This window comes from Vibrio sp. D401a, assembly GCF_030248515.1.
In the GTDB taxonomy this organism is placed as follows: domain Bacteria; phylum Pseudomonadota; class Gammaproteobacteria; order Enterobacterales; family Vibrionaceae; genus Vibrio; species Vibrio rotiferianus.
In genome coordinates this window covers 1-115,343 of sequence record NZ_JAHGAI010000002.1, presented here as the reverse complement: position 1 = coordinate 115,343, position 115,343 = coordinate 1, and the positions used below count along the sequence as shown (strand labels likewise).

The following is a 115,343-nucleotide window of genomic DNA, read 5'->3' as shown; positions in this document are numbered from 1 at the left end:
AGTTACTCGGGAGAGTCAAAAGACTTTAAAGAGAACCAAGCCAGTGTTGCTGTTGTGTTTGCCTTGGCATTGCTGGTGGCATACCTAGTGCTAGCTGCGCAGTTTGAAAGCTTCGTTAACCCACTGGTGGTAATGTTCACTGTACCTATGGGGGTATTTGGCGGCTTCCTTGGTTTAGTTGTGATGGGCCAAGGGATGAACATCTACAGCCAGATCGGCATGATCATGTTGATCGGTATGGTAACCAAGAATGGTATTTTGATCGTTGAGTTTGCTAACCAGCTGCGTGACCGTGGCATTGAGTTTGAAAAAGCGATTATTGATGCGGCTGCGCGCCGCCTTCGTCCGATCATGATGACGGCATTTACGACGCTTGCTGGTGCAATCCCTTTGATTATGTCTACAGGAGCTGGCTACGAAAGTCGTGTGGCCGTTGGTACGGTTATCTTCTTCGGCATGGGCTTCGCGACGTTAGTTACCCTGTTCGTTATTCCTGCGATGTACCGATTGATCTCTGCGAAGACTCGATCACCTGGTCATGTCGAGGCTGAGTTGAACAAAGCACTGAGTCACGATACAAAAGGGCGTATTGCGCATCCGTAGGTTATTCTTGCTAAGATTTTGAAATTAAAAGCCGAACGTTTTTTGTTCGGCTTTTTTGTATTTTTTGTCTGATGATTTATAGATCTAATGATAATTGTTGGTTATTATTTCGCCACTTCTTCGAGGGGCACAGGATTTGCTCATCGTGTTTGGCTGAGCGTTTGGTCTTTTTGGGTGCTGCATTCGCAAGGAATGATGCTGTGCCAATGATGGTATGAGGTGTTTCTTGAAAAAGTGTCGTGGTAGTTATTTGATTGAAATGGTTGCGGTAATGGGGATGGTTGTATTGTTTGCGACAACCGTTTTACCTCAGTTTGCCAACGTTCTAAAAGCAAAAAGTGAGAAAACGTTGCAATCTGTTGAGCATCGTGTCCATGTCGATCAAAAGCACGATGAGATAGTTCTTTAGAATAAAGAAAGCCGAGGTCATATGCCTCGGCTTTGGTTTTCTTTGCAGAATTTTAAATCAGAAGTTCTTGCCAATACTGATTTGAAAACCGTCATACTTGTCGTAAAAATCATCCAGCTCCACATCAGCAAAGCCGTATACGTATTCTGCTTTTAGCCAAAAATTTTGGTCAATATCCCATTGTAAACCACCGCCTACGTTGAACATCACGCCGGAATTATCATCAACGTTATCGAGTGATTCGATATACATCTCTGCTTGAGTTAGTAGTGCGCTAGCACGACCGAATAGTTTAAATGGAGTATCGCCAAGGTAAGGTGAAGTCGCTAAACCTGACACACCAAATTGGTAGTAGTGTAGATTGATTTTTTCACTGGTTGGTTGGAATTTCAGTTCGCTTTGTGTGTAACGTACGACACCTTCTACTGAAAAGTACTCATTGATATTCTTACCCCAACCGATAGTGATATGCGGGTTTGCAAGTTCGCTTTCGGTATTGCTGCCAAATTTAGGCGTTTCGTAACCAATATTACCGCTACCTAAGTAGAAGTACATGTCTTGATCTTTTGGTTGAGCTGCATAAGCAGAAGCGCTTAATGCGATTGTAGACAGCAAGAAGATGGCATTTTTCATAATATGACTATAACCTTTGGTGGTACTAGCAGTTGAGTTTAATCAATGAGATAGAGGTTGGGTATATTAACAGCCTGAATAGACGGTTAGTCAACTAGCAGTGATCTCAATTCTAAAAATAAAGGAAAGTAAAGTGGCTGAATTCAAATACAAAAATCTGACCCAAGAAGAGCAAGACAAACTTGACGCAGCAACATTTCGTCGTCTGTTGGCGCATTTGGATGCAAACAAAGATGTGCAAAACATCGATCTAATGATCCTTGCGGGCTTCTGCCGCAACTGTTTCAGTAAATGGTACAAAGCAGAAGCGGAAGACCTTGGTGTGGATATCGATATTGATGATGCGCGTGAGCGTGTTTACGGTATGACTTACGATGAGTGGAAACAAAACCACCAACCTAAAGCAACACCAGAGCAGTTGGCTGCATTTGAGGCTCGTCAGAAAAAGTAACGCTTCTTAGTGCAAAGATAATAAAAAAACAGCCCGCTGAATGAGCGGGCTGTTTTTGTATGTGAAGTCTGATTTTATTCAGTGATTGGACCGCAGCATGCTGGCTCAACGCAGCCTTTCGACTGAATAATTTCAAGCTGTGCAAGGTAAGGTTGAATGTCACCGATGTTCTCTTTTACCCACTCTGTGTTGTAGTAAGTGTCTAGGTAACGTTCACCTGAATCACAAAGTAGTGTCACGATAGAACCTGTCTCACCACGTTGCTTCATTTCACATGCAAGCTGAAGCACGCCATATAGGTTAGTACCTGTCGATGCTCCCACTTTACGACCGATCAAGCCAGACAGCCAATGCGCCGTTGCAACACTTGCTGCATCAGGGATTTTGCGCATTTCGTCTACAACGCCAGCGATAAAGCTTGGCTCTACGCGTGGACGACCGATACCTTCGATCTTGCTGCCGTTTTCGCCCTTGATGTCCGCGTTGCCAGATTGGAAGTAGTCGTAGAACACAGAGTTATCAGGATCAACTACACACAGTTTTGTGTCGTATTTTTGGTAACGAATGAATCGACCAATCGTTGCAGACGTACCACCTGTACCTGGGCTCATCACAACCCAGCTTGGGATTGGATGATCTTCTAATTGCATTTGGCTAAAGATAGAGTTCGCGATGTTGTTGTTACCACGCCAGTCTGTTGCACGCTCAGCGTAAGTAAATTGGTCCATGTAGTGACCGTTTAGCTCTTTCGCTAGACGACGAGACTCATCATAAATTTGGTCTGAACGGTCAACCAAGTGTGCTTTACCACCGTAGAATTCAATTTGTTCAATTTTCTTACGTGCAGTGGTTTTTGGCATCACCGCAATAAATGGTAAGCCTAGAAGACGCGCGAAGTACGCCTCAGAAACTGCTGTACTGCCTGATGACGCTTCAATCACCGTGGTTTCTGGACCGACCCAACCATTACAAATTGCATAAAGGAATAGTGAACGAGCCAAACGGTGCTTCAATGAACCGGTTGGGTGCGTGCTTTCATCTTTTAGATAGATGTCGATACCTTCCAAAGAAGGTAGATCTAATTTGAATAGGTGAGTATCTGCTGAGCGTTGAAAGTCTGCTTCGATTTTGCGTACAGCATTGTTGATCCAGTTGTGGTCAGTACACATAACGTGACTCCTCGAAATTCTGTAGGGTAGTTGTTTTTGTCTATAGGAATAATCTACCTATAACCCTAGAGAAAAACTTTGCTATTATTGTTTTGTTATTCACCTTTGGTAGAAAAGTTTTCTCTAAATCAGGAAATAGCTAGGAATGAGCTTAGACAAAATCGACAAACAGTTACTTTCTTTACTCCAAAACGACGGAACCTTGTCATTAAATGACTTGGCGGAGCGAGTCAATCTCACCACCACACCTTGCTGGAAGCGTTTAAAAAAGCTCGAAGACGAAGGCTATATCGAGAAGCGAGTGGCGTTGCTAAGTGCTGAGAAGCTGGATTTATCTTTTATTGCATTTGTGCAACTTAAGACTAGCGACCATTCAGAAGGGTGGTATCACCACTTTGTAACCACCGTAAGTGATTTCCCTGAAGTCATGGAGTTCTATCGGATGGCTGGGGAATACGACTATATGATGAAAGTTGTCGTAAAAGACATGAAGCGCTTTGATGAGTTCTACAAGCGATTGGTCAACAGCGTGAAAGGTTTATCCAATGTCACCTCAACCTTTGCAATGGAGCCGATTAAGTACACTACGGAACTGCCGATAAGTATTAGCTTGTAACCTTCTGCAAGTTTTGAGAAATGGCTTTACCTACCACAAGTTGAGACAACTGATATTTACTCCCCATATCATTGGTAATGAAAGTTCATTTGAACAGATGAAAAATCCACAAAAAATCGACATATCACGACTGTTTTTGTCTTATTTTTGAGAAATAATTCAGAAAAACCTCTGAGTATCTAACCAGTACTTTGTACATTTTATTTTTCTAATGGAAATAGGTAAACGTTTGCGTTTTGGTGGGATGCCGTGTTTTTGACGACGTTAGTGACCTTTGTGGGATGTTTCATCGGTTTTTCAACTATTTGCCCATCGAAGAAAAGGCTGTTGATGAATAAAACATCGTATTATTATCGCCGCACCTTGGGATGTAACTGATTATTACAAAAAATGAAAAATTACTTTTTAACTGCTTGCTTTATTGCCGCTTTATCGGGTTGTGGTGGTGGAGATACTTCATCTCCTTCAGCACCGCCAACTGCTACCGTCACCAAACAGGTTCGTCCAGCGCTTGAAAGTGAAGACTCTTCACTTATTTTCAATGGTTCTGGAACCGTAACTCATGCCATTTTACGCAATGTTCATGGGACGATTACATATCAAATTTTAGATTCGACTCCTCCAAATGTAATCGCGATTGATGAATACGATCAGCTTCAAGTGCTGCGCCCAGGAACAGCTACGGTAAAAGCAGTGGATTCCAGCTCTTATTATGAGCAATCTGAGTCAGTGTTTACATTGACTGTAGAAAGAGGTGCGAACACCGAGCTTATGGTAAATGATTTACACATTAACCCGACAGAAAGAGGCGATAACTCGCTAACTGTGCGAGGTCAGAAGGGTGATCTCACATTCTCGGTAGCTTCCGGAGATGAGCACCTTATTCGTGTAGATCAAAAAGGCTCAGTTCAGCCCGTCGGTCCAGCTGGTGTTGCTACTGTAATTGTTGCTGATAGTGGTAATGATTTTTACCAACCTAAAACCATTCACGCGCGCGTGGTTGTTCATGAAATCAGCGCAGATCAACTTCAGTATGCTTGGTTAGAAACTGAGTATCGTGAAGGAATCACATTGGAGCCAAAGAGATTAGATACAACCGATCTTGATAGTGTCTCATTTCGAATTGTAGATAGCTATCCTGATGATAATGTAGCAAAAATTTTGAACTCTGAAACTGGTTTGATTCTGGCGCGTAATACCGGGCGTGTGACTATTGAAGCTGTTGCCAACTATTCAGATTCCTACGATCATAAACAACAGACTGCTTACTTTACCTTAGATGTGCTTCAAGGTAAGCGTGAACCACTTCAGGTTAGCAACATTGCAGTAACTTATGCGGAAAATGGTTTTGTATATCCGAATGTCTCTCATGCCCGAGGAGCCCTTTCTTACCGTGTACTGAGTGGTGAAGATGCAATCACAGTCAGCGAAGATGGTAAGAAACTCAAAATCCTTGGTGTAGGTCAGGCTCAAGTGGAAGTGCGTGAGAGTAGTCTAAGAAACTATCCAAGCAGCAAAACTACATTTGATGTAGAAGTTAAACGAGCATTAAATTCTCGTATCGAAAACGTCGAATTGAAACTCATTTATCATCCAGACCTGAGAATTCCATTGGAGTTTCCGGGGCAGAAAGGCCAGATCAGTTTGGTTGAACAGCTACCTAGTGGCTTACGCTTGGTTAATGATGAAATTGCAGTTGACCAGGCCGGGCATTATTTGCTCACTCTTGAAGATAACGGTGGAAGTGAATATCAGCCAGCTAGGTTTAGTGTTGATATAGATGTTGCTAAGGCTGTGGGCGAGAAGTTGTCTGTTCACAACTATGAAGAAGTTTACAGCAAGGATTTACAACTGACCTTAGAGCGTGACTTTGAGGCTTACAAAACATTTGATCACGTTGAAGTGTTGAGTAACTCGAACCCAGAGGTAGCAAATGAGATTGCTCGAGGACTGATCCATGTATACCGTTCGGGCAGAACAACTCTTGTTTTAAGGAGAGCTGAGAGTACAAACTATACGGCAGGTCCAGAGCAAGAGGTGAAGATCAACATTTTAAATGCGCCTAGCCGAATCCATGTAGATTCAAAAATCGATGCTGTGTGGAGGCCGAACAAACCATATTTGTCTCTACCAAAGATCACAGGAACAGTCGGCGAAGTATCTTATAAGATTGCCGAAGGTGAAGATGAAGATGTCGTATCAGTCGACGTTCATTCGGGAGAAATGCGAATCTTAAACGCTGGCAGCACAATGGTCGTAGTCTCTGATACTGGTAGCGCCCAATATGACCCAGGTCATGGTAGCTTTGCGGTGAATATTACTCAAGCAGACAACCCTGTTGATATCAAATACCCAACGGTAGATTTCCAACACGGTAAGAAAGTGGTACCAGAAGTATCCGCTGTAGATATTGAGACGAGCTATAGGTTGCTTAGCCAGACTAGGCCTGTCGTTACTCTGGAGTCAAAAAACACGGGTGAAGTATCAGTTCTTCATGCTGGTAGCTATAAACTCGAAGCGACTCTTTCTGCGAGAAACTACAAAACCAAAACGCTATCTGTTAATGGCTCTATTACGAAAGCCGATCACCCTGGGTTATCGAGTACATCGCAGCCTGTTAATTTTGAGCCGTTTAAGGCTATTACTCTTGAGCTAGGTCCTGCTATTGGGATGCGTAGTTATGCGTTTGAGAATACGATCAGCCAAGAACTGGCTACGCTAAATGCTCAAACCGGCGTTGTTACTTTGAACGAATATTCACCCGCTCATTCTATCAAATTGAAGGTCTCTGAAGCAGAGTCTGAAGACTATAAGGCTATGAGCGACAAAACTATCTCCATACCAGTTACTCTTGACAAGTCTGATGCTGATCGTGAATACACGTTAACTGGTGGTCAAACGGTAGTCGTTAGTACTTTAAGTGCGCCAGAGTTTGCGAATCTGCAAGATTCCGAATTTGGTCTCATGGGTGTGCGTGGAGTAAGAGAACCTACGGATGGTGAGATAGCTTCCTACGGCAAAGGAAAGGTCGTTTTGCTGCAAATGAAATCAATCGATAACCCTGAAGCATCACCAAAAGGTATGTGGATGCATATTGCTCGTATTGATGACTGCTTGTCATTACTAGACGAAGATAATGTTAAACCGTTTCAGGCGATCAGTTATCTAGATGATGGTTATTGCAAAACCGGTAGAACCCTGCGTATGACAAGGTTTTTGGTGATTGATGATAGCCAATTGAACGATGGAGAAACCTATAAAATCGATAGTCCATTAGTTTATTACCGTAAGGGCGCTCGTAAGTTTCGAGCGGATGATTTTGGTGGCTCTTATGCGGATCCTGACGTAATTTATGGGGTATCTAAATACGGATGGCATAAATCACTCTATGAGTGGGGCGTTATTCAAATGAATTATAAAGTGAATTAAAAAAGGGGAGTGCAGCGCACTCCCCTTTTTAAATTTACGTATTCGTTATTTAGTAAAGCGCATTACGCCTTCTTGTACTGCTGTTGCAACTAGGTGACCTTGTTGGTTGTATATCTCGCCACGAACTAAACCGCGAGTGTTGCTCGCTGTTGGACTTTCAATTACATACAACAACCAATCGTCCATTTTAAATGGACGGTGGAACCAGATTGAATGGTCAATAGTAGCTACTTGGAAGTTGGGGGTCATCAGCGACACTTCGTGTGGGTGAAGTGCAGTGGTCAAGAAGCCCCAATCCGATGCGTACGCCAACAGATATTGGTGGATCAATTGATTGTCAGGCATCTCACCATTGGCTCGAATCCACAGATACTGTTTCGGCTCTGTTTTTTTGGGTTTTAGTGGATTAACTATGTTAACTGGGCGGGTTTCAATGGGTTTCTCACCACAGAACGTTTTACGTAGTCGCTCTGGTAAGAACTCGGCAATGTGGCTTGCTAGCTCCGTCTCAGAGGGGAAGTTCTCTGGCCCAGGAATGTCTGGCATGGTGTTTTGGTGATCAAAGCCCGGAGCGTCACCATGATAAGAAGCGGTCAGGTAGAAAATCGGACGACCATTCTGAATTGCCTTCACGCGGCGAGTACTAAAGCTACGGCCATCACGCAGATTCTCGACATCGTAAATGATCGGCTTTTCAGGATCGCCAGGGTATAGGAAGTAACTGTGGAATGAATGTACGGTACGTGCGTCTTCTACCGTGTATCGCGCGGCAGATAGCGCTTGTCCAATAACCTGACCACCATAAACTTGAGGTAAACCTAGGTTCTCGCTTTGTCCGCGGAACAAGCCTTCTTCTAGTTTTTCGAGTTGTAGTAGGCTGAGCAATTCTCTTAATGGTTTACTCATGATGTCTCCTCACCTTATTTTTATTGCTGCTTCAATTATGAAACAAAATCAACTGTTTGGTAATTTCTAACTTAGTCAAACTATTGTCAAATCGCTAAACGTACAGCAGACAGTTTAATAATCTCCCTCTATACTTAGCGCGAAATGATACACCCGTTGAGGAAACTATGAAAAAAACACTACTACTTGTTACTTCTTTACTATTCGGTGCTGCACTAGTGGGTTGCCAAACTTCTCAAAACACAGAAATGGAATCGGCTGAGGCGTCTATGAAGACAATTACAGGTGCAGTGGCTTACCGTGAGCGTATCGCGCTTCCTCCTCATGCAGTAGTAACGGTAGCCCTAGAGGATGTGTCTTTGGCCGATGCGCCAGCGAAAGTTCTTGCGAAACAGACATTCGAGACTGAGGGTAAACAAGTACCTTTATCGTTTGAACTAAGCTACAACAGCAACGATATCAAACCAAACCACCGTTACAGCCTACGTGCACGTATTGAAGTGGACGGTAAGCTACGTTTTATCAATGACACAAGCATTCCAGTTATTACTGATGCAGAGCAAACGCACGAAGCAAATATTCGTCTAGTGGGTACACGTTAATCGTTAGTCCAATTGATTGTAAAATGGCAGCCTAAGGCTGCCATTTGTATTTTTTGAGTGAGACTTTTCCGATCTCAGACACTTCAATGCCTTCCGCTTCAAGCTTCTGCTTTTGCCTCTCCAGATCTCGACCTTTTAACGAAATTTTTCCTTGGCTATTAATTACTCTAAACCATGGAAGTTTGCTGCCTTCTGGTAGATTCCCTAATGCTTTACCTACGTGTCTTGCATAACCAGGATAGCCTGCCATTTTTGCGATCTCGCCGTAAGTTGAAACTCGTCCAATAGGAATTTGGTGAATTACAGCAAAGATTTGCATTAGAAATTGGTCCATACTGAAAGTGTCCACTGTTGTTTACCAAGGAATGGTAATACACAAGACTTGTACTTCGCTATCAGTTCTTGCTCCTTAACATCATTTGCCGCTCATGTTCCTTCACCTTGTTTTGTTGTTTCTTTTGTGAGCCGCAGCTGATCTCTAAGAGTAAGTTGGAAATACAAAAACAAGCTCAGTCTTAGTTTATATAGACCCGCTCAACGACATTGAAGGCCCAGTTTGATATGCCGTTGAGTTACCAGGTTGGTTGGGGAAGCCAGGAGGCGCTATGATTTTTTCAACACTTCAATTTCTCGTTACGACTCTTCTTGCCGTGGTGTGCGCTCGTGCCATCAGTTTGAGCGAAGGAGACATTCCCGTTCTTGCTTTGATGATTCCTGCGTTGTGGATACTACCGCAAGGTGGTATCGCCGGATTAATACTTCTAGGAGCGATGACCGTTTATGGCTTGACGCTATCAATGCAGCCAATTGCTTTGTCGATTGGAGTGTTGATTCTATTCCCATTACTCATGGTCGTGTTCTCGCGGCGCAGTTCACTGGGCGTTTTGCTTACCGCAGGTCTCATTGTGCTCACGTTACAAGTTGGCATCATGGTAACGCAGCAAGCTGGTAAATTAGATGGGACTCCTTGGATTACCGTTGTTCAAACGATGGCCGTTGTCGTGATGTGGTGGGCTGCCAACCATTGGAAACCCTCAGAGAAACATAGCTGGTGGTCACTGTTGTTATTGTTGCCATTATGGTTGGCGGATTTGCCTTATGCTGTATTAGTTGCGTTAAGTGTCACCGGGATCCTAGCTTCTATGGAAGCGCTGACTAAGATTAAAAACTCAATGCGTTGGGGAAAGTTACTCTGTTGGACATTACCAACCGTAGGCTTTGCTGCGTTGGTTGTTAACCCGAATATTGATGTCCCTAATCCGGTATTTGTAGTCTGGATTTGTTTGTTGGGAACGGCTTGGATGACAGACTATATCTTGAGAAGCAGTGACGAGCAGGCAGAATTGTAACGTACAGAAATTTAACGAGAAAGAGTGATACTCTCTACAGTCTCTCCATCAATCGATGAAAAATGAAGCCGAATAGTATATGTTCGGCTTTTCATATTTACAGGGTATGTCAATTACATGTTGTTGGGTGAATGGCCCAACTAACCGTATGCATAATTAGTTGGTCATGGTTAAGATTTTTAAAGGGCTGGTATTTGCTTATTTGTTGCAGTGCAGTCCATTCCTGTTTGCTCAGTCAGTGCATCAGAAAGAATATAAAGTTGCTACAGAAGCGGATGATATTGTTACACGCGCTTTGTTTGATGCGATTTCAGCAGAGTTTGATGTATCAATACAATACGTCAATTTCTCTAGCTTTGATGCCATTCTAGATTCTGTAGCAGAAGGTAAGAGTGACTTTGCCGCCAATATAACCTTCACCGAAAAGCGAGCTAAACGCTTTAGTTATTCCCGCCCAACGAATATCGAATACACCTACCTATTCGGTCACACAGATAAAACCTTGGATGACATTCATAACGTTGGAGTGCCTCAGGATACAATATACTCAGAGCTTATCAGGCACTATTATCCGGATATCGAGCAGGTGTTTTATCAAGGCCACGATGAAGCCGTTGAACTACTGAATAGTGGTAGGGTTGATGGTGTTGTCGATGCCATCAACCAACTCAAACCCATGTTGTTAGATGGGTTTGATGCGCAGTTACTTAATGATCAAATCTCTATTAAGCCTGTTTCCATTGTTAGCCCTAAAGGTCTGCATTTACATGAGCTAGAGGCTTTTTCTGAGTATATCCATAGTGAAGAAGTACAAAAATTACTTCGGGAAAGGGTCGCAAAATATCAGTTTGATCTTCGTCAGAGCGCTTTACGGGAAGGGTTAAGTACCTTACCAATTGATTTGAAGCAGCCAATAATCATTAAGCTTGAGCCTATCTTCCCTTACGTGGTTTACAACGATGATGGAACCATTGAGGGTATGACAGCAGAGGTGGTCTACAAAAGCTGCGATATCTTGAACTTAAATTGTGAGATTGTGAGTCAAAAGGATGAAAGCTGGGAAAGTATGTATAGCCAGTTCATTCAAGGTGACATAGACATGATAGCACCGCTAACGATAAGCCGTGACCGGCGTGCATTTAGTTACTTTACCCAGCCGCATTATTCGCCAAGTTCGGTCATGGTAAGGCGCCTAGGATACAAACCTAATGTCTATTCTCATGTCTCCCAGCTAATCTCTGAACGTATTGGTGTGGTGAAAGAAGACTTTTTTGATCATCTTTTGAGCCAAATGTTGCCGCTGAAAAGTTTGAAAAGATATGAAAACCAACAAGCTCTCATCGATGCACTACTTGAGCGAGAGGTGGACTATATCGCGATGGATACCGCGATGCTCAACCATTTTCTTCGTCTAAGTGAGTTATTGCCCATCGAGCAGGACAACGCGATTGGTGAATTTTATCAATCACAGCTTTCAGTTGGCTTAGCAAAGTCCACTAAAGGTGAATTGTTGGCGCCATATTTTTCTAGAGCGATATCTATGTTGAATTTGGACAATATTGTCGCTCGATACGATTTACGGCCAGATTGGCGTACGGCATTAGAATATGAGGTAAGGCTGGCAACCCAAACTCAAGCTGTATTCCTATTTGTACTGATATTTGCAATCTGTGTATCGATTTACCTTTATCGTCAATCCAATACCGATAATTTAACAGGGTTACGCAATCGCAGGTCATTGCAATTGCGTTTTCGCCAGGGAGTCTCACCAGAGTTAGCAATCCTCTACCTAGATATTAATCGTTTCAAGCAAATCAACGATACATATGGTCACAGAGCGGGAGATATGGTTTTGCAACAGCTCTCAAATGACATCAAAGCCTTGTGGGATGGAAGAAGCTATCGTCTTGGAGGAGATGAGTTCATTCTTATTGGTAACCCGACTCAAGCACAGCTAGAGCTGGCAATAGAAAAGCTGGCAACTATTACTTTACAAGATGGAACGTTAGATGAAGCTCACCCTATCTCTGTTTCTGTTGGTTGCTCGGTGAATCGTCAAAAGACATTGAGTCTAGAGAGCGCTCTCCATCTTGCCGATGAAGATATGTATCAAAGAAAGCAAGCATCACGACAAGAGACGAGACCGAAGCCTGCCGATGAGATTCGTGTTTAATTGTTGAATTGACCGACTTTTGTTCAAACAGTAGGGGAAAGGGAAAAATCGTTACTTTAGCCCTTGCAATCTGAAAGGCGATGCTGAATAATCCTCCCATCATTTGAGACACGCTCTCAAAACAGAATTATGGGGCTCTGGTCCTCTCGCAACAATAGCTCGTGAACTCGGTCAGGTCCGGAAGGAAGCAGCCGCAGCGTGTGACTTGTGTGCCGGGATGTGGCTGGGGTCCCACCCTTTAAAAGCCTCGCTTAAACAGCGAGGCTTTTTCGTTTCTGCGCTGTAAAATACTCTCTCAAACCTTTTCCCTTTCTCTCAACTGGCTATTCGTCTGGCTGGTGGTTTCTCATTACTCATAACCAAATTTGTATGCAGTGTTCAGCCGTGTCTCTTGTGATTTCTCCTTTGTTTTTGAGTGAATAAATATGCTAATTGTATGACTTGAATGTGATGTATTTCGACTAGCTAAAATTGGTCATTCTTTATTAGCAATTTTTCTATCTTCCCTTGCAAATCTTTTCGGATAGTTTGTATTTTTGTCACGCTTGTTAGCCACTCTTAATAAAACCATCTTGTAGAAAAATTACACTTTTCGGGAAAAATGAAGTGTTTTTTCTGTCTAATCGGGGTCTTATTCATGTCCATTTACACTTAATTGATCTTTTGTATGACAAAATAAAATCGAGATTGATTGGGGTCAAAGATTCGTCCGCATTTGCTATTTGCCTATCTGAAAGTTAATTACAAGTATTCATCGGTTCGGGTAGGTTATTTTTACTCGCTGGCATAACACTGAATAGATTCTTGATAAATATTCAAAATGAAAATAAACGGTGCAACGGTGACTAGCGAGGCGATTTAACTCAATTCTATTCAGCGAATGCTTTTTATCAGTTTGAAATTGTACTGATGTCGCTTGAATGCTTTTTGGAGACCCCCATGACTAAAAAGTGGTTTACTGAGTCGGTTGAAGAAACACTGACTCAATTAAATGTATCAACTGAGCAAGGTTTGACTTCGGAAGAAGTAGAGCAGCGTCAGGCTGAACACGGCAAAAACGAGCTACAAGAGCAAGAAGGCAAATCTGCCCTTGAGCTATTCCTACACCAATTTAAGAACCCATTGATCTTCATTCTGGGTATTGGTGCGATTGTTTCCTTCTTTACTGGTCACCTTGTGGATGCGGTTGCCATCACAGTGATCATCTTCATCAATGCCATCATCGCATTTTGGCAAGAGTTTAAAGCTCAGAAGGGCATGGAAGCGCTGCGCGAAATGGCAGCGCCAACCGCACAAGTTCGTCGCAATGGCGAGTGGGTTGATGTGTTGGCACGTGACATTGTGCCGGGTGACATTTTAAAGATTAATACGGGCGATATCCTTGCTGCGGACGTGCGCATCATTGAAGCAAACCGTCTTGCGGTCGATGAAGCCGCGCTTACTGGTGAGTCTGAGCCGGTTGATAAAATCGTTAAGGTGATTGAAGACGAAACCGTCGGCCTTGGTGATCAGCGTAATATGGGCTTTATGACCACGATTGTGACCACTGGTACAGGCTTAGGTGTGGTTGTCAGCACAGGCATGAAGACCGAAGTTGGCCATATTGCGGACATGATGGCAAACACCGAAGAGACCAAAACACCAATGCAAGAGCGTATGGATACCATTGCGAAAACCTTGATGGTCGCGGCTTTAGGTGTGGTGGCTGTGGTTTGTGGTATCGGTCTTTATCACGGTATGCCTTGGCTGGAAATTCTGAACACGGGTATTTCGTTGTCGGTAGCGGCTATTCCAGAAGGTCTGCCAACAGTTATCTCAATTGTTTTGACGATGGGCTCAACGCGCATGGTGAAGAACAACGCGTTGGCGAAGCAGCTTTCTGCGATTGAGACGCTCGGTTCAACCACGGTTATCTGTTCAGATAAAACAGGTACGCTGACACAAAACCAAATGCAGGTAATGAAAGCGTACGATGCAAGTGGTCGTTACTGGGAAGTGTCAGGCAAAGGCTTTAGCCCTGAGGGTGAATTTAAGCCGCTAGGCCACACGGTTGATGCAAAGCAAAGCCCAGAGATGATGAAAGGTTTAGTGGTTGCGACCCTATGTAATGATGCGGAATACATCAAAAATGGCGATAACTCGTCTGTGCGTGGTAACCCAACCGAAGGCGCATTGATTGTTGCAGCGGCAAAAGCGGGTCTGGAGCAATCAGACATGCTATCGACAGGCGGTTACTCTATCGTTGAGAAGTTCCCGTTCGACTCTGCACGTAAGATGGCGTCAGTGATTGTCAAAGGACCGGATGGTAAGCACTTCCTTGCTATTAAAGGTGCGCCAGATGTGGTGTTACGCAATGCCTCTGGCTTTATGGTTGATGGTGGCGAGCTACCTACAGCGCCAACGATGTCGACAGGCAGCTTAGCGTTAGCGGCAAGCCCTGCAGAAGAGGTGATTGCGAACTACGAAGCGGCAATTCAGGACTTTGCAGAGCAAGCGCTTCGCACTTTGGCAGTAGGTTATAAAGAGCTGACAGAAGATGATCTCAAGCGTGATCCTGCTGAGCTAGAGAAAGATGTGACCGTGCTTGGTTTGTACGGAATTATGGACCCACCACGTCCAGAAGTTCGCGACGCAGTAGAAAGCTGTTATAACGCGGGCGTTCGTACGGTGATGATCACTGGTGACCACGCACTTACTGCAGCGGCAATTGCACGCGAAATCGGTATTATCTGCAGTGAAAAAGACTTGGTCATCACGGGCGCACAACTGGATGAGATGGATGATGAAGCGCTACGTAAAATCTGTCCGGAAGTTGCCGTCTTTGCTCGTGTAACACCAGAACACAAGCTGCGCATTGTTCAAGCTCAGCAACACAATAATGAAGTGGCAGCGATGACAGGTGACGGCGTGAATGACGCGCCAGCTCTTCGCCGTGCGGATATCGGTGTTGCAATGGGTATCACCGGTACATCGGTAGCCAAAGATTCGGGCGATTTGATTCTACTGGATGACAACTTCAGCACGATCGTGAAAGCGGTACGCCAAGGTCGTCAGATCTTCGATAACTTGCGTAAGTTCATTCGCCAAGCACTGACGGCGAACGTGGGTGAAGTATCGGTTATCTTGTTTGCTTTCTTGATGATGGGGCCAGAAGCGATTCTGCCACTTACGCCACTGATGATTCTATGGATTAACTTAGTCTCTGACGGTCTGCCAGCGCTGGCATTGGGTGTAGAACCTGAAGAAAAAGATCTGATGGAGCGTAAGCCGCGTAAGCGTAACGAAAGTTTCTTCAGCGACCATCTGGGTACACGTATTGTGACACGCGGTTTGGCATTAGGCGGTATGAGCTACTTGGCGTTCAATTGGGCACTGAGCAGTGGTCAAAGCGCGCAGTATGCACAAACGATGGCATTCGCAATGCTGATTTTTGCTCAGCTATGGCACTTGTTTGACTCGCGTACGTTTAACTCGCTATACCGTAAGAATCCATTCACCAATAAATACCTATTGGGTGCAGTAGCGGTCTCGGCAACGCTGTCTCTTGGCGTGATTTACACCGGTCTTGGTCAGTTGATCTTTAACACAGAGGCACTAAGTGCTGGTCACCTATTTGGTGTGATTCTTGTGTCTTCACTGCCGACATTCATTTTGTCTGGCATTAAAGAGATGACGAAAACAAAAGTCGTTTAAGAATGGTGATGTCGATTCTTTCAGCATAGGGAAGCGACAGATGCCTAAAGCCCGCCGAGAGTGATAGCTTGGCGGGCTTTTCTTTTCTCTCAAGCAAGGCATCTCTTTAGCTGTGCGAAGGTTTACTCTATAATCCCCCCGTTTTCATCTGGTACTTCACCAACTTTCATCTGGGATATTTTCATGATTTCAAAAAACCAACTAAAACTGCTGCGTGCTTTAGGTCAAAAGAAGCAGCGTAAAGCGCACGGCTTATTTCTGGTTCAAGGTGAAAAGAACGTACTGGAATTGGCGAGCAGCTCACTCACGGTAAAGCAGATTTTTGCGACGGCCGAGTTTCTGAATGAGCATCGCCAAGAACTAAATGGCTTCGAATGTATTGAAGCGTCACTAGATGACCTAACTAAAGCAAGTACCTTGGTGAGCAACAATGCAGCCATTGCTGTGGTTGAAATTCCAAACGTAACAGTGCCTCAGGCAAAAGGCTTGATGATTGCATTGGATGGCGTTTCTGACCCGGGCAACCTAGGTACGATCATTCGCGTAGCAGATTGGTACGGTATCAAGCACATCATCGCGAGCACAGATTGTGCCGATCCATACAACCCAAAAACCATCAGTGCAACCATGGGCAGCTTTGGTCGCGTGCAAGTGAGCCTAGTGGATTTACCAAGCTACCTAGAAGAGGCAAACTTGCCAGTGTATGGTGCTTTCCTTGAAGGCGAGAGTGTGCACAAGACAGAATTCTCAGCAGAAGGTATTTTGTTGATGGGCAGCGAATCTCATGGTGTGCGTGAAGCCGCATCGAAGTTTGTGACCGACAAGATTACCATTCCAGCGTTTGGCGGTGCTGAGTCTCTAAACGTGGCAATGGCGACAGGTATTATTCTGGACAACATGCGTCGTCAACACAGCTAATCGCATCAACGAATCATAGATACAAAAAAAGCGTAACGAGCCAGACTTTTTCAAGTTGAGGTTCATTACGCTTTTTTCGTTTTAATGCGCTTATTTTTCTAGCATGTCTAACTTGTTTGGCACGCCGTTCCACTTTTCCGCTTCATCCATTGCTGGCTTGACTTCAGTTTGTACCGGCCAGATTTCTGCAAGTTCTGCATTGAGCTCTTTGTAGATCACTTGATCTTCTGGAAGCTCGTCTTCTTGGAAGATGGCGGCTGCGGCACATTCGTCCACGCACAAACCACAGTCGATGCACTCAATCGGGTTGATTACCATAAAGTTTGGACCTTCGTGGAAGGCATCAGCAGGGCATACCGCGACACAGTCAGTGTATTTACATTGGATACAGTTATCGGTTACGACAAACGCCATGATAATCAGCTCTTAAGTTAGTCAAAATTGAAGAATGGGGATAATACTCATCCCAAGGCAAAATTCAACATTCGCTACGTTAATTCCGCCGCGCAACTTGGATTTAGTATGACAGACAATTCAATTTCTCGTAAAATGCGCGCCATTGTGAGCTGACTGCTTTTTCACCCTTGATATTAACGAGGAGAAAATAGCAGTTCTGGCTAAGACACCTACCATAACGAGACATCACATGATTCGTATTAATGAAATTAAACTTCCTCTTGATCACGAGGAAGGCGCGCTATTGGACGCGATTACTAAAAAGCTTGGCATTGCTGCTGAGAAAGTTATCTCTTTTAATGTCTTTAGACGCGGCTACGATGCTCGTAAGAAAACCAATATTCATCTTATCTACACGCTAGACATCATCGTTGAAGGTGATGAAGAAGCGTTGCTAGCGAAATTTGAAAAAGACCCACATGTTCGCCAAACACCTGACATGGAATACAAGTTCGTGGCGAAAGCACCTGAGAACCTAACTGAGCGCCCAGTGGTGATCGGTTTCGGTCCTTGTGGTCTTTTTGCGGGTTTGGTTTTGGCTCAAATGGGCTTTAACCCAATCATCGTTGAGCGTGGTAAAGAAGTACGTGAGCGCACTAAAGACACGTTTGGCTTCTGGCGCAAGCGTACACTTAACCCAGAATCGAACGTACAGTTTGGTGAGGGCGGTGCAGGTACTTTCTCTGATGGTAAACTTTACAGCCAAGTGAAAGATCCAAACTTCTACGGTCGCAAAGTGATCACTGAGTTTGTTGAAGCTGGAGCCCCAGAAGAAATTCTATACGTAAGTAAGCCGCACATCGGTACCTTTAAACTGGTTACCATGATCGAGAAGATGCGCGCGAAAATCATCGAGCTAGGTGGTGAGATCCGCTTTAGCACTCGTGTTGACGATCTGCATATGGAAGATGGTCAAATCACAGGCGTAACGCTATCAAACGGTGAAGAGATCAAATCTCGTCACGTAGTACTAGCGGTAGGTCATAGTGCTCGTGATACCTTTGAAATGCTGCACGACCGTGGCGTTTACATGGAAGCGAAACCATTCTCTGTTGGTTTCCGTATCGAGCATAAACAGTCGATGATCGACGAAGCGCGTTTTGGTCCAAACGCAGGTCACCCAATTCTTGGTGCTGCAGACTACAAACTGGTTCACCACTGTAAGAATGGTCGTACGGTTTACAGCTTCTGTATGTGCCCTGGTGGTACGGTAGTTGCGGCAACTTCTGAAGAAGGTCGTGTAGTAACGAACGGCATGAGCCAGTACTCTCGTGCGGAGCGTAACGCGAACAGCGCAATCGTCGTCGGTATCTCACCAGAAGTAGATTACCCAGGCGATCCACTAGCAGGTATCCGTTTCCAACGTGAACTGGAATCGGGCGCTTACACACTTGGTGGTGAGAACTACGACGCACCAGCGCAGAAAATTGGTGACTTCCTGAAAGGTCGCGATCCAAGCGCACTGGGTGATGTTGAGCCATCGTTCACTCCGGGCATCAAATTGACTGACCTGTCAAAAGCGCTACCTGCATTTGCTATTGAAGCGATTCGTGAAGCGATTCCAGCATTCGATCGTAAGATCAAAGGTTTTGCATCAGAAGATGGTTTGCTTACAGGTGTTGAAACACGTACGTCTTCTCCAGTTTGCATCAAGCGTGGCAAAGACTTCCAGAGCATTAACTTGAAAGGTTTCTTCCCTGCGGGTGAAGGTGCCGGTTATGCTGGTGGTATTCTTTCTGCGGGTATTGATGGCATCAAAGTGGCGGAAGCCGTAGCGCGTGATATCGTTGAAGCGATGGAAAATGCTTAATTTATTCGAGTAATAATACTTCGAAAGCCAGCCTCATTTGAGGTTGGCTTTTTTGTTTGCACTGCATAGCTAATTATTTCTAACTTGAGTTTTTATTAACTCGACTTTATCTCGACCTCTGCGCACGCTGTACATTTTCACTGTTCATCACCAGACTGAGTTTTGCACCCGAGGTAAATAAATATGCAACTGTGTATTTATTGTTTTGTCTTATGTATCAGTTCGGATAGAGATCAATAGACTAAATCTATAGATAAAATTGCTAATTTCCATTTAGTAAAATCAAGAAATTAGACGACACTTATCTTAAAGGCAGCAAAAACGTGCCGCTAAGGAGATAAGAATGCACTCACTAAAAGTTAAAGATTACATGACATTGCAAGCGGTGACGTTCACCAAAAACATGTCGCTAACAGCGGCTTTGGATAAGGTGATGCAAAGTGTTACTCTAGGTGGACCAGTTATTGACGAAAACGAGAAAGTCGTAGGGTTCCTTTCTGAGCAAGACCTTTTAGACAAACTCGTTAAAGCCAGTTACCACTGTCAGGATACACATACTGTTGAAGAGTGTATGCATGACGATGTACTTTCTGTGTCACCGGAAATGTCGATCATTGAGTTGGCCGATATGATGAAAATAGGCAAGCCAAAAATGTATCCGGTAGTGGATGACAAAGAAAAATTGGTCGGCGTGATTACAAGACGTGATGTACTTCGAGCGATAGGTAAGTCTCTAAACGAGTGCTTCCAGCATCCTGTTTAAAACCCAAATTAGATCCCCAGTTACCTCAAGATGCTCACTTCAGCTCTTGGTGTTACTTGAAGGGTAAAACTAAGACGAAAGGCGCCTCGGCGTCTTTTTGTCGTTGAGGAAGAATATGTCTACCCAAGACGCGAAGTTTGTCCAAGGTTCCACTATGCGCCACATCTTAGTGATGTCAGGTGCGGGATCAGTAGGATTGATGGCCCTGTTTGTTGTCGACTTACTCGATATGCTGTTCATCAGTATGTTGGGGCAGGTTGAGTTGGCGGCTGCCGTTGGTTTCGCAGGAACACTGATTTTCTTCTCGACTTCTGCGTCTATCGGCACGTCGATTGCGATGGGGGCTTTGGTCTCCAAGTCTATTGGGGCAAAGGACTTCGATCGTGCGAGGTTGATGAGCGGTAGTATTATGCTGACCGCCTTTATGATCAGTTTAGTGATCACTATTGGTATGTACATCCATATCCCTGAACTCTTAGCTGCAATCGGTGCAGAGGGAGTGGCCGCGGAGCGTGCCGAGGCGTATCTTAACATTCTATTGCCAAGTGCGCCGATACTGGCGTTGGGTATGTCAGCAGGTGCAGGTTTACGTGCTGCTGGAGATGCTAAACGCTCTATGTGGGCGACCTTATCAGGTGGTATTGTTAATGCGATTCTTGACCCATTGTTCATCTTCGTTTTTAAATGGAATGTGGAGGGGGCTGCTGCGGCTTCGGTTATTGCTCGTTTCACCGTATTAGCATTCTCTCTTTATCCGTTAATCAAAGTGCACAAACTGGTTTCTCTTCCAAACTTCGATATCTTTAAAAACAACCTCAAGCCAATTTTAGCGATTGCTGTGCCTGCGATTATTACCAATACTGCAACGCCTATTGGTAATGCAATTGTGACTACTCATATCGCTCAATTTGGCGAAGACTTCGTCGCAGGGTTTGCGGTGATTGGGCGCTTAACGCCAGTTTGTTTCGCGGTGATTTTTGCGCTCTCTGGTGCGGTTGGTCCTATCATTGGGCAGAACTTTGGTGCGGAGCGTATGGATCGTGTTAAGCGTACTCTAACCGATTCTTTACTGGTGACCACGATTTACACCCTAGGTGTCTGTGCTTTGCTTTATGTGCTGCAAGATTACATCGTAGCAATGTTTAGCCTGACGGGTGATGCCGCGATTATTGTTATCGCATTTTGTACCTATATTGCCATTACATTTGTCTTCAATGGGACTTTGTTTGTCGCCAACACTTCTTTCAATAATCTCGGTAAACCGCTTTATTCCACGGCATTGAACTTAGGTAAAGCAACAATCGGCACTCTGCCTTTCGTTTACTTTGGATCGCAATGGTACGGAGCACTTGGCGTGTTATATGGACAAGCGGTGGGTACGATAGTGTTTGGGTTGCTGGCGTTAGTTGTGCTGAATAAACACATTAAAGACCTGATGCAAAACTTCGGAGAAGAAGATATAGAAGACGATCCAGCGATCACTTGCGTTAATACTCAACCTTTTTGCTCTCACGATGCGGTATTGATTGATGAAGTGGCAACCGCTTTGGAAGAAGAAAAAGCATAAATTTCGTCAATTGAACATAAATGCACTTGACCTTGGAGTTAGCTCCAAGGTTTATTCTTAGCAGTAGATAAAGGTTTATCACCAATAAGGAAAGTGAACTATGTGTACGAAACATCAAGGTTGCCAATCAGGCAAAATCAAATCTGCGGTGGCAGTAGGTGCAAGTGACTCATGCTGCGCACCGGCAAAGCCAACGCTAAACATTACCCAAGCAACCGTTGCTGTCTCAGAAGAATCTTGTTGTAGCGGCGGAAGCTGTAGCTCGGATTCTGTTGACGACGAAGGTCCTGCCGAACCCCTCGAGTCCACCATTCGTCATAGTTGGCTAGTGTCAGGCATGGATTGTCCGGCCTGTGCGCAAAAGCTAGAGAAGGCCATCTCTTCTGTTGAAGGGGTCACAAATGCCAAAGTCTTGTTCGCGACAGAAAAGTTAGTGGTCGATTTTGATAACCGAGCACTTGCGCCTGTTATCGAGCAAATTTCTCAGCAAACCGGATTCCCACTGACTTCGACAGATGCACCAAAACCAAAAGCCGAGAAAAAGGGTTGGGTTGGCGTTATCAAAGACAATGTTCAGATCCTCTCTATTGCAGGTGCGATGGCGTTTGCTGGCATCATTTCTGATTTCAATCCAACGCTAAGTACTTGGTTGTTTACTTTGACCTGTTTGCTTGGCTTGTATCCGGTTGCGATGAAAGCCATTAAGTTGGCCCGAACAGGTACGCCATTTGCGATTGAAACATTAATGAGTGTAGCGGCGTTAGGTGCGCTCTACCTTGGTGAAACCGCGGAAGCGGCGATGGTGCTATTGCTTTTCCTTATTGGTGAAAAGTTAGAAGCATATGCATCATCTCGCGCTCGCAGCGGCGTTCAAGCATTGATGGATCTCGTTCCAGAGAATACCACTCTGATTGTGGATGGCGAACGTCAAGAAGTGCCAGCGTCACAACTACAGCCGGGTAACGTGATTGAAGTAGCGCCGGGTGGTCGTATGCCAGCTGATGGCGTACTGATGACTCAAGCGGCAAGCTTTGACGAAAGTGCATTAACGGGTGAGTCTGTTCCGGTAGAGCACAACGAAGGCGGTAAAATCATGGCTGGTGCCGTGGTTGTCGACAAAGTCGTGCAGGTGAAAGTGACGTCTCGCCAAGGTGAGAACGCGATTGACCGTATCCTACATTTGATTGAAGAAGCGGAATCACGCAAAGCACCACTTGAACGTTTCCTAGATAAGTTCAGCCGTTGGTACACGCCATTGATGATGCTTGTCTCTCTATTAGTCATCATCACACCGCCATTGTTGTTTGCTCAACCTTGGGAAACGTGGGTGTACCGTGGTCTAGCATTGCTGTTGATCGCATGTCCATGTGCGCTCGTCATCTCTACACCAGCGGCGATCACTTCTGGCTTGGCGGCAGCGGCAAAACGCGGCGCACTGATCAAAGGTGGTGCAGCGCTTGAGCTACTGGGTCGTGTTGAATCTGTAGCATTTGATAAAACGGGCACACTGACACAAGGCAAACCGCAAGTAACTGATGTGGTACCTTTTGGTGTGACGGAAGAACAACTGCTGAGCTTGACCGCTTCGATTGAGATTGGCTCAAGCCACCCGCTAGCAATTTCTTTGGTGAACAAAGCGCAAGAGCAGGGCATCAACATTCCTGAAGCGGCAGACAAAACAGCACAGGTTGGTTCTGGTGTGACAGGTCTTGTTGAAGGCAAATTGGTTCAAGTGATTGCGCCATCGAAAGCCGACTTCCCAATCTCACAACAAGTAGAGCAGCAAGTCTTGGCGTTGGAAGGGCAAGGTAAAACTGTGGTTATCGCACGCCACGATCACCAAGTGATAGGTTTGATTGCTTGGCAAGACACGCTTCGTCAAGATGCTCAACAAGCCGTTGCTGCATTGAAGAAACTGGGTATTTCATCTGTGATGCTAACAGGTGACAACCCTCGCAGCGCCGAAGCAATTGCGAACCAAATTGGTCTTGATTACAAAGCGAGTTTGTTACCGGCAGACAAAGTGCACTACGTGGAAGAGATTTCAGCGCAGCACACCGTTGCGATGGTGGGCGATGGTATTAATGACGCCCCAGCGATGAAAGCTTCCAGCATTGGCATTGCCATGGGCGGTGGTACTGACGTTGCACTCGAAACGGCTGATGCCGCGCTGACTCATAACCGTTTGATTGAGCTAGCAGGCATGATCGAGCTATCACGTGCGACGCTCAATAATATCCGTCAGAACGTTGCGTTGGCTCTAGGACTGAAAGGCGTGTTCTTGGTAACGAGTTTGCTAGGTATAACAGGCTTGTGGGTAGCTGTGTTGGCCGACAGTGGAGCAACAGCTCTTGTTACTTTGAACGCTCTGAGATTACTTCGTTTTGAATCTAAGCAAGTAAAATAACCATTAAAGTGAAATGAAAACTGACCTGAGGCAGAAGTGTCTCAGGTTTTTTTATGCCTATTAAATCGATACAGCTTTGGTGTTTGTTTCGTTTGGCAAATCACTTATTCCTATGCAACGAAATGATCTTTAGCTCCTTAAAGTGTGATCTAAACCGTTTTTATTTGAAAGTGTGGTTTTATTACATTGTTTCATTGTGATTGCGATCACTCTATGTTGGTGAAAGGTTCGCTACAGTGCATCTGTACCCAACAACTTATTAATGAGCTTATTGTTTACAAAATAAGCCACAACAAGGAGCAACTTATGTCTCAAGCTGTATTCCATTTAGGTATTACTGAAGCTGATCTTAATGGTGCAACTCTAGCAATTATTCCTGGTGATCCAGCACGCGTACAAAAAATCGCTGAAGAAATGGAAAACCCTGTATTTCTAGCAAGTCACCGTGAATACACGCTATACCGTGCAGAGCTAGACGGTAAACCTGTTGTGGTTTGTTCTACAGGTATCGGTGGCCCATCTACTTCTATTGCAGTAGAAGAGCTAGCGCAACTTGGTGTTCGTACTTTCCTACGTGTAGGTACTACAGGTGCGATCCAACCGCACGTAAACGTAGGTGATATGATCGTTACTACAGGTTCTGTTCGCCTAGACGGTGCGAGCCTACACTTTGCTCCAATGGAGTTCCCAGCGGTAGCTGATTTTGAAATTGCTACAGCAATGAAAGCGGCAGTAGAAGAATCTGGTGCTGCAGTACACATGGGTGTGACAGCTTCAAGTGATACTTTCTACCCAGGCCAAGAACGTTACGACACTTTCTCTGGTCGTGTTGTTAAGCGTTTCCAAGGTTCTATGCAAGAGTGGCAGGACATGGGCGTTCTGAACTTCGAAATGGAGTCAGCAACACTGCTAACTATGTGTGCAAGCTCAGGCCTAAAAGCAGGTTGTGTGGCGGGTGTAATTATCAACCGTACACAAAAAGAGATTCCAGATCATTCAACTCTGAAAGAAACGGAAGCTCGCTCAATTAAGGTTGTAGTTGAAGCGGCTCGTAAGATGCTTTAATAATAACGGTTAGTTGGCATTTAAACAAACGGGAAAAGCCAGAGGTTCGCCTCTGGTTTTTTCTATCTGTCGGTTTTGTGTTGAGTGTTAAAGGCAGTGAATCTGACGCAATAAAAAAGCAGCCCGAGGCTGCTTTTTTTGATTGGTATCGACGATTAGATTTCGTCAGAACCGCCGGCGGCTTCAAACCATGCACTAAGATGTGTCTTCAGATCTTTCAGCTCATCTGGACCGATAAGTGCCAAGCCTAAGTCTTCAGCGCGTGTGATGTCATTATGGCGTAGCGGACGGAAGCTAACCAACATAGCACGTGCTTGTAGGCCACCTAGAAGGTCACGCAGTGATTCAAGCTTGTACAAGGTATCGTCACCATCATCACGCATACCTTTAGTCTTACATTCGATAATGTGCAGTTTGTTGTTTACTACGGTCGCAACATCCAGTTCATTACGAACCTCACTTTCACCTAGCTTGCGATAGACTTGAACGTTTAATGAACGATCTTGGATGGTTGGCATCGTATCTTGAATCTGCTTAACCGTGCTATGAACTAAGGTCTCTAGCCATTCACCATTTGAAAAGCGGCGGGCGTCTTCATCAGCGAATGTCAAAATGCCATTTTCATACGTAGCAATCTGAGCTTCAACCAAGTCGGTTAGTAGCATGTTCAGTTCACGGTAGCCTTGTTGCTTCTCAGAGAGCTCTACATCCAATTTTTGCTCTTTACGGCAGGTGGTTGCAAGATAGTTTAGAGTCGCAAGGCCAGGGCCAAGTTCAAGGGCATTGGAAGCCCAACGTTCGCCTAGTTCATACAGTTTTTGATCTAACTGAGGAGGGAGGTCAACGTGGTGGAATTCGCCTCGAGCACCGAAAATTGTAAGGTAGTCAGAAATCGTAATGTGGTCTTCTACTTGGCTGTCTTCTTTGCCATCAGGATATAGCCAGCAAAGCTTGTCACTATTTGGCTCTACCACAAAGATTGGCCAACGGTACGTACGGAAGACTTCATACACAGAAAGCAATCGGTGACGAAGGCCACAGCTTGCGTTCAGCTTTACTTCTTCGCCTCGGTCATGGAGGTCTTTTGCCAATTTATGAATCGATTGTTTAATCAGAGAAGTGTTTACAACAGAAGGAATTTCAAAAAACTCGGACGTAATTTCTCGCTGCTCCAACACGGCACTCAGTCGCTCATAGATGTCAGCTTGACTCTTATCACCGATAAAGACGATATGGGTACTGACAGTGCGATTATCCAATAGAGGAGTGACCAATCTAACGGGGTCTTGGTCAATAATACCAACATGAACAGCCATAGGTTTTCCTTCTTATTTGGCTTGCTCGAAAAGAGAAAGTAAAAGGGATGAGCAAGCCATAATAACCATATGTAGACAAGGTCAATAAAAAACAAGGGCGACCTTATAAAAAGTCGCCCTTGTAGAGTCAGTTGGTATCTAAAATCGTTACAAATTATATCTTAATCTATAGCTTGAAGCGGTGTACCAATTCATTTTGCTGATGAGCTAAATGCGTTAGTGATTCACTCGTCGCAGCAATGCTTGCCATCGCATGGTAGCTCTTATCTGCAATGTTATTGATGTCTTCGATATTTCGAGCAATGTCAGCAGAGGTTTCACTCTGCTCTACAGCTGCTTGCGATATATGTGTGCTCATCTGACTGATTTCGATGATTAACGCTTGAATTTCTTCCATCGAGCTGTTGGCTTTGGATGCTTGTTCAACCGACATCTCCATGTCACTCATACAACTCTCAATGACTTGGCTTGCTGATTGTGAGCTCGTTTGAAGATTGCTGATCATGGATTCTATCTCAGTCGTCGACTGAGTGGTCTTAGAGGCCAAAACACGTACTTCATCAGCAACGACTGCAAATCCACGTCCTTGTTCACCTGCTCGCGCTGCTTCTATAGCTGCGTTTAGTGCAAGTAGGTTTGTTTGTTCAGCAATGTTACGAATTACATCCAAGATCGAGCCAATTTGACCGCTCATTTTTTGCAACTCTGCAACAGCCGATACAGACTCGTTTAGTCTCGTCTCAAGTTGATTGATAGTAGAAATATTGCTGTTCATGATATTTCTACCTTGATCAGAAGCCGTTTCTACTCGCTGCACCATTTCTAGTGAACCTTGTGCACTTTGAGCGACTTCCTGAACAGAATGAGACATCTCAGTCATTGCGGTTGCTACGTTCGCTGTTTGCTCACGTTGATTATTCAACTGCATTTGTGCCTCTGATGAAGTTTGTTCATTTTCAGAAGCAGTATTGGAAAGGTTGTCAGAAGCGTCGTTTAGCTTCACAAGAATGTTGTGTAAGCTGTCTGCTAGCGTATTGATATGCCCACTGACACGACTGAATTCGTTGTTGTAACGATTATCAATGCGTTGAGTCATATCGCCTTCAGTGAGGCCTTCTAGCACCTTTAGAATACGAGTCAATGGTTCACGTACGCTATGTGCAATGTGGTAACCAATGGCGGTTGCAAACAGAACGACAACAACAGCGATAACGATGGCTTTAGTAACACCATTCGAGTAGATACTTCCAGCCTCTGACAGTGACTCTTCCAATTTATCCGTTGCTGTTGTGGTAAATTGCTCGAGGATACCCATTGTTGTATCTACTTTAGTGGCTAGGTTGGCGATGTTGTCGTACAGAGCTGAACGAGCGGTTAAGTAACTATTATGCTGATCAAGTACCCCGCCTCGTTGGCCCACATCGCGAGTAAATTGTTCAACGGATTCACCAAACGCATCTTTTAAAGCTGGTAATTGCGTAGCGAGGCCACGGAATGCGTAGTTTAAGTGTGTTACCGCTTTACGGTTTTTCGCGACAGCTTTAGTTACGAACTCGGGGTTATTGCTGGCTAAGGCATCTGAAGTGATCACTTCGGCGTCTTTTAGCTTAATGAAATAGCTCTTGGCCATGACTTTAACTGAAATACTCGATTGATCGGCAATATACTCCTTCATACCAACCGACAGTTCAGTGTTTAGCTTTTGGAAGCGACGAGAGGACTTCTGCACTTCTTCTTGTGCAGCAAACATCGCCTCATAGTTGTCCATGGCTTCTTTAGCTTCAGAGAAATAGCTCTGCTCAATTTCTTTAAGCTGGGCGAAAGGTTGTGCCAAAGAAGGGTAGATACGGCTGGCTGTCTCTAGTTTCCCTAACGTAGAGGTAAACTGTTCTTGAGATTTAGCAAACTCCTGACGCATCTCATCCATTCGTTGCTTATTCTCTGTTGTGAGAAAGTCTTTAAAAGACTTATCGGCTGACAGAAGTTCAACACTGGTTTGGTTTGATAACGAAACCAGTGGTAATGAATTCTTTGAAACGGTTTCAAACTTGTTATGAATATCACTCATCCCACTCATCATAATGGTAATCGTGATGGCAAACAGAATTATGATCAGTGCAAAGCCTGCATACATCCGTTTAATTACTGACCCACGCATAATTAGCGTCCTCTCCCAGAAACAAGACAAAAAAATAGTTATGTCTTAAAAAATTAACAAAATTCCCTGAATTGTATTGAGTTTGAGACGCACGTTTTATGACGCACACGACAAAAAAAACTTCTATGTAACAGCTTATATTGATAATGTTAAGTGAACACTGTTTTTTATTGAGCTAAGCCTAGGGTTGGCGCATACTAAAGCGGTTACACACCTTATAAATGGAGTACCCATGGCGGAAGAAACCATCTTTAGCAAAATTATCCGTAAAGAAATCCCTGCAGATGTTCTTTATCAAGACGATTTAGTAACGGCATTTCGAGATATTAACCCGCGTGCGCCGAGCCACATTCTAATCATTCCGAACAAGCTGATTCCAACAACGAATGACGTAGAAGCAGAAGATGAGGCGATGATGGGGCGTATGTTCACTGTCGCGAAAAACCTGGCTAAAGAGGAAGGCATTGCAGAAGACGGTTACCGTTTGATTGTTAACTGTAACTCACATGGTGGCCAAGAAGTTTACCATATCCATATGCACCTAGTGGGCGGGCGCCCTTTAGGCCCAATGGTTCTGAGCTAATTGGGTAAAAGTGGGTGGGTAATTCCACCCATGATTTCTCGTCTATACACATTTGCGGAGATGAATTTGAAACATGGTGTGAAGCTATTTGGATTGATGAGCTGGATCCTGCTTGCTACAGGATGTGCAAACCTATCCGCTGGCAATCTGTTCAGCCACTATAGCGACCAAAATAAACAAGTTTATCAAGCGGTGGTTGCTGGTGATTATGCCAAAGCTGAGCAACTGCAATCTAGTGATGTTGGTGGCGATATACTTGGTAATTTTGAGCAAGGTCGAATCTCATTTCTTGCACAAGATTATCCAACAAGCTTGAGTGCACTCGAAGACAGCGATCGTGCGGTACGCAAACAACAAGATCGCGCAACCATCTCTGTTACGGAAACAGCGACCAGTGTGGGTTCTCTGGCTGTTAACGACAATTTAAACGAATACCAACCCGCCGACTACGAGCTCGGTTTCTTGCATTTGTATCTAGGTTTGAATTATCTACAAAAGAACGATCTAGAGGGGGCATTGGTTGAAATGCGCCGTGCAAACCAAGTCCAAGAGGCGGCGAAGAAAGCACGTGAAAGGGAACTAAAGCGAGCTGAGAAGGATCTTAAGAAGCAAGGTATGTCAGCAAACTTAGGTAGCGTATTAGCAAACTACCCAGACGCAGGCAAAAAGCTCAGCTCAGTACAAAATGGTTACTTGTTCTACCTTTCAGGGCTGCTTTATGAAGCATCAAGAGATTTGAATAGTGCGTACGTAGACTATCGTCGTGCACTCGCCGTGATGCCTGATAACAAGCAAGTCATTGACAGTACGATGTATGCGGCGAAGAAACTTGGCATGCGTCAAGACCTGCGTATGTTGGAAAAGCGCTATGGTAAAGCGCCTTCGGGGCTAAGCAAGTCACAAGGCCGCGTGATTGTGATTGATGAGCAAGGTGTGGTGGAAGCACTGCAAGGTTGGCGTATTGATTTGCCTATTTATGACAGCCGAGGCGATGGTGCAATTTATTCTCTTGCACTGCCATACTATCCGAAACGCGGAACGCAACGTTTTGGTGATGTTGCGCTGAATGGTAACAAGCTACCTTCAAGTACATTAGCCGACGTGAATGCGATGGCACAGAACGATTTGCAAGAGCGTCTAACCACGATTGTGATTCGCCAAGCGATTCGTGTTTGGGCAAAAGACAGAATTCGAAAAGAAGCCGCCAAAGGTGATGATGTAGGCAATCTTCTTTTCAACGTATGGAACACATTAACTGAACAACCTGATACCAGAAGTTGGCAGACCCTACCAGGAACGGTGAAAACCGCGTCAAAGGTTGTGAGTCCGGGTAAGCAGAGCTTAAATGTCGGAGATCAGGTGTATCAATTTGAAGTGCCAGCACAGCAGACAACATTGGTATGGGTTTCCCGTCAGGGATTGCATTCCACGGTTTGGCATAAACAACTAGGGAGGTTGTAATGAGAGCATGGCTTATAGGTTTGGTTGTGATCATTGGTTTGGCGGGATGTGCGGATAACACCGCCGGAATCCGAATTGATGGTCAAACACAGAAGGTTTTCTTTAACGACAATGTTTTGGGTAGTCGTTTATTGGTAGACAACATTACCACGACTTATGTCGATGACCGTCCGCGCGGTGTTGTGCAGTTGAGCAGTAACTACAAAGGTGACCAGCACATTCTTTACCGATTCTACTGGTATGACAATACTGGTTTGGAAGTAAACACGAAAGCTGGCCCTTGGCGAAAAATGATCGTTCGTGGTTTTGAGCAAGTCTCTTTGTCCGAAGTGACAGTAAATCCGAACGGGACTCAGTTCCGCGTACAAATTCGCGAAGCACAAGATAACTAACTCGGTTCGAGTAACACATTTTCGGCAGCTATGCTGCTTTACTAAGGTCGAGATACCTTGGTAAGAAATACAAATTAAGGAACTCTCATGAAAAAAAGTATTATCGCTCTTTTAGGTCTTGCCGTCATTTTGGGTGGTTGTTCAAATAAAGTTTCATATGGCGATGCTCAGGCGACAGAAACAACGACGATTGACTTTGGCTCTACGGATTTACAAAAAATAGCCGGTGAAATGGTTGATAGCATGATGATGTCAGGATCTGTTGCTGCGATTACTCGTGACCAACGTCCAATCGTATTTGTAGAGCGTATTAAAAATAAAACGAGTGAGCACATTGATACTGAGTCTATCACCGATACTATCTCTACTAAGATGCTAAACTCTGGTAAGTTTCGTTTCGTAGATATGGACCGTGTTGAGTCTGTCCGTGAGCAACTTAACTTCCAAAATAATGATGAGCTTGTGAACCAGAGTACCGCGATTCAGTTCGGTAAAATGGTGGGTGCGCAATACATGCTTTACGGTAACCTTTCTAGCATCGTGAAAAACGCGGGTAGTGACAAAGATGTGTACTACAAAATGACGATGCGCTTGATGGATCTAGAAACCGGTCTTATTGAATGGGCGGACGAAACAGAGATTCGTAAAGAGCAATCTAAGAGCTTATTTGGCCTTTAATCTTTCCCAATACCTGACTATTTACTGAGTAAGGTAGTAGGAATTTGAGTGGAGAAGTTATGAATGGCATGGTTTTCTTGGCAACAAGCAAAGCAACTTGATCCGAGTTTAAGTGTATTAGACGGCTTCTTCGCTGTCCCTCCAGTAAAAGTTCAAACGGTTACTGGGGGGCTAACTAATCGTTGTTGGCGATTGGAAACTTCAGAGGGTGTTGCATATGTCTGGCGACCAGCCAGTGTTGTGTGTAAGGCCTTTTCTATTTCTCGCCATAATGAGTATCAAGTTCTCAATACTATAGAGCCTTTGCAACTGGGTCCAAAGCCTGTTTTTGTCCATGAGCTTGGCTTGTTGGTTGAGTGGGTAGAAGGAGAGACGCTCACTCGGAAGGGGATAGAACTCAAAGAGCTGTTACCTATTGCTGCATGCATTCACCAATATCCTGCTGGCGCAATTCCTTTGGTGCCGTTTTCATATATCTCACGAGTTGACCATTATTGGATGCAGTTGGAAGGTGTTTATGAGAACACTGAGTTTGAGCAGCTATACCAAAAGTGGCGCTCTGAACCGTCTGTTGCGCCTGTGCCTGTCTCTTTATGTCACTTTGACCTTGGTTGCTACAATCTTGTTCGAGGTCAGGAAGGGGTAAAAGTGATTGACTGGGAGTATGCTGGATTAGCCGATCCGCGTTTAGACCTGACATTGGTTCTCCAATTGGCAGAGGCTCCAATTGTTCAAGGTGTTGAGAGCTACTGTGCTATTCGAGAGATAGAAGATGTTCAGCTTTGGATTGATGGCGTAAAAGCATGGCAACCGAGAACACTCATGATGGCTATGTTGTGGTATTTATTGGCTTATAAGTTATGGGGTGATGAACAATACTTAAACAGTGCGAATGAATTTAAAGACTCATTATGTATTGAAGATCACTGTTTTGAGACATAATGACATTTGTCGCTTTCACCACATGGAAATAGTGGTAGTTTAAAGTGAAGTACCAGATATACACAGGGAGAGGTACAAATGATTATTTACTTGCATGGCTTTGATAGTACAAGCCCAGGTAACCACGAAAAAGTTCTTCAACTTCAGTTTATCGATGATGATGTTCGTTTCATCAACTATAGTACACTTCATCCTAAGCATGATATGCAGCATTTACTCAAAGAAGTATCTAAAGTAATCGACCAGTCTGATGATCCAAAGCCTCTAATTTGTGGTGTAGGTCTAGGTGCATATTGGTCAGAGCGAATCGGTTTTCTTTGCGGCATTAAGCAAGTGATGTTCAACCCGAACTTGCATCCAGAGAATACAATGGCAGGGCGTATTGACCGTCCTGAAGAGTACGAAGACATTGCGACCAAATGTGTCGAGCAGTTTCGTACGAAAAACAAGGATCGCTGTTTGGTGATTTTGTCGAAAGAGGATGAAATCCACGACAACTCGAAAACCGCGGCAGAACTGGATAAACACTACGAAATCATTTGGGATGAAACCCAAACTCATAAATTCAAGAAGATCTCACATCACCTGCAAGCGATGAAGGCATTCAAAAACGCCTAACTTGCCCTAGAGAGAACAAACTTATCTTGTTTAAACAGCACTTTTCGAAGTGCTGTTTTTGTTTCTACTCGTGCTCAAACGAACGACACTGATTCTGCAAGATTTTACATTTTGTATCGATTTATCATCTTGATTTATTGATTTAACCTTTTGTGGCACGAAAACGATACCGTAAAGCAGACGAAAATTAGCCAATCCGTATCTCTAGTAAGGATTTTTGTTGCCATCAAAGTATTGCTCTATATAATGAACTTGGTAAAAATAATTTGATAAATATCAAAAAAAATTGAGAGCGAGTAAAAAACTTGCCCATTTGTTGTCTGAGATCGTGTGTATCAGGCAAGTAAACCGATAACCGTTAATCCGTAATTAAGCATAAATAATATGGTATCGGCATTTATCCAAAAGTGAGCTCACCTCTAGAGACCAAAGAATTCATCGGTTGGATGTATGACCGCAATGTGATTGTGAGTCAGCATCGAGCTGAACCCATATATTCATTTTTGTAGAGGATAACATTGTGACACGCATTATCGTTGTAGGCGGCGGTGCTGGTGGCCTTGAGTTGGCAACCAAACTGGGCCGCACTCTGGGTCGTAAGAACCGAGCGCAAATTACACTGGTAGACCGTAAAGCGAGCCACTTGTGGAAACCATTGTTGCACGAAGTAGCAACAGGTTCTTTGGATGAAGGCGTGGATGCATTGAGCTATCGTGCTCATGCGAAGAACCACAGCTTTGACTTCCAAATGGGCAGTCTTCAAGACATTGACCGTGAGCGTAAAGTGATCATTCTAAGTGAGCTTAAAGACGAGCATGGCGAACTTCTAATGCCAAGCCGTGAGCTAGAATACGACATTCTAGTGATGGCTATCGGCTCGACATCAAATGACTTCAACACACCTGGAGTTCGTGATAACTGTATCTTCCTAGATAGCCCTGAACAGGCACACCGTTTCCGTAGCGAGATGAACAATGAGTTCCTAAAGCTGCACGCGAAAAACGGTAACGGCACAGTCGATATCGCTATTGTTGGTGCGGGTGCAACGGGTGTTGAGCTATCTGCCGAGCTTCACAACGCAGTGAAAGAGTTGCGTACTTACGGCTTTGGCGACTTAGATTCTAGCAAGCTAAACGTGAACTTAGTTGAAGCAGGTGAGCGCATTCTTCCAGCACTTCCACCACGTATTTCTTCTGCGGCGCATCAAGAGTTGGTTAAGCTTGGCGTAAACGTGCGCACAGCTACGATGGTGACGCAAGCGGATAAAGACGGTCTGACGACGAAAGACGGTGAGAAAATCCCAGCACAGATCATGGTATGGGCTGCGGGCATCAAAGCCCCTGATTTCATCAAAGACATCGCTGGTCTAGAAACTAACCGTATCAACCAGCTTGTGGTGAAAAACACGCTACAAACCACGCGTGACGATGACATCTTCGTTATTGGTGACTTGGCACAATGTACTCAGCCTGATGGCTCTTTTGTACCGCCACGTGCTCAAGCGGCGCACCAAATGGCCAGCCAAGCCTTCACTAATATCGTTGCTAAGCTAAATGGCCGTGAACTTAAAGCTTACGAATACAAAGACCACGGCTCTTTGGTTTCTCTAAGCCGCTTTTCTACGGTTGGTAGCTTGATGGGTAACCTAACCAAAGGTTCGATGATGGTTGAAGGTCGTATTGCTCGCGTGGTTTACATTTCGCTATATCGCATGCACCAAATGGCGCTGCATGGCGTGATTAAGACGGGCCTGATGATGTTGGTTGGCCGTATCAACCGCGTACTTCGTCCAAACTTGAAGCTACACTAATACTTTATGATTTGGCTCTTTACTCTGATTTGGTAAAGAGCGAAATAAAGGTCAAAACAAAAGCCACCGTATATCGGTGGCTTTTTTTTATTCTAAATCGCTAGGAAGCAGTGAATACACTACGCCATCTTTCGGCTTGCCATGGAAGATAAAACGGTTTCTGGCAACCGCTTCTTTCTGTGCTCCAATGGATTCAATTAACGCCTGACTAGCGGTGTTATCTAAATCGCAGACGATTTCTACGCGAGTCAAATTGAGCTTGGCGAAACAGAATTCCGCGAGTGCGCGAATGGATTCTTGCGCATAGCCTTTGCGTTGATAGCGGTCCGCTACCCAATAACCAATACTCGCCATATTGAAGGTATGGTAAAGCTCATTCACAGCGGCCATGCCAACGAGGTTGCCACTTTCACGTTCATAAACACCAAAACCGAAAGCCTCTGTCTTAACCCAGTTCAATCGTGTTGCCAGCAAAAAGTCTTGGGCTTCTTTGAGTGTGATATCTTGATTACACCAATCGAGCCAATGGTGCAGAGAAGGGGACTCAGCCAGTATACGTTGTAGGATGTGTGCTTCTTCTGAAGGAATAAGCCTGAGTGCTAAACGAGGGGTGATGATTTCAAAATCAGGGCTCATGAACCAATACAACTTCCATGCTAGATTCTAGATAAAATAAAGCGCAGCAAATGCTACGCTTTAATTTTTTAATGATTATTGAACGCGACGCACTTGGATGATCATGCCCATTAATGGGTTGTCTAGGTAGTGAGTCTCACTACTGCGCATACGACGCTTCTGATCCATACGGTAGCTCTTCAAGAACGTTTCTTCAGTCACTGTAGGTGAAATTTCAGCTAGGTTTCCTACTTGAACATTCCCTTCAACTTCACCAAACTCTTTTGATTGCTCTTCTAGAGGCTGTGCCTCGAAACGAACTTCACGAACACTTGGCTCTCTAATGTCCATCGTAGTTTCTGCAAATAGATAGTGCTGAACGTAAATTTGTAGCTTTCCATCCAACTCGTATAGTGGTCCTGTAATACTTTCTTCAGTGTAACCATCAGATTGTAAAGACAGAGCGTTACCGTTTCTTTGGCTGCCATCAGAGTTGTATATTCCTGAAAAGTCTTTGCCGCCTACGATACGAAATACGGGAGCGCTTGCCTTACCACGGTCGCCTTGTCTCCAAGCTACGTGCTTAAGCACTTTAAAACCAGCGTGGTTACGTAGAGCGGCTTCCTGAGAGTTTAATTGATAAGCTGAACGAGGTAGGAGAGTAACGCCTTTAGCTTGGCGATATGAATCACTCTCTAAACTGCCAACATTATCCATCTCAATTTTTGGAAGTTGATTTGGCCAAGACTCAGTGGTGCTTTCTGCGTCTACTGCTCGCTTGAAAATAATTACTTCAATATCAAACTGACGCGCAGCCCAAGATGGCATTGAAACGCATAGAAGTAACAATGGGATCAGTATTCTCATTCGACTATTAGCTCGTTGGTAATAAATTCTGTTTAAAATCATTCAGTAAGTCTTGAACAAACTGAATGCGTTTACGTCGGTCCGTCAATGGTACGCTAAACTTGAACTTAGTTGGACCTTCCATTGCAAATTTTTGCGGCTGTGATTGCAGGAGTTTAACTAAATACGCTGGGTTTATGTCAGCATCAGGGTAAAACTCAATGAATCCCCCCTTATCATGCGCCTCAATCTTCTTCGCCTTGAGACTTCCTGCCCCAATTTTCAGTTCTGAGACAGATAGAAGGTTCTTCGCAGCATCTGGTAACAAACCGAACCGGTCAATCAATTCTACTTTTAGCTCAGACAGAGCCTCGTTATCAGTAACACTTGCAATGCGCTTGTACATGGATAGACGAGTGTTCACGTCAGGAATGTAATCATCCGGCAGTAGAGCGGGGATACGCATTTCTATCTCTGTCTGCTCGCGAAGCAGGTCATCCAGTGATGGTTCTTTACCTTCTTTCAATGCTTCAACCGCTTGTTCAAGCATCTCCATATACAGTGTAAAGCCAACTGATTGAATTTGACCACTTTGTTCGTCGCCTAAAAGCTCACCAGCACCACGGATCTCAAGATCGTGTGTTGCTAAAGTGAAGCCTGCACCAAGATCCTCCAGTGAAGCAATTGCATCAAGACGTTTGATGGCATCTTTGGTGATCGCTTTCGGATGCGGTGTCAGCAGGTAAGCATATGCTTGGTGGTGTGAACGACCAACGCGACCACGAAGTTGGTGCAATTGCGCCAAGCCTAGGTTGTCAGCACGATCCATGATGATCGTGTTGGCTGTCGGAACGTCGATACCCGTTTCGATGATGGTGGTACAGACAAGCAAGTTGAATCGCTGATGATAGAAGTCATTCATGATGCGTTCTAACTCGCGCTCACGCATCTGACCATGGGCGACGGTCACTCGCGCTTCTGGAATCAGCTTTTGCAGATCTTCTGCTGTCTTTTCGATGGTTTCGACTTGGTTGTGGAGGAAGTAAACCTGGCCACCACGCATGATTTCACGTAATGCCGCTTCACGAACGACGGAATCCTCGCGTTGACGTACAAAGGTCTTGATTGCCAAACGACGGGCTGGTGGTGTCGCGATGATAGACAAGTCGCGCATACCACTCATTGCCATGTTTAATGTTCGCGGAATCGGAGTTGCGGTAAGCGTAAGGATATCCACATCGGCACGCATCGCTTTTACTTTTTCTTTCTGGCGCACGCCAAAGCGGTGTTCTTCGTCAACAATCAATAGCCCAAGGTCTTTAAACTTGATGTCGCTAGAAAGTAGCTTGTGAGTACCTACCACGATATCAACTTTGCCGTCAGCAACATCTTGGAGGATGACTTTCTGTTCTTTTGCCGATTTAAAGCGCGATAGTACTTCAACGCGAATTGGCAAGTTGGCAAAGCGGTCACGGAAGTTTTCAAAGTGTTGCTGTGCCAGCAGGGTGGTAGGCACCAATACTGCGACTTGTTTGCTGTTGTCAGTAGCAACAAATGCAGCGCGCATTGCGACTTCTGTTTTACCAAAGCCTACGTCACCACACACTAGGCGGTCCATGGCTTTCGCTTGGCACATGTCAGACAGAACAGCATTGATTGCCATCGACTGATCATCAGTTTCTTCAAACGGGAAAGTCGCTTTGAAGGTCGCGTATTGACCACGGTCGAGAGCAAACTTGTAACCCGGTTTCAACTCGCGCTTAGCGTAAACGTCGAGAAGCTCGGCAGCCACGTCACGGACTTTTTCAGCGGCCTTACGACGAGCCTTCGCCCATGCTTCACCACCGAGTTTATGTAGCGGCGCGCTCTCTTCAGCACCACCTGAGTAACGGCTGATTAGGTTTAATGAAGACACAGGAACGTAAAGCTTGGCATCGTTTTGATACTCAAGGGTCACGTACTCTGTTTTCATTCCACCGGCTTCAAGTGTTTGCAGGCCAATGTAGCGGCCGATACCGTGGTCGATGTGTACCACTGGCTGACCTGGTTTTAGCTCGGCGAGGTGGCGAATGACGGTGTCACTGTTGACGGTCTTTTTGTCTTTACGACGACGCTGAATTACGCGATCGCCCAGTAGATCACTTTCACAGATAAGTGCGAAGTTCAGCTCTTCGTGAATAAAACCATGTTCTGCTGCGCCTAAGATCAAGCTGAATCGATCTTTGGAATCCAAGGCTTGGTAAATTGATTCATGTACCACAGGGCGAATTTTGATGCCTTGTAGTAATTCAGTCAGTGCTTCTCGGCGGCCTTCGGATTCTACCGAAAAGACGATTTTTCCTGTGAATTGCTCACTAAACTGGCGTAGACGAGAAAGTGGTTCTTTGTTCTGCTGTTGTACACCCAGTTCAGCCAGAGACTGTACTGCGAGGTTTTGGCGACCAGCACGTTTTACAACTTTATCTAGACTTAACAGGGCTTGAGGCAGTTGCTTTATTTGCTTGAATAGCTCGTCCTTTTTTAGCCACAGTTCATGAGGGGCTAATAACGGGCGAAGTGGATCGATTTTCTTTTGGTCGTAACGATAGTCGACGTCATTCAAGAACGTATCCACAGCGGCTTCGATGTCGCCATAAACGATCAGTTGTGAATCATCTGGTAAGTAATCAAACAGGGTTTCTGTGTGCTCAAAGAACAGTGGCTGCCAGTATTCGATACCTGCAGGCCATGTCCCTTTGGTTACTTGCATGTAGATGGACTCGGGCTCGCGACGAGCTTCGAATTGCGTACGCCAACGAGTTCGAAAATCTTCGATTGCTTCTTTTGTGGTTGGAAACTCGTGCGCTGGCAGCAATTGGATTTGCTGAATGTCGTCGATCGAACGTTGATTTTCTGGATCAAAGGTACGGATGGTATCGATCTCATCATCGAAGAAGTCAATACGATATGGATCGGAACTGCCCATCGGGAACAAATCAAGGATTGAACCACGGCTAGCGTATTCCCCCGGCCCAAATACTTGATCCACATGACGGTAGCCAGAATTATCTAATTGAGTACGCAGTTTTTCTAGTGAGAATTGATCGCCTGTTTTCACCATCAAAGTATGTTGCAGCAAGAAGTCGCGAGGAGACTGGCGTTGTAAGATGGTACTGACAGGTACGATAGTTACACCACTGCGTTGGTTTGGCAGTTGGTATAAGCGTGCAATTCGATCAGAAATGATTTCTTGGTGCGGAGAAAAGTTATCGTAAGGCAGCGTTTCCCAATCAGGGAATAGACTGACTGGCTGATCGGTGAACTGTTCAATTTCTGCTTGAAGCTTCAACGCAATTTGTGGATCTGGTACAACAAGCAGAGAGTGGCTAGCATGCTGTTTCGCCAGCTCTGCGATTGCCATAGGTAATGCTCCGCCGGGTAGGTTGCCCAGCTGTTTTTTATCGCCACGCTCAGACGGATTCGTGACGGAGAGAATCGTTGCTTTTGTCATGGTACTTATTTGTTATCTCGCTCTAGTGAGCGCTGACGGAGTAGTTTTTGCTGCTGGTATAGCGCGGCTTTAATCAATAAATCTTGGTCTGCTTCTCTAAGTAATTTGTACTTGAGAGTGACCAGATGCCCTTGTTCTGATGGTTCGCATTCTATTACCTGAGCGTAGCAGTAAATCGCAGCGGCTGGGTGGTCTAAGAAGAGCTTCACCCGAACCAATTGCCCTACCTCTACCAAAAGGTTGGAGCGGTAGCTTAATTGACTGGCACCAAATTGCGTGGTTTGAGAGCGCTGGGCGGGGTCGTCTTGCTGAGAAAGCATAAAGCTTAGCAAAAGATTAAGCTTTGAATTTTGCGTATCCAACAAGCTGATTACGTGTTTAAGATCTTTGTTCTGTAGCTCTAACCGGGCACTATCAGCGAGCATATCCAGTTGACTAAACTCGCTAGCCACAATGAATGGTGCAGGGATTTCTGCGAGAAATGATTCTTCACTTGGCAAAAGGTAATCTTCACTCATCACCTCAACATTAATAGTTAGGTTGTGGTGTACGGTGAAGTATTCTTGCTCAGTCATATTTAGTGTCCTTTTGCCAAACGAGCACTTCTCTTTCCTATAGTGAAAGAGGAAGGTAAGGCATTGATTATCGCTAACTGACTTAACTTATCAAGTTTCCTTGCTCTGTCAGGCTGAACTTTCTTAGAGAAAAATGGACTTATTGCATGTCGTTGACAAATTTAGCGATTATCTTGTCTTCTTCATAGTAAGAGTAAGGTAAGATAACCGGTATTAATTAGCTAAGTATTGGCTCCATTATTAGAAAACCAGTTGGTTTGTCCTATATGTATCATCCTATCTCTTTGTTTATTGGCATAAGGTATCTTCGGGGACGCTCCGGGGATAGATTCAGTCGATTCGTTTCTTACATGTCGACCGCAGGTATCACGATTGGTGTGATGGCGTTGGTGACAGTACTTTCGGTCATGAATGGCTTTGAGGCTCAGCTAAAGGAACGCATCCTAGGTGTCCTTCCTCATGCGGTGATTTCCCAGCACGATGGTAAAACGCCCGTTAGCGAGACTGCGCCCCAATTTATCCAAAACATGTCGACAATCGCTGCGCCTGAACCGATTGTTCGCGGTGAGGCTGTGATCCAAAGTTCAGCGCAGCTAACCGCTGGTTACTTGATTGGTATCGAGCCTAAACTTGGCGATCCTATTTCTAATCACTTGATCGCTGGCCGTTTATCCTCGCTACAAGCGGGTGAGTATAAGGTTTTCCTTGGTCACAGCTTGGCGCGCTCTCTTAAAGTGTCGATGGGTGACAAAGTCCGCTTAATGGTGACCAATGCGACGCAATTTACCCCATTAGGTCGAATCCCAAGTCAACGTAACTTTACGGTGGCGGGCATCTTCAATACTGGCTCTGATGTTGATGGCCAGCTCATGATCGTCAATATGACCGATGCTTCTAAGCTGATGCGTTTGCCAAAAGATACGGTGTCGGGCTGGCGCGTATTCTTCTCTGACCCATTTATGGTGACCGAGTTTGCAGATAAACCAATGCCTGACGGTTGGCAGTGGAGCGATTGGCGAGCGCAGCGAGGCGAGCTTTTCCAAGCGGTGAAAATGGAAAAGAACATGATGGGCTTAATGCTAGGCCTGATTGTTGGCGTTGCGGCATTTAATATTATCTCTGCGTTGATCATGGTGGTGATGGAGAAGCAATCGGAAGTCGCGATTCTCAAAACTCAAGGCATGAAGCAATCTCAAGTGATGGCGATTTTCATGGTGCAGGGCGCGAGTAGTGGTGTGATTGGTGCGATTGTTGGTGGCGCGGTCGGCGTTGCTTTATCGCTCAATCTCAATGCCATTCTGGAAGCGGCAGGCGTTGCCTTGTTTAGCTTTGGTGGTCACTTGCCAATCGTGATTGATTCATTCCAAATTTTATTAGTGGTAGTGCTGGCGATTGCTCTGAGTCTAGCTGCCACTGTTTACCCGTCTTACCGAGCATCTTCTGTTAAACCTGCTGAGGCACTTCGCTATGAATAAGCTATTAGAATGTCGTGATATTCGTAAAGTCTACCGAGAAGGCTCGTTAGATACGGAAGTGTTGAAAGGCGTGAGTTTTGATCTCGACAAAGGTGAACTGGTTTCTATTGTTGGCTCATCTGGCTCAGGTAAGAGTACGCTGCTGCACATCCTTGGTGCTTTAGATGATGCATCTCATGGTGAAGTGGATTTTCTAGGGCAGAACTTGTCTGCGCTAAGTTCAAACAAGCAAGCGGCACTACGAAACAAACACCTTGGTTTTGTCTATCAGTTCCATCACTTATTGGCTGACTTTACCGCAGTAGAAAACGTTGCGATGCCATTGTTGATTGGTGGCGCAAAAGTCGCGGATGCAAAAGCGGAAGCAAAAGCTCTGCTAGAGAAAGTTGGCCTAGGACACCGCATGGACCACCGTCCTTCGGAGCTGTCTGGTGGCGAACGCCAACGTGTTGCCATTGCCCGTGCTTTGGTCAACAAGCCGGATTTAGTATTGGCGGATGAGCCCACGGGCAACCTAGACCACAATACCGCATTGGCGATTTACGATTTGATGCGTGAGCTAAACCAGGAATCGAACATCGCTTTCTTGGTGGTTACCCACGATAACGAGTTAGCCGCGAAAATGGACCGTCAAATGCACATGCAAGATGGGTTGCTGGTGGATCGCTTTACTATTCAAACAGCGACTGCGGAGGGCTAATTTTGTTTTCATCTTTAGCATTGATGATCGGTGGCCGTTTTAGTCGCGCGAAAAAGCGCAACAAGATGGTGTCCTTCATTTCTCTCTCTTCCACCATTGGTATTGCGGTTGGTGTTGCGGTGATCATTATAGGTCTATCCGCCATGAACGGTTTTGAGCGTGAGCTACAGTCACGTGTTTTATCGGTAATCCCACATGGGGAGTTAGAAGGGGTAAACGGTCCGCTACATAACTACACCAAGACCATGAACCAAGCCTTGAAGCATGAACACGTTGTCGCAGCGGCGCCTTATGTTCGATTTACTGGCTTGGCAGAGAAAGGCAGTAAGCTTAAGGCGATTGAAGTGCGCGGTGTGGATCCTGCTTTTGAACAAGCGGTGTCGAGCATGTCGGAGTTCATTGACCCAGAAGCATGGCAAAACTTTTATGCGGGCCAACAGCAAGTGATTTTAGGCCGTGGTGTGGCGAATGAGCTTAAAGTAGATGTAGGTGATTACATTACTTTGATGATTCCCCAGACTGGCAGCACTAATAAGGTTCAAGCACCAAAACGAGTTCGCGTTAAGGTGGCTGGATTTTTGACTCTTAATGGTCAAATCGATCACTCATTGGCTTTAGTGCCTCTGGAGGATGCACAAGCTTATGCGCGCTTGGGTGATGGTGTCACGGGTATTTCGCTTAAGACCGATGATGTACTTAACGCGCCTTCCATTGTGCGTGAAGTGGGTAGCCTGATTGATGTGTATGTTTACCTGAAAAGTTGGCAACAACAGTTCGGCTTCTTGTACCGCGATATTCAGCTCGTTCGTACCATCATGTACTTGGTGATGGTATTGGTCATAGGTGTGGCGTGTTTCAACATCGTATCGACACTAATGATGGCGGTGAAAGATCGCGCTGCCGAGATTGCGATTCTTCGTACTATGGGCGCAAAGGATGGTTTGATTAAGCGTATCTTTGTGTGGCAAGGCGTGTTCTCGGGTGTATTTGGCAGTCTTGCTGGCAGTGTGGTTGGTGTTCTTGTTGCGTTAAATCTCACTCCAATCATCAAAGGGCTAGAAGCTTTGATTGGTCACCAATTTCTTTCGGGGGATATCTACTTTGTCGACTTCTTACCATCACAATTGCATTGGCCTGATGTTGCTTTGGTTTCAATTACGGCGATTGTGCTCAGCTTGCTAGCGACATGGTACCCTGCATCCCGCGCGGCGAAACTTAATCCAGCTGCGGTATTGAGTTCAAAGTAGTTGATAGAACTTAGCGAAGCGCTGGTAACTCACTGACACAAAAAGGACCGAATCTCGGTCCTTTCTTTTATCTGCAATCTAACTATCATCTCTGCTGTGGCTCGGTAGCTTTCATACTTGAGTTACAACACCTTTCACGCCGAACGTTAAGCATTTTCCATTCGATGCTTTGCAACCTGCCAATTGAAGAATAAGTACTTATCGTATCTTACGTTTTTGCCAGCTTCTTACTACTGAGTAACGCCAAAGTCCGCGAATACCAAAGTAGCCAATAATGGCAGAACCAACACCACAAATGGCACAACCAAGTAAAAATGGAGGCCCAATGGTGTTCATTTGCTCCATGATGAACTCCCACGACAGTTCAAAGTGGAAAGGCTGTGGTGGTACGTGCATGACCAATGCACCAAGCTTATAAGCAAAGTAGAACAGTACTGGCATTGTAATTGGGTTACTGATCCAGACAAGTGCTACGGATAGAGGCAAGTTGACACCAAGCATGATGGCAAGACCTGCAGCCATGATCATCTGACTCGGAAGCGGAACAAACGCCATAAACAGACCAACAGCAAAAGCACCTGATGCAGAGCGACGATTTAGACACCATAAGTTTGGGTTGTATAAAACGTTGCCGAAGACTTTCAGTGCTTTTTGGCGCTTGATCATTTCATGATCTGGCATGAAGCGTTTTATCAGCTTTCTAGGCATAGGACGACATGACTCTCTCAGAAAAAAGTTTGGCCTTGGCGTTATTTGTAGCAAGCGTTTTTTCATCTGCGTGGTGGCCGATGATGCCGAGTTGGCATTGGTTGCTGCTGGGTATTTTTGCCGTTGGCTCAATAATCAAACTACGTCGAGGCTTAATGTGCATTGGCGTAATTTGGGGCTGTATGGTGGTTATTGCCCATGGCAATGTCATGGAACAACAAAAACAAGCCCTGTTTAAAGCAGGGGTGAATATTACCATAAATGGCAAAGTTGACAGCCCTTTTACGCAAATAAGTCACGGATATGAAGGAATTGTCGTTGTTAGCCACGTAAATTCTCAATATCTCTTACCATTTTTTAAACCAAAAGTTCGGTTGATAACCTCAATTCCACTTGGTGTTAACAGTGAAATTAAGGCGGAAGTAGAGTTAAAGCCGATTACGGGCTTAAAAAACGAGGTTGGTTTTGATTCAGAAAACTTTTCTTTAAGTCAGGGTATTGTGGCAAGAGCGACTTCGATGAAAGACAGTCGCTGGATTGTTCGCTCAAAAAGCGCTCTCAGACAAACACTCATCGCGCGTATTAACGCCAGTATTGCAGGTTTATATAATGAACCTTTAATAAGAGCTCTGAGTTACAGCGATCGCTCATTACTTACTCCCGACTTATGGAAAAGCTTGCGAGACAGTGGACTTATTCATCTAGTATCCATTTCTGGTTTACACATTGGCATGGCGCTCTCATTTGGCTGTTTTCTTGGCTTTTTGTTTCGTCTTGCAATTCCGTGGGCTAATCATTTGCCCTACATCTTTGGGCTAGTTTTCGCTGTTGCTTATTCTTGGCTTGCTGATTTTTCGTTGCCAACTGTGCGCGCCCTAAGTGTATGCGCGATCTATTTGTTTCTTAAGTACCATAAACTGCATTGGCCAAATTGGAGGGTTTTACTGCTAGCCGTTAGTGGGCAGCTTTTAGTCGAGCCGTTTTCTTTCCTAGGTAGCAGTTTTTGGTTGTCTTACTTATCGGTAGTTGCGGTGCTTGTTGTACTTAACATTGTTTGGATGAACCAATATAGTTGGCTTAACATTTTGAAGCATATCATTGCAGTTCAACTTGCGCTGTCGCTGTTCATTTTGCCAATTAGCGGCTATTTTTTTTCAGGTTTTAGCGCAGTATCTCCCCTTTTTAATCTGATTTTTATCCCTTGGTTTAGCCTGGTTGTGGTTCCTATGATATTTATAGCGCTACTTTTCACCTGCTTGACCGCAGATGTTTTTAGTTGGATATGGATATTCGTCGATGGGGTACTTTGGCCTCTAAATTGGGCGTTAGGATTGGCTGAGGAAACTTGGTTTGCTGTTAGTGATGACTCACTTATTCTTATAACGTTGATATTGTTTTGCTCATTTGGGCTTCGTTTTCTTACTGTGAATAGCATCCTACTCATCATCGGTATTGCCACGCTCTATCTCGTCTTTCCCTTTAAACAGTACTACTGGCGTGTTGATGTTTTAGATGTGGGCCATGGTCTGTCAGTGTTGTTTGAGAAAGACGGTAAGGCATTGCTCTATGATACGGGGAAATCATGGAGTGGGGGGAGCATTGCTGAAAGAGTTATCTCGCCTATCCTACATTCAAAAGGGCACTCTCAAATTGACGCTTTGATCCTCAGTCATTTGGATGATGACCACGCAGGAGGAAGGAGGTTTTTAGAAGAGAATTTTGAACCTAATGATAAGTTCAGTAGTCAGCTTCTGCCGGATTACCTTCCTTGTATCGAGGGTGAAGTCTGGTATTGGCAAGGTTTGAAGTTTGAAGCAATCTGGCCACCTAAATTAGTAAAGCGTGCTTTTAACCCTCACTCGTGCGTCATTAGGGTCGTTGATCCTGTTTCTAATTTTCGAATTTTACTAACCGGAGATATCGAGGCCATAAGTGAATGGATTTTAATCAGACGACCAGAACTGTTAGATAGTGATATCGTGATTGTCCCCCACCATGGCAGTAAAAGTTCTTCTAATCCCAAGTTTATTGAAGCAATAAACCCTCAAATAGCCATCGCTTCTTTGGCTAAAAATAATCGGTGGGGGATGCCATCCCCACTTGTACAGCAGGCTTACACGTCTTTGGGCACATCATGGTTTGATACTGGAGAATCTGGGCAGGTGAGTATTTATGTATGGCGGGATTTTTGGCGATTAAAAACTCAACGTAACAAGATGTTTGAGCCTTGGTATAGGCAGATGCTGCGTAAGGGAGTAGAATAAGAGTCTTAATCTAAGAAAATAAAGCACTTCTATGTCGATAAATACTGATGAAACGACCTGGCAGACGTTTAAGCGTCTGTGGCAATTTATTCGCCTTTACAAATCAGGACTTGCCGTAGCCGTTGTTGCATTGGTCATCAATGCCGTTTCTGATACCTATATGATTTCATTGCTTAAGCCTCTATTAGACGAAGGTTTTGGCAGCGCAGAGTCTGACTTCTTACGCACACTTCCACTTATCGTTTTTGCGATGATGTTTATTCGTGGTGTGAGTGGGTTTGTTTCCACATATTGCTTAAGCTGGGTGTCGTCGAATGTTGTGATGCATATTCGTAGAATGGTTTTTAACCATTTTATGCATATGCCGGTCTCGTATTTCGACAAAGAAAAAACGGGTAACTTGTTGTCACGCATTACTTATGATTCTGAACAAGTGTCTGCAGCAACCAGCCAAGCATTGGTGAGCATCGTACGTGAAGGTGCGAGCATCATCGGTCTTCTTGTGTTGATGTTCTACAACAGCTGGCAGCTATCATTGGTGCTGTTTGCTGTTGCTCCCGTAGTTGCTTGGGGCATTGGTGTTGTTTCTAAGCGATTCAGAAAAATTTCAAAAAACATGCAGACCATGATGGGGCACGTGACGGCTTCCGCAGAGCAAATGCTGAAAGGCCACAAAGTCGTACTTAGCTACGGTGGCCAAGATATTGAACGTCAACGTTTTGATATTGTAAGTAATCAAATGCGACAGCAAAACATGAAGTTGGTAACGGCCCAAGCGGCGGCAAACCCAATCATTCAGATGATCGCGTCTATTGCAATAGTCGTGGTGCTATACCTAGCAAGTATTGATTCAATCAAAGAGCAACTGACTCCGGGTACGTTTACTGTTGTATTCTCAGCAATGTTTGGTCTAATGCGTCCACTTAAAGCGCTAACAAACGTAACCTCACAGTTCCAACGCGGTATGGCAGCGAGCCAAACCTTGTTTGCCCTGGTAGACCTAGAGCCTGAGAAGAACGAAGGTAAGTTCACTGTAGAACGTGCGAAAGGTGATGTTGCAGTGAAAGACGTCAGTTTTACATACGAAGGTGCGGAAAAACCAGCGCTTGACAACGTGAGCTTTGATATTCCCCGTGGTAAGACGGTGGCTTTGGTTGGTCGTTCTGGCTCAGGTAAGAGTACCATTGCGAATTTGTTCAATCGTTTCTACGACGTTAGCGGTGGTTCTATAACACTTGATGACCATGACATTCGTGACTATGAACTAAAAAATTTACGTGAGCAGTTTGCTCTGGTTTCTCAAAACGTGCATTTGTTCAACGATACGATTGCAAACAACATCGCGTATGCGACGGAAGAGCAATACACTCGTGAAGATATTGAAAAAGCAGCCAAGCTTGCCCATGCAATGGAATTTATCAGCAAAATGGAAAACGGCTTGGACACCATGATTGGTGAGAACGGTGCAAGCCTTTCCGGTGGTCAGCGTCAACGTGTAGCCATTGCTCGAGCTTTATTACGTGACGCGCCAGTTCTGATTCTTGATGAGGCAACGTCTGCTCTAGATACCGAGTCTGAACGTGCAATCCAATCTGCTCTGGATGAACTACAGAAAGACAAAACTGTATTGGTGATTGCACACCGACTGTCAACGATTGAGAATGCTGATGAAATCCTAGTGGTGGATGAAGGTGCGATCGTTGAACGTGGTAACCATGCTGATTTGATTGCTAAAGACGGAGCATACGCTCAGCTTCATCGAATCCAATTTGGTGCTTAAGCGCTGTGGTTGAAAAAATCTGGTTCGAAAACCATCCCCTAAAATACCTGCTGTGGCCACTGTTGTGGCCACTGAGTCTGTTGTTTGGAGCGATTAGCAAGTCTAAACGTCAGCAATACCAATCCGGTAAAAAGCGAGCGTATAAAGCGCCTGTACCTGTCGTCGTTGTTGGAAATATTACAGCTGGTGGTAATGGCAAAACGCCTGTTGTAGTGTGGCTGGTGGAGCAATTGCAACAGCTTGGTTTTAAACCGGGAGTGGTATCTCGAGGCTATGGTGCAAAAGCACCGCATTATCCGCTCATTCTGGATGACAATACACCAGCGAAACACTGTGGTGATGAGCCGAAGCTGATTTATCGCCGCACTGGTGCACCTGTCGCCGTAGACCCGGTTCGTGCCAATGCGGTGAAAGCATTGCTTGAAACTGGCGTTGATATCATTATTACTGACGATGGCCTCCAGCATTACGCTCTAGATCGAGATATCGAGTTAGTTATCGTTGATGGTAATCGCCGCTTTGGCAATGAAAGCCTTATTCCACTTGGTCCACTTCGTGAAGGGGTAGAGCGTCTTGCTGAAGTCGACTTTATCATCACGAATGGCGGTCAAGCTCAGCAAGGCGAAATGCCAATGTCTTTAGCGCCATCAAAGGCGATAAACCTGAAGACAAAACAACAAGTTGAGGTCAGTGAATTACGTGATCTCGTTGCGTTTGCGGGGATAGGGCATCCACCACGATTTTTTAATACACTTAATGCAATGAATGCAGACGTCAAAGTGACGAAAGGCTTTGCCGATCATCAAGACTTTGACCAGCAAGAATTACAAGCATTGGCTCAACAAGGAGCCAATGTGATTATGACAGAAAAAGATGCCGTCAAATGCGACAGTTATGCGCAAGACAATTGGTGGTATCTGCCCGTTTCTGCACAGTTTGAATCAAACGATGCAGAACGAATTTTAAATCGAATAAAAGAGGTTAAAGCGACTTATGGATCACCGTCTGCTTGAGATTGTAGCTTGCCCTGTGTGCAAAGGTAAGCTGACGTACGATAAAGATAATCAAGAGTTGATCTGCAAACTGGATCGCCTTGCTTACCCAATCAAAGAAGGTATTCCTGTTCTGCTTGAGCCAGAAGCACGAACCATGAGCATGGATGAGGGACGCTAATGTCTTTTACGGTTGTCATTCCTGCGCGCTACGCGTCGAGCCGGTTACCCGGTAAGCCATTGGCGGACATTGGTGGTAAGCCAATGATCCAGTGGGTCTATGAGCAAGCGCTACAGGCGGGTGCTGAAGATGTGATTATCGCGACGGATGATGAGCGCGTATCTGTAGCGGTAGAGCAGTTTGGTGGTAAAGTTTGTATGACCTCGCCAAACCACGAGTCTGGTACTGAGCGACTAGCAGAAGTGGTAGAAAAGATGGCGATCCCTGCAGACCACATTGTGGTTAACGTTCAGGGTGATGAGCCATTGATTCCACCGTCTATTATTCGTCAAGTGGCTGACAACTTAGCGGGTTGTGATGCGCCAATGGCAACGCTTGCGGTTGAGATCGAATCGGAAGAAGAAGTCTTCAACCCGAATGCGGTAAAAGTAGTGGCGGATGAGCGTGGCTATGCTATGTACTTTAGCCGAGCAACGATTCCGTGGGATCGTGACAACTTTGCTAAACAAGACAAAACGATCGCGAACCCATTGATGCGCCACATCGGTATCTACGCTTACCGAGCGGGTTTCATTAATACTTACGTGAATTGGCAACCAAGTGCACTTGAGCAGATTGAGTGTCTGGAGCAGCTTCGCGTGCTTTGGTATGGCGAAAAGATTCACGTTGAGGTCGCAAAAGAAGCACCAGCAGCCGGTGTGGATACTCCAGAAGATTTAGAAGCGGTATGCGCCATTGTTGCTAAGCAAGCACAATAAGCTCGGTATTGTTTTCCAAATTAGAAAGGCTCCTCATCGAGGAGCCTTTTTTGTCGGTATGTTAGCTTAGATGTCGTATAGGTTAGATATTGGTATCGTACTGATTCCGTTTTGGACAAGTTGAGAGGATCTCTCTGTGTCCGGTGTCTTTCACTTCCTCGAGAATTACGTCAAAGCCCCATAAGCGATAAACATGCTTTAATACCTCGTCATAACTGCTATCAAGAGGAATTCGGTTGTGAGGAATATATTGCAGTGTTAAAGAGCGATCACCACGAACGTCAACGTTAAAGACTTGAATATTGGGCTCCAGATTTGCCAAGTTATATTGCGCAGCGAGGGTTTCCCTAATGCGTTTGTAACCCATTTCATCATGAATAGCGGCAACTTCGATGAAGTTTTTCCGGTCATCATCATTAATCGCAAAGAGCTTAAAGTCGCGCATGAGCTTCGGTGACAAGTATTGGCTAATAAAGCTCTCGTCCTTAAAGTTATGCATGGCAAAGTGAACCGCATTTAACCAGTCTGTTCCTGCCAATTCTGGGAACCACTCTTTGTCTTCGTCTGTCGGCTCTTCACAGATGCGTTTGATATCTCGAAACATCGCAAAACCAAGTGCATAAGGGTTGATACCGTTGAAGTAAGGGCTATTGTATGGCGGTTGTGCGACCACGCTTGTATGGCTGTGTAGAAACTCGAGAATGAACCTCTCAGAAACCAAACCTTCATCATAGAGATGATTGAGAATGGTATAGTGCCAGAACGTTGCCCAGCCTTCGTTCATTACTTGAGTTTGTTTCTGTGGATAAAAGTATTGGCTTACCTTACGCACGATACGAACAATCTCACGTTGCCAAGGCTCAAGCAATGGAGCGTGTTTTTCAAAGAAGTAGAGCAGGTTCTCTTGGGGTTCACTAGGGAAGCGGACCTTCATGTCTTCTTCTTTGGTTTTGGATTGTGGCACTGTACGCCAAAGTTCGTTAACCTGAGATTGCAGGTAAGCTTCACGCTCTTCCTGGCGAGCTTTCTCCTCATTGATCGAAATCTTTTCCGGACGTTTGTAGCGGTCTACACCAAAGTTCATGAGTGCATGGCAAGAATCGAGCAATTGTTCGACTTCGTGCACGCCATATCGCTCTTCACATTCCGCAATATAATTCTTTGCGAACAGAAGATAATCAATGATCGAACTTGCATCGGTCCAAGTTTGGAACAGGTAATTGCCTTTAAAGAACGAGTTGTGCCCATAACATGCGTGAGCGATAACAAGCGCCTGCATGGTGATGGTGTTCTCTTCCATCAAGTAGGCAATACATGGGTTGGAGTTAATGACGATCTCGTAAGCCAACCCCATCTGACCGTGCTTATAGTTCTGCTCTGTTTGTATGAACTTTTTACCAAACGACCAGTGATTGTAGTTGATGGGCATACCGATACTTGAGTATGCGTCCATCATTTGCTCTGAGGTAATCACCTCAATTTGGTTAGGGTAGGTATCGAGACGGTAATGCTCCGCGACACGCTTGATCTCTTTGTGGTAACGCTCAAGCAGCTCAAAGGTCCAGTCTGGACCATCTGGCAGCATATTCTCTCTGCGCTTCTTCAAGGCTTTCCCCGAAAGGTTTGTTGTTGCAGTGTTCATTGCCCACCTCCTTACGCCGTTTCTTTTTTGAATAGTTCACGAAAGACTGGGAAGATATCCTCCACAGAGCGGATATTTTTCATGGCGAAGTTTGGAAATTCTTCTGAAAGTTTTTCATATTCATGCCACAGCGTTTGGTGCGAGCGTCGTGTGATTTCAATGTATGAGTAATACTGACAATTCGGAAGCAATTTATTCACAAGTAAATCACGGCAACGAGGCGAGTCATCAGCCCAGTTATCACCGTCAGATGCCTGGGCAGCATAGATGTTCCATTGGCCCACGGGATAGCGGTCTTGGACGATCTCGTTCATCAACTTGAGCGCGCTCGAAACAATCGTGCCCCCCGTTTCTTGCGAATAGAAGAACTCGTGCTCATCGACTTCTTTCGCTTGGGTGTGGTGACGAATGAAGACGACTTCAACGTTCTCGTAGGTACGTGTTAAGAACAGGTACAGAAGCACGTAGAAGCGCTTTGCAATATCTTTGGTGGCTTGGTCCATAGAACCGGACACATCCATCAGACAGAACATCACTGCTTGGCTCGACGGAACAGGGCGTTTCTCATAGTTCTTAAAACGTAAGTCGAAAGTGTCAATGAAGGGTACGCTTTCTATTTTCTTGCGCAGATCCTCAATTTCTTTCTTAAGACGATTTTCTTCAAGCTGTTGAGCTGGCTCGATGTTTTTGATTCGGACAAGCTCTTCTTCTAATTCATGAAGAAGGCGTTTCTTACCTGCTGTCATGGCGGTGCGACGTGCCAACGACTGTTGCAGTGAACGAACAACGGCAATGTTGGATGGAATACCTGCCGTTTGATAACCAGCTCGGTGTGTTTTCCATTCTGTGATTTTGGCAATTTGGTTTTTCTCAAGATTCGGTAGCTCTAAATCTTCAAACAAGATATCGAGGTATTCATCTTTTGAAATTTGAAAAACGAACTCATCTTGGCCTTCGCCGTCAGGGCTGGCATTGCCTTCACCAGCACCGCCGCCTTGGCCACCGCCTTTCGGGCGTTCGATCTTGTCACCAGTGATAAATTGGTCGTTACCAGGGTGTACGCGGTCGCGCACGCCTCCTTTACCCTGATGAAACATAGGTTCATTGATGTCTTTGTGCGGTATAGAGACGTCTTCGCCCGTTTCCGTGTTCGTGATCGAGCGTCGATTCACTGCGTCAGCTACCGACTCTTTAATCTGCTCTCTATGACGCTTCAAGAAGCGCTGTCGATTAACAGCGCTCTTGTTTTTGCCATTGAGCCTTCGGTCTATAAATTGCGCCATGAAATAGCCCTCTTCATGTTTCACAAGCGACCTAACTCAAACTAGTTAGGATGACTTACGTACTCGTAGGTACCACTCAGAAAGTAGGCGAACCTGTTTCTCGGTATAGCCTTTTTCCATCATGCGAGCGACAAAGTCGTCGTGCTTCTTCTGATCTTCAGAAGAGGTTTTCGCATTGAACGAGATAACCGGAAGTAGCTCTTCAGTATTGGAGAACATTTTTTTCTCGATTACCGTGCGCAGTTTTTCGTAGCTGGTCCAAACTGGGTTTTGACCATTGTTATTGGCTTTCGCACGAAGCACAAAGTTGACGATTTCATTTCGGAAATCTTTAGGGTTAGAGATGCCAGCCGTTTTCTCGATCTTCTCTAGTTCTGCGTTTAAAGATGCTCGGTCGAATAGCTGACCAGTTTCTGGGTCACGGTACTCTTGGTCTTGAATCCAAAAGTCGGCATAAGTGACGTAGCGGTCGAAGATGTTTTGACCATACTCAGAGTAGGACTCGAGGTATGCAGTCTGAACTTCTTTACCAATGAACTCTACATAACGAGGTACTAGATAGCCCTTCAAGAATTCAAGGTATTTCTCAGCAATTTCAGAAGGGAATTGCTCACGCTCTACTTGCTGTTCAATTACATAGAATAGGTGAACAGGGTTCGCTGCTACTTCTGTTTGGTCGAAGTTGAATACGCGAGACAAGATCTTAAATGCAAAACGGGTTGATAGACCGTTCATTCCTTCATCAACACCTGCATAGTCACGGTATTCTTGATAACTCTTCGCTTTTGGATCGGTGTCTTTCAGCGTTTCGCCATCGTATACACGCATTTTCGAGAAGATGGATGAGTTTTCAGGGTCTTTCAGTCGTGAAAGAATACTGAATTGAGCAAGAGTTTCGAGTGTGCTTGGTGAACAAGGTGCTTTAGACAGTTCACTGTTTTCAAGCAGTTTCTGGTAGATCTTCACTTCTTCCGACACTCGTAGACAGTAAGGCACTTTCACAATGTAAACACGGTCCAAGAACGCTTCGTTGTTCTTGTTATTGCGGAAGGTTTGCCACTCAGATTCATTTGAGTGCGCCAGAATCATACCGTCGAATGGAATCGCCGATAGACCTTCAGTTCCGTTGAAGTTGCCTTCCTGAGTCGCAGTCAAGAGTGGGTGTAGCACCTTGATTGGCGCCTTGAACATCTCAACGAACTCCATTAAGCCTTGGTTCGCTTTACATAGCGCGCCAGAGTAGCTGTAGGCATCTGGGTCATCTTGTGAGTAATGCTCTAACTGACGAATATCGACCTTACCAACTAGGGACGAAATGTCTTGATTGTTTTCATCACCCGGTTCGGTTTTCGCGATACCAACTTGATCCAAGATGGATGGACGCACCTTGAGTACTTTAAACTTGGTGATGTCCCCGCCAAAGTCGTGTAAACGCTTTGCAGCCCAAGGAGACATGATTGACCGCAAGTACCGATGTTCAATGCCATATTCTTTTTTCAGAATCTCCCCATCTTCAACTGGATTAAATAGACAGAAGGGATGGTCGTTTACTGGGCTTCGTTCGCCATTTGCGCTCAAAACATAAATAGGCATTTTTTCCATCAATGCTTTCAGTTTTTCGGCAAGAGATGACTTACCACCACCGACAGGGCCGAGTAGGTATAGGATTTGTTTGCGTTCTTCCAGACCTTGTGCAGCATGTTTGAGATAAGAAACAATCTGCTCAATCGCATCTTCCATGCCATAGAAGTCTTTGAAGGTTTCATAACGCGAGATGACACGGTTAGAGAAGATACGGCTCAATCTTGGATCTTGGGCAGTATCAATGACTTCTGGCTCTCCGATAGCCAAAAGCAGGCGTTCTGCAGCATTAGCGTAAGCGCTTTTGTCGTCTTTACACAGGGCTAAGAAATCCTGTAACGACATCTCTTCATCTTTTGCAGCTTCATATCTTGATTGATAGTGGTCGAAAATACTCATGTCGCTTTCCCCTTTAACTAGTCAGTCTACCGACGAACGTTGACGCAGGCTTACCCAACCTTGATATGCCCTTCGTTGTATGAAGTTATACGTCCTGTTATCACGTTTGGTTTGTACTGAAAGCAAGCTAGACAAGACCAAAGACTTTGCTTTATGGACACTTTTTCACTGCAACGAAGAACGATGGATAAGTTCCTTTCAATCACTCCCTTTCTCCTTCTAAGCCTAGTCGGGGATTTCCAATTTTGCTTAACAATTATGAATTTATTGCAAAATTGACACTTGAATCACGAACACGATAAATGTCTATTCACTAGATCAATAAGAGCGGCAAGACAAAAACAATACGTTGACTAGTAGTTAGTCATAGAACGAGCACTTGGTTGATTTTGTGATTGAAGGCTGAACATTTTTGTAGCAAAAGCGCAAATTGATTTTATGTACGCCGTGCGGTAATCTTGTATTGGTAATGTGAATGTATTTTTGAGGATGGTATGGTTAAAAGGTTATCGATTGGTTGTGTTTGGTTCTTATTGGCTAGTTCCGGATGGGCACAAGCGTCTCAGTGGTCATTTGGTGCGGCTGCATCATACTCACCTGCTGTCTATAAAGATACACCATCAAACCAGATAGTTATTCCAGTTATTGGCTATGAAAGTGACCGATTTTTTATGCGTGGTTTTAGTGCCGGATATCGACTTTTCCCAGCAAGATCCGCGCAAAATATTATTTTCCGATTGGTTTATGACCCTCGCACTTTGAAGCCTCAGGATTCAGGTGATGTTGGAATCCAACAGATGGATAAGAGAAAATCGACGGTTTTGGGCGGGGTTAGTTATCAACTTATTACGCTGGCAGGGTTACTCGAAGCCACAGTTGGGAGCGATGTTGGTTTTGTCCACAATGGATTGTATGCAGAAGCTGCATGGCGACTGCCAATTAGACAGAGGGGATGGACGGTCATTCCTTCAGTAGGTTATGCCTATAACAGTTCACGGCTCAATGAGCACTTATATGGCGTAAGTAAAGAAGAAGCAGTAAGAGCGCAGGCTGTGGGATCTACGATTTCTGAGTTTAATGCTGGCTGGGACGGTCAGTACTTTATCGGATTATCAGGTTTTATGAATTTGACCAACCATTTACGCGTGACAGGAGGGGTGAGGTACACAAACTATGAAGGAAACATAGAGAAGAGCCCTTTGATTGAAAGCGGTATTCATACCTCTGCAAATGTTGGTGTCACTTATTCTTTTTAAGGAAATAAAAAGGTTAAGAAAAGATAAGGGGGGAACTCCCCCCCCTTTGTACTAGGCGTTAAAGACTTGCGCCAGTTCGTTTGCACACAAGTGGTATTGACGAGGACAGTTACGCCATGTTTTTAACATACGGCGGTACTTTTCTAGCATTGGCATTTGGCTATTGAAGTGATGATCTGCTTTATCAAATTGAGGGTAAAGTCCTTCTGAATCCACTAGGAAGCGTACGTAATGCACTTGTTGTGCTTCCGTTGCGATATCAAAGCCAAGAAATTGAAGACGACGTTGATCTACATTACTACGCTCTTCATCATCCAGCATTTTGTGCGACTCTTGCATTGCATGGTACATCTCCATAATGTCGATGATTTCACGACATTCAGTTTCAGTGATGCAGCCAAAATCTTTGTTCAACTCGCGCATTTGCAGCTCGTAACCACGTTCTACAATGGTTTGTAGACGCTTGTATTTAGCCGCGTTGTTAGGGTCAAGCTGAGACATTAGGTTGTACTGGTTTGATAGGATCAAACGTTGAGCGTTTGACATTTCCATGGTGACCTCACTAAATAATCTAATACATTTTTAATGTGCTTAGGTTAACGTTTCGGACGAAGGTGAAACATGATCTCAACACATATTTAATATGAAAAATGGCAAGAATTATCGATTCTAGCCAGTTTACAAACACCGTATTAACGAGTGATTACAGCTTATTTATGGTAATGGTTGTATATGTAATCTCGGTCTGAGAATACCCTAAGCCATTCAGGTTTGAAAACCGTCAACACAGCCAGTGACATTCCGTTGAGAAGCCCTTCAGGGAAGGCAAGCAGTGGGACAAAAATGAAATAATTGTGCTGGATAGTTTGCCACTCGTAATGACCCATAGAAAGATGATAAAAAGAGTTTATCAGTAGGTGGAGACTGCCAGTAAGAGCGCCATTGAAAAAACCAGCGACAAAGATGAAGACAAATATGTTTCGAGGAAGGTATTGATAGCTAAGTAGAAAAATGAAGTAGCTAATTAGTATTGGCGCCAATGCTGAAAGTACAAGCGTACTCGGTAACATCGATAGTGGTATGCCATGAATCAGGTGATTAATAAACATGGCAGGAATACAGAGCAAAAATGCCATGCGCCAGCCATACATCATGGTGAGTGTGGTGAGAGCGAGAAAATGTATCTGTAGGCCTTCCTTTATGCCTGCTTGTGCAGACCATAAAACACTTAGAATGAAGAGAGTCGCAAAGACTAAGTGTTGAAATGGCTTTTCTTGTTCCATTTTAGGCCAAACGACTTTTCGCCAATCGGGTAGACAATAAACGACAGCGACCCAGCAAACAATGATGACCGAAACGAAATTAAACCAATCCATGTGTTGTCCCAACGCTTTTCCAGTGAACTTTACTTACTGTTTAATATTCCTAATACGCCTAACATGAGTTGGATAGGGCACAAAATCTGTTAGTTATTTCGACTAGTTTGTACGACACATATGCCGACGTATAGGTAAAAAAATACCAGCAAGTTGCTGGTATTTTTAATCAATTCAATAACCTGATATGACTTAGTATTTCACATTTGAGTGATATTGGGAAAGGATTGACTGGATTTCATCCATTGTCTCTTTTGATGGAGGATTTACACCCTCAAGTGGGTATTCAATGCCCAACGCTTCCCATTTATGTGCACCAAGTTTGTGGTAAGGAAGAAGCTCTACCTTCTCAATATTGTCCATATCTTTAATGAACTCGCCCAGCATGTGTGCTGCTTCTGGTTCGTCTGTGTAGCCAGGAACCACTACATAACGAATCCAAGTCTTTTGACCAATCTTATGTAGGTAACGAGCAAAGTCTAAAACACGACGGTTAGACACACCGATAAAATCTTGGTGGATCTCATCTTTCATGTGTTTTAGGTCAAGCATGACTAAGTCTGTCGCATCCAGTACTTCATCGATAACGTCAGTATGCTTGCGAATGTAGCCGTTTGTATCCAAACACGTGTGGATCCCTTCGGCTTGAGCAGCTCGGAAGAAATCACGCACGAACTCTGGTTGAAGCATTGCTTCGCCACCAGAGCAAGTAATGCCACCACCTGATGCGTTCATGAAATGACGGTAGGTTTTTGCTTCAGAAATAATTTCATCAACCGTCACTTCTTTACCATCATGAGTATCCCATGTATCACGGTTATGGCAATACTTACAGCGCATTAAGCAACCTTGCAAGAAGACGATAAAACGAATACCAGGTCCGTCTACGGTACCACATGACTCAAATGAGTGAATACGACCAGTTGTTGACATCTTTTGCTCTCATTTTTAAAAAATTCTGACCGTTATTTTATTACAAATTGAAGGGTTAAAACAGTCTAAGAGGGCTTTCGATAGCTATATAGTGGGGAAAGAAAGCGGCGAAAGAATGCACTCACGCCGCATCTAGAGTTTTATTTAGAAGAAGGCGAATAAGGAGAGAGAACCGGTGCCATAAACGTCGGTTTGAGCTTCTTTGTAATCAGGTGTTTTTACCGTGAACGTTAAGCTTGCGCCATAGTTTTGATTGTACCAAGTCGCGCCAGCAACCGCGCTAGCTTGCCAGTTCTGTAACGTTACATCATATTGTTCAGAGGGCTCTGGAAGAGCAGAACGGTCACCTTCAATGGTAATGTCATTGAAACGGTAGCGACCTTCGAATCCGGTAAACAAGAACCAGCTAGAGGTGCTTTTGGCCAGCATACTTGCGTGGAATGGGCTTTCAACACTGATATTCGCGGCGCCAATGCTGTTGCCTAGGTTTGTGCCCCAACGGAACATTACACCTTGAGATACATCGCTGCGGAAATTACCCGCGTTAATGTCGTTTACATTGGTGATCTCCCACTGTGTGCTTTCACCTTCACTGCGCATCAGTTTGTTGAATGCACGGTAGCCAACGCTAAAAGCAATTTCGTCATCGATTTGATACTCCCAGCCTTGAGGATCTGTTGAGCCTGTAATGCCGTGAACGATTTGTTGTGCTTTCTCAGACAGTGAGCTTTCACCTGTTGCGCCAATAGTAAAGTTATAGCGAACCGCTTGGTCAGGGGTGAGTGAGATATAGTTGATTTCAGTATGCAAGTAACCGGCGTAAGGGCGATCATTAATGAGAGGGTAGTCAGCTTCAATGTCACTTGGAGTATACATTTTGTGGCCGAGCACGATTTCAATCTTGTCTACGTTATTTTGGCTGTTGTCATTTAGTGTGAGCCACTTCCACTCTGAGTCTTCACGCAGCTTTTCGGTAGCGTACGAGAGGAATAGACCGTTGGTATAGTCTTGGTCCACACCAAATATTCCGTCGTTATCTAGCGTGAAGGAAACTGTGGATTTAGAAGAAGCGAAGGCAGGAGAAGCTATCAAAGCCACAATGATATATTTATTAAGTTTCATAGGCGTTTTTGTGAGGATTTTCCGCATCATACTCAAGTTATGCTAGAAAATCTCAGGGTGGGTCACAACTTCGAACCAAGATAATAAAAAAGGCTGACGCATTGCTGCGTCAGCCTTTCAGTTATCACTCAAAGTGCTACTTCAATGAGTCTTATAGAGACTCAGTGAATGTACGTGCGATTACGTCAGCTTGTTGCTCTGCAGTTAGAGAGTTGAAGCGTACAGCGTAACCAGATACACGGATTGTTAGCTGAGGGTATTTCTCTGGGTGCTTAACAGCGTCTTCTAGAGTTTCGCGGTTAAGTACGTTCACGTTAAGGTGTTGACCACCTTCAATGCCAGATTCGTGGTGGAAGTAACCATCCATTAGACCAGCTAGGTTAGCGCGTTGTGAACCTTCATCTTTACCTAGAGCGTTAGGTACGATAGAGAACGTGTAAGAGATACCATCTTTAGCGTGAGCAAACGGTAGTTTACCTACAGACGTTAGAGACGCTACAGCACCTTTTTCGTCACGACCATGCATTGGGTTAGCACCTGGTGCGAAAGGAGCACCTGCGCGACGACCGTCAGGCGTGTTACCAGTCTTCTTACCGTATACCACGTTTGAAGTGATAGTTAGGATAGACTGAGTTGGGATTGCATCACGGTAAGTCTTAAGCTGACGAATCTTGTTCATGAATACTTCAACAAGTTCACAAGCGATATCATCTACGCGAGCATCGTTGTTACCGAATTTAGGGTAGTCGCCTTCGATTTCGAAGTCGATTGCTACGCCATCTTCGTCACGAACTGGTTTAACTTTCGCGAATTTGATTGCAGATAGTGAGTCAGCAGCAACAGATAGACCAGCGATACCACAAGCCATGGTACGACGTACGTCACGGTCATGTAGAGCCATTAGTGCAGCTTCGTAGCTGTACTTGTCGTGCATGAAGTGGATGCTGTTTAGTGCAGTCACGTACTGCTTAGCTAGCCAATCCATGAAGTGGTCTAGTTTGCCCCATACATCGTCGAAGTCTAGAACTTCGTCAGTGATCTTAGGCATTTGAGGACCAACTTGGATCTTCAGTTTCTCATCCACACCGCCGTTGATAACGTATAGAAGAGTCTTAGCTAGGTTAGCGCGAGCGCCGAAGAACTGCATGTGTTTACCAATGATCATTGGAGATACACAACATGCGATTGCGTAGTCATCAGACTCGAAGTCTGGACGCATTAGGTCATCGTTCTCGTACTGGATTGATGAAGTATCGATAGATACTTTCGCACAGAACTTCTTGAAGCCTTCAGGTAGCTGCTCAGACCAAAGAACAGTGATGTTTGGCTCTGGAGAAGGACCCATTGTGTATAGAGAGTTTAGGAAACGGAAGTTTGAACGCGTAACTAGCGTACGACCGTCAAGACCCATACCACCCATAGACTCTGTTGCCCAGATTGGGTCGCCAGAGAATAGATCATCGTACTCAGGAGTACGTAGGAAGCGAACCATACGTAGTTTCATTACGAAGTGGTCGATCATTTCCTGTGCGTCAACTTCAGTGATCTTACCTTCAGCGATATCACGTTCGATGTAGATATCTAGGAAAGTAGAAGTACGACCTAGAGACATTGCTGCGCCGTTTTGAGATTTAACAGCTGCTAGGTAACCGAAGTAAGTCCACTGGATAGCTTCTTGTGCAGTTTCAGCTGGACGAGAGATGTCACAGCCGTATTTAGCAGCCATAACTTTCATTTGACCAAGTGCACGGTGCTGCTCAGCAATCTCTTCGCGAAGCTGCATAGTCATCTGTAGATCTTCACCGTTCTCAAAACGCTCTTGTAGAGACTTGAATTGAGCTAGCTTGTCTTGCATTAGACGGTCGATACCGTATAGAGCAACACGACGGTAGTCACCGATAATACGACCACGACCGTACGCATCTGGAAGACCAGTTAGAACGCCTGATTTACGACATGCTAGGATATCTGGAGTGTAGATATCGAATACGCCAGCGTTGTGCGTTTTACGGTATTCTGTGAAGATTTTCTTAACTTGTGGGTCAAGCTCGCGATCGTAAGCTTTGCAAGAACCTTCAACCATACGGATACCACCGTTAGGGATGATTGCACGCTTAAGAGGAGCTTCAGTTTGTAGACCTACGATAGTTTCTAGGTCTTTTTCGATGTAGCCTGCATCGTGAGCAGTGATGGTAGAGATAACTGAAGTATCGAAATCAACAGGAGCGTGAGTCGCGTTCTCTTGTTTGATACCTTCCATTACCTTAGCCCAAAGCTTGTTAGTCGCTTCAGTACCTTCAGAAACTAGGAAAGATTCGTCGCCTTCGTACGGAGTGTAGTTCTTCTGAATGAAATCACGAACGTTTACTTCGTTTTGCCAGTCGCCTGCAGCAAAACCTTCCCAAGCTTTAGCAAATTGCTCTGCCATGACATACCTACCTTTGTAGTAGAAAAAAATACGTACTGGTTCGCCGTTGAGCCAGCTATCTCCACTGTTAGATGGAGAACAGTACACTCTTAATGAATAACAATATGTATAGTCTTAAATAAGAAAATGTGGGTCATAAAACTATAAATATTGTCACTGCTAACAATGTGGGTTCTTCCCAACCACAATTCAAGGCTACACTAAAAAAATTTTGCAAACCTTAAACTAAATCAATAAATACTAAAAAATCTCGATAAAAATTGGGTAGCGACAAGCGCTACCCACACAATTTTTGAACGAATGTCATTATAGCCAAGCTTTAATGCCATATTGTCCTTCTAGCATACCTACTGCAAGCATAGCGACTAAACAGATAACAAGTACACCTACAGGGATCACAATCTTGTCGACAAATGATAGGCGAGATGCACGCTCTTTATCACCAATTAGACCGTTGTTGTCTAGAAGCATCGTCAGTGCCCAAGCTAGAACTGGGTTAACAACTGCTGAACCAAAGATACAGATACCTGCTGCTTGAGAATCTTTTGAGTCTTTCACCATTTGCATACCTGCTTCAAGTAGAGGTAGAGATACACCTACAAGAAGAGCAACACGCATTACTGGTGGCCATACCGCGATATCCATTGGGAAACCAAGGATTGCGATGATCATTACTAGAAGACCAAGAAGGATAGCACCACCAGGGATAGGGCGTTTCGCGATCGCTGCTGGGATCATGTAAGTACCCCAAGATGAAGTGATGTTACCACCACCTACTGCTGTACCTACCATTTGGCGGATAGAACACATTGTCATTGTGTCATCAACGTCCATCAGTACTTTTTCAGTCTTTTTAGGGTAGTTCAGTTCTTGGAAGATACGGTGACCTAGGAAGTCAGGAGACCACATAGCTACAGCAAGGATTGCAAATGGTAGCGATGCGATGAAGTGTTCCATGTTAGGAAGACCTAGCATCCAACCTTCTTCAGTGCTGCCCCACCAGTAAACAGGGTTTAGGTTAGGAAGACCTGTTTCAGTTACGAACTTAATATCGAAACCGGCACCTAGTACTAAAGCGATTGCAAGGCCAGTGAAAGCACACACTGGGATTGCTAGCCAACGCTTGTTCACTTTTGCAAGGAATGCGTATAGCGCGATAGTGACTGCCAGTACAATAAGACCAACGTAGCCCATGCTGCCAGCTTCAACGGTAGAAGATTGTAGGCCAACTGCCCAATCTTGAATCGAAGTGATCTGGCTCATGGTACCCGTTAAGCCTAAAAAGATAAGCAAGCCACCAGCCGTACCTTCTGAGGTGAGGTTCACCAGTTTAGAGCCGCCTTTCAAGGCACTCAATAAAAGACCGAATACACCGATTAAAATTGCCAATGCAAGAGGGTGAGCACCAGCTAGAGCGATGGTACCAATAAGAGGGATCATTGGGCCGTGGTTACCCGCAAGGTTGGCTTTAGGGTTAATAAAACCAGAAGCAAGTACACAGAAAAGGAGTGCAGGGATAAGCATTTCTACACGCGCAACTTCGATTGCAAAATCCTTGCCTAAGTTTACGTGGTCCCATGCTGCAGTAAGGCCTTCAGCCCAAGACATCATTACCGCAGAGTACATTGCGATAATACCGATAGTACCAGCCAGTGCTGGAACAAGGTCTTCAAGCTCAAAGCGGAAATCACGACCTGGCAAGTTCAAGCCAAAGCGACGTGGCTTCATGATTTGCAGTTCGTGGTCTAGGTAGTCTGAACGGCTTGCGAACTCAGAAGATGGACGATGAAGCTCTTTGTAGCTCTTTGTCTCAATATCTGAATCAGAGTGCGCTTTATTTACTGCGTCTGACATAGATTCCTCATATGTTTAAAAAGTTATTAATTCTGAATTGAATTTTAAAATCCGCGTCCTGCGGTACTTCCTATGCTAGCTATTATTAGGATTTTGTTGCACGTATACCTCGTGCCTAAGCATAGCTAATAACCTGTTGTGTTGAGGCACAAAAAATTCCTCATCATTGAGGCGGAGTCTAACAAGATAGCCCTTTGGGGTGATTGATTTAGATCACTTTAAGAATAGATGTGAAAGAAAACTACAGAAAGTGTCCAATATGCGAATGAGCTGGTTTTTATTGATGTAATTTGATTACACAAGTTGCATAAAATTAGACTGATTGGGGGCTCATTCTAGAAGTAAATAACGAAATGGAGTGAAACATATTTTTAACGACTAAAGATGTTTCAAAAAACTATTAATGCACTTAATGTAGGGTATTGTGCCTTATTTTGAATATATATGCTTATATTGTGTTGCCTTACCCTTGGGTAGTAAAGTTAATAACTTGTTGCATGTTTTTTTGTGTGGTGATAATTTGTTCCCAAATAAGGAGGGCGGAGTCCCTCTAAGCAGTGACATTACACAGGGAGTAAAGCGCAATGAATGATGTACCAGCGCTAGATATAAAAGACCTGCACAAAACATTTGGCCAGAATGAAGTACTAAAAGGTATTTCACTTGCCGCACATAAAGGGGATGTTATCTCTATCATTGGCTCTTCTGGTTCCGGTAAGAGTACCTTCCTCAGATGTATCAACCTTCTTGAAACTCCAACTGCCGGTGAAATTTGGGTAAACGGTGAGCTTATTCAGATGAAAAACAATCGAGCAGGGGAGTCCGTTCCTGCCAACGAAAAACAAGTACAACGTATTCGCTCTCGCTTAGCGATGGTTTTCCAAGGCTTCAACCTTTGGTCCCATTTAACCGTTCTAGAAAATGTGATTGAAGCACCAGTTCACGTACTTGGTGTACCTAAAGCGCAAGCGATTGAAAACGCGGAGCTACTGCTGAAGAAGGTAGGGTTGTACGAGCGTAAAGACTATTACCCTGGGCATCTTTCCGGAGGTCAGCAACAACGCGCGGCGATTGCTCGTGCACTTGCCGTTGATCCAGAAGTCATGTTGTTTGATGAACCGACTTCTGCTCTTGACCCAGAGTTGGTCGGTGAAGTTTTGGGTGTAATGAGAGATTTGGCCGATGAAGGTCGAACTATGCTCGTTGTAACCCACGAAATGGCATTTGCACGCGATGTATCTAACCATGTGATGTTTTTACATCAAGGCTTGGTGGAAGAACAGGGAGATCCAGCTAAGCTATTTACAAACCCAGATTCAGAACGACTACAGCAATTTATTTCATCGATCTACTAATCTATCGTGGTTCACACCACATAAACAAAGCAAACAAAACGATACAAAATAACAATCACAGGAGTATGGAAATGAAAAAGTGGTTATTAGCAGCGACGCTTGCTGCTACTGCGGTATCTGGTGTAGCTCAAGCAAAGGAATGGAAAACGGTCCGCTTCGGTATTGAAGGTGCATACCCTCCATTTAGCTGGACAGAAACCGATGGTTCTTTGAAAGGCTTTGATGTTGATATGGCAAACGCACTTTGTGAAGAAATGAAAGTAAAGTGTAAGATTGTTGCTCAGGATTGGGATGGCATCATTCCTTCTCTACTCGCTCGCAAATATGATGCGATCATCGCTGCAATGTCGATCACTGAAGAGCGCAAGAAGAAAGTGGACTTCACAGGTAAATATGCTCTGATTCCAAACAAATTTATAGCGAAGAAGGGTGCAAATCTAGATTTTGACAACCTCGATGGTCAAAAGATTGCCGTTCAACGCGCAACTACTCACGATAAATACCTGACAGATAACTATGGCGATAAAGTAGATATCGTTCGTTACGGATCGTTCGACGAAGCCTACCTAGACCTTGCAAACGGTCGTGTTGCAGCAGTACTTGGTGATGCTTCGGCACTAGAAGAAGGTGTACTAAACAAAGCTGGCGGTGACGCTTACGAATTCGTTGGACCTTCTCTGACGGATCCTAAGTGGTTTGGTGATGGCTTTGGTATTGCGGTTCGCAAGCAAGACAAAGATCTAACTAAGAAACTAGATGCTGCTATCTTGTCATTACGTGAAAAAGGTGTTTACCAAGAAATTGCAGGTAAATACTTCAATTACGATGTTTACGGCGAGTAAGCTGTAACTAAGCGACCGTTGGCTTGTTCCTAGAAGTAGCCAACGGTCGATCTTTTGAGTTTAGGGATTAGGAACTCACCTATGCTGGATCTACAAGGATATGAAGCCTCGATCTTAAAAGGGGCTTTAGTAACTATCGAAGTCGCGGTACTTTCTCTGCTGTTAGCTGTCATTCTCGGTATGCTAGGGGCGTTGGCAAAACTCGCACCATACAAGTGGGCGAGGGCTATTGCGACACTTTACACCACCATCATTCGTGGCATTCCAGATTTAGTTCTGATGATGCTGATCTTCTTCGGTGGTCAAATTCTATTAAACAACAGTCTTTATTCGATCAATGAGACACTCAACGAATGGTTTACTGCCAGTGATCCTAACCATGAGTGGACTTCTTACTTGCCGGATTATATTGACGTCAGTCCTTTTATTGCTGGCGTGCTGACCATTGGATTTATCTTTGGCGCTTACATGGCTGAGACGTTCCGTGGCGCGATCATGGCCGTAGACAAAGGCGAGCTAGAGGCGGCAAAAGCTTATGGCATGAGCCCGGTGATGTCGTTTCGCAGAATCTTATTACCTCAAATGATTCGACATGCCTTACCTGGCTTTGGTAACAACTGGTTGGTTCTACTGAAAACGACGGCATTAGTATCCATCATTGGTTTGGAAGATATGGTACGCATGAGCTCGTTGGCGGCGGGTACAACCAAAATGCCATTCACTTTTTATATGGCGGTTGCGATCATCTTCTTGTTCTTTACCAGTGTTTCAACAGGCTTACTTAAGCTGGTTGAACGAAAATTCAGTATTCACGCGAGGTAAACCATGGATTTTTCATTGATCGTTGAAAGTTTCCCGGTCTACCTTGATGGGCTGTGGACAACAGTATGGCTTGTTGCTTTAGCGCTGGTGATTGGTCTGTGTGTATCGATCCCTCTCGCAGTTGCGCGCAATAGCACAAACTACGCCTTGAGTTTACCATCATGGGCATTTATCTACTTTTTCCGTGGGACTCCATTGCTTGTGCAGCTCTACCTTATCTATTACGGTATGGACCAGTTCTTCCCGGTGAAAGACACACTTTGGGAAAACGCGTGGTTCTGTGCGCTGGTGGCTTTCGTACTGAATACATCAGCCTATACGGCGGAAATTATTCGTGGGGCAATTAATGGTTTGCCTAAAGGTGAAGTGGAAGCCGCTAAAGCATACGGTATGAGCAAGTTTATGACTTATCGCCGCATTATTCTGCCAAGTGCATTGCGTCGTGCACTGCCAGCTTACTCTAATGAAGTCATCTTCATGCTCCACGGTAGTGCGGTTGCAGGTATTATTACCATTATGGACCTGACAGGGGCTGCTCGTTTGGTGAATTCTCGTTATTACGCACCATTTGAGTCATTCTTGACTGCGGGATTATTCTATATGGCACTGACCTTCATCATTTTGTGGTGCTTTAAAATGGCAGAGAAGCGCTTCTTGGCATATCTAAGACCGTTGAGCTAAATCCTTAGACAGCTAACAAGCAAAAAGAGCGCCTATTGGCGCTCTTTTTCAATTTAAAGACTTTTCGATTTGGAGAAAACTTAGAACTATTCGAATGTCGACCAGATCGGTGCGTGATCAGACGGTTTCTCAATACCACGTAGTTCGTAATCAATGTCCGATTCAACGCATTTCTTCGCAAGTGATGGTGTTGCTAGGATAACGTCAATGCGAAGGCCACGGTTGTCATCAAAACCACGAGAGCGGTAATCAAACCATGAAAAACGGTCATTGACTTCTGGATGCAAGTTGCGGAAAGTATCCTCGAAACCCCAATCTAACAACGTTTGCAACCATTCACGTTCTTCTGGTTGGAAAGAACATTTACCTGTCTTCAACCAACGTTTACGGTTTGGTTCGCCAATGCCGATATCCGCGTCAATTGGGCTGATGTTAATGTCACCCATGACAATCAATTGTTCATCGTTAGAGTGATGATCGTTTAGATAAGTCATCAAATCTTTGTAGAACTGACGTTTGTATGGGTACTTGGTTTCGTGAGCAATGTTGTCGCCTTGCGGGAAGTAACCATTTAGAACCGTTACCTTTTCTCCATGCTCATCTTCAAATGTCGCCATGATCATGCGTTTTTGATGTTCTTCATTGTCGGTTGGGAAACCTTTTTGAACGCTGATTGGCTCTTGTTTACATAGCATAGCCACACCGTAGTGCGCTTTCTGGCCGTGAAAGTAAACTTTGTAACCCATCGCTTCGACATCTTCGATTGGAAAAGTTTCGTCGTGTACTTTGATTTCTTGAAGGCCAATAACGTCTGGCTGATGCTTGTCGATAAGCGCTTGTAGTTGATGCAGACGCGCACGAAGTCCATTGATGTTAAAGCTAATTACTTTCATTTTTTATCCTTCTGAGAGGGCGTGTTTGAGCATGATGTTACCATCGCAAAGCCGAGCTGAAAACGGTTCTCATGTAATCAAATTAAGTTTAAGGAATTGTTAAATATGTAATTGCTATTGTCCCTGCGTATGGTTTAATGAGTCTCAAAAATGAGTTTGCTTGAATAAGGATGTTGTATGCGAACCCTATCTGTGCAGTGGAAAATCATGTTACTTTCCGGGCTTTGCCTGCTTGTTACTTCTTTATCTTTGATTGGCTTTTCAGTTTACAACGCGCTCGGCAACCAAAAATTGTTGCAACAAGAGAGCAGTGCGTCTGTTGTTGAAAAGTCGGAACAACTTTTACAAACCCGTGCGCTATTGAATGCGACGGAAGTGTCTGAGTACCTCAATGAAGCGACATATAGAGCCGAAATGTTGGCTGCGAACGCGTTATTCTTCAAATCTAACTCAGAGGAGAATTTTGGTGCGAGTGAAGATCTTCGGTCAGCTCTGAACGAAATGATTCGACAGGCAGTTTTGCGTTTTGATGCGATACAAGCTGCGTACTTGGTGTTTAATCCGGACATGCTAGACAGTGAAGACTCAAACTATAAAAGTGCCGACTATGTAGGTTCTAATGAAGCGGGACGATTTGCAACTTATTGGTCAAAGGCAAACAATGGCGAAAATGTGCTCGCCAAGACTCTCAGTGAGAAAGTGCTGAATCAGAATGAGAACGCTGAACGTTTTTATTGTCCTGTTTCTTCTGGCCAAACGTGTGTTGCTTCACCTCGATTGAACAGCAATGATACTGGCAGTTTCCTCACGACTTCCATTTCTATTCCTTTAATTGTGGAAGGCGTTCCTATCGGCTTCTTAGGGATCGAACTTCGTTTGGATCAGCTGGCGAAGATTGCGACCAATTCTGATCAAAGTTTGTTTGCAGGAGTCGGAAGCGTGTCAATGATCAGCCTTGATGGCACGTTACTCGCGTCGGATGATTCAGCAAATACCATTGGTCAACCTTTTGTTAGTTCAAACCTATCCAATGATAAGCTAACCGATTTCTTGTTTGGGGGAGAAGCTGCAGTAGAGTGGAACGCCTCAGATGAGTGGATGACGGTCTTCTCTCCTATTCAAGTTGCCAACCAGACTTGGGGGGTGATCTTTGAAATGCCGCGTTCGGCCGTATTGGCTGATGCAGACATGCTAGATACCTTGATCACGACGAATATGGAAGAAGGGATCATCATCGAGGTTAGTGTCGGTGTTGTTCTAGTACTAATTGGCTTAGCCACGACAGCGTTATTGGCAAAAACCATTGTAAGACCAATTAGGGAAGTCGTGCTTCGCTTGGAAGACATTGCAACGGGAGAAGGGGATCTAACCCAACGTTTGAATGTGCAATCACAGGACGAAATTGGCCAGTTATCAAACGCATTTAACCAATTTTTAGCGCGATTACAGAGCACGATAAAACAAGTGGTTGACACTTCACGACAAATGGCGGGAAAAACCGAACATGCGAAGCTGGTGGTTGCGGCGACAAGAAGCAGTAGTGATGCACAATTCAAAGAGGTTGATCTCGTTGCCACTGCCGCTGAAGAGATGACGCAAACCGCGGCGCTGGTGGTGCAAAATGCGGAAGTTGCGGTGAATGCAGCTTCAGCAGCAAGCAAATCAGCCGAGAGAGGGCAGCAAGTGATTCAAGCGTCTGAGCAACAAATGCAAGCGCTGCTTTCTACTATGATGAAAGCCGTTCCTGTGGTGGAAGAGTTGGCAAATAACAATGCGAGCATTACAGAAATTCTGACGGTCATTGAGGGCATCTCTGAGCAAACCAATTTATTAGCGCTTAATGCTGCTATCGAAGCCGCACGAGCAGGTGAACAAGGTAGAGGTTTTGCCGTGGTTGCGGATGAGGTTCGAAATTTAGCAAGTCGTACTCAAAGCTCTGTAGGGGAAATTCGAGATGTGATCGCTAGTGTCCAAACTGGAACACAGGCGGTAGTGGGAGCTATTACAGAGGGTAACCAAAAAGCACAATCTTCAGCTGAACAAGTCCATATGGCAGTAGAAGAGTTGCAAAGTATTTTTGAGTCTATTGCTGCTATCAATGACATGAACAGTCAGATCGTCAGAGCGGCCGAAGAGCAGCAATCGGTATCAAATGAAGTGAATCAAAGTGTAGCGAATATCCGAGACCTTAGCAGCGAAATCCTCAATCAGGCTCAATCATCAGAGAGTGCTGGTTCAGAGATGGAATCGTTGTCTGACCAACAACAAGCGTTGATGGCGCAGTTCCAAGTCTAATGGCTTTTAAGCCACTTTTGTCCGCGCAATATAAAGGGGAGCATTGATGCTCCCCTTTATTGTGTTTAAGTGTTTGTTTCCAGATAACGCTTTATTCAGCTTTAAGCTTATTTTCCAAATCGCTTTGCACAATCTTAATCGCTTTCAACGCGGTTTCTGGATCGATCTCATTGGTTTCTAATAAGTAAATCAAATCCACAGCGAGTTTGATCTCTGCTGGCGCGTCATCAAGAGGGGATTTTGGTTGTTCAGGCATTACTGGTTTTTTTCCCTATGAGTAATTTGGTTTTCCAATTTAAGAAGTGCTGCTTCGCAACGTTGTAGTCGTTGTTCTGTTGCTAATAAGACTTTCTGAGCTTCAGCCCTTGCAAAGCTTGGTGCCATTTCGACGGCCCGTTCTTTTTCTAATACCATTTCGCGTAAACGACGAGCCCATTCTTGGTGCTGAGCCAGTTCTTGGTAGAGAACGTTAATTGGTTTTCTGAAATGGCTGCTGTGTTTGATTTCACCTTTACGGATTTTGGTCGTAGAAATTTCGCGTTGAATAGCTGTTATTTGAGCGACAAGTCTTTCGGTCAGGTACTCTGCACGAAGTGCTGTGAGTTTTTCTTCTTTCTGTTCACGGACAATAGAATCAAGTGTTGCAGTTGCTTCTTTAACACAAGGAACCAATAACCGAGAACGGCAGTGGAACAAACGTTCATCAAAGAGAGGGACATGATGCTCACCGCGTTGGCGATCAAGTGCCGCTGCTTGGTTAGACATCTGTTCTAAGTTTTCAGAAAGTTGTTTAATGTTCATGCTAATCCCACAAACCACGCTTCATAAGCAAGTTTAATTGCTAATACACTTACTACGGTAACAAATACGGGGCGAATGAATTTAGAGCCAAATCGAATCGCGGAATGCGCACCAACAAAAGCGCCCGCCATTAAACAGACCCCCATGGTTAAGCCCAGTACCCAGTTGATATGACCTAAAACTGCAAAAGTGATAAGAGAAGTAAAGTTGCTAGTAAAGTTCATTGCTTTGGCTAAGCCTGACGCAAGCAAGATGTTCAGTCGATAAAGAGCCATCGAACTTACCGTCCAAAACGCGCCTGTACCAGGCCCTGCTAATCCATCATAGAAGCCGATCGTAAAACCTTGCATATACTGCTTTTTATTGAGCATAGGGCAAGGTTCAGGGGTTGGGCTTTGATGTGTTGATTGCGGTGTTTTGTGGAATACGGTGTACATGGCGGCCGCAAGAATAATTAGAGGTAAAACCTTCTCTAACCACTCTGTACTAATAGCATCAACAAACAGCGTTCCTAATGTAGCACCAATGAGTGTTGCTACAAACGCTCGTCCCCAGCACTGTGGTTTGAACAAGCGCTTTCTATAATAGGTAAAAGCGGCAGTGGAAGAAGCAAAAGATGCGGCTAACTTGTTGGTACCTAATGCAATATGTGGCGGAAGGCCTAACGATAGCAAAGCAGGTACGGTTAACATGCCACCACCACCGGCTACAGCATCAATAAATCCAGCAACAAAAGCGACGAGCGCCAGCACCAACAACATGGTTGGCTCAATCATTTCCATAAATAGTTATTCTTCTAATATTCGATCTTGCGTTTAAACGGCGGAAGCGAGTCAATTAAAGCTTGCCCGTAGCGTTTTGTTACTAAGCGTCTATCAAGGATGGTCACTCTACCAGAATCGCGTTCTTTGCGCAGTAAACGACCAACACTTTGAATCAGCTTTTTGCTCGCGTCAGGCACGGTGATCTGCATAAACGGATTCCCTCCTTTCTTCTCTATGTATTCCGAGTGTGCTTGTTCTACCGGAGAAGTAGGGACACCAAATGGAATCTTAGTAATGATGAGGTTTTCTAGTAGCTCTCCCGGTAAATCAAGACCTTCCGAGAAGCTTCCTGTACCAAAAAGAATGCTAGTTTTCTGCTGATCTACGAGCTTTTTATGTTTTTTTAGAATTTCTGTGCGTGAACTTTCGCCTTGAACTTGTAGTGCCCAGCCCCGTTTTATGCAATCTGAACTTAACGCATCCGCTACTTGGTTCATTTGCCAATAAGAGGAGAATAATACTAAGTTTGCTTTGTTGTCTTCTAAATACTTAGGCAAAATTTCAATAAGATATTCGGTAAATTGTGGTGCTTGAGGCTCATATTTCATCGCTGGAATCAAAAGCTCGGCTTGGTTTTGATAGTCGAACGGAGAAGCTAATGCTAAAAACTGAGTTCCTGACTCAGGTTTAGCATCGACACCTACTTGATGACAGAAGTAATGGAAGGAGTTTAGTGCGCGCATCGTTGCTGATACAAGGACTGCACCAATGCAGCGGCTCCAGATTTGTTGATCGAGTTGCCAGCCAATCTCCAGTGGCGAAACACTAACAATATAATCGCCTTCTTGGTCTGGGTGTTTTTCTAGCCATCGAGCCAAAGGAGCGCCTTTGTCGCGGGTGGGCTCTGCCATTAGGTTCCACACCTGTGCTAGGTTTTCCAAGCGCTGAATATAAAAACCTAATTCAGCGAGGGCTGGTTCTGCTAACCTTGATGAAAGTTCACCATCTTTCACTCGCTCAGCTATAAGATCGGCGATCTTAGCCACACTTTGATTCGCTTTCTTACTTAGTTGCTTAAGATCTTTAGATTGATTTTCTAACCAAGTGGGCAGCTCGCCATGTTCAAAGCGATAAATGTTTTCTTCGAACTGTGCAGGATCGAACTGTTTGGTTAGTTGGCTCAGTGCAGGGATGAGCTCTTGCACCGATTCCTGTAAATCATTGCGAAAACGGGCGACACGCTTTTCATCAGCTAAGGATGAAAACTTACTGGTCGATTGGTTGAGCTTCTCTAGCCAAGCTGCCGCACCTTTCAAGCTCGCAGATGCGGATGCATGGTCGCGAGCTACATGGGGTAGGTGGTGGGCCTCGTCAAACACATAAATCGTGTTTTCAGGCTCAGGGAGAATCACGCCACCGCCTAAGTCTGCATCAGCCATCACTAATGAATGGTTGGCAATGATGACATCATTCTTGTCTAACTCTGCTCTAGCTTTCTGAAAAGGGCAGTTGCGATGGGCAGGTAAGCTATTATTACAGCTGTGCTTATCACTCACAATAAGCTGCCATAGACGATCATCTATTGGCTTTGGCCAAGAATCACGGTCGCCATCCCACTTACCTTGAGCAAGAGAACGATACATGGTCTCTAGAAGCTCGATGTCTTTCTTCTTTGGTTTTGTCTCAAACATAGCGAGCTGACCACCATCAACTCCGCTTGCAGTAGCAAGTTTCTCTGCACAGCAGTAGCGTTGGCGGCCTTTGGCCAAAATAAAGGAGAACTCTCGATCTGTAATACGGCGGAAAAGAGGCAAATCTTTGTTTACTAACTGCTCTTGTAAAGCCACTGTTGCAGTCGATATCACAACTTTACGGTTGTTATGTACCGCAACGGGAATCGCCGCCATTAAGTAAGATAAAGACTTCCCGATCCCGGTACCAGCTTCAGCAATAAGCATACGATTTGATTTGTGGTATTGCCCGCATAGCGTTTTTGCAATCTCAGCGACTAGATAGTTTTGTGCTCGACGTGGCACAAAGTTGTCCAGTTGAGCTTGTAAGTTCTGATAGCTGTTTCGAATCGACTTTTGAATGTTACTGGTTAGCATACGGGCCTCAAATGCGTTGGTGGCGCATAGTAGCACACTTCACTAGCTGTACAGTAGTTCACAAAATGGAATGCTTTTGTATGGAATGTAGATCTTGTTCACAAAAAAATATTGAACCTAATTCAAATGAAAATAATTTCATGGAATGAAATATATAAAACTTCAAAAATGCCATTTTAGTAGTGTTTTGTTCTTTGATATTGGTTTTTTCATATTGATTTTTAATATTTTAAACTGCTTATTAATGAAATGATAAATTAATAAAAATCAAGTCGATTGTTTAGAAGTTCATCGAATAATTTAAATATAAAAAATCAAGTTATTGTTTTTAAAGTGTATTTTTGTTTTTTGATGTAAATATTTAGAAAATTTGACAGGCAGAATAATCTTTTGCACTCTAGTGCCCAGATTTTGCAAACCAACATTGTTACGCTTCGATAACAAGTGGTTTCGAAAATAAAAAAAGGGAATCGGACAAGGATATCCCAAACTAAGAAAAGGCAGTGGATTAATTATGAAAAAGACTCTATTAGCTCTAGCTGTAGTTGCGTCTGCAACTTCAGTAAACGCAGCTGAAGTATACAAAGCTGAAGGCGGTTCTGTTGATTTTTACGGTCAACTACGTCCAACTCTTTTATTCCTAGATAGCAACGACCACACAGCTGAGCTAAACACTAGCTCTTCACGTATGGGTGTTAACGGCGTTTACGTTGTAAACGACAGCCTAAAAGTTCTAGGTGAAGTTGAGCTAGGTGTAGGTCTAGGTGACAACTACGGCGCTGAAGAAAACTCAAGCGAGCGTACAGACGATACAGTATACGTTCGTCGTCACATCATCGGTTTCGACATGGGTGAAATGGGTACTATCCGCTTCGGTAAAGAAGGTACTTTCGCGGATGACGTTTACGGTGCTGATTACTCATACTTCTTCGGCGGTTCTGCACTTCTTTACGGACACGCTTGGAACAACTCTTCTCAAATCAAATACGCATTCGAAAACGATGCATTCTGGCTAAAAGCTGGTTACGCACTAGGCGAGAATGACAAGAACGAAGAAGTTCGCGAAGTATTCGTAGGTAAGTCTTTCGGTGACCTATCTATGCACGCGGGTGTTCTATCTTCTGAGAACAAGATCGCTTCTAAAGGCAACAACAGCGAAAACCTATCTTTCGAAGTAACTGCTGAGTACGCTCTAGGTGAACACACTCTAGGTGCAACATACTACTACAACGAGAACGATGACAAAGCTGCAAGCGAAACAATCGACTCTCACGCTCTTTCTCTAGCGGGTATGTTCGCAGTTGCTCCTAAAACAACTCTTTACTCTGGTTACGAGCTAGTAGCATCTTCTTCTGACAAAGCTGGTAAGAAAGACGGCGACCAATCTAAGTTTTACGCTGGCGTTGAATACAAGTTCTCTAAGTGGGCTCGCGTATTCGCTGAAGCTGGTTACAACTTCGATGGTGATAAGCTAGAAGCTGGTAAAGCGACTGCGGCAACAGATTCTAAAACTGACTTCGGTGTTGGTGCACGTTTCTACTGGTAATCAAAACCCAGTTTGATATTGTAAGACCCAGCCTAGTGCTGGGTCTTTTTTATTGAAGATAAGGAATATAAGTCTATGCAGTTATCACTAAAAGCAGCAATGGTATTGTCTTTGTTTGCAAGTGCAAACCTGTACGCTGCGACAACTCTGGTAGTGCCTGAGGATGTGAAATTATTGTCTGTAAATATGGAGAAGCCAAAGTTAGAGGGCGGCTTATTTTCAGATGAGAAAACGATGGAGATCCCGGACGGAACAAACCAGATTGTTTTCAAATATCAGCCAGAGTTTGAAATCGGTGATGACATTAAAGGTGTTTATGGTGACGTCATCATAGCCAAATTCGATGCAACAGATGAAGAACTAACGTTCGAGTTACCTAAATTCAAAACTTATCGCCAAGCACAAACAAACATTTCTCCTTTGGCGTGGCAGTTGCTTGATTCTAAAGGGAAGCCAATTGATTTGGTTGAAGACGTATTAGAATCTGATGGCGTTCAAATCGGTCGTAACTATTCTCAAGAGGCACGCAACTACAATATCGCTGGTGGTCTTGCTAGTGTCGCGGTTACTTACGTGACGGTTAACCAACACCAACAAGCGGTAAGCGAAATAGAGCCTAAAGCTCAGGAAATTAAGAGTAGCCAGAAATCCACAACTCAAGACAGCCAAATGGTTGATCTTTTAAAGACGATGTATAACAAAGCAACGCCACAAGAAAAAGAAGCATTTAAGAAGTGGGTCGCTCAACAATAATCGTTATTTGTAGTAGTAAAAGCTAAAAAAGCAGGCCAATGCCTGCTTTTATGTTTTTTGAGGTTTGAAGTTAGAGCTTGATTTCTTTCCACTCTCCGGGCGTTAAATCATTAAGCTGTATATCGCCCATTGAGTAACGAATTAAACGCAGCGTTGGGAAACCGATATGTGCTGTCATACGCCTAATTTGACGGTTTCGACCCTCAATGATGGTAATGGATAACCAAGTCGTAGGGATATTTGCTCTAAACCGGACGGGTGGGGTTCTGTCCCAGATCGCTGGCTCAGGCATCACTTCAACTTTTGCTGGTAACGTCATGCCGTCTTTCAGTTCAACTCCCTTTCGTAGCTTCTCTAAGTCTTCTTCTTGAGGCGCTCCGTCTACCTGTACCCAATAGGTTTTTGGTGATTTCGATTGAGGCTGCGTTAACTTAGCCTGTAAGATGCCATCGTTTGTTAGCACCATCAGACCTTCACTGTCTCTATCCAATCGCCCTGCAGCGTATACATCTTTCACTGGGATGTAATCCGCTAAGGTTTTGCGACCATCCCCATCAGTAAACTGGCTTAACGTGTCATATGGCTTGTTGAAGATAATCACTTTACGATCTTCAGGTGCAATGCGTGGCCTCGCGGGTTTTGAGGAGCGGGTTGTGCGGCCTGGCCTATTTTTAGCTGGTCCATTTGAATGGTTTGGCTTACTTGAGCGTTTAAAATGGCTTGATTTAGATTGGTTGCTGCGGCGACCTTTCTCATGACCCGTGCGAGATGACATGTTAACTACCTTGCAAAAATGTAAATGAACTGTATTTGAAAGTTTTAAGTTTTCTTCTGATCGGCTATCATTTGCGCGCCTAAAACTAACAAAAGCGCACAGAATAATAGACTATTTAGTGTTATTTGTTTAATGATATAGCCAAGTTGCTTTTAGGGCGGTGTTCCTACATAAGCACAGCATAAAAGTAAACTTGGCACAAAGTGTACTCATGGATAGAGAGCCATAGAGCTTCAAACTATAAAAAAGAGTGCAAACCGCATGTCGCGTTGGTGAGGAGAAATGCACTACTAACGTTTAGCAATGCGTCAATTCAACAAACTCAGTTGCTGAGTTGTTCAGCTTAGTTGAGTAAAAAATAGGGAAATTTCATGCCTACAGAAAAACCTACAATTATCTACACAATCACTGATGAAGCCCCGGCGTTAGCAACCTATTCATTACTACCAATCATTCAATCGTTTACCGCATCGTCTGGCATTAATGTAGATACACGTGATATTTCGTTAGCGGGTCGTATTATCGCTAACTTCCCAGAGCATTTAAAAGAAGATCAGCGCATCGGTGACGCGCTAACAGAACTTGGTGAGTTGGCAAAAACACCAGAAGCAAACATCATCAAGCTTCCAAACATTTCTGCGTCTATTCCACAGTTAAAAGCGGCTATTAAAGAGCTACAAGCAAAAGGCTACGAACTACCAAACTACCCAGAAGAACCGAGCACTTACGAGGAAGAAGCGATTAAAGCGACTTACGACAAAATCAAAGGTAGTGCGGTTAACCCAGTTCTACGCGAAGGTAACTCAGACCGTCGTGCGCCACTTTCAGTAAAGAATTACGCGAAGAAAAATCCACACTCAATGGGTGCATGGTCAGCTGATTCCCAATCTCATGTTTCAAGCATGGCGGACAACGATTTCTTCGGTAGTGAAAAGTCGACAACTGTTTCTGGTGCGACTGACGTAAAAATCGAATTTGTTGCTGCTGATGGTGCGGTAAAAGAACTTAAATCAGCATTCCCTCTGCAAGACAAAGAAGTGATCGATTGTTCAGTAATGAACAAGAAAGCGCTTGTTGAGTTCTTCGAGAAAGAAATTGCAGAAGCAAAACAACAAGACGTCCTGCTTTCTCTGCATATGAAAGCGACCATGATGAAGGTGTCGGATCCAGTTATCTTCGGCCACGCAGTTAAGGTTTACTACAAAGACGTATTTGCGAAATACGGCAAGCTGTTTGAAGAGCTAGGCGTTGATGTAAACAACGGTATCGGTGACGTATATGCGAAGATCAATGCGCTACCTGCGGAACAAAAAGCAGAAATCGAAGCGGCTATTCTTGCGGTATACGAAACGCAACCAGCACTAGCGATGGTGGATTCAGATCGTGGTATTACTAACCTACACGTACCAAGCGATATCATTGTTGATGCTTCTATGCCTGCAATGCTACGTGCTTCTGGCCAAATGTGGGGACCAGACGGTAAGCAGAAAGATACTAAAGCAATGATTCCAGATCGTAGCTACGCAGGTATTTACCAAGCGGTTATCGACTTCTGTAAAGAGCACGGCGCGTTTGACCCAACAACAATGGGTAGCGTTCCAAACGTAGGTCTAATGGCTCAGAAGGCCGAAGAATACGGTTCACACGATAAAACATTCATTCTAGATGCAGCAGGTACTGTACGCGTTGTAGATGCTTCTGGTGCAGTTCTTCTTGAGCAAGCTGTAGAAGAAGGTGACATCTTCCGTATGTGTCAGGTCAAAGATGCGCCGATCCAAGATTGGGTGAAACTTGCTGTAACTCGCGCTCGTGCTTCGGGTGCACCGGCTGTGTTCTGGCTTGATGAAGCGCGTGCTCACGATGCAGAGCTTATCAAGAAAGTAAATGCATACCTTCCTGCACACGACACTTCAGGTCTAGAAATTAAGATCCTTGCACCAATCGATGCATGTAAATTCTCTCTAGAGCGTATCAAAGAAGGTCTAGATACAATCTCGGTAACAGGTAACGTACTTCGCGACTACCTAACTGATTTGTTCCCAATCTTAGAGCTAGGTACATCTGCGAAGATGCTGTCTATCGTTCCACTTATGAATGGTGGCGGCCTATTCGAAACAGGTGCGGGCGGTTCAGCTCCTAAACACGTTCAACAGGTAGAGAAAGAGAACCACTTGCGTTGGGATTCTCTAGGTGAGTTCCTTGCACTTGCTGCGTCTCTTGAGCATCTAAGTACAGTTGCTGGCAATGCAAAAGCTCAAGTTCTGGCCGATGCACTTGATAAAGCGACAGGTGAGTTCCTCGATGAAAACAAATCACCTTCTCGCAAAGTTGGTGAGTTAGATAACCGCGGTAGCCATTACTACTTGGCATCGTACTGGGCGAAAGCTTTGGCTGAGCAAGCGGTAGACGCCGATCTTGCGGCAGAGTTTGCACCAGTAGCAAAAGCGTTGGCAGAGCAAGAAGACGCGATTGTTTCTGAGCTAAACAATGCCCAGGGTGTTAAAGGTGAGTTAGGTGGTTACTACTCTCTGGATGACGCTCTAGCATCGACATTGATGCGTCCTAGCGCGACGTTGAACGCTATTATCAACAAGTAACTCTGTACGCGCTACTTAGGTAGCGCGTGTCAAAGACTGATAAAAACAACAAACCCGCTTTAAGCGGGTTTATTTTTCTCTTCATAAAAGCAAGTTGTGTTGTGCTTTGACGAGAGCAAATGGTTTGTCTTTCCGACAGCGCTCTATTTATTTGGCTAGGTCTTCTATTGGTACTACGCTGCTTGCGTGTGAACCTTTTGGACCTTTTTCAACCTCGTATGAGACTTGTTGGCCTGCTTTCAGTGTACGATAACCGTCCATTTGGATAGTAGAGTAGTGGGCGAATATGTCTCCCTCTTCTTGATCCGAACAGATAAACCCAAATCCTTTGGCATTGTTAAACCACTTTACTGTACCTGTAGCCATGCGTTTACATCCCTCATGCATTTTTTACTGATGTTGTTCTTCACTTCGGCCATACCTTTAGCCAAAGTACTTCTCTTAGCAATAATGCTAATACACGTCATTGTTGCGCAAACTCTCAGCGAAGCAGTAAGCCTCCAGCTACAACACCACTGAAAAAATATGCACCAACACATTCCACTGTAGTCAAAGAGGTGAGACAGTCAATAGCAAATATGTACAAAAAACAACATATTTGAAAACAAATCACTTTTGAGATTAACAATTTTGCAATGTCTTTTGTCAATATAATCTGAGAATTAGAGTATCGGTCTATAAGTGTGACTAAGAGTGGTAAAAGATACTATCCACAAGGCTTATATTAGAAAAATGTGTGGTAAGAGTTGAAACTGCATAAATAGTGAAATTAAGAGGTTGCTCGTGGAGTAAATGTGATCTCTGCCTTTTACTAGAGAGGGGGATAAATTCCACCAACGAAAAGTACTCAGTTGCTGGTTTAATAATCGGCTTTTGTCCGTATCAGAAAATCTTTTATTTGCAGCGAGTGAACTGGTGGATTAGGCTCTATGTAAGAGAAAAATTTTATCAATCAAAGTGCATTTAGGTGCCTTATCTCACTACACCGCACGGTATGCTTATGGTAGTCTGTTACGAAGCAGGTAAAACCATCAACCCTTTGATACGATAACTTTTAGATAGCCATGAGTAAAAATTTTGAATGGGTAACTCCAGACTCCGATCTTCTGGAGAAAGAAAGTACAAAAATTCAGCCTCCTAAGCTGTATAACGTTGTACTAAATAATGATGATTATACCCCTATGGATTTCGTCATAGAGATACTTGAGCGTTTCTTTTCACATGATATCGACAAAGCAACGCAAATTATGCTCAAGGTTCACTATGAAGGAAAGGCAGTCTGCGGAACCTTTAGCGCAGAAATTGCCGAAACAAAAGTAGCGCAAGTGACGATGTACTCAAGGGAAAATGAGCATCCGCTACTATGTACTATGGAGCAAGCGTAATAAGAAGACTTGCTCGAGCAACCCAAGTTGTTCTTTCGGGAGGTACTTATGCTAAATAAAGAACTAGAGTCAAGCCTTAACGGTGCATTCGCTCGTGCACGTGATAAACGCCACGAGTTCATGACTGTCGAACACCTCCTACTTGCATTATTGGAAAATGATGCAGCTAAGGAAGCCCTTCTAGCCTGCAAAGCGGACCTTGATGCTTTGCGAAATGAACTCGATATTTTTATCGACCAAACAACGCCGCTCATCCCAGAAAGTGATGAGACGCGCGAAACCCAGCCGACATTGAGTTTCCAGCGTGTACTTCAACGCGCCGTCTTCCATGTTCAGTCGTCTGGTCGCAGCGAAGTAACAGGGGCAAACGTCCTCGTTGCCATTTTCAGTGAGCAAGAATCTCACGCAGCTTACCTGCTTAAAAAGAACGACATTTCTCGTTTGGACATTGTTAACTTTATCTCTCACGGCATTACTAAAGCATCGGGCTCAAGTGAAGATTCTTCTTCGTCTGATTCGTTTGGCTCAGATGCACCTGAAGAAACCAACCCAGAAGAGCGTCTGGAAAGCTTTGCAACTAACCTAAACCAAGTTGCGAAAGCGGGTAATATCGACCCATTGATTGGTCGTGACAAAGAGCTAGAGCGCACGATCCAAGTGCTGTGCCGTCGTCGTAAGAATAACCCATTACTTGTGGGTGAAGCTGGCGTAGGTAAAACGGCTATCGCGGAAGGTCTTGCGTGGAGAATTGTAGAAGGCCAAGTGCCTGAAGTGATTCAAAATAGCGTGATTTATTCCTTAGATATCGGCTCCCTACTGGCTGGTACTAAATACCGTGGTGATTTTGAGAAACGCTTTAAATCTGTTTTGAAGCAGCTTGAAAAAGAAGAAGACGCGATTCTGTTCATCGATGAAATTCATACCATCATCGGTGCGGGTGCAGCTTCTGGTGGTCAAGTCGATGCTGCTAATCTGATTAAGCCTCTGCTAAGCAGCGGTAAGTTGCGTTGTATCGGTTCAACGACGTACCAAGAGTACAGCAACATCTTTGAGAAAGAGCGTGCATTGTCGCGTCGTTTCCAAAAGATCGATGTAGTAGAGCCTTCTTTGGATGATACGACGAAGATCTTGATTGGTTTGAAACCTAAGTACGAAGCTCACCATGAAGTGCGTTACACCAACAAAGCGTTGCGCGCAGCAGTAGAGCTATCGGCGAAATACATTAATGAACGCCATTTACCAGACAAAGCTATCGACGTGATCGATGAAGCGGGCGCTCGCAGCCGCCTAGCACCAGCAAGTCGTCGTAAGAAGACCGTTGGCGTTGCAGACATCGAATCGATGGTTGCTAAGATGGCGCGCATTCCGGAAAAATCAGTGTCGTCTTCTGATAAAGACATTCTGAAGAATCTTGATGACAAGATGAAGATGTTGGTATTCGGTCAAGACAACGCGATTGATGCACTCTCTGAAGCGATTAAACTGTCGCGTGCAGGGCTTGGCGTGGATAACAAACCAGTTGGTTCATTCTTGTTTGCGGGCCCTACAGGGGTTGGTAAAACAGAAGTTACTGTTCAGCTTTCTAAGTTGCTTGGTATCGAACTTCTGCGCTTCGATATGTCTGAGTACGGTGAGCGTCACTCAGTAAGCCGCTTAATTGGTGCGCCTCCTGGTTACGTAGGCTATGACCAAGGTGGTCTGTTGACCGATGCTGTGCTTAAGCACCCTCATTCAGTCGTTCTGCTTGATGAAATCGAAAAAGCGCACCCAGATATCTTTAACTTGCTACTTCAAGTTATGGATAACGGCACGCTGACAGATAACAACGGTCGTAAAGCAGACTTCCGTAATGTTATTCTTGTGATGACAACCAACGCGGGTGTGGCTGAGACTGAGAAGAAATCTATCGGTCTTATCCAACAAGATAATAGTCATGACGCGATGGCGGAAATCAAGAAGGTGTTCACTCCAGAATTCCGTAACCGTCTAGATAATATCATTTGGTTTAATAGCTTGGATGAAGCAGTTATCCATCAAGTAGTTGATAAGTTTATTGTCGAACTACAAGTTCAATTGGATGCTCGTGGCGTATCGATGGAAGTATCACAAGATGCTCGTCATTGGTTAGCGCACAAAGGTTACGACAAAGCGATGGGGGCTCGCCCAATGGGACGTGTTATCCAAGAGCAGCTTAAGAAACCTTTGGCGAATGAACTTCTGTTCGGCTCATTGGTTGACGGTGGTACAGTGAAGGTGACACTAGTGAAAGACGAGCTTAAGTTTGAGTACTTGAGCGAGAAAGAAGCTGCGCTTCACTAACATTATCAGTTAGTCCTGATAAAAGCGTGCGACGAGTCGCACGCTTTTTTTTTATTCTTATAGCACGCTGACGTCGCAAACTAATTCTGTTTTAGTCATGGGTAGGATATGGACTGGAGCGTCAATTCAATGAAACGACTATTAATCGTGCTGTGCTTGCTGTTGGTTGCTTGTGACAATAGTCATTTGCATATAGAGAAAAATACCGCAGTTTTTGAGCCTATAGTCGCTCGCATAGAACGAGGTAAAGCGGCAAACATCCATAGTTTGTTAGTCTGGCAGAATGATCGTTTAGTACTCGAACTTTATCGAGAGGGAAGCGGAAGAAATGGTAATTACCACACCGCTAACTTAGCCGTAGGTCGCGATGTCCTTCATAATGTTCACTCAGTAACCAAGTCGTTTGTAGCCACCCTTATCTTCATTGCGATTGATGAAGGTAAAATAGAAAGCTTAGATGTACCAATTTTTAGCTTTTTTCCTGAATATCAAGCTAGTGATCGAGATAAGAAGCTGAACATCACCCTTCGAGACGTGATGAATATGTCGACTGGCTTTGCGTTGGATGAATTGAGCTCTCCGTACAAGCAGGGCAATATTTTTGCTCGGCACTATAATGCCAAAAACTTGCTTGAGCAGTTTTTGTCTACACCTCTCTCTTTTGAACCTGGAACTCGCTTTGCCTATAGCGGGCTCTCAACCATTGGGCTTTCTAAGGTGATTGAGAAAGTCTATGAAAAGCCTTTTACAAAGGTAATGAAAGAGAAGCTTTTTTCTCCTCTCGGTATTGTTCAGTATCAATGGTTAACTCAATTAGGAAGTGGAGAGCCTGGGGCAGATTGGGGCTTACGCTTAACCTCTACTGATATGGGTAAATTTGGTCTTATGTGGCTGCATAAAGGTGAATATGCGGGCAAACGAGTTGTTGGCAACAAATGGTTTGATGAATTGAGATTGAGCCAATTTACTGGCTATGAAATGGGGTACGGTCTGCATTTTTGGCAAGTATCAAATGTCAATAACGCTGTTGCCGCGATAGGCATTGGTGAGCAATACATTATGATGCTACCAAGTAAAAATGCGGTAATTGTCGCGACAGCAGGTAACTATGATGTCGGTAACAGGCCGGTATTGCAACTCACAAAGGAACTGGCTGAATTGCTTTAGCATTAACTAAAAAACGGAGCAATAAGCTCCGTTTTTTATTTGCATCCGAAAATCTATGATTAACGAGCGCGGAAGACGATGCGGCCTTTAGATAGGTCGTATGGAGTCATCTCTACAGTTACTTTATCACCAGTAAGAATACGGATGTAGTTCTTACGCATCTTGCCAGAGATGTGTGCAGTCACAACGTGACCGTTTTCAAGTTCAACGCGGAACATAGTGTTTGGTAGAGTGTCAAGCACAGTGCCTTGCATCTCAATTACGTCTTCTTTAGCCATTTAATCCTCTTTAGAAATTAGGCGGTATTAGCGCGCTTATTTTGCCGCTAAACAGTAATTATGTAAAGTTGGGGCGTATTCTACCCTTGCCAACGCTGATTTACTAGCCTTTGGTGTCGTTGAAAGCGAGTTTTGTAGTTCATCGCTGGACATTCATCGATCTGATAGCCCAAATATAACCAATCTTTACTCTGTTTTTGACAGTACTCCAATTGAAACAGTACGGCTAATGTACCAAGAGATAAAGGAAAGTCAGGATCAAAGAAGGTATAAAATGCGCTTGCACAATGCTCCATTATATCGGTAACAGCAACGGCTAATAAGCGATGACTTTCGTCATAAATATGAAGGAACCCAGTGGTTAACCATGTCGTTTGAGCAAATCGTTCAAACTCATCTTCTTTTGGGGGGTACATGGTTCCATTTTTGTGCCTTTGGCAAATGTAATGGCTGTAGAGTTCAAACCAACCATCGTCGAGTTTACTTTTCATTTCCCAATAAAAAGTTTGGCCTTTCTTGAGTAACCGCTTTTGACTCTTTGAGGCGACAAAATCCTGCACTGCGATACGAATGGGCTGGCAAGCATTACAGTTTTCACAATGAGGCTTATAAATCGTGTCACCGCTGCGACGGAACCCATTGGCCATCAAAATCTGATAGTTCTGTTCGTTGTGTAGACTAGCATCAAGCGCAACGGCCACGCGCTCTTCACGCTCTGGTAAGTAGCTGCATGGATGATTGTTCGTTAAACCGATACGAATTTGTTGCAGATCCGTGCTCATGATACGACGCCTTGAAGAGTTTGTGGTTCGAATGTTCCCAGATTGGTTTTCTTGTCTCTTAAAGATAGTAGTTTTTGGACGAACTCGTCACGTTCAATTTCAATTGCTCCAAGTGACTTAAGATGCGGGTTCATTACCTGGCAATCGATCAATTGACCCTGGCTTGACGCCAAATGTTCGCATAAATACCACAATGCAATTTTGGAGGCGTTGTCTTTAAGGCTGAACATTGATTCACCACAAAAAAGTTGCCCTACGCTAATACCGTATAAACCGCCAATTAACTTCTCATCGTGCCATACTTCTACAGAGTGGCAATGGCCGCGTTTTGCTAGCTCAATATATGAAGTTTGCATCTCTTCATTGAGCCAAGTTTCTTCTGCTGGGCGAGTTGAAGAGCATAGCTGAATGACGCGTTCAGTTGCGTTGTTTATTGTTACTTTATACTGTTGTTTACGCTGAAACTTTTTTAAGCTTTTGGAAGGCTTAAATGTCAAAGGATCAAATACAGCGCGCGGTGATGGGCTCCACCAAAGAATCGGCTCTCCGGGACCATACCAAGGGAAAATACCTTGATGGTAGCCATTAAGAATACGTTCAGGATTCAGGTCACCACCAAAAGCGAGCAAACCGTTTGGATCGCTCAATGCTTCGTAAGGTGATGGAAATGAGAGCGAATCACCAAGTTCAGTTAGATAGATAGCCATAAAGATAAAATTACCAACATCAGAGCCTATAGGAGCTTATTATGAGCGGAGTAATATTTAATATAAAACGATGGGCATGGATCATACTGTTTTTGCCATTTTTCGCCAATGCAGCTTATGAAAGAAATGTAGCAAAACCCGTGAATCAAGTCGTGTATGGTAAAGTTGATTCTGTGCGATACATAACGCAGCAAGAGATAAAACAGTCACAAAGTAACGGCTGGGAAACATTGCTCGGGGCTACCATCGGTGGTTTAGTTGGTAACCAATTTGGTGGTGGTACGGGCAAAGAAGTAGCGACTGCAGTTGGTGCGCTTGCTGGCGCTGCGGTAGTCAGAAATCGCGGCAATTACGAATATACCGTGGAATACAAGTTGGTAGAGCTGCTGATCAAAGTTGATGGCAACAAACTTATCAACGTAATACAAGACGTTGATAATACTATGTTGTTTTCCCGAGGTGATGATGTTCGAATCTTGTACTTTGATGATGGCGTTAGAGTCGACATTGCCTATTAAGCCAACGTTTGCGCTACAAAAGCAAGGCTGATTAATTATTCAAAAAATAGCTTAGGTTTGCTCTGGTTTTGTGGCGGTTTTTTCGTTAGTCTGAATTTACGAAGAATTGTTTAGCTCTCAAAAACGGTTAAGTTGAGAGCACAAAGGATTATCAACTTTTAATGGAAAGCCTAACGTTACAACCTATCAATAAAATTCAAGGGGAAGTGAACCTTCCTGGGTCAAAAAGCGTTTCCAACCGAGCTTTGCTTCTTGCTGCACTAGCAAAAGGCACCACTCGTTTGACCAACCTTCTCGACAGCGATGATATTCGACATATGTTGAACGCGCTGACTAAGCTTGGCGTTCAATACAAATTGTCTGAAGACAAAACGGAATGTGTCGTAGAAGGTCTTGGCCGACCTTTTTCTGTTTCTGAACCAGTTGAGCTTTTTCTAGGCAATGCAGGTACAGCGATGCGTCCACTTGCAGCTGCTCTATGTTTAGGTGAAGGTGAGTATGTTCTTACCGGCGAGCCTCGCATGAAAGAACGCCCAATTGGTCATCTAGTTACTGCGTTGAAAGCAGCGGGTGCAGATGTAACTTACCTAGAGAGCGAAAATTATCCACCACTAAGAATCATAGGAACGGGACTTAAGTCTGGCTCTGTATCTATTGATGGTTCAATCTCTAGCCAATTCCTTACCGCATTTCTTATGTCAGCACCGTTGGCTGAAGGTGAAATTCGTATCAATATCGAAGGTGAGTTGGTTTCTAAACCTTACATCGATATCACGTTGCACATCATGAAGCAGTTTGGTGTGGAAGTGATTAACAATGATTACCAAGAGTTCGTGATTCCTGCTGGCCAGCAATATGTCGCTCCGGGTGATTTCTTGGTGGAAGGTGATGCGTCATCGGCTTCTTACTTCTTGGCTGCCGCAGCGATCAAAGGTGGTGAAGTTAAAGTCACTGGTATTGGTAAAAATAGTATTCAGGGTGATATTCAATTCGCTGATGCGCTTGAAAAAATGGGTGCAGAAATCGAATGGGGCGATGATTACGTCATTTCTCGTGTTGGCCAATTGAAAGGCATCGATATGGATTACAACCATATCCCAGATGCGGCAATGACCATTGCGACGACTGCGCTGTTTGCTGAAGGTACCACCGCTATTCGTAATGTATACAACTGGCGTGTAAAAGAGACTGACCGTCTATCTGCAATGGCGACAGAGCTTCGTAAAGTTGGCGCAGAGGTGGAAGAGGGTGAAGATTACATCATCGTGAAGCCAGTATCACAGCTTACGCATGCTGCGATTGATACCTACGATGATCACCGCATGGCTATGTGCTTTTCGCTGGTGGCGCTAAGTGATACGCCAGTTACGATTAACGATCCTAAGTGTACGTCAAAGACATTCCCAGACTACTTCGATAAATTGAAAGCATTGAGCTGCTAATTAATCGTATTGAAAGAGAAAAGCCAGAGTGAGTGCTCTGGCTTTTTTATTGAATTTTAATTATTTATTTATTCAATGTGAATTCTTTAGAAAGATGATGCGCTAGGTATTTAAACATGTTGAATACCGCGGTTGTCTTCGGTGTCGGTAGGCCTTTCTCATCCAAGAAATATTCACCTTTAAATACCAAAACATCGTCCTTTTCTTCAACACTTGTTGCACGCATCCCTTCGATAAAGTCATCGTGCTCTTGGATAATTTGGTTTGCAATCAAAAGAAGGTCAAATTCTTCAATGTGTTTTCTGTCAGACATAGCACTCTCGTCATTCAATGAAACTTGATGGGGCGCAGTATACCCTCAATTGTCTTGGGTTTGCAGGCTAAAAACTGTGATTGCGTGTTTTACGAACATCGCACATTAATATAGAGGAATTAGCGAAGCGATTCTCATCTGCAAATAGGCAATATTTCATTGCCATAACTTAAGGTTACGTTCTAATCGCTTATGACAAATTATTTTGTGATGAGAGACAAAATTTATTGAATTCGACTAGCGAGAGGAAACTTTGCCTGCTTAGTATATGCCGCTCAAGACCTTTTGCAGAACCCTGACTTGTCAAAGTATAAAGGCGATGAATTGTCAACCAATCGGATCTGAATTTCAAAAAAGCAGTTGATCTTCTTTTCATCTCGCACAATAGTAAAAAAAGAAGCAATGAAATAGAACATTATGCGGGTAGCTTCCTTTGGGAGTTTTAACCCGCATTATTATGAAGGACGTTAGAGTCAGTTATGGGTAAATCACTCGTTATAGTGGAGTCACCAGCCAAGGCAAAGACGATAAACAAGTACCTTGGTAAAGACTTTATTGTTAAGTCTAGTGTTGGTCACGTGCGTGATCTCCCTACGGCCGGTCAAAGCACTGGTGAGAAAAAAGCAGCGGCTATTTCTACAAAAGGAATGAGCCCAGAAGAAAAAGCGCGAGTCAAAAAAGAAAAAGACCGTAAAGCTTTGATCAAAAAAATGGGGATTAACCCATATCATGACTGGGAAGCGAACTACCAAATCCTTCCAGGTAAAGAAAAAGTTGTAAGCGAACTGCAAAAATTAGCCAAAGATGCTGACCACGTCTATCTCGCAACCGATTTGGACCGCGAGGGGGAAGCAATCGCATGGCACCTTCGTGAGATCATCGGCGGCGATGAAGAGCGATACAAACGCGTAGTTTTTAACGAGATTACTAAGAATGCAATCCAACAAGCTTTCCAAACACCTGGTGAGCTAAATATGGATGGTGTTAACGCACAGCAAGCACGTCGATTCATGGACCGCGTTGTAGGTTTCATGGTTTCTCCATTGCTATGGAAGAAAGTTGCGCGTGGTCTGTCTGCTGGTCGTGTACAGTCGGTAGCGGTGAAGCTGTTGGTTGAGCGCGAGCGTGAGATTAATGCTTTTATTCCAGAAGAATTCTGGGATATCAACGCAAATACGCACACTAAAGACAAGACTGCATTCAAACTTCTTGTTGCGCAAAAAGATGGCGTTGCGTTTAAGCCTGTCAACGAGACAGAGACCAAAGCAGCGCTTTCAGTACTGGAAAAAGCGAGCTACGAAGTTTGTAAGCGTGAAGACCGCCCAACAAAGAGTAAGCCGTCTGCACCGTACATCACTTCAACACTGCAACAAGCGGCAAGTACTCGTCTTGGCTACGGCGTTAAGAAGACAATGATGCTCGCGCAGCGTTTGTATGAAGCGGGTTACATCACCTATATGCGTACTGACTCAACCAACTTGAGTGCGGAAGCAGTAGATGCGGTTCGTGGATTCATCGGCTCTGAGTATGGAGACAAGTACCTTCCTGCTAAACCGCTAACGTACGGTAGCAAAGAGGGCGCACAAGAAGCGCACGAAGCGATTCGTCCTTCAGATGTTTCTGTGAAATCAGAAGACCTACAAGGTGTTGATGCGGACGCACACAAACTTTATTCATTGATCTGGAATCAGTTCGTTGCCTGTCAAATGACGCCAGCAGAATACGATTCAACGACAATCAGTGTGAAGGCGGCAGAATACACGCTAAAAGCGAAAGGCCGTATCCTCAAGTTTGACGGTTGGACTCGCGTACAACGCCCAATGGGTAAAAACGAAGATACGATTCTTCCAGCCGTTCAGTTAGGCGAAAAGCTAGACCTAGAGTCACTAGAGCCTAAACAGCACTTTACTAAGCCACCTGCACGTTTTACAGAAGCGGCATTGGTTAAAGAGCTTGAGAAGCGCGGCATTGGTCGTCCTTCAACTTACGCTTCTATCATCTCTACGATCCAAGATCGCGGCTATGTGAAAGTTGAGCAGCGTCGTTTCTACGCAGAGAAGATGGGCGAGATCGTTACAGACCGCCTAGATGACAGCTTTAACGACCTAATGAACTACGACTTCACAGCTCGTATGGAACAGAAGCTTGACCAAATCGCAGAAGGCGACGTGATGTGGAAAGATGTCCTAGACAATTTCTTCACCGACTTCACTGGCGATCTTGAGAAAGCGGAACAGGACGAAAACGAAGGCGGCATGAAGCTGAATCACATCGTGATGACAGACATCGAGTGTCCGACTTGTAGCCGTCCAATGGGTATCCGTACTGCATCTACGGGTGTATTCCTGGGCTGTTCTGGTTATGCATTACCACCTAAAGAGCGTTGTAAGACAACGATTAACTTGGGTGATGAAGATGGCATCATCAATGTTCTAGAAGAAGATGTAGAAACTGCAGCGCTGCGCGCGAAGAAGCGTTGTCCTATCTGTGAAACGGCGATGGATGCGTACCTGATCGACGATAAGCGTAAGATGCACGTTTGTGGTAACAACCCGAACTGTGAAGGCTACATCGTTGAACACGGCGAGTTCAAAGTGAAAGGCTATGATGGCCCAGTTGTTGAGTGTGACAAGTGTGGCTCTGACATGGTGCTTAAGAACGGTCGCTTTGGTAAATACATGGACTGTACGAGTGAGACGTGTAAGAACACTCGTAAGATTCTGAAGAATGGCGAAGTTGCGCCTCCGAAAGAAGATCCAGTTCATTTCCCTGAACTGCCATGCGAAAACTCAGATGCGTACTTTGTTCTACGTGATGGTGCTTCTGGCCTGTTTATGGCAGCAAGTAACTTCCCTAAATCACGTGAAACTCGTGCTCCGCTGGTATCTGAACTGGCGCGTTTTGAAGAACGTTTGCCTGAAAAGTTCAAATATTTAGCAACAGCACCGCAGGAAGATCCGGATGGTCGCCCAGCTGTAGTTCGATTTAGTCGTAAAACTAAGGAGAACTATGTGCGTTCTGAAGAAAACGGAAAACCAAGTGGGTGGACCGCTCTTTATAACGAAGGCAAGTGGGATATCACTGATAAGCGTAAAAAAGCGAAGTAATTCGATTCTATAACGACAAAGGCAGCTAACAAGCTGCCTTTTTTATTTTCAAAACCCTTCAATTTTTGATTGTCATAGAGCTTTCATCAAGACGCCGTATTTTTATTAAACACACCTATTTGTACGCTTGCTGTGTGTAAATTGTTTTCATGATGTAAACGATTGCGTTGCTTAGTGTGACCGAATTATCGTCTTGAGCAAGTAACCTCTGTACGCGACACAGAATGGCATATTTAAAATTGTAATTTAATTCCAATTCGATAATTTAATACCTAATAAGTGCAACCGATTGCTGCCAATTAGTATAAAAACAAACCGAATAAATACGGCAGTAGAAAGGAAAGCACAATAGCTTAATTTTGCTCGCTAACTCACGGTTAGAGTTGGTGGAGTAGATACTATAAGGTATCCGCTCGATTACCCCTGAGGCTTATCATGATCGAGTGGATATGGAAATCCAAGCTATAACTATATGGAGAACAACGAATGGCTGGTGTTTTGGGAATGATTCTTGCTGGCGGTGAAGGCTCTCGTCTGAGGCCTTTAACGGAATCCCGCAGTAAACCTTCGGTCCCTTTTGGCGGAAGTTACCGACTTATTGATTTCGCTTTGAACAACTTCGTGAATGCGGATTTGATGCGCATTTACGTCCTTACTCAATTTAAATCTCAATCTTTATTCCATCACATGAAAAAGGGATGGAACATCAATGGCATCACAGATCGTTTTATTGACCCGATCCCTGCCCAGATGCGTACGGGTAAGCGTTGGTATGAAGGTACAGCAGATGCTATCTACCAAAACCTGCGTTTTATGGAGTTGGCTGAGCCTGATCAGGTATGTATTTTTGGTTCAGATCATATCTATAAAATGGACATCAAACAGATGTTGGCTTTCCACGAAGAGAAAGAAGCTTCGTTAACGGTTTCCGCATTACGTATGCCACTTTCGGAAGCATCCCAGTTTGGAGTGATAGAAGTGGATGCGGAAGGGCGTATGATCGGTTTTGAAGAAAAACCAGAAAGTCCGAAATCTATCCCAGGTGATCCAGAGCATGCACTTGTATCTATGGGGAACTATGTATTCGAAGCTCAGACCTTGTTCGCTGAACTGATTGAAGATGCTGACAATGAAGCTTCAACGCATGATTTTGGCAAAGACATCATTCCTAAGATGTTCCCACGTGGCGATGTGTTTGTTTATGACTTCAGTACTAACCGCATCACTGGCGAGAAAGAAGAAGTTTACTGGCGCGATGTAGGTACGATTGATGCGTACTGGCAAGCTCATATGGATCTTCTCGAGAAAGACGCTCCGTTCTCTCTATACAACCGAAAGTGGCCACTGCATACTTATTACCCACCATTGCCACCGGCGACCTTTACTGACTCTGTTAATGGTCGAGTGCAGATCATCGACAGCTTGGTATGTAACGGCAGCTACGTGCGTGGTTCACGTATTGAAAAGTCAGTACTTGGATTCCGCAGCAACATTGCTTCAGCGTGTGACATTAGCCAGTGTATTTTGTTGGGCGATGTGAAAGTCGGGGAAGGTTGTGTGCTTCGTCGCGTGATTGTCGACAAAGACGCAGATATTGCTCCAGGTACACAAATTGGGGTAAATCTACAAGAAGATAAGAAACACTACCATGTGTCAGATGATGGCATTGTTGTAATTCCAAAAGGAGCACGTGTTGGCTACTAACAATTTGTCTGTTCTGTTTGTAGCGTCTGAAGTCGAAGGACTGATTAAAAGTGGTGGCTTGGCTGATGTAGCCAAGGCACTGCCGGAAGCCCTTCAAAATCTTCAGCAAGATGTACGAATTTCTATTCCAGCTTATACCGGTATAGAGCAACTGTCAGAAGCTGAGACGGTTCTAGAGACAGAACTAACGAGTTGGCCTCATACTGCTTATCGAGTTCTAAAACTGATGCTTGGGGACAATCTGGTTTACTTAATTGATTGTCCGCCGTATTTCAATCGTCCTTCTATGTATGCGGAGAATAACCAAGCTTATTCAGACAATGGCGAACGTTTTGCATTTTTTAGTGCTGCTTGCCTTGATATGTTACCAAAGCTAGGCTTTCAACCAGACATCGTACACGCTAATGATTGGCATACGGGCTTAGTTCCATTCCTACTCAAACATCGTTATGGCGACGACGCCTTTTTTGCAAATACTCGCAGTGTAATCTCGATTCATAATGCGGTATTTAAAGGGGTATTTAGTTACGATGATGTTCAGTGCCTCCCTGAATTTCATAGTCGAAACGTATCAGACGCAGCGGTAAGTGCGACACACATCACCATGCTCAAAGCAGGCGTGATGAACGCAGATAAAATCAATGCAGTAAGTCCGACTTATGCAGAAGAGCTTAAGACTGAACTCGGTAGCCATGGCATGGCATGGGAGTTTCAACAACGTGCTGATGATTTAGTGGGCATTCTAAATGGCTGCGATTACAGTGCATGGAATCCGGAAACAGATCCTAGTTTACCACTGAACTACAAAGCGAATCGGCAAAGTATGGTGCGTGGTAAGAATACCTGTAAGAAAGCCCTACAAGATAAGTTGGGGCTTGGTGCGTCAGATTGCGCGATGTTTGGTATGGTGTGCCGCCTAACGCAGCAAAAGGGTGTGCATTATTTGCTACCAGTATTGGCAGACTTTCTGAAACACGATGTTCAAGTCGTGGTGGTGGGAACGGGAGACCCTATTCTTGCCGCTCAATTGAAAGAAGTCGCAGCGCAGTTTGCAAATAAGTTTGTTTTTGTGGAAGCATACGATAATGAACTCGCACACCTTGTTGAGGCTGGTTCTGATTTCTTCCTGATGCCTTCAGAGTTTGAACCTTGTGGTTTGAATCAGATCTACAGTATGGCTTATGGCACCTTGCCTATCGTTCGTGGGGTTGGTGGCTTGAAAGATAGCGTTAATGACTACGATGTGGACATTGAAGAAGCCACAGGTTTTGTGTTCTATGAGCCGACACCGCAAGCATTGCTGCTGACTATGCTAAGAGCTCTATTGCTCTACGCACAGAGTCCGAACGAAGTAAAGCGTGTTCAGCTTCATGCGATGCAAAGGGATTTCTGCTGGCATAAAGCCGCAGAAGAATATTTGCAGTTGTATAGGTCTGCGTTAAATTAACGCAAAATTTTTAAAAAATGTAACTAAAGGCACCGAATGAGGTGCCTTTATTACCTTGCCCTTATAGAGTGTGGTACGATTTACTCACTCTTTTTATACAGAACGTTTTCCAGACTGATAAATGACTCAGCCACTTCTATTCCATAAAACCTATTTACACCCTACCAGTAATGAGTGGGTCGTTTTCGTGCATGGTGCTGGTGGCAGTTCTTCAATATGGTTCAAGCAACTTAAGGCTTATAAAGAACATTTTAATTTGCTCTTAATTGACCTTCGAGGACATGGAAAGTCAAACCAGTTAATCAAAGAATTGATGACAAGTCGCTACACCTTTACGGAGGTAACGCAAGACATTCTAAAAGTGTTGGATCACTTGAAAATCCAATCTGCACATTTTGTTGGTATGTCACTTGGAACGATCATCGTCCGTAACCTCGCGGAGCTTGCTTCTGAGCGTGTTCGTTCTATGGTGCTTGGTGGTGCGGTGACACGTTTGAACACGCGTTCACAAATTCTGGTGAAATTGGGTAATTTAGGCAAACACATTTTGCCTTACATGTGGCTGTATAAGTTGTTTGCCTATATTGTGATGCCACAGAAAAATCAGCGTGAGTCGCGTCATCTATTTATCCGTGAAGCGAAAAAGTTGTGCCAAAAAGAGTTCAAGCGATGGTTTATCTTGGCCGCAGACGTTAACCCGTTGATGAAATATTTTAAGGATCGTGAACTCCCGATTCCGACGCTGTATTTAATGGGTGATCGGGACTATATGTTCATCAAGCCAGTTAAGGAGATGGTCGCAGTGCATAAGCAGAGTGTATTACGCGAAATCCCCGATTGTGGCCACGTATGCAATGTAGAAAGACCAGATGATTTTAACCAACATTCCATCGAGTTCATTAAGCAGCAAAGTTTAGCTGCTTAACGCAACGCTAGGTCAAAGCAATAGAAAAAATAGGGGATATATCACTGCTCCCCGATTTGATACCCGCATTGCCAACACGCACCAAACTGCCCCTCATTTATCTCTGAACATTTTGGACACCGCCAATCTCGATAAGTCTGATTTGCTTGTTTTTGGTAATCTTCAACAATAGCAGCAGCTTTTAACTGTTGCTCTGGGTGTAAAAGCCAAATATAGGGGTCTGTATCGTCACCAAACGGCAATTCTCCCTTTAGCCCAAACATTCCTTCACCTCGAACTTCACAGCCAATTTTCTCGGTCTTGAGAAGCTCACAGACTATGTGAGCTTCAGCTGGGTTTCTCGCTATGAAGATTTTCATTGAGCGTTTCCATTTTGCTGAACTTGAGTTGGGCGAATCTTACTCATAACCCATTTGGCAATGATTGGAAACAAACCAAGTAAGGCAAATGACGCAAGTACGGTGGGTGACACAATGCCAGAAAGACTATCTATGGTGGCTAATTGAGTACCAGCGTTCAGATAAACTGCTGTACCTGGCAACATACCAACTTGGCTAGTGAGGTAGAATCGTGCAATGGTCATTGGTGTCAAACCCATCAGCAAGTTGATAAGGAAAAATGGGAAGACGGGAATAAGACGTAGTGAGAAGAGATAAAACGAGCCGTCTTTCTCAACGCCTTCGTTTATCGCACCTAGCTTATTACCAAACTTGCCTTGTACCCACTCTCGCAGTAAGTAACGGCTGCTAAGGAAAGCAATGGTCGCACCAATAGTGCTGGCAAAAGAAACCAATAAGAGACTGGTCCAGAAACCAAATAGAGCAGCACCCAGAAGCGTTACTACGGCAGCTCCGGGAATGGAGAAAGCGGTGATAGCTATATACGCAAAGAAATACGTTGCTGCAGCAAATACGAAGTTTTGGCTAATAAAAGCATTCAACGCCTCTTGCTGCGCCTTGGCATTTTCTAGGGTTAGATATTGACCAAAATTCACACCTAAAAAGATAATCGTCGCGAGTAGGATCAGTCCTAAAATCAGTTTCTTATTCATATCTATCATTCCATTTCTGCTTCTTAGATAATAAGACAGAATGGAGTGAGAAAAAATTTCAAAAAAAAACCGCAGTGTAAAACTGCGGTTTATGAATACCTGGAGCTCAAACTTGTATTATGAGAGGTGGTTAATTAGCTCTTCTCGGCGAGACTGAGGAACAACGCTCCAATGAGTACCGTTAATAGCGCCTTCAAGGGCCCACAGTAACTCGATGCTTACAGAAGCGGTATGCGTTTCCTGGATCGCTTTATAGGCGTTTAGCGCACCTTGTTCTTCGAGCTGAGTGACAGAGTCAATACCAGCTTTTTTAAGCATTCTCTCTGTCGCTAGTCTAAGATTCGGTAGGTCTTTTAAACGCGTTGGTTTAGAACTGGCTTGCTGTTCTTTTTCAAGCTTTGCAGTTTCGAGTGAACTTTTGGCTACTTCCACTAAGTGTTGTGGTGTATCCCAAAGGTCTGGTGAAACGGCGTAGTACTTAGTAACAACAGGAAATCCACGCTTCTTGTATACGTAAGGTTTAAGTCCCTGAGTTTCAAAGTCTGAAGATGTCTTTTTATCTGCTCTGATATGAAGCTGGTTGTTAACGACTAATGCAAACATTGTTTCATCAGCAAAAAGGCCAAAGCCGCCAAACATTGAGCGTGACTTGATCGTACCAAGCACCTCAAAAAGCTTCATAGAGTCTTTGAGTATCGGTTTATCCATGATGTGTTATCTCGGTGTAATTTAAATTACGCCACCAAAAATCAGGTCCGAGAGATTAGCAAACGCATGCAGACACAATGTCATTAAAGGGTAAACTCGTCATATGCATACTTGCCATCGGTAACCCCGCTACCATGCTATCTCATGCGATAGTTTAGGCCGGAAGCTTTGCGTCCCACCCTTTAGAGTGGTTTGCCCTGTGCGTGACACTGAGAGCATACTTGCTATATTGGACTAATATCACATTTTGCGCTTATAAATGTGATCTCGGTTCAATTAATAATTATTTTTTCGTGAGTTAAGTTTCATAAATTAACAAAGTGGTCTACCCGAAAAAGGTCAGTGCTAGAGAGTTGAATACACGAAGAAATAACAAGTATGAAAAGTTTTACATACAAACTCGTTGCCGCGGATGAATTGTGAAATAAAAAAGCACCCATGTGGGTGCTTTTATGATGAGCAAACGAGTACTACCTAGAGACTACTTGAGCTTTCTAACCGTATTTCTAATCACGATCTCTGGCTGCATTTCAAACACTCGTTTTTCGTGTTCTTTATCTTTGATACGCTCTAGTAGAATCTCAAACGCGTTTTTACCCACACGACGTTTTGGTTGGTGGATAGTCGTTAGTGGTGGTGAGAAGTACTCTGCCAGCTCAATGTTGTCATAGCCGATAACAGAAACATCATCTGGTACCTTGATGCCGTTCTGCTGAAGGCGGCTCATCAAGCCAAGTGCCATAGTGTCATTGAAACAGAAAACTGCAGTAGGGCGTTTTTCCATTGCAGTAATGTTATCTGCCGCTAGCACAGCGGTATCACACTCAAAGTTGCCTTCAAGAATCCAATCTTCGTTAACCGCAAGGTTTGCTTCTGCCATTGCACGGCGATAACCCGCAATACGCTCTTGGCACGCAGCTTTTTCGAAGTGACCGCTTAAACACGCGATGTCTGTGTGACCATTGTCGATCAGATATTTTGTCGCGATGTAACCGCCTTCTTCTGAGTTATCAATGATCTTGTCTGCTTGTGAGCTTTCTGGACCCCAGTCCATCACAACTTTAGGTATGTCTGAGTGACGATCAAGCATCTCTTTTAGTTCTTCCGTCAGGTCAGAACACATTACTAGAATGCCATCTACACGCTTTTCAGCGAGCATGCGGATGTAGTCACGTTGCTTCTCGTAAATACCGCCCGTGTTACATAGGATAAGAGTGTAACCTTGACGGTAACAGTAGCTCTCAACACCATCGATCACTTCAGAGAAGAACAGGTTGGTAGATTGAGTTACTAGCATACCGATGGTACGAGTTGAGTTGCACTTTAAACTGCGCGCAACGGCACTTGGTGCGTAATTAAGTTCATCCACCGCTTTCATTACTTTTTCTTGAGTTGCTTCTGCAACAAAGCGAGTTTTATTAATTACGTGCGAAACCGTAGTGGTAGAAACGCCGGCTAAGCGAGCAACGTCTTTAATAGTGGCCATAAATGATGTCCTGTATCGAGCTACTGTAAATACCGTAGTGAAGACAACCATACGCTTAGGGTCTTGCGCAAACCGAGCAACTGCGAATAGGGGCATTGCTGAGATATTTGGCAGCGGTTGTTCCGAAATCGGTATAAAAAGGTTTGTAGCAACATTTATCGCTGAGTCTCATATTCCTTTCTTATACTAAGTGAGGAATTGGTCAGCAATCCTGTTAAGAAAACACAAAAACCGCTTTATTTCAGCGGTTTACATATAAATCATATTTAATCGTTTGCGCTCACATTTTAGACTGATGCGGGCAAGCTGGCAATGTTTTAGGTGGTTGTTTTGTGCCTCGGAGGTCACAGTTTAACGGCTAAATGGATTGTATTTCTCTGCGCCAGATTAAAAACAAACGAATAAAATAGGGAGTCTGAATGACAGACTCCCCAAAATAGGCGGCAATTATTCACCAAGAAGGTAGGTGCTGTCCAGTTTACAAAATGCAATTAATAGTTGCGCGACACTAACATAGAAGCCAAATTCATCGAATTGCTTACATTTAGCGGCAAACTGAGGTAGCCATGTCAAAAGGTGTTGCTGGATGAACTCATTTTGCTTTTCGAACGCATCTTCCATGTGTTTTTCTTGCTCGAGTTCATTTGAGCGGATAATCATATTGCCTAAAAAATCTAACTCGACTGCTAAATGATCCGCAGGCTCTTTTAGATTTTCGTCAACTTGCACACCAAAGTCTGCCATCAGCTTTTCCATCTCTTCTGCTGGTTTATCGTTTAATAAACCAGATTCACCGATGTACATTGAGGCATAAGGTAGCGCACCGTGCTTTTCTGTTTTAAGAAAAAGTTCACAGAAGTCCGCAGCTAGCTCTAACTGAGCATCTTCACGATCTTGTAGGCGATTAAGCGCATCAACAAGGGTATCAACCGATGGTTTGAGTGTTTCATTTTCACCCAAACCAGCTAAAAAGCTTCGAATTTCAACACTATGATAAGATTCCAGCTCCTTGTTTGTTAGCTCTTTTGCGAACAGGCTAGAAAACCACCAATAAATCTCAGCTCGTTTTTCGTTAAAAGCTTTCACTTCTTGCATTTTTTTGCTCCCAAATAGTTATCCCCTAAGTGTAAACAATTAAAATGAATAGCAGTAACTATAATTGTTATGGTTTATTGGGAAATATGCATGTTTATGAATGGCGGCAAATAAGCTTGTTTTGCATCAATAAATCCACAAAATCTTGCTTTTTATTGTAACTATTACTAGATATGTTACTAGTTATGAATAGAATACGTCTTGGAAGATAAAAAAGACAGAAAGTGGTGTAAATGAGCTATCACGTATTAGTCGTAGAAGATGATGTTGTAACTCGCAGTAAGCTTGCGGGCTATTTCCAAAATGAAGGTTACAAAGTTAGTGAAGCAGAAAGCGGTGCTGAAATGCGCGAAGTGCTTCAAGAAGGCGATGTAGATTTGATCATGCTGGATATTAACCTGCCGGGTGAAGATGGCCTTATGCTTACGCGTGAATTACGCAGCCAATCAGATATCGGCATCATATTAGTGACAGGACGCACGGATAGCATTGACAAAATCGTGGGCTTAGAAATGGGCGCAGACGATTATGTAACAAAGCCTTTTGAACTAAGGGAATTATTGGTTCGCGTTAAAAACTTGCTGTGGCGTATCTCAGCGGCTCGTAACGGTTCACAAAAAGCAGCAAATGATACGAATGAAGAACACATAGTGCGCTTCGGTGAGTGGACGTTTGATATTCAGCGTCGTGCTCTAAGTCGCAATGGTGAGCCAGTGAAACTAACGAAAGCAGAGTATGAGCTGTTAGTTGCCTTGTCTTCATACCCAAATCAGGTATTAAGCCGCGAACGTATTTTGAATATGATCAGCCACCGAGTGGATGCGCCAAACGACCGTACTATCGACGTTCTGATTCGACGTATGCGCGCTAAGATGGAGTTTGACCCAAAGAACCCACAAATCTTTGTGACCGTTCATGGTGAAGGCTACATGTTCGCAGGTGACTAGAGTCTGCTGACTTAAATCAACGCGTTAAAGAAAAAGGAGAGCAATGCTCTCCTTTTTTGTGCCTGTTGGTTTAGTTTTGAAGCCGGCTTAATTCGCTTCTTCGACTGGCGCCTGGCCAATATTGTCGCGTAGGTGCTGCCAGATAATACCCAGTGTTTCGTGCCAGTATCGTTCCGTTTGTTCTAGGTACTGTGCTTTTGGAGCATACCGATGCCAAGGTTGGTTGATATCGGCAACAGCCAAGAAGTTGGTTGGCGCTGGGATGGGCTTAATCCCTGCTGCACGAAACTCGTACATTGCGCGCTTCATATGGCTTGCTGAAGTCACTAGCACAATATCTTTCTGTTTTACGAATGCCGCTGCTTGCCTTGCTTCCTCCCAGGTATCTTTCGCATCTTCAAGCAAGATGATGTCAGATTTTGCCACACCAAGCGAAAGGGCTACGTTAGCCATCATACGGGCATGGCTGAGTTCTGACCCTCCAGCGTAGCCTGACAAAATGAGTTTTGCACCTGGATACATACGAAGAATACGTATACCTTCAGTGAGTCTCATTAAAGCAGCACGACTCAGTTGTGAGGTAGGTGGTATTTCGTCATCGACCACATGGCCAGCTCCTAAAACCATCACATAATCGACCGATTCTGACACGGGTAAGAACGCTTTGTATTCGCGTTCCAATGGCATGAGCAGCTTGGTCGAAATAGGTTGAAATGAGGCAAGGAAAATGCCAGCAAAAGTGAATAGAACAATGAAACAACCAGTTTTACGTTTGCTGGTAAAACTAATTAAAAATAGGCCAAATAGACCAATCAGCAGTAAGGCCGGTAAGGGCATGAGCAAGGCTGATATTACTTTTTTCAGCTCAAACATACTTAAATAGTCCGAAAAAACATCAATTGATTATAAAAATGAGGGAGACCCTCTTTATTCCTGCTTTTCTTGTGCCAGAATAGCGGCACAATCCGATATGATAACCCAGTAGACGTGACAGAAGACCGTAATTTCGACGATATCGCCCACAAATTTGCAAAAAATATTTACGGATCCGATAAAGGTGAGATCCGCCAAATCATTGTATGGGAAGATTTTCTACAGATTCTAAGTGAATTAGAGGCTGACCAGCAAGCCCTGCAGGTACTTGATGCAGGTGGTGGCTTAGCACAAATGTCGCAAAAGCTTGCTAAGCTCGGACATCACGTTGCTTTATGTGATCTATCTTCGGAAATGCTGCAACTAGCAAAGCAGGATATTGAAAAAAACGGTTTGCTTGAGCAGTATCGCCTGATTCATTCGCCTGTCCAATCCATTGGTGAACATATGGAAGCGCAGGTGGACCTTGTCATGTTCCACGCAGTGATGGAGTGGTTGGTAGACCCGAAAACCGCACTCGAAACCGTTTTGGAACAGGTCAAGCCGGGGGGCATCGCTTCGGTTATGTTCTATAACCACCACGGCTTAGTCTATAAAAATGTGGTTTGTGGCAACATTCCTCATGTTTTAGACGGCATGCCTCATCGGAAAAGATTTAAACTACAGCCACAGAAAGGTCTAAAACCTGAAGAGGTCTATCAATGGATAGAAGATTCTGGTTTTAGTATTTGTGGAAAATCTGGTATTCGTTCATTCAGTGATTACATAGGCAATATGGAATACATGGGCGATTACGAGTTTGAAGATGTGTTGGCGCTAGAAAAGCAACTTTGTCGACAAGAGCCATACCTCTCATTAGGCCGCTATATTCATGTGTGGGCTAAGAAGAACGATAAACAGGAATAACGATGAGTGAGATGACTCTCAATGCTGCAGAGCAACCAATCGATGAGTTGGTTGGCTGGGTAAAGCAGCACGATTTCTCGTTGAACCTGACCACTGAGCGACTGGCATTTTTGATTGCTATCGCTGTATTAAGTAATGAAAGGTTCGATGAAGAATTGGGTGAAGGTGAATTGCACGACGCATTTGCCATCGTCACTCGACTATTTGATGAGACGGGCGAAGCTTCGGCTTTCCGCGCAAACAATGCCATCAATGAGATGGTTAAGCAGCGTCTTATGAGCCGTTTTGTCAGTGAAATTACTGACGGAGCGAGCATTTATCGCTTATCGCCATTAGCGGTAGGAATTACTGACTACTACGTGCGTCATCGTGAGTTCTCGAAACTGCGTCTTTCTATCCAGCTATCCATGGTAGCGGACGAAATGGCGAAAGCGATTGAAGCAGCACAAAAGGGTGGCACTCCAGGCCACTGGAAGAAGAACGTATACGGGATCTTGAAATATTCTGTAGGCGAAATCTTCGATCAAATTGACCTCAACCAACGTGTGATGGATGAGCAGCAACAATCTGTGAAACAACAGATTGCTGACTTGCTTAACAAAGACTGGCGTGAAGCAATCAACAACTGTGAAGCGCTTCTGTCAGAAACATCCAGCACGTTGCGTGAACTTCAAGATACGCTGCAAGCTGCCAGTGATGAACTGCAAACTCAGATCCTAGATATCCAAGAGATTGTCTATGGTGACCCTGAGCTTGAGTTTATTGAAGAAGCCTTGTTTGGTCTGCAGATGAAGCTGGACCGAATCACAAGCTGGGGCCAGCAAGCGATCGACCTTTGGATTGGTTACGACCGACACGTGCACAAGTTCATCCGTACCGCTATCGATATGGATAAGAACCGAGCGTTTAGCTCGCGTCTGCGTCAGTCCGTTAAAGACTACTTTGATTCGCCTTGGTATCTGACTTATGCAGATGCAGAAAGGCTTTCTGACCTTCGTGACGAAGCCCTAGTGCTGCGTGATGACGAGGTAACAGGTCAAGTTCCGTTGGAAGTGGAATACGAAGAGTTTCAACAAGTCAATGATGAGTTGGCAGAGCGTATTGGTGACATGCTGAAAGCGCATAAAGACCAAGGCGTGCCAATTGACTTGAGCGTGGTACTGCGAGATTACCTTGCACAACACCCTCACACTCATCACTTTGATTTAGCTCGCATTGTCGTTGATCAGGCGGTACGTATGGGATATTCCGAATCCGACTACCAAGCCGTTCAGCCAGACTGGAAAGCAATCAACGAATTTGGGGCAAAGGTACAAGCGAATGTTATCGACCGATACTAATGAATACATGTCAGAGAATCTGGCAAAAGCAATTTCTAACCCTCTGTTCCCAGCGCTAGATAGCATGCTTCGAGCAGGGCGTCATATCTCAAGTGAAGACCTGGACAACCACGCGTTGTTGTCAGACTTCGAACTTGAGCTTTCTTCTTTTTACCAGCGCTACAACACCGAATTGGTGAAAGCGCCAGAAGGCTTCTTCTACCTGCGTCCACGTTCAACGTCTCTGATTGGTCGTAGTGTGCTTTCTGAGCTGGATATGCTGGTGGGTAAGGTACTGTGTTTCCTTTACCTAAGCCCAGAGCGTCTTGCGCATGAAGGCATCTTCACTAACCAAGAGCTGTACGACGAACTGCTTGCTCTAGCAGATGAAAACAAGCTGATGAAGCTAGTGACGAACCGTGCGACTGGTTCTGACCTTGATAAAGAAAAGCTGTTTGAAAAAGTACGTACGTCACTTCGTCGTCTGCGTCGCCTAGGCATGATCATCAACATCGGTGAAACCGGTAAATTCAGCATCAGTGAAGCGGTATTCCGTTTTGGTGCCGATGTACGTATTGGCGATGACATGCGTGAAGCGCAGCTGCGTCTGATCCGTGATGGTGAAGCGGTAGTGCACACCAAAGAGCCAAGCCAAGGCAGCCTATTGTCTGAAGAAGAGCAAGACGACCAAGCCCAAGAAGAAACAACAGAAGAGGGTGAAGCATGAGCATGATTGAACGCGGTAAATACCAATCGCTGACCATGGTCAACTGGAACGGCTTCTTTGCCCGTACGTTTGACATCGATGGTCTCGTCACCACGCTATCAGGTGGTAACGGTGCAGGTAAATCAACCACAATGGCGGCGTTCATCACCGCATTGATTCCTGACCAAACGCTACTGCACTTCCGTAACACCACAGAAGCAGGCAGCAGCCAATCGTCTCGCGACAAAGGTCTGTACGGTAAGCTACAGCCGGGCGCATGTTATGCGGCGCTAGACGTGGTGAACTCACGTAACCAACGCCTATTGTTCGCAGTAAAACTGCAGCAAGTTGCGGGTCGTGATAAGAAAGTAGACATCAAACCGTTTGTTATCCAAGGTCTTCCAAGCCATGTGAAACCAACGGATATCTTGATTGAAAGCGTATCAGCGACTCAAGCTCGTGTACGTCAAATCAACGAAGTAAAAGAATCGATCGCAGAATTTGAAGGTGTTCAATTCAAAGCGTTCTCTTCTATCGTGGATTACCACGCACAAATGTTTGAATTCGGTGTGATTCCGAAGAAACTGCGTAACTCTGGTGACCGTTCTAAATTCTACCGCCTGATCGAAGCATCGCTTTACGGTGGTATCTCAAGTGCGATTACACGCTCGCTACGTGACTACCTTCTGCCACAAAACGGCGGCGTGAAGAAAGCGTTCCAAGATATGGAATCAGCACTGCGTGAAAACCGCATGACGCTAGAAGCGATCAAAACCACGCAAGCAGACCGTGACTTGTTCAAACACTTGATCACTGAGTCGACCAACTACGTGGCTGCGGACTACATGCGTCACGCGAACGATCGTCGTAACAAGCTGGATAAAACGCTGTCACTGCGTTCAGAGCTATTTGGCTCTCGTGAAACTCTTGTTGAGCAAAACAACCTGCTTAACCGCGTTCAAGAAGAGCTAGAGCTACTGATCGAGTCGGAATCTGCTCTAGAGCAAGATTACCAAGCGGCTTCGGATCACTTGCAACTGGTGCAAAACGCACTGCGCCAGCAAGAGAAGATCGAACGCTACCAAGAAGATCTTGAAGAGCTAAGTGAGCGTCTTGAAGAACAGATGATGGTAGTGGAAGAAGCGCAAGAACGCGTGATGATGGTAGAAGAGCAAGCGACCGTTGCAGAAGAAGAGGTGGATAGCCTTAAGACGCAACTGGCGGACTACCAACAAGCACTCGACGTTCAGCAAACTCGTGCACTTCAATACCAACAAGCGGTTCAAGCGCTGGAAAAAGCGAAGCAACTACTTGGCGATGACAGCCTAACGGCAGAATCGGCACAAGCGCTTGTCTCTGAGCTTAAGAGCAAAGAATCTGAAAGCACCAATGCGTTGCTATCGGTTAAGCACAAACTGGATATGTCTTCTGCAGCAGCAGAGCAGTTCGAAACGGCGCTTAAACTGGTACAGAGCATCGTTGGTCAAGTTGAGCGTAAAGACGCGTCTGAACATGCGAAAACCGCAATTGCGAAAGCGCGTGAATCTAAGCAAGTTGCGCAAAACGAACAGCAATGGCGTGCACAGCACCGTGACCTTGACCGTAGCCTTAACCAGCAACGTCAAGCGCGCGAGCTAGTGAATGAATACCAAAAGCAATTCCATGTTGAACTGACTGACGAAATCACGTTTGAACAAGAACGTGAACGTCACGCGATGCAAATCGACTCGCTAGAAATGACGCAGGAAGACGTGCGTGAGCAACGCAGCGAACAGCGTCGTCTAGAGCAAGATGCAGCTGCGGAAATCAACAAGCTAGAAGCCATTGCTCCAACTTGGATTGCGGCGAACGATGCGCTAGAAAAATTGCGTGAACAAAGTGGCGCTGAGCTAGAAGATAGCCAGTCAGTCATGAGCCAAATGCAAGTGGTGCTTGAACAAGAGAAGACCCTTTCTCTGGCAAAAGACAAACTGGCAGAGCGTCGCAGCCAACTTGACACTGAGATTGAGCGTCTTGCTTCTCCTGGTGGTTCAAACGACCCTCGCCTGAAAGGTTTGGCAGATACTCTAGGCGGCGTATTGCTGTCTGAGATCTACGATGACATCACAATTGATGACGCGCCTTACTTCAGTGCGATGTACGGTCCGGCTCGTCACGCTATCGTTGTTTCTGACCTCTCTGGTATCGAAGAGAAACTGGTAGAGCTAGACGACTGTCCAGAAGACTTGTACATCATTGAAGGTGACATCGATGCCTTTGATGACAGCTCATTCGACGCTGAAGAGCTAGAAGGTGCGGTTTGCGTTCGTATGAACGATCGCCAAATGCGTTACTCTCGTTTGCCTGAAATCCCATTGTTTGGTCGTGCAGCACGTGAGCAGCGTTTAGAGCTACTACGTAACGAACGTGAGGAAGTGGTTGAGAAGCACGCGAAAGCAGCATTCGATTCGCAAAAAATGCAGCGTCTGTACCAAGCGTTCAACCAGTTTGTGGCAAGCCACATTCAAGTAGCATTCGAAGCTGACCCAGAGCAAGCATTGGCAACCATTCGCGACAAGCGTAACCAAATTGCTCGCGTACTGGCTGATCTGGATGCAAAAGAGCAGCAGCAACGTTCTCAACTGCAAACCAGCAAGCAAGCGTTGTCTTCTCTAGACAAGCTAGCACCAAACATGGCGTTGATTGAAGATGAGTCGCTGCAAGCGCGCTTTGATGAGTTGGAAGAGAAAATCGCTCAACTTTCAGAAGCAAAAGCGTTCCTAACCAACCACGCGAAAGCAGTGGCGGAACTAGAAAGAGTGGCGGTTGCTCTAGATGCTGATCCAGAGCAATTCGATGCGCTAGAAGCAGAATACAAAGCGGCAGACGAACAGCTACAAGATCTTAAGAAGCAAATCTTTGCACTCTCAGATCTCGTTGAACGTCGCCACTACTTTGCTTACGCAGATTCAGTAGATCTACTGAACAAGAGTAGCGAACTGAGCGAGCAGCTAAAAGCAAAACTGGTTCAAGCTGAACAAATGCGTACCCGCTCTCGTGAAGAGTTGAAACAGTCGCAAGGCCAAATGAACCAATACAACCAAGTATTGGCATCATTGAAGAGTTCGCACCAAGCGAAACTGGAAACGGTTCAAGAGTTCAAACAAGAACTTCAAGAGTTTGGCGTTAACGCGGACGAAGGTGCAGAAGAGCGTGCAATGCGTCGTCGTGATGAACTGCATGAGCGACTACACACGTCTCGTAGCCGTAAGAGCGAATACGAGCGCACAATCACCTCTACTGAACTAGAGATGAAAGGCTTGGCGAAACGTCTGAAGAAAGTTCAGAAAGAATACGTTGAGCTGCGTACCTTCGTGGTTGCAGCGAAAGCCGGCTGGTGCTCGGTACTTCGTCTGGCGCGCGAGAACGATGTTGAGCGTCGTCTACACAAACGTGAACTGGCTTACATGTCAGCGGATGAACTGCGTTCAATGTCGGATAAATCATTGGGTGCGCTGCGTCTGGCGGTTGCGAACAATGACGACCTACGTGATGCGCTGCGTCTATCAGAAGACAACGCACGACCAGAGCGTAAAGTTCTGTTCTACATTGCTGTGTACCAACACCTTCGTGAGCGTATTCGTCAGGATATCATCCGTACTGATGATCCAGTGGAAGCAATCGAGGAGATGGAAGTAGAGCTAGCGCGTCTAACGGAAGAGCTAACGCAACGTGAAAACCGCCTAGCGATCAGCTCTGAGTCAGTAGCGAGCATCATCAAGAAGACGATTCAGCGTGAGCAAAACCGTATTCGTATGCTGAACCAAGGTTTGTCGAACATCTCGTTCGGTCAGGTGAAGGGCGTACGTCTAAATGTGAAGATCCGCGAAAGTCACGAAGTGCTACTGAACGGTCTAGCGACACAACAAGAGCAGCATAAAGATCTGTTTGAATCGACTCGCTTTACCTTCTCTGAAGCAATGGCGAAACTGTTCCAACGTGTGAACCCACACATCGATATGGGTCAACGTTCTCCTCAGGTTCTGGGTGAAGAGCTACTGGATTACCGTAACTACCTAGAGCTAAGTGTAGAAGTGAACCGTGGTACAGATGGTTGGCTACAGGCTGAGTCTGGCGCGCTATCAACAGGTGAAGCGATCGGTACTGGTCAGTCAATCCTACTGATGGTAGTGCAAAGCTGGGAAGAAGAATCTCGTCGTCTACGCAGCAAAGACATTGTGCCTTGTCGTCTGCTCTTCTTGGATGAAGCAGCGCGTCTGGATGCGAAATCGATCGCGACATTGTTCGAATTGTGTGACCGTCTGGATATGCAGCTTCTTATCGCGGCACCAGAAAACATCAGCCCAGAGAAAGGTACGACTTACAAACTGGTACGTAAGGTGTTTAAAGACCACGAGCACGTACACGTAGTGGGTCTGCGTGGTTTTGGTCAAACGGACAAGCCTAAGACCGAAGCACAAGAGATGATTGAAGAGTTTGAGTCCTAAACTCCGAAGCTAATAAAACGCCCGCAAGAAACGCGGGCGTTTTTGTATTTGTAAAACGAATTAAGCCGAGTCTGTAGGGCAACAGGCTCGGCTTATTTTATTGCATGGCAGCAAAGTGCTACTCGTCTGAATAATCTTTTCCTTTTTCGATCATTTCAGCGAGTTCATTAAGTGCTTGGAATGAGATTTCTGACAAACGTTGAAGCTGCTCATCAATATCGTCATTCTCAGGGATGGTATTATTATTATCTGCATTTGTCGTATGCATTGCCCAACCTCTCTGAGTTGAGTTAGGGGAGCTGTAATCATAGACAAATTTCGAGGATAAAAAGAAATGATTAATGACTAAAATGTTAGCTTGATCATTTAACAAAGTAAAAGTGTGCAAATAAGCTCATTTGCTTTGTAAGGGTTACTGAGAGAGTTAGTAAAAAAAAGAGCCAGCTCTCAGGCTGGCTCTTAGTTAGAATTGAGATTTAACCCCAAACTGCTCTGCGGCATAGGCCACTCGCTCTTTAGGTTTTGGGTACTCGGCAGGAGTGCCTAGATTTTCGATGTGTCTTAGACGAGGAAGCAGACCTGCCCCGTTTGCTATTTGGATGGCCAAGCCTGGGCGAGCATTTAGCTCTAACACCATTGGACCTTCTTCTTTGTCCAAAACCATATCGGTACCCATATATCCCAGTCCAGTCATCTCCCACGCGCTGGAAGCAAGTTCTAGTAAACGCTCCCAGTGAGGCACTTGCAGTGTAGACAAGTCTTTCCCAGTATCTGGGTGGTGAGTGACGGGTTGGTCAAACTGTACCGCACGAATGGCTTTGCCTGTCGCGATGTCGATACCAACGCCAACCGCACCTTGGTGAAGGTTAGCTTTGCCATCAGAAGCTGCTGTAGAGCAACGCATCATTGCCATCACAGGGTAGCCTTTGAACACAATGATTCGTACGTCTGGCACACCTTCATAACTGAAACCATCGAAACAGTCATCAAACTTAATCAAGTTCTCAACTACGGCTACATCGTTCTTACCACCAAGAGAGAAAAGGCCTGCTAGGGCGTTACTAATGTGACGCTCCACCTCTTCTTTATTGCAGGTAGCACCGGATGGTTTGGTATATACACCGTCTTTATGCGACGTAATGACCAAAATACCTTTACCACCACTGCCTTGTGCGGGCTTGATAACAAAGCCAGGCCATTTTTCGACCATCTTATGAATGGTCTTTACTTCTGCTTGGTTGTGGATCACGCCAATCAGGGCAGGGACAGTTGCCCCTGCGGCTTCTGCAATAATTTTGGTTTTCAGCTTGTCATCAACCAATGGGTATTTGGAACGATCATTGTAGCGACCAATGTAACTATGGTTGCGTTTGTTCATCCCCATAATACCTTTATGGCGAAGCTTGGCTGGCGAAGTAAAACGTTCAAACATCGTTTAGTCCTCCGCTAGTGGTTTAAAGCGACGTAACTCAGTTAGACGGTAACCTGTGTATGTACCTAGTAGTAGAATGCCAGCCAGAACAATAAGCTGTAGGCCGATAAAGTTAAACGTTAGGTGCTGGATGTAGGTGTTAGTCATTGCCAAGTAAACCAGTACCGCAGTTAGGAGTGAACCGCCACCTTGAAGGGCAACTTCTTTTGCGCCTTCCTCTTCCCATAGAATCGACATACGTTCGATAGTCCATGACAAAATGATCATTGGGAAGAAGGTAATGGTTAAGCCTTCTGTCAGACCGATCTTAAAGGCCACAACCGTGAACACAGAGATAATCATGATTACGGTGATGATTACTGCGGATATCCGGGCTACCAGAAGTAAGTTTAGCCTCGAGAGGTAACTTCGGATTATGAGACCTGTACCAACAATCAATAGGAAGCCAACAATACCAGTCACAAGCTGCGTTTGTACAAACGCTACTGCGATAAGGACGGGCATGAAGGTACCGGATGTTTTAAGGCCGATAATCACACGTAGGAACACAACGATAAGCGCACCAATTGGAATCAGCATGATGGTCTTAAACATCGCTTGTTCTTCAAGAGGTAAGCTATGAATCGATAGGTTGAGTAAACCGTCTGCTTCGACTTTGTTGTTAGTTGCTTGTTGTGCAGTCACTTCTTGTTTGATCATCGAGAAGTGGACTTGGCTATTTTGACCACCAATGAGATCAAGCAGCGAGACGTTGGATTCATCCCAAACTAGAAGGTTAGGCTGTGCTGCCGCTTGCTCGGAGTTTGGTGAGAACAGAACCCACTCCTCTCCAGACCACACTTGAACCATTTGTTGAATAGCTTGGCGACGGCGCCCATCTTCTAGCTCAATAACGCCAACAATTTTACTCTGCACTCCAGCGCTGAGTAACATTTTGTGTAGAGCATCAGTTCGGTCAAAATCGTTGAGGATTAACGCAGCGTTTTGACTGTCAGGATCGTTTAATGTTTTGATCAGTTCACGAGCGAACGTAACATTATCTGCGGAACGGCTCATTGCTCTTTCGATCAGTGCGTTGGCCGCTGCCTGCTGTGGTGCCGACAACGTAGGAGGGACAATATCACCTGTTGGTGGAACAGGAGTCACTTTCGCTTGTGGGTCAACAAGAAACTGTGCTTTATAGTAGATAGTTTGTGGCCCCGTAGCTTGACGAATAGACCATTCAGCTCGACGACCAGAATCTGTATTAACGTATGATACGCCGTAGCCTGGAGATGAAGCGGATTCACCAATAAGTGTGTAGCCGTTTTGAGTATGAGGTGCAGCTAACGAAGCTTTAACTTCATTACCATTGGCATTGAACTCGATTCGAGCCTCGACATCCCAAATTTGGCGTGTTTCTCCTGGAGTCCAAGGAACGCCGTAATTTTGGTGTCTGAAAACACTCAAAGCGATACCCGCTGCCACCAATAAGATGACAGACAGATAAAACGGTATTTTTGACGTCATAATCTACCTTATTATTTTTTATCTTCTTGTGTTTGGATGTATTTACGGCTCACATCAACAAGTGCGATGTCACGCATAAACTCTCTACCTAGTAACACAGGATGGTTCATTTGAGAGCGATCTGCCAACGTAAATTGCGCTTTTTCATGAATTTTTCCAACGCGCACCCAAAGTTCTACAACTGCGCGTCGTTCTAATTCTTCAGTGGTCGCTTGACGGATTTTTACGTAACGGATGATAGGTGCTTCAATCCAAGCTTGCTGCTCGTCTTTTGACTTAGTGCTGTCTTCTAGGTGGAAACGAACCCAGTTTTTTCCGTTTCTTTCGAACTCTTCGATATCAACGGCATTCAGTGAAGACGTGGCTGCACCAGTGTCAACACGCGCATCGAAGGTTTGTTTAATGGAATCAATCGTAACGCGTTCAATAGAACCAAGGACGATGTCATGAGTTGGTGTAGCTTGAATTGGAGCTGGTGCTTGGACGATGATCGGATCTTTTGGCTTTCTTACTTCATTCATCGCTTCTTTGCGAAAGCTGGAAAGTTCACCTTCTAACTTGTCAACTTGACCCTCTAGGCTTTCTATATAGTCAGACTGGTTACTAAGTTGAAGCTCTAAATTACTAATTTTGTTGTTAAAGTTGGTCTCTGAGGCTTGGATGGCCGCTAATGTTTCTTGGTGGTACTGTTCACCTTTGGTAAGCGCACATCCGGATAGTAGCGCGACTACAACAATCGGAGTCAATCGTATAAACATTGAAAACCTTGGGGCTGGATTAAGTTGTTTGTTTTTTAAGAGTTTAGCGTATATCGCTAAAGGCTCACAAGTAAGAATCTTTTCGATTGTCTTATATAGTGAGGAATAGCGACAAATAGCAAAAAATTAAGGATGCGATATGCATCCTTAACTGGAATTGAAAAGAGGTTAATGTCTTAACGGAGGGAGTGAGTTAAGACAATGTCAGAAATCTCAGTTAATTATGGCTTAGTTGCCACAAGTACCGCACGGCGAGGGGCAGGGTAACCTTCAACTGTTTTGCTAGGGTCGTTTGGATCAAGGTAATCCGGTAGAGAGTTATGCGTCATCCAGTCTGTTGTGCGCTGCTCGCCAACCGAGGTCACGTTCTCATCCACAATACGTACATCTTTAAAGCCAACCAGCTCTAGCCATACTTTCAGCGCTTTCGCAGAAGGGAAGAAGTACACATTACGCATTTGCGCGTAGCGAGACGTCGGAACCAATACCGCGTTCTCATCGCCTTCGATTACTAGCGTCTCTAGGACAAGTTCACCACCTGATACCAACTGGTCTTTTAGCTGTACCAAGTGATCCAGTGGCGAACGACGGTGGTAAAGCACGCCCATACTAAATACAGTGTCGAACGCTTCTAACTTTGGTAGTTGTTCAATACCTAATGGAAGAAGGTGAGCGCGTTGGTCATCGCCCATTAACTTACGAATCGCTTCGAACTGAATTAGGAACAGGTGAGAAGGGTCGATACCAACCGTTAGGCGTGCACCTTCACCCAACATACGCCACATGTGGTAGCCGTTGCCACAACCAACATCGAGCACGCTGCGGTTTTTTAGTGGCGAGATGTGCGGAAGAACGCGATCCCATTTCCAGTCACTGCGCCATTCAGTATCGATGTGAATACCGTGCACTGTGTATGGACCTTTGCGCCATGGGTGGAATGTACGCAGTAGGCTTTCTAGCTTTTTCAGCTCACCTTCATGGAAAGGCGTATCGTTGCTGATGGTCACCGAGTTTTTGATGTCCACTTGGTTTGGTGCGCCTTGTGGGATCTTGTTCAGCGCTTTCAGCCAGCGACCAAAGTCACCGTGCTCAGCGTTTTGCCAATCTGTTAACTGTTGAGGTAATACGTTTAGCCACGGCTGAAGACGAGTGTCTTGAGCGATTAACTGATAAAAATTAGCAAAATTAAACATAGTTTTTCACTGAGTAATAAATTAAAAAATTGACACTAAATGCGAAACGTTAAGACTTTCTCGCT

96 protein-coding genes, 1 other RNA gene and 1 riboswitch (1 of these 98 running past the window's edge) are annotated in these 115,343 nt (G+C 44.6%); of the genes, 54 read left to right on the top strand and 43 right to left on the bottom strand.

Annotation, left to right across the window (positions count from 1 at the left end):
* Nucleotides 1-603, top strand: the final stretch of a protein-coding gene (gene vmeF, locus KIV41_RS02785) for a multidrug efflux RND transporter permease subunit VmeF (protein ID WP_285335621.1). 2,511 nt of this gene lie to the left of the window's left edge; only the last 603 of its 3,114 coding nucleotides appear in the window; the start codon falls outside the window, past its left edge; the stop codon is at nt 601-603.
* A gap of 226 nt (nt 604-829) precedes the next feature.
* On the top strand, nt 830-1,012 hold the full coding sequence (locus KIV41_RS02780) for a type II secretion system protein (protein WP_128826809.1): 183 nt from the start codon (nt 830-832) through the stop codon (nt 1,010-1,012).
* Between the two features lie 57 nt (nt 1,013-1,069).
* On the opposite strand, the gene KIV41_RS02775 is transcribed toward KIV41_RS02780, so the two are convergent.
* Nucleotides 1,070-1,645 carry a porin family protein gene (locus KIV41_RS02775; RefSeq protein ID WP_010447071.1) on the bottom strand — a complete coding sequence of 192 codons (576 nt, stop codon included), beginning with the start codon at nt 1,643-1,645 and terminating at the stop codon, nt 1,070-1,072.
* A gap of 133 nt (nt 1,646-1,778) precedes the next feature.
* On the opposite strand from KIV41_RS02775, the gene KIV41_RS02770 reads away from it, so the two are divergent.
* Nucleotides 1,779-2,096 carry a DUF1244 domain-containing protein gene (locus KIV41_RS02770; protein ID WP_005431642.1) on the top strand — a complete coding sequence of 106 codons (318 nt, stop codon included), beginning with the start codon at nt 1,779-1,781 and terminating at the stop codon, nt 2,094-2,096.
* 74 nt (nt 2,097-2,170) lie between these two features.
* Here the strand turns inward: KIV41_RS02770 and KIV41_RS02765 are convergent, their stop codons facing one another.
* Complete coding sequence (locus KIV41_RS02765) at nt 2,171-3,265, bottom strand: PLP-dependent cysteine synthase family protein (protein WP_038882747.1); 1,095 nt, start codon at nt 3,263-3,265, stop codon at nt 2,171-2,173.
* A gap of 145 nt (nt 3,266-3,410) precedes the next feature.
* Here KIV41_RS02765 and KIV41_RS02760 point away from each other — a divergent pair, with 145 nt between their 5' ends.
* Nucleotides 3,411-3,881 (top strand): Lrp/AsnC family transcriptional regulator, encoded by a 471-nt coding sequence (locus tag KIV41_RS02760; RefSeq protein ID WP_038882749.1) that lies wholly within the window; start codon nt 3,411-3,413, stop codon nt 3,879-3,881.
* A 390-nt stretch (nt 3,882-4,271) separates the two neighbouring features.
* The gene (locus KIV41_RS02755) at nt 4,272-7,310 is read left to right on the top strand and encodes a cadherin repeat domain-containing protein (protein WP_285335620.1); all 3,039 of its coding nucleotides are present in this window, start codon (nt 4,272-4,274) and stop codon (nt 7,308-7,310) included.
* Nucleotides 7,311-7,355: 45 nt separating this feature from the next.
* Here the strand turns inward: KIV41_RS02755 and tesB are convergent, their stop codons facing one another.
* Nucleotides 7,356-8,216 carry an acyl-CoA thioesterase II gene (gene tesB, locus KIV41_RS02750; protein WP_045389370.1) on the bottom strand — a complete coding sequence of 287 codons (861 nt, stop codon included), beginning with the start codon at nt 8,214-8,216 and terminating at the stop codon, nt 7,356-7,358.
* Nucleotides 8,217-8,383: 167 nt separating this feature from the next.
* On the opposite strand from tesB, the gene KIV41_RS02745 reads away from it, so the two are divergent.
* The gene (locus KIV41_RS02745; protein ID WP_285335619.1) at nt 8,384-8,818 is read left to right on the top strand and encodes a YbaY family lipoprotein; all 435 of its coding nucleotides are present in this window, start codon (nt 8,384-8,386) and stop codon (nt 8,816-8,818) included.
* A gap of 31 nt (nt 8,819-8,849) precedes the next feature.
* Here the strand turns inward: KIV41_RS02745 and KIV41_RS02740 are convergent, their stop codons facing one another.
* A complete protein-coding gene (locus KIV41_RS02740; protein WP_010447086.1) occupies nt 8,850-9,152 on the bottom strand; it encodes a DNA base-flipping protein in 303 nt (100 codons plus the stop codon).
* A 271-nt stretch (nt 9,153-9,423) separates the two neighbouring features.
* On the opposite strand from KIV41_RS02740, the gene KIV41_RS02735 reads away from it, so the two are divergent.
* The 5 genes from KIV41_RS02735 (at nt 9,424) to KIV41_RS02715 (ending at nt 16,951) form a co-directional block, all read left to right on the top strand.
* Nucleotides 9,424-10,167, top strand: a complete 744-nt coding sequence (locus KIV41_RS02735; protein WP_088881110.1) for a hypothetical protein — start codon at nt 9,424-9,426, stop codon at nt 10,165-10,167.
* Between the two features lie 166 nt (nt 10,168-10,333).
* Nucleotides 10,334-12,340, top strand: coding sequence for a GGDEF domain-containing protein (locus KIV41_RS02730; protein ID WP_138942207.1), 2,007 nt, complete (start codon nt 10,334-10,336; stop codon nt 12,338-12,340).
* A 135-nt stretch (nt 12,341-12,475) separates the two neighbouring features.
* An RNA gene (gene ffs, locus KIV41_RS02725) (signal recognition particle sRNA small type) lies at nt 12,476-12,572 on the top strand.
* Nucleotides 12,573-13,279: 707 nt separating this feature from the next.
* Nucleotides 13,280-16,033: a cation-transporting P-type ATPase gene (locus KIV41_RS02720; protein ID WP_285335618.1), complete on the top strand. Its 2,754-nt coding sequence runs from the start codon at nt 13,280-13,282 to the stop codon at nt 16,031-16,033.
* A 183-nt stretch (nt 16,034-16,216) separates the two neighbouring features.
* On the top strand, nt 16,217-16,951 hold the full coding sequence (locus KIV41_RS02715; protein WP_252041781.1) for an RNA methyltransferase: 735 nt from the start codon (nt 16,217-16,219) through the stop codon (nt 16,949-16,951).
* Between the two features lie 90 nt (nt 16,952-17,041).
* On the opposite strand, the gene fdxA is transcribed toward KIV41_RS02715, so the two are convergent.
* On the bottom strand, nt 17,042-17,365 hold the full coding sequence (fdxA, locus tag KIV41_RS02710) for a ferredoxin FdxA (RefSeq protein WP_005431654.1): 324 nt from the start codon (nt 17,363-17,365) through the stop codon (nt 17,042-17,044).
* Nucleotides 17,366-17,597: 232 nt separating this feature from the next.
* Between fdxA and KIV41_RS02705 the strand changes: the two genes are divergently transcribed.
* The 5 genes from KIV41_RS02705 to udp all read left to right on the top strand — a co-directional run bounded on the left by KIV41_RS02705 (nt 17,598) and on the right by udp (nt 25,019).
* Complete coding sequence (locus tag KIV41_RS02705; protein WP_285335617.1) at nt 17,598-19,217, top strand: NAD(P)/FAD-dependent oxidoreductase; 1,620 nt, start codon at nt 17,598-17,600, stop codon at nt 19,215-19,217.
* A 343-nt stretch (nt 19,218-19,560) separates the two neighbouring features.
* Nucleotides 19,561-19,980, top strand: a complete 420-nt coding sequence (locus KIV41_RS02700) for a CBS domain-containing protein (RefSeq protein WP_010447101.1) — start codon at nt 19,561-19,563, stop codon at nt 19,978-19,980.
* Nucleotides 19,981-20,095: 115 nt separating this feature from the next.
* Complete coding sequence (locus tag KIV41_RS02695; protein WP_071235732.1) at nt 20,096-21,547, top strand: MATE family efflux transporter; 1,452 nt, start codon at nt 20,096-20,098, stop codon at nt 21,545-21,547.
* Nucleotides 21,548-21,647: 100 nt separating this feature from the next.
* A complete protein-coding gene (locus KIV41_RS02690) occupies nt 21,648-23,954 on the top strand; it encodes a zinc/cadmium/mercury/lead-transporting ATPase (RefSeq protein ID WP_285335616.1) in 2,307 nt (768 codons plus the stop codon).
* A 306-nt stretch (nt 23,955-24,260) separates the two neighbouring features.
* On the top strand, nt 24,261-25,019 hold the full coding sequence (gene udp, locus KIV41_RS02685; protein ID WP_010447108.1) for a uridine phosphorylase: 759 nt from the start codon (nt 24,261-24,263) through the stop codon (nt 25,017-25,019).
* Nucleotides 25,020-25,174: 155 nt separating this feature from the next.
* Here udp and KIV41_RS02680 read toward each other — a convergent pair whose 3' ends face one another.
* Both KIV41_RS02680 and KIV41_RS02675 read right to left on the bottom strand, forming a co-directional pair.
* Complete coding sequence (locus tag KIV41_RS02680; RefSeq protein ID WP_010447109.1) at nt 25,175-26,335, bottom strand: DUF1887 family protein; 1,161 nt, start codon at nt 26,333-26,335, stop codon at nt 25,175-25,177.
* Between the two features lie 166 nt (nt 26,336-26,501).
* Nucleotides 26,502-28,493 (bottom strand): methyl-accepting chemotaxis protein, encoded by a 1,992-nt coding sequence (locus KIV41_RS02675; RefSeq protein ID WP_045389342.1) that lies wholly within the window; start codon nt 28,491-28,493, stop codon nt 26,502-26,504.
* Nucleotides 28,494-28,725: 232 nt separating this feature from the next.
* Between KIV41_RS02675 and hinT the strand changes: the two genes are divergently transcribed.
* From hinT to KIV41_RS02640, 7 genes are all read left to right on the top strand, one after another.
* Entirely contained in the window at nt 28,726-29,076 is a 351-nt protein-coding gene (gene hinT, locus KIV41_RS02670) for a purine nucleoside phosphoramidase (protein ID WP_045389338.1), read from the top strand.
* 66 nt (nt 29,077-29,142) lie between these two features.
* Nucleotides 29,143-30,537 (top strand): COG3014 family protein, encoded by a 1,395-nt coding sequence (locus tag KIV41_RS02665; protein WP_082038746.1) that lies wholly within the window; start codon nt 29,143-29,145, stop codon nt 30,535-30,537.
* Nucleotides 30,537-30,929, top strand: a complete 393-nt coding sequence (locus KIV41_RS02660) for a YcfL family protein (protein ID WP_010447119.1) — start codon at nt 30,537-30,539, stop codon at nt 30,927-30,929. The genes KIV41_RS02665 and KIV41_RS02660 overlap by 1 nt, the downstream gene beginning before the upstream one ends.
* A gap of 87 nt (nt 30,930-31,016) precedes the next feature.
* Nucleotides 31,017-31,607: a penicillin-binding protein activator LpoB gene (lpoB, locus tag KIV41_RS02655; RefSeq protein ID WP_038882760.1), complete on the top strand. Its 591-nt coding sequence runs from the start codon at nt 31,017-31,019 to the stop codon at nt 31,605-31,607.
* 63 nt (nt 31,608-31,670) lie between these two features.
* Entirely contained in the window at nt 31,671-32,549 is an 879-nt protein-coding gene (gene thiK, locus KIV41_RS02650) for a thiamine kinase (RefSeq protein ID WP_285335615.1), read from the top strand.
* Nucleotides 32,550-32,627: 78 nt separating this feature from the next.
* Nucleotides 32,628-33,167 carry an alpha/beta hydrolase YcfP gene (gene ycfP / locus KIV41_RS02645; protein WP_038882762.1) on the top strand — a complete coding sequence of 180 codons (540 nt, stop codon included), beginning with the start codon at nt 32,628-32,630 and terminating at the stop codon, nt 33,165-33,167.
* Nucleotides 33,168-33,687: 520 nt separating this feature from the next.
* Nucleotides 33,688-34,977 carry an NAD(P)/FAD-dependent oxidoreductase gene (locus KIV41_RS02640; RefSeq protein WP_005431677.1) on the top strand — a complete coding sequence of 430 codons (1,290 nt, stop codon included), beginning with the start codon at nt 33,688-33,690 and terminating at the stop codon, nt 34,975-34,977.
* Between the two features lie 87 nt (nt 34,978-35,064).
* On the opposite strand, the gene KIV41_RS02635 is transcribed toward KIV41_RS02640, so the two are convergent.
* The 4 genes from KIV41_RS02635 to KIV41_RS02620 form a co-directional block, all read right to left on the bottom strand.
* Nucleotides 35,065-35,613 carry a GNAT family N-acetyltransferase gene (locus KIV41_RS02635; RefSeq protein ID WP_038883814.1) on the bottom strand — a complete coding sequence of 183 codons (549 nt, stop codon included), beginning with the start codon at nt 35,611-35,613 and terminating at the stop codon, nt 35,065-35,067.
* Nucleotides 35,614-35,688: 75 nt separating this feature from the next.
* Nucleotides 35,689-36,459 carry a peptidoglycan binding protein CsiV gene (locus KIV41_RS02630; protein ID WP_082038728.1) on the bottom strand — a complete coding sequence of 257 codons (771 nt, stop codon included), beginning with the start codon at nt 36,457-36,459 and terminating at the stop codon, nt 35,689-35,691.
* 7 nt (nt 36,460-36,466) lie between these two features.
* A complete protein-coding gene (gene mfd / locus KIV41_RS02625) occupies nt 36,467-39,928 on the bottom strand; it encodes a transcription-repair coupling factor (RefSeq protein ID WP_252041785.1) in 3,462 nt (1,153 codons plus the stop codon).
* Between the two features lie 5 nt (nt 39,929-39,933).
* On the bottom strand, nt 39,934-40,503 hold the full coding sequence (locus KIV41_RS02620) for a PilZ domain-containing protein (protein WP_010447134.1): 570 nt from the start codon (nt 40,501-40,503) through the stop codon (nt 39,934-39,936).
* Between the two features lie 266 nt (nt 40,504-40,769).
* Between KIV41_RS02620 and lolC the strand changes: the two genes are divergently transcribed.
* Genes lolC through lolE form a run of 3 tightly spaced genes read left to right on the top strand, consistent with a single transcriptional unit; the run spans nt 40,770 to nt 43,925 of the window.
* On the top strand, nt 40,770-41,978 hold the full coding sequence (lolC, locus tag KIV41_RS02615; RefSeq protein ID WP_071235725.1) for a lipoprotein-releasing ABC transporter permease subunit LolC: 1,209 nt from the start codon (nt 40,770-40,772) through the stop codon (nt 41,976-41,978).
* Nucleotides 41,971-42,678 carry a lipoprotein-releasing ABC transporter ATP-binding protein LolD gene (lolD, locus tag KIV41_RS02610; RefSeq protein ID WP_285335614.1) on the top strand — a complete coding sequence of 236 codons (708 nt, stop codon included), beginning with the start codon at nt 41,971-41,973 and terminating at the stop codon, nt 42,676-42,678. Before lolC ends, lolD begins: the two co-directional genes overlap by 8 nt.
* 2 nt (nt 42,679-42,680) lie before the next feature.
* Nucleotides 42,681-43,925, top strand: a complete 1,245-nt coding sequence (gene lolE / locus KIV41_RS02605; RefSeq protein WP_010447140.1) for a lipoprotein-releasing ABC transporter permease subunit LolE — start codon at nt 42,681-42,683, stop codon at nt 43,923-43,925.
* Nucleotides 43,926-44,123: 198 nt separating this feature from the next.
* On the opposite strand, the gene KIV41_RS02600 is transcribed toward lolE, so the two are convergent.
* Entirely contained in the window at nt 44,124-44,633 is a 510-nt protein-coding gene (locus KIV41_RS02600; protein ID WP_010447143.1) for a DUF2062 domain-containing protein, read from the bottom strand.
* An 8-nt stretch (nt 44,634-44,641) separates the two neighbouring features.
* Here KIV41_RS02600 and KIV41_RS02595 point away from each other — a divergent pair, with 8 nt between their 5' ends.
* Genes KIV41_RS02595 through kdsB form a run of 5 tightly spaced genes read left to right on the top strand, consistent with a single transcriptional unit; the run spans nt 44,642 to nt 50,608 of the window.
* A complete protein-coding gene (locus KIV41_RS02595) occupies nt 44,642-46,897 on the top strand; it encodes a DNA internalization-related competence protein ComEC/Rec2 (protein WP_252041786.1) in 2,256 nt (751 codons plus the stop codon).
* 31 nt (nt 46,898-46,928) lie between these two features.
* Entirely contained in the window at nt 46,929-48,677 is a 1,749-nt protein-coding gene (gene msbA / locus KIV41_RS02590; protein ID WP_010447147.1) for a lipid A ABC transporter ATP-binding protein/permease MsbA, read from the top strand.
* Between the two features lie 5 nt (nt 48,678-48,682).
* Complete coding sequence (gene lpxK, locus KIV41_RS02585) at nt 48,683-49,690, top strand: tetraacyldisaccharide 4'-kinase (protein ID WP_252041787.1); 1,008 nt, start codon at nt 48,683-48,685, stop codon at nt 49,688-49,690.
* On the top strand, nt 49,671-49,850 hold the full coding sequence (locus KIV41_RS02580; protein WP_005378451.1) for a Trm112 family protein: 180 nt from the start codon (nt 49,671-49,673) through the stop codon (nt 49,848-49,850). The genes lpxK and KIV41_RS02580 overlap by 20 nt, the downstream gene beginning before the upstream one ends.
* Nucleotides 49,850-50,608: a 3-deoxy-manno-octulosonate cytidylyltransferase gene (kdsB, locus tag KIV41_RS02575; RefSeq protein WP_252041788.1), complete on the top strand. Its 759-nt coding sequence runs from the start codon at nt 49,850-49,852 to the stop codon at nt 50,606-50,608. The genes KIV41_RS02580 and kdsB overlap by 1 nt, the downstream gene beginning before the upstream one ends.
* An 82-nt stretch (nt 50,609-50,690) precedes the next feature.
* On the opposite strand, the gene KIV41_RS02570 is transcribed toward kdsB, so the two are convergent.
* Genes KIV41_RS02570 through KIV41_RS02560 form a run of 3 tightly spaced genes read right to left on the bottom strand, consistent with a single transcriptional unit; the run spans nt 50,691 to nt 55,513 of the window.
* Entirely contained in the window at nt 50,691-52,250 is a 1,560-nt protein-coding gene (locus KIV41_RS02570; protein ID WP_285335613.1) for a SpoVR family protein, read from the bottom strand.
* A gap of 11 nt (nt 52,251-52,261) precedes the next feature.
* Nucleotides 52,262-53,533: a YeaH/YhbH family protein gene (locus KIV41_RS02565; protein ID WP_038883831.1), complete on the bottom strand. Its 1,272-nt coding sequence runs from the start codon at nt 53,531-53,533 to the stop codon at nt 52,262-52,264.
* Nucleotides 53,534-53,578: 45 nt separating this feature from the next.
* Nucleotides 53,579-55,513, bottom strand: a complete 1,935-nt coding sequence (locus tag KIV41_RS02560; RefSeq protein WP_010447168.1) for a PrkA family serine protein kinase — start codon at nt 55,511-55,513, stop codon at nt 53,579-53,581.
* 494 nt (nt 55,514-56,007) lie between these two features.
* Between KIV41_RS02560 and KIV41_RS02555 the strand changes: the two genes are divergently transcribed.
* Nucleotides 56,008-56,769 carry a MipA/OmpV family protein gene (locus KIV41_RS02555; protein ID WP_285335612.1) on the top strand — a complete coding sequence of 254 codons (762 nt, stop codon included), beginning with the start codon at nt 56,008-56,010 and terminating at the stop codon, nt 56,767-56,769.
* Between the two features lie 51 nt (nt 56,770-56,820).
* On the opposite strand, the gene KIV41_RS02550 is transcribed toward KIV41_RS02555, so the two are convergent.
* The 6 genes from KIV41_RS02550 to KIV41_RS02525 form a co-directional block, all read right to left on the bottom strand.
* On the bottom strand, nt 56,821-57,321 hold the full coding sequence (locus KIV41_RS02550; RefSeq protein WP_285335611.1) for a YfbU family protein: 501 nt from the start codon (nt 57,319-57,321) through the stop codon (nt 56,821-56,823).
* Nucleotides 57,322-57,479: 158 nt separating this feature from the next.
* Complete coding sequence (locus tag KIV41_RS02545) at nt 57,480-58,145, bottom strand: energy-coupling factor ABC transporter permease (RefSeq protein ID WP_143692266.1); 666 nt, start codon at nt 58,143-58,145, stop codon at nt 57,480-57,482.
* Nucleotides 58,146-58,337: 192 nt separating this feature from the next.
* Nucleotides 58,338-59,078, bottom strand: coding sequence for a pyruvate formate lyase 1-activating protein (gene pflA, locus KIV41_RS02540; protein WP_088881092.1), 741 nt, complete (start codon nt 59,076-59,078; stop codon nt 58,338-58,340).
* Nucleotides 59,079-59,222: 144 nt separating this feature from the next.
* Nucleotides 59,223-60,200 (bottom strand): lipid A deacylase LpxR family protein, encoded by a 978-nt coding sequence (locus KIV41_RS02535; protein WP_029560949.1) that lies wholly within the window; start codon nt 60,198-60,200, stop codon nt 59,223-59,225.
* A 151-nt stretch (nt 60,201-60,351) separates the two neighbouring features.
* Nucleotides 60,352-62,628 carry a formate C-acetyltransferase gene (gene pflB, locus KIV41_RS02530; protein ID WP_038898170.1) on the bottom strand — a complete coding sequence of 759 codons (2,277 nt, stop codon included), beginning with the start codon at nt 62,626-62,628 and terminating at the stop codon, nt 60,352-60,354.
* A gap of 306 nt (nt 62,629-62,934) precedes the next feature.
* Nucleotides 62,935-64,482, bottom strand: a complete 1,548-nt coding sequence (locus KIV41_RS02525) for a DUF3360 family protein (protein WP_010447182.1) — start codon at nt 64,480-64,482, stop codon at nt 62,935-62,937.
* A 584-nt stretch (nt 64,483-65,066) separates the two neighbouring features.
* Here KIV41_RS02525 and KIV41_RS02520 point away from each other — a divergent pair.
* The 4 genes from KIV41_RS02520 to KIV41_RS02505 all read left to right on the top strand — a co-directional run bounded on the left by KIV41_RS02520 (nt 65,067) and on the right by KIV41_RS02505 (nt 68,182).
* The gene (locus KIV41_RS02520) at nt 65,067-65,837 is read left to right on the top strand and encodes an ABC transporter ATP-binding protein (protein WP_005446708.1); all 771 of its coding nucleotides are present in this window, start codon (nt 65,067-65,069) and stop codon (nt 65,835-65,837) included.
* Nucleotides 65,838-65,908: 71 nt separating this feature from the next.
* Nucleotides 65,909-66,679: an ABC transporter substrate-binding protein gene (locus KIV41_RS02515; RefSeq protein WP_252041798.1), complete on the top strand. Its 771-nt coding sequence runs from the start codon at nt 65,909-65,911 to the stop codon at nt 66,677-66,679.
* A gap of 81 nt (nt 66,680-66,760) precedes the next feature.
* Nucleotides 66,761-67,501 (top strand): ABC transporter permease, encoded by a 741-nt coding sequence (locus KIV41_RS02510; RefSeq protein WP_010447186.1) that lies wholly within the window; start codon nt 66,761-66,763, stop codon nt 67,499-67,501.
* A gap of 3 nt (nt 67,502-67,504) precedes the next feature.
* Complete coding sequence (locus KIV41_RS02505; protein ID WP_010447189.1) at nt 67,505-68,182, top strand: ABC transporter permease; 678 nt, start codon at nt 67,505-67,507, stop codon at nt 68,180-68,182.
* Nucleotides 68,183-68,268: 86 nt separating this feature from the next.
* On the opposite strand, the gene xthA is transcribed toward KIV41_RS02505, so the two are convergent.
* Nucleotides 68,269-69,075 carry an exodeoxyribonuclease III gene (xthA, locus tag KIV41_RS02500; protein WP_285335610.1) on the bottom strand — a complete coding sequence of 269 codons (807 nt, stop codon included), beginning with the start codon at nt 69,073-69,075 and terminating at the stop codon, nt 68,269-68,271.
* Nucleotides 69,076-69,252: 177 nt separating this feature from the next.
* Here xthA and KIV41_RS02495 point away from each other — a divergent pair, with 177 nt between their 5' ends.
* Nucleotides 69,253-71,370 carry a methyl-accepting chemotaxis protein gene (locus KIV41_RS02495; protein WP_285335609.1) on the top strand — a complete coding sequence of 706 codons (2,118 nt, stop codon included), beginning with the start codon at nt 69,253-69,255 and terminating at the stop codon, nt 71,368-71,370.
* 91 nt (nt 71,371-71,461) lie between these two features.
* On the opposite strand, the gene rsmS is transcribed toward KIV41_RS02495, so the two are convergent.
* Genes rsmS through dinG form a run of 4 tightly spaced genes read right to left on the bottom strand, consistent with a single transcriptional unit; the run spans nt 71,462 to nt 75,043 of the window.
* Nucleotides 71,462-71,626 (bottom strand): pleiotropic regulatory protein RsmS, encoded by a 165-nt coding sequence (gene rsmS, locus KIV41_RS02490; RefSeq protein ID WP_010447195.1) that lies wholly within the window; start codon nt 71,624-71,626, stop codon nt 71,462-71,464.
* The gene (locus KIV41_RS02485) at nt 71,626-72,171 is read right to left on the bottom strand and encodes a primosomal replication protein (RefSeq protein ID WP_071235714.1); all 546 of its coding nucleotides are present in this window, start codon (nt 72,169-72,171) and stop codon (nt 71,626-71,628) included. Before KIV41_RS02485 ends, rsmS begins: the two co-directional genes overlap by 1 nt.
* Nucleotides 72,168-72,953, bottom strand: coding sequence for a TSUP family transporter (locus KIV41_RS02480; protein WP_285335608.1), 786 nt, complete (start codon nt 72,951-72,953; stop codon nt 72,168-72,170). The genes KIV41_RS02485 and KIV41_RS02480 overlap by 4 nt, the downstream gene beginning before the upstream one ends.
* A gap of 14 nt (nt 72,954-72,967) precedes the next feature.
* Nucleotides 72,968-75,043, bottom strand: a complete 2,076-nt coding sequence (dinG, locus tag KIV41_RS02475; RefSeq protein WP_285335607.1) for an ATP-dependent DNA helicase DinG — start codon at nt 75,041-75,043, stop codon at nt 72,968-72,970.
* Nucleotides 75,044-75,557: 514 nt separating this feature from the next.
* On the opposite strand from dinG, the gene KIV41_RS02470 reads away from it, so the two are divergent.
* Both KIV41_RS02470 and KIV41_RS02465 read left to right on the top strand, forming a co-directional pair.
* Nucleotides 75,558-76,589 carry a porin gene (locus KIV41_RS02470; RefSeq protein WP_038885811.1) on the top strand — a complete coding sequence of 344 codons (1,032 nt, stop codon included), beginning with the start codon at nt 75,558-75,560 and terminating at the stop codon, nt 76,587-76,589.
* Nucleotides 76,590-76,664: 75 nt separating this feature from the next.
* Nucleotides 76,665-77,342: a DUF2057 family protein gene (locus KIV41_RS02465; protein ID WP_285335606.1), complete on the top strand. Its 678-nt coding sequence runs from the start codon at nt 76,665-76,667 to the stop codon at nt 77,340-77,342.
* Between the two features lie 70 nt (nt 77,343-77,412).
* Here the strand turns inward: KIV41_RS02465 and KIV41_RS02460 are convergent, their stop codons facing one another.
* Nucleotides 77,413-78,117: a pseudouridine synthase gene (locus KIV41_RS02460; RefSeq protein ID WP_285335605.1), complete on the bottom strand. Its 705-nt coding sequence runs from the start codon at nt 78,115-78,117 to the stop codon at nt 77,413-77,415.
* A gap of 371 nt (nt 78,118-78,488) precedes the next feature.
* Here KIV41_RS02460 and KIV41_RS02455 point away from each other — a divergent pair, with 371 nt between their 5' ends.
* The gene (locus tag KIV41_RS02455; RefSeq protein ID WP_285335604.1) at nt 78,489-80,714 is read left to right on the top strand and encodes an NADP-dependent isocitrate dehydrogenase; all 2,226 of its coding nucleotides are present in this window, start codon (nt 78,489-78,491) and stop codon (nt 80,712-80,714) included.
* A 147-nt stretch (nt 80,715-80,861) separates the two neighbouring features.
* On the opposite strand, the gene cspD is transcribed toward KIV41_RS02455, so the two are convergent.
* Entirely contained in the window at nt 80,862-81,080 is a 219-nt protein-coding gene (gene cspD, locus KIV41_RS02450) for a cold shock domain-containing protein CspD (RefSeq protein WP_010447207.1), read from the bottom strand.
* 698 nt (nt 81,081-81,778) lie between these two features.
* Here cspD and clpS point away from each other — a divergent pair.
* From clpS to KIV41_RS02435, 3 genes are all read left to right on the top strand, one after another.
* Complete coding sequence (gene clpS, locus KIV41_RS02445; protein WP_010447208.1) at nt 81,779-82,099, top strand: ATP-dependent Clp protease adapter ClpS; 321 nt, start codon at nt 81,779-81,781, stop codon at nt 82,097-82,099.
* Between the two features lie 48 nt (nt 82,100-82,147).
* A complete protein-coding gene (gene clpA / locus KIV41_RS02440) occupies nt 82,148-84,418 on the top strand; it encodes an ATP-dependent Clp protease ATP-binding subunit ClpA (protein WP_285335603.1) in 2,271 nt (756 codons plus the stop codon).
* Between the two features lie 129 nt (nt 84,419-84,547).
* The gene (locus tag KIV41_RS02435) at nt 84,548-85,585 is read left to right on the top strand and encodes a serine hydrolase (RefSeq protein ID WP_285335602.1); all 1,038 of its coding nucleotides are present in this window, start codon (nt 84,548-84,550) and stop codon (nt 85,583-85,585) included.
* Between the two features lie 59 nt (nt 85,586-85,644).
* On the opposite strand, the gene infA is transcribed toward KIV41_RS02435, so the two are convergent.
* The 3 genes from infA to aat form a co-directional block, all read right to left on the bottom strand.
* Nucleotides 85,645-85,863 carry a translation initiation factor IF-1 gene (gene infA / locus KIV41_RS02430; RefSeq protein WP_001040192.1) on the bottom strand — a complete coding sequence of 73 codons (219 nt, stop codon included), beginning with the start codon at nt 85,861-85,863 and terminating at the stop codon, nt 85,645-85,647.
* Nucleotides 85,864-85,943: 80 nt separating this feature from the next.
* The gene (locus tag KIV41_RS02425) at nt 85,944-86,645 is read right to left on the bottom strand and encodes an arginyltransferase (RefSeq protein WP_010447211.1); all 702 of its coding nucleotides are present in this window, start codon (nt 86,643-86,645) and stop codon (nt 85,944-85,946) included.
* On the bottom strand, nt 86,642-87,352 hold the full coding sequence (gene aat / locus KIV41_RS02420; protein ID WP_285335601.1) for a leucyl/phenylalanyl-tRNA--protein transferase: 711 nt from the start codon (nt 87,350-87,352) through the stop codon (nt 86,642-86,644). The genes KIV41_RS02425 and aat overlap by 4 nt, the downstream gene beginning before the upstream one ends.
* Before the next feature lie 41 nt (nt 87,353-87,393).
* On the opposite strand from aat, the gene KIV41_RS02415 reads away from it, so the two are divergent.
* Both KIV41_RS02415 and aroA read left to right on the top strand, forming a co-directional pair.
* Nucleotides 87,394-87,870, top strand: coding sequence for a glycine zipper 2TM domain-containing protein (locus tag KIV41_RS02415; RefSeq protein ID WP_010447213.1), 477 nt, complete (start codon nt 87,394-87,396; stop codon nt 87,868-87,870).
* Nucleotides 87,871-88,031: 161 nt separating this feature from the next.
* Nucleotides 88,032-89,312: a 3-phosphoshikimate 1-carboxyvinyltransferase gene (aroA, locus tag KIV41_RS02410; RefSeq protein WP_010447214.1), complete on the top strand. Its 1,281-nt coding sequence runs from the start codon at nt 88,032-88,034 to the stop codon at nt 89,310-89,312.
* Nucleotides 89,313-89,376: 64 nt separating this feature from the next.
* On the opposite strand, the gene KIV41_RS02405 is transcribed toward aroA, so the two are convergent.
* Nucleotides 89,377-89,625: a YciN family protein gene (locus tag KIV41_RS02405; protein WP_010447215.1), complete on the bottom strand. Its 249-nt coding sequence runs from the start codon at nt 89,623-89,625 to the stop codon at nt 89,377-89,379.
* A gap of 479 nt (nt 89,626-90,104) precedes the next feature.
* Here KIV41_RS02405 and topA point away from each other — a divergent pair, with 479 nt between their 5' ends.
* The 4 genes from topA (at nt 90,105) to KIV41_RS02385 (ending at nt 96,808) form a co-directional block, all read left to right on the top strand.
* Nucleotides 90,105-92,732 (top strand): type I DNA topoisomerase, encoded by a 2,628-nt coding sequence (gene topA / locus KIV41_RS02400; protein ID WP_010447216.1) that lies wholly within the window; start codon nt 90,105-90,107, stop codon nt 92,730-92,732.
* A 486-nt stretch (nt 92,733-93,218) separates the two neighbouring features.
* Nucleotides 93,219-94,436 carry a glucose-1-phosphate adenylyltransferase gene (gene glgC / locus KIV41_RS02395; RefSeq protein ID WP_010447217.1) on the top strand — a complete coding sequence of 406 codons (1,218 nt, stop codon included), beginning with the start codon at nt 93,219-93,221 and terminating at the stop codon, nt 94,434-94,436.
* Nucleotides 94,426-95,883, top strand: coding sequence for a glycogen synthase GlgA (glgA, locus tag KIV41_RS02390; protein ID WP_252041812.1), 1,458 nt, complete (start codon nt 94,426-94,428; stop codon nt 95,881-95,883). Before glgC ends, glgA begins: the two co-directional genes overlap by 11 nt.
* A 121-nt stretch (nt 95,884-96,004) precedes the next feature.
* On the top strand, nt 96,005-96,808 hold the full coding sequence (locus tag KIV41_RS02385; protein ID WP_038885824.1) for an alpha/beta fold hydrolase: 804 nt from the start codon (nt 96,005-96,007) through the stop codon (nt 96,806-96,808).
* Between the two features lie 41 nt (nt 96,809-96,849).
* On the opposite strand, the gene KIV41_RS02380 is transcribed toward KIV41_RS02385, so the two are convergent.
* The 5 genes from KIV41_RS02380 to torD form a co-directional block, all read right to left on the bottom strand.
* Entirely contained in the window at nt 96,850-97,167 is a 318-nt protein-coding gene (locus KIV41_RS02380) for a putative signal transducing protein (RefSeq protein ID WP_171306177.1), read from the bottom strand.
* Nucleotides 97,164-97,859, bottom strand: coding sequence for a TVP38/TMEM64 family protein (locus KIV41_RS02375; protein ID WP_010447227.1), 696 nt, complete (start codon nt 97,857-97,859; stop codon nt 97,164-97,166). The genes KIV41_RS02380 and KIV41_RS02375 overlap by 4 nt, the downstream gene beginning before the upstream one ends.
* 117 nt (nt 97,860-97,976) lie before the next feature.
* The gene (locus tag KIV41_RS02370; RefSeq protein WP_010447229.1) at nt 97,977-98,567 is read right to left on the bottom strand and encodes a TfoX/Sxy family DNA transformation protein; all 591 of its coding nucleotides are present in this window, start codon (nt 98,565-98,567) and stop codon (nt 97,977-97,979) included.
* Between the two features lie 116 nt (nt 98,568-98,683).
* Nucleotides 98,684-98,774, bottom strand: a riboswitch (cyclic di-GMP riboswitch).
* 274 nt (nt 98,775-99,048) lie between these two features.
* Nucleotides 99,049-100,053, bottom strand: coding sequence for an HTH-type transcriptional repressor PurR (gene purR, locus KIV41_RS02365; protein WP_010447231.1), 1,005 nt, complete (start codon nt 100,051-100,053; stop codon nt 99,049-99,051).
* A gap of 447 nt (nt 100,054-100,500) precedes the next feature.
* Nucleotides 100,501-101,148, bottom strand: coding sequence for a molecular chaperone TorD (gene torD, locus KIV41_RS02360; RefSeq protein WP_285335599.1), 648 nt, complete (start codon nt 101,146-101,148; stop codon nt 100,501-100,503).
* Nucleotides 101,149-101,381: 233 nt separating this feature from the next.
* Here torD and torR point away from each other — a divergent pair, with 233 nt between their 5' ends.
* Nucleotides 101,382-102,095 (top strand): two-component system response regulator TorR, encoded by a 714-nt coding sequence (gene torR / locus KIV41_RS02355; RefSeq protein ID WP_010447235.1) that lies wholly within the window; start codon nt 101,382-101,384, stop codon nt 102,093-102,095.
* An 87-nt stretch (nt 102,096-102,182) separates the two neighbouring features.
* On the opposite strand, the gene elyC is transcribed toward torR, so the two are convergent.
* Complete coding sequence (gene elyC / locus KIV41_RS02350) at nt 102,183-102,968, bottom strand: envelope biogenesis factor ElyC (RefSeq protein WP_045388164.1); 786 nt, start codon at nt 102,966-102,968, stop codon at nt 102,183-102,185.
* Between the two features lie 114 nt (nt 102,969-103,082).
* Between elyC and cmoM the strand changes: the two genes are divergently transcribed.
* The 4 genes from cmoM to mukB are packed head-to-tail and all read left to right on the top strand — an operon-like array spanning nt 103,083 to nt 110,386.
* Complete coding sequence (gene cmoM / locus KIV41_RS02345) at nt 103,083-103,874, top strand: tRNA uridine 5-oxyacetic acid(34) methyltransferase CmoM (protein ID WP_045388300.1); 792 nt, start codon at nt 103,083-103,085, stop codon at nt 103,872-103,874.
* 2 nt (nt 103,875-103,876) lie between these two features.
* Nucleotides 103,877-105,214 carry a chromosome partition protein MukF gene (mukF, locus tag KIV41_RS02340; RefSeq protein WP_252041813.1) on the top strand — a complete coding sequence of 446 codons (1,338 nt, stop codon included), beginning with the start codon at nt 103,877-103,879 and terminating at the stop codon, nt 105,212-105,214.
* Nucleotides 105,195-105,920: a chromosome partition protein MukE gene (gene mukE / locus KIV41_RS02335; protein WP_252041814.1), complete on the top strand. Its 726-nt coding sequence runs from the start codon at nt 105,195-105,197 to the stop codon at nt 105,918-105,920. The genes mukF and mukE overlap by 20 nt, the downstream gene beginning before the upstream one ends.
* 2 nt (nt 105,921-105,922) lie before the next feature.
* Nucleotides 105,923-110,386: a chromosome partition protein MukB gene (gene mukB, locus KIV41_RS02330; protein ID WP_252042107.1), complete on the top strand. Its 4,464-nt coding sequence runs from the start codon at nt 105,923-105,925 to the stop codon at nt 110,384-110,386.
* 118 nt (nt 110,387-110,504) lie between these two features.
* On the opposite strand, the gene KIV41_RS02325 is transcribed toward mukB, so the two are convergent.
* From KIV41_RS02325 to cmoB, 5 genes are all read right to left on the bottom strand, one after another.
* Nucleotides 110,505-110,654, bottom strand: a complete 150-nt coding sequence (locus KIV41_RS02325) for a hypothetical protein (protein ID WP_088881076.1) — start codon at nt 110,652-110,654, stop codon at nt 110,505-110,507.
* A gap of 195 nt (nt 110,655-110,849) precedes the next feature.
* Nucleotides 110,850-111,818 (bottom strand): alpha-L-glutamate ligase-like protein, encoded by a 969-nt coding sequence (locus KIV41_RS02320; RefSeq protein ID WP_010447257.1) that lies wholly within the window; start codon nt 111,816-111,818, stop codon nt 110,850-110,852.
* 3 nt (nt 111,819-111,821) lie between these two features.
* Nucleotides 111,822-113,327: an inactive transglutaminase family protein gene (locus tag KIV41_RS02315; RefSeq protein ID WP_045388157.1), complete on the bottom strand. Its 1,506-nt coding sequence runs from the start codon at nt 113,325-113,327 to the stop codon at nt 111,822-111,824.
* Between the two features lie 11 nt (nt 113,328-113,338).
* The gene (locus KIV41_RS02310) at nt 113,339-114,085 is read right to left on the bottom strand and encodes an ATP-dependent zinc protease (RefSeq protein ID WP_285335598.1); all 747 of its coding nucleotides are present in this window, start codon (nt 114,083-114,085) and stop codon (nt 113,339-113,341) included.
* Nucleotides 114,086-114,306: 221 nt separating this feature from the next.
* Nucleotides 114,307-115,278 (bottom strand): tRNA 5-methoxyuridine(34)/uridine 5-oxyacetic acid(34) synthase CmoB, encoded by a 972-nt coding sequence (gene cmoB / locus KIV41_RS02305; protein WP_010447263.1) that lies wholly within the window; start codon nt 115,276-115,278, stop codon nt 114,307-114,309.
* Between the last annotated feature and the right edge of the window lie 65 nt (nt 115,279-115,343).

Excerpts from the sequence above, each read along its gene's own strand:
- KIV41_RS02775 (WP_010447071.1), bottom strand. The coding sequence starts at position 1,645 with ATGAAAAATGCCATCTTCTTGCTGTCTACAATCGCATTAAGCGCTTCT.
- KIV41_RS02765 (WP_038882747.1), bottom strand. The coding sequence starts at position 3,265 with ATGTGTACTGACCACAACTGGATCAACAATGCTGTACGCAAAATCGAA.
- KIV41_RS02760 (WP_038882749.1), top strand. The coding sequence starts at position 3,411 with ATGAGCTTAGACAAAATCGACAAACAGTTACTTTCTTTACTCCAAAAC.
- KIV41_RS02755 (WP_285335620.1), top strand. The coding sequence starts at position 4,272 with ATGAAAAATTACTTTTTAACTGCTTGCTTTATTGCCGCTTTATCGGGT.
- tesB (WP_045389370.1), bottom strand. The coding sequence starts at position 8,216 with ATGAGTAAACCATTAAGAGAATTGCTCAGCCTACTACAACTCGAAAAA.
- KIV41_RS02745 (WP_285335619.1), top strand. The coding sequence starts at position 8,384 with ATGAAAAAAACACTACTACTTGTTACTTCTTTACTATTCGGTGCTGCA.
- KIV41_RS02740 (WP_010447086.1), bottom strand. The coding sequence starts at position 9,152 with ATGGACCAATTTCTAATGCAAATCTTTGCTGTAATTCACCAAATTCCT.
- KIV41_RS02735 (WP_088881110.1), top strand. The coding sequence starts at position 9,424 with ATGATTTTTTCAACACTTCAATTTCTCGTTACGACTCTTCTTGCCGTG.
- KIV41_RS02730 (WP_138942207.1), top strand. The coding sequence starts at position 10,334 with ATGGTTAAGATTTTTAAAGGGCTGGTATTTGCTTATTTGTTGCAGTGC.
- KIV41_RS02720 (WP_285335618.1), top strand. The coding sequence starts at position 13,280 with ATGACTAAAAAGTGGTTTACTGAGTCGGTTGAAGAAACACTGACTCAA.
- KIV41_RS02715 (WP_252041781.1), top strand. The coding sequence starts at position 16,217 with ATGATTTCAAAAAACCAACTAAAACTGCTGCGTGCTTTAGGTCAAAAG.
- fdxA (WP_005431654.1), bottom strand. The coding sequence starts at position 17,365 with ATGGCGTTTGTCGTAACCGATAACTGTATCCAATGTAAATACACTGAC.
- KIV41_RS02705 (WP_285335617.1), top strand. The coding sequence starts at position 17,598 with ATGATTCGTATTAATGAAATTAAACTTCCTCTTGATCACGAGGAAGGC.
- KIV41_RS02700 (WP_010447101.1), top strand. The coding sequence starts at position 19,561 with ATGCACTCACTAAAAGTTAAAGATTACATGACATTGCAAGCGGTGACG.
- KIV41_RS02695 (WP_071235732.1), top strand. The coding sequence starts at position 20,096 with ATGTCTACCCAAGACGCGAAGTTTGTCCAAGGTTCCACTATGCGCCAC.
- KIV41_RS02690 (WP_285335616.1), top strand. The coding sequence starts at position 21,648 with ATGTGTACGAAACATCAAGGTTGCCAATCAGGCAAAATCAAATCTGCG.
- udp (WP_010447108.1), top strand. The coding sequence starts at position 24,261 with ATGTCTCAAGCTGTATTCCATTTAGGTATTACTGAAGCTGATCTTAAT.
- KIV41_RS02680 (WP_010447109.1), bottom strand. The coding sequence starts at position 26,335 with ATGGCTGTTCATGTTGGTATTATTGACCAAGACCCCGTTAGATTGGTC.
- KIV41_RS02675 (WP_045389342.1), bottom strand. The coding sequence starts at position 28,493 with ATGCGTGGGTCAGTAATTAAACGGATGTATGCAGGCTTTGCACTGATC.
- hinT (WP_045389338.1), top strand. The coding sequence starts at position 28,726 with ATGGCGGAAGAAACCATCTTTAGCAAAATTATCCGTAAAGAAATCCCT.
- KIV41_RS02660 (WP_010447119.1), top strand. The coding sequence starts at position 30,537 with ATGAGAGCATGGCTTATAGGTTTGGTTGTGATCATTGGTTTGGCGGGA.
- lpoB (WP_038882760.1), top strand. The coding sequence starts at position 31,017 with ATGAAAAAAAGTATTATCGCTCTTTTAGGTCTTGCCGTCATTTTGGGT.
- thiK (WP_285335615.1), top strand. The coding sequence starts at position 31,671 with ATGGCATGGTTTTCTTGGCAACAAGCAAAGCAACTTGATCCGAGTTTA.
- ycfP (WP_038882762.1), top strand. The coding sequence starts at position 32,628 with ATGATTATTTACTTGCATGGCTTTGATAGTACAAGCCCAGGTAACCAC.
- KIV41_RS02635 (WP_038883814.1), bottom strand. The coding sequence starts at position 35,613 with ATGAGCCCTGATTTTGAAATCATCACCCCTCGTTTAGCACTCAGGCTT.
- KIV41_RS02630 (WP_082038728.1), bottom strand. The coding sequence starts at position 36,459 with ATGAGAATACTGATCCCATTGTTACTTCTATGCGTTTCAATGCCATCT.
- mfd (WP_252041785.1), bottom strand. The coding sequence starts at position 39,928 with ATGACAAAAGCAACGATTCTCTCCGTCACGAATCCGTCTGAGCGTGGC.
- KIV41_RS02620 (WP_010447134.1), bottom strand. The coding sequence starts at position 40,503 with ATGACTGAGCAAGAATACTTCACCGTACACCACAACCTAACTATTAAT.
- lolC (WP_071235725.1), top strand. The coding sequence starts at position 40,770 with ATGTATCATCCTATCTCTTTGTTTATTGGCATAAGGTATCTTCGGGGA.
- lolD (WP_285335614.1), top strand. The coding sequence starts at position 41,971 with ATGAATAAGCTATTAGAATGTCGTGATATTCGTAAAGTCTACCGAGAA.
- KIV41_RS02600 (WP_010447143.1), bottom strand. The coding sequence starts at position 44,633 with ATGCCTAGAAAGCTGATAAAACGCTTCATGCCAGATCATGAAATGATC.
- KIV41_RS02595 (WP_252041786.1), top strand. The coding sequence starts at position 44,642 with ATGACTCTCTCAGAAAAAAGTTTGGCCTTGGCGTTATTTGTAGCAAGC.
- msbA (WP_010447147.1), top strand. The coding sequence starts at position 46,929 with ATGTCGATAAATACTGATGAAACGACCTGGCAGACGTTTAAGCGTCTG.
- KIV41_RS02580 (WP_005378451.1), top strand. The coding sequence starts at position 49,671 with ATGGATCACCGTCTGCTTGAGATTGTAGCTTGCCCTGTGTGCAAAGGT.
- kdsB (WP_252041788.1), top strand. The coding sequence starts at position 49,850 with ATGTCTTTTACGGTTGTCATTCCTGCGCGCTACGCGTCGAGCCGGTTA.
- KIV41_RS02570 (WP_285335613.1), bottom strand. The coding sequence starts at position 52,250 with ATGAACACTGCAACAACAAACCTTTCGGGGAAAGCCTTGAAGAAGCGC.
- KIV41_RS02565 (WP_038883831.1), bottom strand. The coding sequence starts at position 53,533 with ATGGCGCAATTTATAGACCGAAGGCTCAATGGCAAAAACAAGAGCGCT.
- KIV41_RS02560 (WP_010447168.1), bottom strand. The coding sequence starts at position 55,513 with ATGAGTATTTTCGACCACTATCAATCAAGATATGAAGCTGCAAAAGAT.
- KIV41_RS02555 (WP_285335612.1), top strand. The coding sequence starts at position 56,008 with ATGGTTAAAAGGTTATCGATTGGTTGTGTTTGGTTCTTATTGGCTAGT.
- KIV41_RS02550 (WP_285335611.1), bottom strand. The coding sequence starts at position 57,321 with ATGGAAATGTCAAACGCTCAACGTTTGATCCTATCAAACCAGTACAAC.
- KIV41_RS02545 (WP_143692266.1), bottom strand. The coding sequence starts at position 58,145 with ATGGATTGGTTTAATTTCGTTTCGGTCATCATTGTTTGCTGGGTCGCT.
- pflA (WP_088881092.1), bottom strand. The coding sequence starts at position 59,078 with ATGTCAACAACTGGTCGTATTCACTCATTTGAGTCATGTGGTACCGTA.
- KIV41_RS02535 (WP_029560949.1), bottom strand. The coding sequence starts at position 60,200 with ATGAAACTTAATAAATATATCATTGTGGCTTTGATAGCTTCTCCTGCC.
- pflB (WP_038898170.1), bottom strand. The coding sequence starts at position 62,628 with ATGGCAGAGCAATTTGCTAAAGCTTGGGAAGGTTTTGCTGCAGGCGAC.
- KIV41_RS02525 (WP_010447182.1), bottom strand. The coding sequence starts at position 64,482 with ATGTCAGACGCAGTAAATAAAGCGCACTCTGATTCAGATATTGAGACA.
- KIV41_RS02520 (WP_005446708.1), top strand. The coding sequence starts at position 65,067 with ATGAATGATGTACCAGCGCTAGATATAAAAGACCTGCACAAAACATTT.
- KIV41_RS02515 (WP_252041798.1), top strand. The coding sequence starts at position 65,909 with ATGAAAAAGTGGTTATTAGCAGCGACGCTTGCTGCTACTGCGGTATCT.
- KIV41_RS02510 (WP_010447186.1), top strand. The coding sequence starts at position 66,761 with ATGCTGGATCTACAAGGATATGAAGCCTCGATCTTAAAAGGGGCTTTA.
- KIV41_RS02505 (WP_010447189.1), top strand. The coding sequence starts at position 67,505 with ATGGATTTTTCATTGATCGTTGAAAGTTTCCCGGTCTACCTTGATGGG.
- xthA (WP_285335610.1), bottom strand. The coding sequence starts at position 69,075 with ATGAAAGTAATTAGCTTTAACATCAATGGACTTCGTGCGCGTCTGCAT.
- KIV41_RS02495 (WP_285335609.1), top strand. The coding sequence starts at position 69,253 with ATGCGAACCCTATCTGTGCAGTGGAAAATCATGTTACTTTCCGGGCTT.
- rsmS (WP_010447195.1), bottom strand. The coding sequence starts at position 71,626 with ATGCCTGAACAACCAAAATCCCCTCTTGATGACGCGCCAGCAGAGATC.
- KIV41_RS02485 (WP_071235714.1), bottom strand. The coding sequence starts at position 72,171 with ATGAACATTAAACAACTTTCTGAAAACTTAGAACAGATGTCTAACCAA.
- KIV41_RS02480 (WP_285335608.1), bottom strand. The coding sequence starts at position 72,953 with ATGGAAATGATTGAGCCAACCATGTTGTTGGTGCTGGCGCTCGTCGCT.
- dinG (WP_285335607.1), bottom strand. The coding sequence starts at position 75,043 with ATGCTAACCAGTAACATTCAAAAGTCGATTCGAAACAGCTATCAGAAC.
- KIV41_RS02470 (WP_038885811.1), top strand. The coding sequence starts at position 75,558 with ATGAAAAAGACTCTATTAGCTCTAGCTGTAGTTGCGTCTGCAACTTCA.
- KIV41_RS02465 (WP_285335606.1), top strand. The coding sequence starts at position 76,665 with ATGCAGTTATCACTAAAAGCAGCAATGGTATTGTCTTTGTTTGCAAGT.
- KIV41_RS02460 (WP_285335605.1), bottom strand. The coding sequence starts at position 78,117 with ATGTCATCTCGCACGGGTCATGAGAAAGGTCGCCGCAGCAACCAATCT.
- KIV41_RS02455 (WP_285335604.1), top strand. The coding sequence starts at position 78,489 with ATGCCTACAGAAAAACCTACAATTATCTACACAATCACTGATGAAGCC.
- cspD (WP_010447207.1), bottom strand. The coding sequence starts at position 81,080 with ATGGCTACAGGTACAGTAAAGTGGTTTAACAATGCCAAAGGATTTGGG.
- clpS (WP_010447208.1), top strand. The coding sequence starts at position 81,779 with ATGAGTAAAAATTTTGAATGGGTAACTCCAGACTCCGATCTTCTGGAG.
- clpA (WP_285335603.1), top strand. The coding sequence starts at position 82,148 with ATGCTAAATAAAGAACTAGAGTCAAGCCTTAACGGTGCATTCGCTCGT.
- KIV41_RS02435 (WP_285335602.1), top strand. The coding sequence starts at position 84,548 with ATGAAACGACTATTAATCGTGCTGTGCTTGCTGTTGGTTGCTTGTGAC.
- infA (WP_001040192.1), bottom strand. The coding sequence starts at position 85,863 with ATGGCTAAAGAAGACGTAATTGAGATGCAAGGCACTGTGCTTGACACT.
- KIV41_RS02425 (WP_010447211.1), bottom strand. The coding sequence starts at position 86,645 with ATGAGCACGGATCTGCAACAAATTCGTATCGGTTTAACGAACAATCAT.
- aat (WP_285335601.1), bottom strand. The coding sequence starts at position 87,352 with ATGGCTATCTATCTAACTGAACTTGGTGATTCGCTCTCATTTCCATCA.
- KIV41_RS02415 (WP_010447213.1), top strand. The coding sequence starts at position 87,394 with ATGAGCGGAGTAATATTTAATATAAAACGATGGGCATGGATCATACTG.
- aroA (WP_010447214.1), top strand. The coding sequence starts at position 88,032 with ATGGAAAGCCTAACGTTACAACCTATCAATAAAATTCAAGGGGAAGTG.
- KIV41_RS02405 (WP_010447215.1), bottom strand. The coding sequence starts at position 89,625 with ATGTCTGACAGAAAACACATTGAAGAATTTGACCTTCTTTTGATTGCA.
- topA (WP_010447216.1), top strand. The coding sequence starts at position 90,105 with ATGGGTAAATCACTCGTTATAGTGGAGTCACCAGCCAAGGCAAAGACG.
- glgC (WP_010447217.1), top strand. The coding sequence starts at position 93,219 with ATGGCTGGTGTTTTGGGAATGATTCTTGCTGGCGGTGAAGGCTCTCGT.
- KIV41_RS02385 (WP_038885824.1), top strand. The coding sequence starts at position 96,005 with ATGACTCAGCCACTTCTATTCCATAAAACCTATTTACACCCTACCAGT.
- KIV41_RS02380 (WP_171306177.1), bottom strand. The coding sequence starts at position 97,167 with ATGAAAATCTTCATAGCGAGAAACCCAGCTGAAGCTCACATAGTCTGT.
- KIV41_RS02375 (WP_010447227.1), bottom strand. The coding sequence starts at position 97,859 with ATGAATAAGAAACTGATTTTAGGACTGATCCTACTCGCGACGATTATC.
- KIV41_RS02370 (WP_010447229.1), bottom strand. The coding sequence starts at position 98,567 with ATGGATAAACCGATACTCAAAGACTCTATGAAGCTTTTTGAGGTGCTT.
- purR (WP_010447231.1), bottom strand. The coding sequence starts at position 100,053 with ATGGCCACTATTAAAGACGTTGCTCGCTTAGCCGGCGTTTCTACCACT.
- torD (WP_285335599.1), bottom strand. The coding sequence starts at position 101,148 with ATGCAAGAAGTGAAAGCTTTTAACGAAAAACGAGCTGAGATTTATTGG.
- torR (WP_010447235.1), top strand. The coding sequence starts at position 101,382 with ATGAGCTATCACGTATTAGTCGTAGAAGATGATGTTGTAACTCGCAGT.
- elyC (WP_045388164.1), bottom strand. The coding sequence starts at position 102,968 with ATGTTTGAGCTGAAAAAAGTAATATCAGCCTTGCTCATGCCCTTACCG.
- mukF (WP_252041813.1), top strand. The coding sequence starts at position 103,877 with ATGAGTGAGATGACTCTCAATGCTGCAGAGCAACCAATCGATGAGTTG.
- mukE (WP_252041814.1), top strand. The coding sequence starts at position 105,195 with ATGTTATCGACCGATACTAATGAATACATGTCAGAGAATCTGGCAAAA.
- mukB (WP_252042107.1), top strand. The coding sequence starts at position 105,923 with ATGATTGAACGCGGTAAATACCAATCGCTGACCATGGTCAACTGGAAC.
- KIV41_RS02325 (WP_088881076.1), bottom strand. The coding sequence starts at position 110,654 with ATGCATACGACAAATGCAGATAATAATAATACCATCCCTGAGAATGAC.
- KIV41_RS02320 (WP_010447257.1), bottom strand. The coding sequence starts at position 111,818 with ATGTTTGAACGTTTTACTTCGCCAGCCAAGCTTCGCCATAAAGGTATT.
- KIV41_RS02315 (WP_045388157.1), bottom strand. The coding sequence starts at position 113,327 with ATGACGTCAAAAATACCGTTTTATCTGTCTGTCATCTTATTGGTGGCA.
- KIV41_RS02310 (WP_285335598.1), bottom strand. The coding sequence starts at position 114,085 with ATGTTTATACGATTGACTCCGATTGTTGTAGTCGCGCTACTATCCGGA.
- cmoB (WP_010447263.1), bottom strand. The coding sequence starts at position 115,278 with ATGTTTAATTTTGCTAATTTTTATCAGTTAATCGCTCAAGACACTCGT.